Here is a 115343-nt window from a genome sequence, read left to right on the forward strand (position 1 = left end):
CGGCGTTGGCGGTCTCGGGTCGTCCGGCCGTCACCGCTCAGCCGCCCGCCACGGCGTCGCGCGGCAGCACCGTGACCCGGTGGAAGTTGCATCCGGCCGAGCGGGGCTCGCCGGCGGCCGGCCGGGTCTGGTGGGCCTTGAGGGCGCTGCTGACCAGGGTCAGCAGCAGGTCGATGTCCGCCTCGCAGTCGAGGTGGACCGTCAGCCAGCAGGAGCCCGGGACCAGATGGATCGCGCTCGACCCGGACAGGTCGTAGTGGAAGCGCTGGATGGCCCGGCGGGTGAGGTGGAGGTCCACGTCCCGGTCCGAGTGGAAGTGGATGATTTCGTCGCGGACGGAACGGAGCGCCCGTCCGGTGCCGCAACTCGCCGGGCCCGCCGTCAGGTCGGGCCAGGCCTGCAGACGCTCCAGGGCGCGCTGGGCCAGAGTCATGCTCCCATCGTCGCCTGCTCACCGCGCCGCAACCAGTGGTTGAGCGATTTGTAACCGGGACGTGAACCGGCCGGGCGGGACACCGGCCTTGCCGTCAGGCCGACTTGACCAGTCTGAGGTAGTGCTTCCAGTCCCAGCGCCGCCCCGGATCCGTGTGGTCGCTGCCCGGGACCTCGTGGTGGCCGATGATGTGCGCGCGGTCGCGCGGGATGCCGTACCGCTCGCAGATCGCCGCCGTGAGCCGGGCCGAGCGCTCGTACATGACGTCGGTGAAGTACTGGGGTCGGTCGACCCAGCCCTCGTGCTCGATGCCGATGCTGCGGGTGTTGTAGTCCCAGTTCCCCGCGTGCCAGGCGATGTCGGCCTCGCGCACGCACTGCGCCACGTGCCCGTCGGAGGAGCGCACCACATAGTGCGCGGACACCTTCTTCGCCGGGTCGCGGAAGACGGACAGGGTGCCGGCGTACGTCGTCTGTGCCACGTGGATGACCACGTAGTGCAGTGGATGGGCCCTGGGGCGGTTCGACGGCGTGTAGTTGGCACGGCTCGCCGGGTGCCATGCCGCTCCCCGGTGATCCACGGCACGCGGTGCGGCCGCGGCGCGCGCGGGGGCGAACAGGGGGGAGGCGACGGCGGTGAGGGCGGCTCCGGCGAGGATGCCGCGCCTGCTGGGGAGGGAGGGTGTCCGGTCCATGGTGGTGCCTTCCGGGTCCGATGGGCAGGGGGTCACGTGCTTGACTGCGCGGAGCGGCGGCCGGTGCCGGTCGCGGCCCGCAGGGATCAAGTTACGACGCGTGACGGCCCGTGAGCAGGACGCGATGCGTTTCGGTGGACGGGCACGGACTTGTGGACAACTCGCTCACCCGGCCGGGTGATTGCCCGGGCTCGCCTCGGACTGGGCGCCGAGCACGGCCCCTTCCGCATCGGGCCGCACGCCGGTCACGGCCCCGCGCCGACCCCACGTGGTGGAGGCGCCTCCCTGAACCGGCTCCGAGCCCCGCTCCCTGTGCCGGCCGGCAGGGTCAGGCCCGCCCCGCGGCGGCCGCCGGGTCGTCCAGCACCGCCCGCACGACCGAGTGCGCCGCTCCCAGCAGCGGTCCCTCCGGGCCCAGCCGGGACACGGACACGGGACAGGCGGGACCCGCGGTGCGCCGGGCCAGCTCCTCCTGGAGCGCGGGCAGCAGCCAGGGCGCCAGCCCGGACAACTCGCCCCCCAGCACCACGCTCTCGGGATCGAGGAGGTTCACCGCGCCGGTCAGTGCGATGCCGAGTGCCGTGCCCGCGTCCCGCAGCGCCCGGCGGACGTCCGGGTCGCCCTCCGCGGCACGGCCCGCGAGCACCCCGACCCGGTCCTCGTCCGGCTCCAGGCCGGCCGCCCGCAGCACCGCCTCCTCACCGGCGTACTGCTCCAGGCACCCGCGCCCTCCGCACCCGCACTCCGGGCCGTCCGGCCGGACCGGCACATGGCCCAACTCGCCCGCGAAACCGCGCGTTCCGCGCAGCAGCCCGCCGTCCACCACGACCGCCGCGCCGATGCCGATCTCCGCCGAGACGTGCAGGAAGTCGCGCGGGGTGCCCTCGCCGAGCCAGAGTTCCGCCAGGGCGCCGAAGTTGGCCTCGTTGTCCACGATCGGCGGGAGGTCGGGCGGCAGCAGCGCGCCGAGGTCGGTGTCGTGCCATTCCAGGTTCGGGGCGCGGACCACGGTCCGGGCGTCGCGTGCCACCAGGCCGGGGACGGCCACGGCGAGCCCGGCGGGCCACAGCCCCTCGCCCTCCGCCTCGGCGACGACCCGGCGGATCAGCTCGGTGAGCTCGGCGAGCACCGGCTCGGGGGAGCGGCCGCGGTTCGCGCCCTGCCGTATCGCCCGTGCCCGGGTCGTGCCCCGCAGGTCGACGGCGCAGACCGCGAGGTGGTCGACACCGATCTCCGCGCCGATCCCGGCCGGGCCGCGTCCGCTGACCGCGAGCGCGGAGCCGGGGCGGCCCACCCGGCCGGGCCGCTCGGGGCCGAGTTCCTCCAGCAGCCCGGAGCGGATCAACTCGTCGACCAGCGTGGACACCGCCGCCCGGGTCAGACCGATCCGCGAGGCGACGGCCGCGCGGGACAACGGCCCCTCGGCGCGCACGGCGTGCAGGACGCGGGCGAGGTTGCGGCGGCGCATGCCCTGCTGGGTGTCGGGCAGGACCGGGCCCGGCCCCGCGGCGGGGCGGGGCTCGTGCGCAGGGCGTCCCGGCCGGGCCGGGTGAGTTTCGCGCGGTGGCCGTCCGGGCCCGGTCGGCCGGGCTTCGTGCGGCGTGCGTCCGGGCCCGGCCTGGTCCGCCCCGTCCGGTGGGCGTCCGGGCGTGGCCTGGTCGCCCTCCTGCGGCGGGCGTCCCGGTCCGGGCGGGTGTGCCTCGTGCGGCGGTGCGGTCATGCCTGAGCCAGTCCTCAGTGGGTGTCGGTGGGCCGCTCCAGCAGCGGAGCCGCGTCGGAGAGTACCCCGGCGATCCGGGTCAGCGTCTCCTCGTCCCGCTCCACTGCGTCGAGCACCGGACCGGCCGCCGTGTCCCAGCGTCGTGCGACCGCCGCCGGGTCCTCCCCGGTCAGCAGCCCGGCCGCCTGCGCGGCGGCGCCCAGCGCCACCAGTTCCTTCGCCTCGGGCACCTGCACCGGACGCCCCGACAGCCGCCGTACCGTGTCCTGCCAGGCCGTGCCCCGGGCGCCGCCCCCGATCAGCAGCAGGGGCGCCGAGGGGTCGGCGTCCTCGTCGAGGACCAGGTCGAGCGCGCCCAGCAGGGAGTGGACGGCGCCGTCGTAGGCGGCCTGGAGGAGCTGGCCGGCCGTGGTGTCGTGGCGCAGGCCGTGCAGCAGGCCCGAGGCGTTCGGCAGGTTCGGGGTGCGCTCGCCGTCCAGGAAGGGCAGCAGCGTGACCGCCGTGCCGGGTTCGACGGCCTCGCGGTCCAGGCCCAGCAGCGTGGCGACACGATCGACGGCGAGCGTGCAGTTCAGGGTGCAGGCCAGCGGCAGCCAGTCGCCGCGGGCGTCGGCGAAACCCGCCACCGTGCCGCTCGGATCGGCGGGCCGGCGCCGCGACACCGCGTACACCGTGCCCGACGTGCCCAGACTCATCACCGGCGTGCCCGGACGCACGCCCAGGCCCAGCGCCGCGGCGGCGTTGTCGCCGGTGCCCGCCGCCACCAGCGTCCCCTTGGAGAACGGCAGATCGTGGCTGTCGCGCACCGTGCCCGCCACCTCACCGGGCCGCACCACCCGGGGCAGCAGAGCCGGATCGAGTCCCACGTGCGCCAGGATCTCCTCGTCGTACGCCTCCGTCCCGGACGCCCACCAGCCCGTCCCGGACGCGTCACCGCGGTCGGTCGTGCCCTGGCCGGTGAGCCGCTCGGTCAGGTAGTCGTGGGGGAGGCGCACGGCCTTCGTGGCACGGACCGCCTCCGGTTCGTGCTCGGCCAGCCAGGCCCACTTGGTCACCGTGAAGGAGGCGGCGGGGACGCTCCCCGTGCGGTCGGCCCAGAACTTCGCCCCGCCCAGCTCCTCGGTGAGCCGGCGCGCCTGCGGTGCCGAGCGCACGTCGTTCCACAGCAGGGCGGGCCGCACCGGCTCGCCCCGGCCGTCCAGGGTGACCAGGCCGTGCTGCTGGCCGCCCACCGCCACCGCGGCCGCCTCGTGCGCCGCGTCGCCGCACTGGCGCAGGGCCTCGCACAGGGCGTCCCACCACTGGCGCGGATCGCTCTCGCGGCCGGCCCCCGAGGAGACCGTGTGCGGCGCCTGGCCGCTCGCGACGACCCGGCCGGTGGCCGCGTCGACGACCAGCGCCTTGGTGGACTGGGTGGACGAATCCACACCGACGACGAGCGGACCCTCGGCTGCTGACATCGGGCTTCTCCCTACTGCGCGTGGCACGTGTCTCCGTTCTGGGGGCACGTGGTCTCTTCCCAGAGAGGTGCTCGCATACTAATTTGTAAATCGGCATGACGAATAGCCCCAGCGAGCAAGGAGCCGCGGCATGAACTACCAGCCCACCCCCGAGGACAGGTTCACCTTCGGCCTGTGGACCGTCGGCTGGCAGGGGCGGGACCCCTTCGGCGACGCCACGCGGCGTGCCCTGGACCCGGTCGAGACGGTGCAGCGCCTGGCCGAACTCGGCGCCCACGGCGTCACCTTCCACGACGACGACCTGATCCCGTTCGGCTCGAGCGACACCGAGCGCGAGAACCACATCAAGCGCTTCCGGCAGGCGCTGGACGCCACGGGCATGAAGGTCCCGATGGCCACCACCAACCTCTTCACCCACCCCGTCTTCAAGGACGGCGCGTTCACCGCCAACGACCGTGACGTACGCCGGTACGCGCTGCGCAAGACCATCCGCAACATCGACCTCGCGGCCGAGCTCGGCGCCCAGGTGTACGTGGCCTGGGGCGGACGTGAGGGCGCCGAGTCCGGCGCCGCGAAGGACGTCCGCGCCGCCCTGGACCGGATGAAGGAGGCCTTCGACCTGCTCGGCGAGTACGTCACCACGCAGGGCTACGACCTGCGCTTCGCCATCGAGCCCAAGCCGAACGAGCCGCGCGGCGACATCCTGCTGCCGACGGTGGGCCACGCCCTGGCGTTCATCGAGCGGCTGGAGCGCCCCGAGCTGTACGGCGTGAACCCGGAGGTCGGGCACGAGCAGATGGCCGGCCTGAACTTTCCGCACGGCATCGCGCAGGCCCTGTGGGCGGGCAAGCTGTTCCACATCGACCTCAACGGCCAGTCCGGCATCAAGTACGACCAGGACCTGCGCTTCGGCGCCGGTGACCTGCGCGCCGCGTTCTGGCTGGTCGACCTGCTGGAGTCGGCCGGCTACTCCGGCCCGCGGCACTTCGACTTCAAGCCGCCGCGGACCGAGGACCTGGACGGTGTGTGGGCCTCGGCGGCCGGCTGCATGCGCAACTACCTCATCCTCAAGGAGCGCGCCGCCGCGTTCCGCGCCGACCCCGAGGTCCAGGAGGCCCTGCGCGCGGCCCGTCTGGACGAGCTGGCGCAGCCCACCGCTGCGGACGGTCTGCAGGCCCTGCTCGCCGACCGGTCGGCGTTCGAAGCGTTCGACGTCGAGGCGGCTGCGGCCCGCGGCATGGCCTTCGAGCGCCTGGACCAGCTGGCCATGGACCACCTGCTGGGGGCCCGCGGCTGACCGCACTCGCGCGGGTGCCGTCCGTCGGGCGGTACCCGCGCGCGCGTGCGGTCGTCAGGGCTCGCACACTGTCCCGGGGCGAACAACAGGCGCGCGTGCCTGCGTGAGTGCCGCTGTCCCGGGGCGATCAGCAGGCGCGCGTGCGCGCCCGATCGGCAGACCCGTCCGGCTTCGGCTTCCCCGGCGAACCTCGCGGGCGATGCACACGCGCGCGTGCGAGCCCGTCGGTCCGTCACGGCGGCCGGTCGGCGGGTCCGCGTCTGTTCCCGCATGCTCCGGAACCGTACGGTCCGTGCCACGAGCCCGTGCCGGCTTCCGTGCGCCCCTCCCGCGTCGAGCGGTAGCCCGCGACTCTGGTCGGTATGGCCATGCCGCCCGTACCGCCTCATCCGCCCGGGCCCGCCCGGCGCCGGACTCCGTTGTTCCTGCTGCTGGCCGCGCTCGTGGCCGTCGCCGCCGTGTCCCTCGTGGTGCTGCTGGCCTCGGGACGGGACGACGGGCCGGACGACGAGCCGCCCGGCCCGGGGACGAGCGGCACCGCCGAGCCCTCCTTCGGCATCCCCAGCGGATTGCCGAGCGACCTGCCGACCCGGCTGCCCTCGGGATTCCCCACCCGGCTGCCGAGCGACCTGCCGAGTGGTCTGCCGAGCGACGTTCCGAGTGGTCCGCCGAGCGACTGGCCCAGTGGGCTGGAATCCGTCCTTCCGTCGGTGGACCCGGCCGAGCTACTGCCCTGAACCCGGCGCTGTGCCGGGCGGACACGTGCCCGGGTCGCCGGCGGCGAGCGCCGCCGACGTCAGGGCCGTGGCCGGATCCTGTGCGGCGGCGCCCGCCGGCAGCCAGCGCCCCCGTTCCTTCCAGTACGGCCACCACCGGCCGTCCCGCCCGAGGCGCAACTGGACCGGTGCGCCGACGGCCGTCCACCGGTTGGCCCGGCCCCTCAGCTCCGGCCGCTCGTCCACGTCCCACGCCGACTCCAGGGCGGCACGCGCGCGTGCGAGCGCCTCGCCCTCCACCCGCCACTCCTCGTCGAGAACGGACAGCGCCTCCGCACCGCCGTGGCGCCAGGCGCGGACCGCCGCCGCCATACCCTCCCGGCCGCGTCCCGAGCCGGCCGCGAGACGCTCCACGCACTCCCGGTCGCGGGCGGCCTCCCGCGGGGCGTCCGCCGTGCGGGAGGCCGCCGCCCCCTGCCCGTCGCCGCCCGCGGCCAGCCGCACCGCGTCCTGCGCGACCGTCAGCTCCCCCTCGACGGCACCCCGCAGCGCCTCCCCGAGCATGCGATGGGCCCGTACGGCGGTCCGGGCGGCCAGGAACTCCAGCGCGGCCGGTTCGACGCCGGGCGCGGGCGGTGTCTCGGTGTCCAGCGGCGGCGGCACACCGGGCTCGTCGGGTGGAACGGGCAGTTCCGGCAAGGGCGGCAGGATGTCACCGGTGGCGTAGGCCTCGGCGGCGTCCACGCCCTCCGGCCCGGCCGGCGCGGCGGTGGCCGCGCCGCTTCGGCCCTGCAGGTCGCCCAGCAGGGCGTCCTCCTCCCGCCCCCGCATCAGCAGCAGGACGAACGGGTCCTGGTCCAGCAGCCGCGCCACCTGATAGCAGAGCGCCGCCGTGTGCCCGCAGTGGTCCCAGGCGTCGCAGTCGCACCGCGGCTCCAGGTCGCCGAGGCCGGGCAGCAGGTCGACGCCCGCCGCCGCCGCGTCCTCGACCAGGTGCGGCGGCATCTCCCGGTCCAGCAGGGCCGCCACGTGCCCGGCCCGCTCCACGGTCATGTCCAGGAAGCGGTCCCACTGCTCGGGCGACAGCCGCTCCAGCAGGACGTCGGCCCGGTGCGCCGTGCGGTCGCGGTCCTGGACGACGGCCGTGAGCCGGCCCGGGCGCACCGACACCGCGCCGACCGCACCCGCGCGGGCGAGGCGGCGGCCCGCCTTGAGCTGCGCCGAGTCCAGCGCCGTGTCCTCCAGCGCCTTCAGCCACGCCTGTCCCCACCAGGTCTGGGCGAATCCCCGCCCGCGCGCGGGCGGCAGCGCCGCGAACGTGCGCTCCGTGTCACCGTCGTTCCGAGTCATCGCAGGCCCCCTCGCAGCGCGACCAGATCGGCCAGTTCCGCGTCCGTCAGTTCCGTGAGCGCGGCCTCGCCGGAGCTGAGGACCGCGTCCGCCAGCTCCCGTTTGCGGGCCAGCAGTTCGGCGATGCGGTCCTCGATGGTTCCCTCCGCGATGATGCGGTGCACCTGTACGGGCCGGGTCTGCCCGATGCGGTAGGCGCGGTCGGTCGCCTGTGCCTCGACGGCCGGGTTCCACCAGCGGTCGTAGTGCACGACGTGCTCGGCCCGGGTGAGGTTCAGGCCGGTGCCCGCCGCCTTCAGCGACAGCAGGAACACGGGCACCTCGCCGTCCTGGAAGCGCTGGACCATGGCCTCCCGCTCCGTGACGGGCGTGCCGCCGTGCAGGAACTGGCAGGGCGTGCCGCGGGCGGCCAGGTGCCGCTCCAGCAGGCGCGCCATCCGCACGTACTGGGTGAAGACCAGCACGCCCGCCCGTTCCGCGAGGATCGTGTCGAGCAACTCGTCCAGCAGTTCCAGCTTCCCGGAGCGTCCGGAGACGACCGGCCGCTCCTCCTTGAGGTACTGCGCCGGGTGGTTGCAGATCTGCTTGAGGCCGGTCAGCAGCTTCACGATCATGCCGCGCCGCGCCATGTCGCCGGCGCCGGAGATGTCCGTGAGCGCCTCGCGCACCACCGCCTCGTACAGTGCCGTCTGCTCCGGGGTGAGCGACACGGCGTGGTCGGTCTCGGTCTTCGGCGGCAGCTCCGGGGCGATGCCCGGGTCCGACTTGCGGCGGCGCAGCAGGAACGGCCGCACGAGCCGGGCCAGACGGTCCGCGGCGCCCGGGTCGCGGCCGCCCTCCACGGCCTCCGCGTACCTCCTGCGGAAGGTGCCGAGCCGGCCCAGCAGCCCCGGCGTCGCCCAGTCGAGGATCGCCCACAGCTCCGACAGGTTGTTCTCCACCGGGGTGCCGGTGAGCGCCACGCGCGCGCGTGCCCCGATCGACCGCAACTGCCGGGCCGTGGAGGAGTACGGGTTCTTCACGTGCTGGGCCTCGTCCGCCACGAGCATCCCCCAGGACACCTCGGCGAGCCGCGCCGCGTCCAGGCGCATGGTGCCGTACGTGGTGAGCACGAACTCGCCGGCGGCGAGGCCGCTCAGCTCGCGTCGCGGGCCGTGGAAGCGCCGCACCGGCGTGCCGGGCGCGAAGCGTTCGATCTCGCGCTGCCAGTTGCCCATGAGGGACGTCGGGCAGACGACCAGCGTGGGACCGGCGGACCGCGCGTCGGTCTGCCGGTGCAGGTGCAGCGCGATCAGTGTGATCGTCTTGCCGAGGCCCATGTCGTCGGCGAGACAGCAGCCCAGGCCGAGCGACGTCATGCCAGCGAGCCAGCTCAGGCCCCGCCGCTGGTAGTCCCGCAGAGTGGCCGCGAGGGCGTCCGGCTGGGCCACGGGCTGCTGCGCTTCCGGGTCCGCGAGCCGTTCCCGCAGCGCCGCCAGCCAGCCGGTGGGCCGCACCTCGACGCGGTGGCCGTCAACCTCGGTCCAGCCCGCCAGGGCGGCGCCCAGGGCGTCCACCGGGGTGACCTTGCGGTCGTGCCGGGAGCGGGCGAGTGCCACCTCCTGAGGGTCGATCAGGACCCACTGGCCGCGCAGCCGCACCACCGGGCGCTTGGCCTCGGCGAGGCGGTCCAGCTCCGCGCGGCTCAGCTTCCGGTCACCGAGGGCGAAGGACCAGTCGAAGGCGAGCAGCGCGTCGGCGGACAGGAACGACGGCACGGCGCCGAAGGGGCGGCCGGCCTCCCCGGCTTCCCCGGCGCCGTCCGACGGCCCCACGTCCACGCGCGTGGTGAACTCGCGGATGAGTCCCTTCGGCCAGTGCACCTCCACGCCGGCTGTCGCCAGGGCACGGGTGCCCGGGCCGAGGAGCTCGGTGATCTCGTCGTCGGCGAGTTCCACCGCGTCCGGCACGGCCGCCGACAGCAGGGGCGTGAGCGGTGCCCAGGCGCGGGCGGCCCGGCGCAGGGCCAGCAGGGCGTCCATCCGCGCGCGCGGGCCGAAGGCCTCGCCCGCGGTCCCGGCCCAGACGTCCGCGGCGTCCGCGACGAGCGACGGGTCGGTCACGGCGTGCACCTGGAGGACGGCCCGGAACGTCACGTCGGAGCCGTCGGAGCCGTCGGAGCCGTCGGAGCCGTAGGAGCCGTCGGGTTCCGCGCCCGTGCTGGTCGAGGTGCCGCCGCTGGGTGGGGTGCCGGTGCCGGTTGTGTCACCGACCTGCTCGGTCAAGCCGTCCGCCTCGATCCGCAGCGACAGCCGCACACCCGCGTCGAGACCGGCGGCGACGTCGGCCGCCCAAGCGCGCTGCGCGGGCAGGTGCACGGGTTCCGGCGACGCGTAGGCGGGCCCGCCCGTCACCAGGTGGGCGGCGGGCGAGCGCGGCAGGCCGTCGGCCACGGCGTCGAGGAAGGCGCGCAGCAGCTGCTCCGGATTCGGCAGGCGCAGGGGCCCGGCGCCCGGCAGCGGTACGGCGTGTGCCTCGGGCGGCATCGCGGCGGCGAGGCGGCGCAGGGCCTCGACGTCCTGGGCGCGCAAGGGGCCCGTGCGCCAGGCGTCGTGGTCGCCGCGGGACAGCCCCGGCAGCAACAGCCCGCGTGCCACGAGGTGCAGGGCCTGGAAGGCGGCCGCGCCCCAGAAGACGGTGGCGCGGTGACCCCGCCCGGTCACGCGCGCGCGGGTGAGGAGCGGCAGGGCCGTGCCCACCGGCATGAGGGTGGCGGGTACGGCCACCGTGTCGACGCCGTCGCCGCCGGGGACGGCGACGGTGAGTTCCGCGGTGGACGCGGAAGGAACGGCGGGCGGGGGCGTGCCGTCGGGCCGCCAGAAGGCGACGGTGCCGGTGCGGGCCGGGTCACCGGGCAGGAACACGGTGCCGCAGTGGATCAGCGTGGAGAGGTCGGAGGAGAGTGCCGGGAGAGTCGACTGCTCGGCTATGACTGATTCCTCAAATTTGACTAGTCGAGTCGGAGTCGCCGAGAGTACAGCACTTTCCGAACGTGCGGGGGTGGATCGGCTGTGAGTTGGGTCACTATGAGTGCGGTGTGTGCGGCTGTACGGACTGTGGTGATGCGTCGCGCCCTTGCGTGCTTTCCGGGTCGCCCTGAGGCGCGCCTCAGGGATGTCTCAGGGATGTCTCAGGGGCAGGGTCGGAACCGCCGCACGCGCGGGCCCGTTTCCAGGACAGGAAGCGGCAGTGGCCGCGAAGGAGGCGACAGTCATGTCGAAGAACGCCAAGATCGCCGCCGGAGGTGCGGCGGCCGGGCTCATCCTGCTGATCTGGCTGCCCTGGTGGGCCGCGCTTCTGATCATCCTGGGAGTCCCGGCCGCCGCCTACCTCACGCTGGATCCCGCACAGCGGCGCAGGCTGCGCCGCGTCAGCCGTAAGGAGCTCGGCCGCTGAGCGTCCGGACCGCTCGGTTCGAGACCGCGGCTCGGTTCGAGAGCGCCTCTCGACTCGGGCGCACCTCTCAGTGCGGTGGGCGCACCTCTCAGTTCGGTGGACGGACCTCTCAGTTCGGGCGCACGGCCATTTTGTCGAGCGCTTCGAGGAGGCCCGGCAGCTCCGGCCCCCGGCCCACGGGCAGAACCTCGCCGGGCTCCTCGTCGAGCAGCACGAAAGCGATGTCGTCGGTCCTGGCCACCAGTGACCAGCCGGGACCGTCGGCTCGCAGCGTCCGCGCGTCACCCGGCGCGAACGACGAGCGGACCCGCCCCAGCGGCGGCGGTGAGTCGATGTAGGTGCGCGCCTCCGCCAGGACGCGCCGGATACCCCGGTGCCCCGGTACGCCGCTCCCGCCGCCCGGCGCCGGGCCGTCGGAGCTCTCGCTTCCGTCGCCCGCCGCCGGCCCCGGCTGCGGAAAGGCCGCGTCGTCGACCTGCTCCCGCCACGTCGCCCACTGCAACGCGATCTCGTCCGCGCCCAGACGCCGCTGGGCCGGGCCCCAGACGGTGGTGTCCGGCGGAGCCAGCGGCGGCCGGTCGTCGGCCTCCGGACCGGGGTCGTGCGGCGCGGGCACGCCGGGGGCCGCGACGGCGACCGCGAGAGGCCAGCCCGGCAGAGCCGCGACCACCGTGCGCTCGTCCGGCGACAGCTCGTACTCCATGCCGCAGTCCCACGACGCGATCGCGACGGCCACCAGGGAGACGTCGTCGATGACCACGGTCCACCGGGCACCCTCACCGTCCTGGCCGAGCACCAGCCCGTAGCCGTCGGCGAGCGGCGCGAGGCCGAGCGCCGCGCACGCCTCCGGATAGTCGTCGCCCAGCACACTCGGGAACTTCGCCGGCGTCAGCAGCACCGCCGTGAGCACATAGAGCGCGTCGTCCGCGGCGGCGACGGCGTCCTCGTCCGTCCCGGCCATCCCAGCCTCCCCATCCATTCGTCCACCGGCGCGCACCCTAGTGCGAGCGGAAGCCGCTTGTCACGACCTCGCAAGCGGGGCCGGAGCTGCAGTTTCCCGGCGGACAGGGGCGAAACGGCCACCCCGTGCCCGATCCGTCAGGCCGCCGGAAGACCCAGCAACTCGCGGGCCACGGTTCCCGGCGGCGCCCCGCGCTCACGCGCCAGCGCGACGACGGCCCGGCAGGCCAGTTCGTTCACCCCGAACGACAGCGCCTCCGGCGATACCCAGCCGGCCGCCTCGTCGGCCCGCTCCTGGTCGTCCTCCGCTGTCGCCACGACATAGACCGCCGCGGCCTCGAAGAGGTTGTGCGGCCGCTCGCCCCCGACGGCCCTGGGCTCCGGACGCAGGGCATGAGCGACCCTGCCCCCGGCCTTGCGGAACCTGTCCCACACGCTGCCCACCTTCCCCCTGCGCGACATCCACGTTCACCGTTCTTCTCCTGGTCACCAACGTAGAGTTGGAGGTCCGCAGGCAGAAGGGGGACGGCAGGGTGAAGCGGTTCGAACGGCTGGCGCGCATCCGCGAGATGGACCCGTACCGCGAGGCCACGGAGATCTACCGGCTCAGCGTGGCCTACGAGTTCCCCTGGGACTTCACCCGCTCCCTGGAACTGGCTCTCTACCGCACCTATGCCGTCCCGAGCATCGGCCGGCTGCTCGCCCGGACCGCGGAGCTCACGGACCGCCCGCAGAAGCGCTACGACGACACCTCGCTGCTCCTGGACGCCGTCGTCGAGCACGGCTTCGCCAGCGAGCAGGGCAGGACCGCGATCCGCCGCATCAACCAGATGCACCGCAGCTACGACATCAGCGACGAGGACATGCGCTACGTGCTCTGCACGTTCGTCGTGATGCCGAAGCGGTGGATCGACGCCTACGGCTGGCGCAGGCTGTCGCGCCACGAGACCGTCGCCAGTGCCGTCCACCACCGCACGCTCGGCCGTCACATGGGCATCAAGGACATCCCCGGTACCTACGAGGAGTTCGAGACCTGCCTCGACGACTACGAGGCGGCCCACTTCGCCTGGGACGAGGACGCGCGCCGCGTCTCGGACGCCACGCTCGACCTGATGGCCTCCTGGTACCCGCGCCCGCTCGCGCCGCTGCTGCGCGCCGCGACCCTCTCGCTGCTCGACGACCCGCTCCTGGAGGCGTTCCGCTACACCCCGCCGAACGCCGGCACACGCGCGTGGGTGCGCCGCGCGGTGCGGCTGCGCGGGCGTGCCGTCCGGCTGCTGCCGCCCCGGCGCGCCCCGCACTTCGCCCGCCAGAACCGGGAGATCAAGGGCTACCCGCACGGCTATGAGCTCGCCTCCCTCGGCACCTGGCCGGTCCCGGGCGTACGGGGGTGCCCGGTGCGCCACATGGGTGCGCCGGACCCCGGGGCCGGATGAGCGGAGGCGCTCCCGGGCGCCGCTCAGCCCTCGCGCACGGCGAGCGCCAGGAAGCGCGCGTCCTCGTCGGCGTACGACGTCAGACGCCACCCCGAACCGGCCAGCAGGGGACGCAGATTGGGCTCGGCACGCAGGTCCTCCGGGGTGAGCGGACGACCGTGGCGCGCCGCGAGGGCGGCCCTGCCGATGGGGTGGAACAGTGCCAGCACACCACCGGGGCGCACCACGCGGGCCAGCTCCCGGAGGTTCTCGGCCGGGCTCGGCAGATGCGACACGAGCCCCGCCCCGAACACGGCGTCCAGGCACCCCGCGCGCAGGGGCAGCGCGGCGACGTCCGTGAGCAGCAGGGTGCCGTCACGGTCCCGTCCCGCCCGCACGGCCTCCCGCAGCATGGCCGGGGTGAGATCGGCCCCGAGCACCACGCCGGAGGGTCCCACGGCGGCGCGCAGGGGCGGCAGGGCGCGCCCGGTGCCGCAGCCCGCGTCGAGCACGCGGTCGCCCTCCCGCAGCCCGAGCTCAGCGACGGCGGCGGCGTACGCGGGGCCGTCGTCCGGGAACCGGGTGTCCCAGTCGGCGGCGCGGGCGGTGAAGAACTCCTGGACACGCGTCTGGTCGTCGCTCATGCACCGCATGATTCCTCACCGGCACGGAGGACGCCTCAGCGCACACGTTCGAGCCCGACCCGATCGTTCCGGTGCATCGCGGCGTCATCTTCCGAATATTCCGACACCTTTCGAAATGCGCCCCCTGAGTGCGCCTCCGCCGGGTCTAGCGTCCCGGGGCCATGGGACACCTGGACCACGCCGCCCTGGGGTGGCTGACCCCCGCGCTGTCGTACGCGATGGCCTGCACCGGCGCCGCCCTCGGACTGCGCTGCACGGTCCGCGCCCTGGCCGCCACCGGACGCTCGCGCCGCAACTGGCTGATCACCGCCGCGTCGGCGATCGGCACCGGCATCTGGACCATGCACTTCGTGGCCATGCTCGGATTCGGTGTCACCGGCACCGACATCCGCTACGACGTGCCGCTCACCCTGCTGAGCCTGCTCGTGGCCATGGCCGTCGTCTGCGCCGGCGTCTTCGCCGTCGGCTACGGCCGTGACCGCGGCCGGGCCCTTCTCGTGGGCGGCCTGACGACCGGCCTCGGCGTCGCGAGCATGCACTACCTCGGGATGTCGGCGGTCCGCCTGCACGGCGACGTGACCTACGACCCGGTGCTCGTCGGGCTCTCCGTCCTGATCGCCGTCGTCGCCGCGACGGCGGCCTTGTGGGCGGCGCTTACCATCAAGTCGCCCGTCGCGGTCACCCTCGCCTCCCTGATCATGGGCGCGGCGGTCAGCAGCATGCACTACACCGGGATGTTCGCGGTGAGTGTGCGCGTGACGCCCTCCGGCGAAAGCCTGCCCGGGGCCACCGCGATGCAGTTCGTCTTCCCGCTCGCCGTCGGCCTCGGGTCGTATCTCTTCCTGACGTCGGCGTTCGTCGCGCTGTCGCCGACGGCCGGGGAGCGGGCGGCGTCCGCGTCGGCCCAGCGGCCGGTGGAGAGCGCCGCTTCCTAGGGCGGGGCGGGACGTGATCTCCGGGTGCCCGCGGCCCCCTGGCCGCAGGCCTGAGGGGGAGGGGAGGACACGGAGGGAAGGGCGGTGAGTCCGCCCGAACGGGCCGGCACCGGACCAGGCCCCCGAAGCCGGGACGCCCTCCGAACGCGAGACGGCGGACCGCCCCGATCCACTCCCGAGCGAGGAGTCCATGCGTACACCCCCGAGGCCACCCACCCCAGACGCCGAGGCGCCGCCGCCCCCGCGCGGGCGCCGTGCGCACGCCGGACCACCGGCCGACGAGGACCCCCGGGAACTCCCGGACACCAAGGCGAACACCGCGTCCACGCGCGCGGAGCGCTGGCACATACGCCCGCGCACCGTGCGCGCCAAGATCGTCTCCCTGTTGATGGTGCCGGTCGTCTCCCTGCTGGCCCTGTGGGCCTACGCCACCGTCACCACCGCCCAGGACGTCGACCGGCTCCGTCAAGTGCACCGTGTGGACGCCGCCGTGCGCGTCCCCGTCTCCGCCGCCGTCGCCGCCCTCCAGGCCGAACGCGCGGCCGCCGTACGCCACGCCACCGACCCGGCCGCCGTACCGGCCGGTGAGCTGGACGAACTCGGACGGCGCACCGACCGGGCCGTCGCGCGGCTCAGGCTGGGCAGGGACAACACCGTCGCCGACAGCGAGCAGATGCCCGCCGGAGTGGTCGGCAGGCTGGACGAGTTCGTCACCGGCGCCGAGCGGCTGCGCCCGTTGCGCAGCGCCGTACGGGACGGCAGCGCCGGCTGGGCCGAGACGTACGGCCGCTACACCCGGACCATCGCGGCGGCGTTCGGCGTCGGCGGCGCGCTCTCCGGCATCCAGGACGCCGACCTCGGCTCCGACGCGCGCGTGCTGGTGGAGTTCGCCCGCGCGGGCGAGGCACTGGCGCAGGAGGACGCGGTCCTGGCGAGCGCCCGGCTGGAAGGCACGCTCCACGGTGAGCGGCTGCGGCTCTTCACCGGCGCCGTCGCACTGCGCCGCACCCTCACCGCATCGTCCGTCGCCGACCTGCGCGGCACCGAGCGCTCCGCCTGGGACGCCCTCGCCGGCAGCAGCGCCTACGCCGGGCTGGGCGCCGTCGAGGACCGGGTCCTCGCCCGCGGCCCCGGCGCGGGCGCGGTCGAAGCGGCCCCTGAGCACACCTGGAACACCGCACACGCGCGCGTGCGGGACGCCATGCGCACGATCGAGGGCGAGGCGGCACGCGGTGTGGCGCGCGGGGCCGACCCGTTCACCCGGGGACTGCTCACCCCGGCCGGGGCCGCCGTCCTGCTCGGCCTCGCCGCCGTCGCCGCCTCACTCGTCATCTCCGTCCGCATCGGGCGCGGTCTGGTGGTGGAACTCGTGCACCTGCGCAACACCGCACTGGAAATCGCCCGGCGCCAACTGCCCGACGCCATGCGGAGGCTGCGCGCGGGCGAGGAGATCGACATCAACGCCGAAGCCCCGCCGGGCCCGCCCGCCGAGGACGAGGCCGGTCAGGTCGCCGAGGCCCTCGGCACCGTCCACCGGGCCGCCCTGCGGGCCGCCGTCGAACGTGCCGAACTCGCCAGCGGCATCTCCGGGGTGTTCGTCAACCTCGCCCGCCGCAGCCAGATTCTGGTCCACCGCCAGCTGAGCCTGCTCGACAGCATGGAACGCCGCTCGGACGACCCGAACGAACTGAGCGAGCTCTTCCGCCTCGACCACCTCACCACCCGCATGCGGCGTCACGCGGAAAGTCTCATCATCCTCTCCGGAGCGGCCCCCGGCCGCGCCTGGCGCATGCCCGTCCCGCTGACGAACGTGGTGCGCGCCGCCGTCTCCGAAGTGGAGGACTACGCGCGCGTGGAGGTACGGCAACTCCCCGAGGCAGCCGTCATCGGCGCCGCAGTGGCCGACCTCACGCACCTGCTGGCCGAGATCATCGAGAACGCCGCCCAGTTCTCACCGCCCCACACGCGCGTGCGGGTCACCGGCGAACCCGTCGGCAACGGCTACGCCGTCGAGGTCGAGGACCGCGGCCTCGGCATGGGCAGGGAAACCCTCGCCGAGGCCAACCGCCGCATCGCCCAGTCCGAGGCGCTCGACCTGTTCGACAGCGACCGGCTCGGCCTCTTCGTGGTCAGCAGGCTCGCCGCCCGGCACGGCGTCCAGGTGCACCTGCGCACCTCACCGTACGGCGGTACCACCGCGGTCGTGTTGCTGCCCACCGCCCTGCTGCACCACACGACGGCGGAACGTTCCCGCGAGGCGGCCGGCCCCACGAGGCAGCCCGGAGAACGCGCCTACGCGCGCGTGCCGGGGGACGAGCCACCGCAGGACGCCGTCCCCGCGCCGGCCGGCCGGCGCGCCCTCGTGGCCCCCGTGGCCGCCGGCGCGGACACGAGAGGGCGCGCGGAGACCATGCCCCCCGCGGCAGCCGGGACCTCCGCGGAGACCAGAACCTCCGTGGGGACCGGCATCCCCGGAGAAACCGACAGTCCCGGAGATACCGACACCCCCGGAGATACCGACATCCCCGTAGAGCCCCGGCCCCCCGTGGGGACCCGGACCCCCGCGGGGGCCCCGAGCCACACCCCAGCCCCAGGAGTCGCCACCTTGCGACTGCATCACCCTCGCCCCCCGGAGCAGCCCGACGGGTCCGGCGACCTCCCGCGTCGCGTGCGCCAGGCCAGCCTCGCCCCCCAACTGCGCGACGGTCGCCCCGAGGAGCCGCCCCCGGCTCCCGCACCCCGGGACGACGCACGCACCCCCGAACTCGTACGGGACCGCATGGCCGCCTACCGCGACGGCTGGGCCCGCGGCGGCGGCAGGCGGCCCGGCCGCGGAACCACGCCCCGCCCCGCGACGGGCGGCGCAGGCAGTGAAGGAGACCGCGCATGATCCCCGACCCGACCACGCACACCGCACGCCGCACCGGCGAACTCGACTGGCTCCTCGACGATCTGGTGCTCCGCGTGAGCGAGGTACGGCACGCCGTGGTGCTGTCCAACGACGGTCTCGCCGTGGGCGCCTCGACCGGCCTGCGCCGCGAGGACGCCGAGCACCTCGCCGCGGTCGCCTCCGGCTTCCACAGCCTCGCCAAGGGCGCGGGACGCCACTTCGGCGTCGGAGGGGTCCGGCAGACGATGGTGGAGATGGACGAGGGCTTCCTCTTCGTGGCCGCTGCGGGCGACGGTTCCTGCCTCGCCCTCCTCACCGCCGTGACCGCCGACATCGGCCTCGTCGCCTACGAGATGGCCCGCCTCGTCAAGCGCGTCGGCGAACACCTCGGCACCGCTCCCCGCGCCGGCGCGCGGCCACCCGCCGGATGAGACGGGAGGGCGGTCCGCGCAGATGCCCCAGGACGTGACAGGCACCCCGCGTGTGCAGGGCAGCCAGTGGTACGACAGCGAGGCCGGGCCGCTCGTCCGCCCCTACGCCATGACGGGCGGACGCACCCGGCCGGGTCCCACCGGCGTCGGGTTCGACCTCATCGCCCTGGTCACCCTCGACCCGGGCGTCCCCGGTACGGACGACGACATTCCGCTCGGCCCGGAACACCGGACGCTGATCGGCCTGTGCCGGACGGAGACCCAGTCGGTCGCCGAACTCGCCGCCGGCGCGGACCTGCCGGTGGGCGTGGTCAGGGTCCTCCTCGGCGACCTCCTGGAGCTCGGCCGCGTCACCGTCCACCGCCCCGTCCCTCCGGCGCAACTGCCCGACGAACGCATTCTGCGCGAGGTGATCGAAGGACTGAGGGCGCTGTAGAGGACCCGCATGCCGCCCGGCCGGCCCGCGTCGAGCGCCGTCGGCCACCCACCCCCACCCGCAGGCACGGCACGCGCTGCCGCCACTCCCGAGAGAAGTGATCAATGGCCTCCGAGCACTCCGACGCCGAGCACTCCGATGCCGAGCACCCCGACGCCGAAGACGCGGAGAACGCCGCACTGGCGCTGAAGATACTGGTCGCTGGTGGCTTCGGGGTGGGCAAGACCACCCTGGTCGGCGCCGTCAGCGAGATCCGGCCGCTGCGCACCGAGGAACTCCTCAGTGAAGCCGGCCAGTCGGTGGACGACACCGACGGCGTGGACCAGAAGACCACCACGACCGTCGCCATGGACTTCGGGCGCATCACCATCCGCTCCGGGCTGTCCCTGTACCTGTTCGGCACGCCCGGCCAGGACCGCTTCTGGTTCCTGTGGGACGAGTTGTCGCAGGGGGCGCTCGGCGCGGTGGTCCTCGCGGACACCCGGCGCCTGGAGGACTGCTTCCCCGCGGTCGACTTCTTCGAGCACCGGCGCATCCCGTTCGTGGTGGCCGTCAACTGCTTCGCGGGTGCGCGGCGGCACGGCGCCCCGGACGTCTCACGCGCCCTCGACCTCGACCGGGGCACACCCGTCGTGCTCTGCGACGCGCGTGACCGCGACTCGGGCAAGGAAGTGCTGATCCGGCTCGTCGAGTACGCCGGGCGGATGCACACCGCCCGGCTGCTCGACTCGGTCGGCTGACCGGGGGCGGCGAGTCAGTCCGCGACGTCCCGCTCCGCCAGGACCCGGTCGATCGTGACGCGTACGAGGAGTTCGCCCGGCACGCCGTTGCGGGCGCCGAACTCCTCGGCACGCTCCGCGCCCATGTACCGGGCGCCGATCCGGGTGGCCCAGTGCCGTACGGCGTCGAGGTCCTCCGAGACCCGGGCACGGCCCGTCAGCACGACGAAGGAGTACGGCGGCCGGTCGTCGTCCACGCATACCGCGACCCGGCCGTCCCGAAGGATGTTGCGCCCCTTCACCGTGGCCTTGCCGGTGTTGAACACCAGCTCGTCCCCGTCCAGCACGAACCAGATCGGGGTCACGTGCGGACTGCCGTCGGCGCGGACCGTGGAGAGCTTTCCGGTACGGGTGCCGTGCGAGACGAACTCCCGCCACTGGGCATCGGTCATCTTCTCTGCCATGGCTCCCATCCTCCTTGCCCCGACCGCGGTCCTGGGGAAGGCTGGCGTGGAGATCCTCCGGTCAGGAGGAGAATCACACGGGGAGAAAACGGGGAGATCGGGACATGGTGCAGAACCAGGGACTCGACTGGCTGCTGGACGACCTGACCGAGCGGGTCCACGACGTGCGGCACGCGCTGGTCCTGTCCAACGACGGCCTGGTGACAGGCGCCAGCACCGGACTGCGCCGCGAGGACGCCGAGCACCTCGCGGCCGTGTCGTCCGGATTGCACAGCCTGGCCAAGGGTTCGGGACGGCACTTCGGTGCGGGCGGTGTCCGCCAGACGATGATCGAGTTCGATGACGCGGTGCTCTTCGTGACCGCGGCCGGCAGCGGCAGCTGTCTGTGCGTCCTCAGCGGAGCGGAGGCCGACATCGGCCAGATCGCGTACGAGATGACACTGCTGGTCAACCGGGTCGGCGAGCACTTGGACGTGGATGCCCGCCACCCCGAACGCAAGCCGACCACAGAGAGCTGACCTGCGCTTTCTTCCTCCTCCGTGGAGTGATCCGGAGTTATCCACAGGCTCGCCGCGAGGTGGGCGGAAGCGGCTACGGTTTTTCCACGCCGACCGCACGCGGCGCTCAGCCGCAGACTCCACGGGGGAGACGACCATGTCAGGCACGCTTGCGAAAACCGACCGCCTCACCTTCGCCCCGAGCCGGGCCGCGCGCGAACTGGGCCTCAGGCGGCCCGAGTTCGACCTCGCGGTGAACCTCGGCCTCATCCGGACCGCCCCGTACGGAGGCGGAGCAGGAAGCGGCGGAGGTGAAGGCGACGGAGGTGAAGGCGACGGAGGTGGAGGCAGCGGACGTGGCGGTGGCGGTGGAGGCGGTGGAGGCGGTGGAGGCGGCGGAAGCGGCACCGGAGGCGGTGAAGCCGGTGGGCGCGTGGCACGAGCCGAGCTCGACCGGCTGCGGGCCGCCGGCGACTTCCCCGAAGGACTGCGGGAACGCGTCCGTACCGTCGGCACGCACGAGGGGGCCGCGCTGCTTGAGATCGCGCCCAGCAGGTTCACGAGTCTCGCCCGTTTCGGCCTGCTCGTGCCGGTCAGGTTCTACCTGAACCGCTACCGGACGGTCGTCTGGCTGTACCTCGCCGAAGAGCTGCGGCAGTTCGCGGACGAGGCGAGCAACGCCCGGCTGCTGTCCGGGCGCCTGCCGGCGGAGATCCGGGAGGGGGTGAAACGCGGGCTGGACCGCCGCCCGCGCAACTGGCGGGGCCGGCACAGCGGATTCCTGCTGCGCCAGGCGGGTGACGACCCGTGGGCTCGCGCGGCGGCCGTGGCCGGTCTGCTGGACCCCGCCGACGTCGCGGACGTCGTCCCGGACGCCCGCGAGCGAGCCCGGCTGGACCGCTTCCGCCCCCGGCTTCCGGCCCACGGCGCGCCCGGCTCACCGGCCGCCGAGCTGGCCGAACGGCTCATGACGGCCACCGAGCCCGACGAAGTGGCTTGGTTCAAGGCGGACTTGCTGCACACCTTGGACACGGCGCGCAGCAGATGCCCGACGCCCCGCCCGGGCCCAGTGGGGAAGGCGACACCGGCACCACATCCCACCCCACCGAAGCCGACCGGTCTGCTGGGCCAGATCAGGCACAGAGCCCGGCGGTCACCCGGCAGGAGCCTCAGGGCGCGTCCACCGTCCGGCTCTCCTCGTCCGGTGCCACCAGCGACTGGGTGAGCGGGATCCGCGCCAGGGCGAGAACGCCCGCTGCGATCAGCCCCACGCCGAGAAGCTGGGGCAGCAGCCACCACCCGGAGCGGACCGTCTCCTCGTACAGCAGGATGCCGAGGGCCAGGCTCACCAGCGCGTCACCGAGGGTGAGTGCGGGCTGGGAGGCGACCAGCGGACCGGCCTGCATCGTGTTCTCCAGCAGGAACAGCGCGCACACCCCGGTCAGCGCGAAGGCGTACGTCTGCCAGGCGGTGAGGAAACCGGTGAGCCCCTGCTCGTCGAGGATGTGGGTGGCCGCCTTCATCAGCGCGGCGGTCACCGCGTAGCTGATCGCCGTCGCGGCCCCCAGGCAGGCCGCCCGGGCCCGGCCCTCCGGGCGTTTGAGGGCCGCGAGGGTGAGCCCGGCGACGATGCCCCCGCACACGGCCAGCGCGGGGATCCAGCGGTCCAGTTCCACATGGGTGCGGTCACCGGAGGGAGAGGCGGCGGCGAGGGCGACCGCCAGCCCCGCCACCACCACCGTCACGGCCAGCCAGCCCGACCCCGGCAGCCGCCGGTGCATCAGCAGAGAGGCGACGACCAGGGTGAGCGGAAGTTCCAGCACGAACAGCGGCTGCACGATGGTCAGCGGCCCGGTCGCCAGCGCCAGTGCCTGGCAGACGGCGGCGCCGATCACCGCGACGATCCCGGCCAGCCAGACCGGCCGGCGCAGCAGATCGAGCATCAGCCCGGCCCGCAGACCCTCGGAGCGCGGCACGGACAGGGCCGCCTTGCGCTGCAGCACCGTCGCGACGGCGTTGCTCAGGGCCGCGCAGACCGCGAACAGTACGGGGAGCACGGTGTGCAGCGTGGTCACCTCCCGGATCGGCGGGCGCGTGACGTCGGCCGGCCGCCTCCTGCCATCGTGGCCGGACCGGGGCGACGGCGCGATCGGAGCCGTCCGGCAGGGGCACGTCCGGCGCGGAACCCGACGCCCGCGCGGCGGAACCCGCTCGCGGGTCAGCCCAGCTTCCGGAAGAGCCCCTCCTGCACGACCGACACCACCAGCCGGCCGTCACGGTCGTAAATCCGGCCGCGCGCCAGGCCGCGGCCGCCCACCGCGATCGGCGACTCCTGGTCGTACAGCAGCCAGTCGTCCGCACGGAAGGGACGGTGGAACCACATGGCGTGATCCAGGGAGGCCATGTCGAAGCCGCGCGGCCCCCACAGCGGTTCCACGGGGATGCGGACGGCGTCCAGCAGGGTCATGTCGCTGGCGTAGGTGAGGGCGCAGGTGTGCACGAGCGGGTCGTCGCCGAGCGGCCCGACGGCGCGCATCCACACGGCGCTGCGCGGTTCGGCGTCCCGGACCTCGTCGGCGGTCCAGCGCAGCCGGTCCACGTAGCGGATGTCGAAGGGCTGGCGGCGGGCCATCCGCTCCAGTTGCTCGGGCAGCGCGCCCAGGTGCGCGCGGATCTCGTCCGTGACCGTGGGCAGGGACTCGGGGTCGGGGACCTCGCGGGCCGGGGGCAGCTGGTGCTCGAAGCCGCCGTCCTCCGGCCTGTGGAAGGAGGCGGTGAGGTTGAAGATCGTGCGGCCCTGCTGCACGGCCGTGACCCGCCGGGTGGTGAAGGAGCGTCCGTCGCGCACCCGCTCCACCTGGTAGACGATCGGCACCCCGGGGATGCCGGGGCGCAGGAAGTAGGCGTGCAGCGAGTGCACGGGCCGGTCCCCCTCCGTGGTGCGGCCGGCGGCGACCAGGGCCTGGCCGGCGACCTGCCCGCCGAAGACCCTCTGGAGGGACTCCTGCGGACTGCGCCCGCGGAAGATGTTGACCTCGATCTGCTCCAGGTCGAGCAGGTCGACGAGCCTGTCGGCCGGGTTCGTCGTCATGGGTGGGTTTCTCCTGTGCTCGCTGCTGCCCGGCCGGTCACAGCTGGCCGACGTCGGTGACGCGCACGACCGCGCGGCCCTCCGCGTCCGAGGCGGCGAGGTCGACCTCCGCGCTGATGCCCCAGTCGTGGTCGCCGTTCGGATCGTGGAAGATCTGCCGGACCCGCCACAGGCCGTTCTGCGGCTCCTGCTCGATGAGCAGCAGCTTGGGGCCGCGGGCGTCGGGGCCGGTGCCGAGCTCGTCGTACTCGTCCCAGTACTTGTCCATCGCCTCGCCCCAGGCGTCGGCGTCCCAGCCGGAGTCGGCGTCCATCTCGCCCAGCTCCTCCACCTGGTCGAGGGCGGCCAGTTCGACGCGGCGGAACATGGCGTTGCGGACCAGGACGCGGAAGGCGCGCGCGTTGGCGGTGACCGGCTTGACCTCGTCGGCCTTCTCCTGGGCCTCCTCGGCGGTCATCTCCTCCGGGTTGGCCAGCTGCTCCCACTCGTCCAGCAGGCTCGAGTCGACCTGGCGCACCATCTCGCCCAGCCACTCGATCAGGTCCTGCAGGTCCTCGGACTTCAGGTCGTCCGGGACGGTGTGGTCGAGGGCCTTGTAGGCGCTGGCCAGATAGCGCAGCACGATGCCCTCGGTGCGGGCCAGCTCGTAGTGGGATACCAACTCCGTGAAGGACAGGGCACGTTCGTACATGTCCCGGATGACCGACTTCGGCGAGAGCGGATGGTCGCCGACCCAGGGGTGACTCTTGCGGTACGTGTTGTACGCGTGGAAGAGCAGCTCCTCCAGGGGCTTCGGGTACGTGATGTCCTGGAGGCGCTCCATGCGCTCCTCGTACTCGACGCCGTCCGCCTTCATCTGGGCGACGGCCTCGCCGCGCGCCTTGTTCTGCTGGGCGGCGAGGATCTGCCGCGGGTCGTCCAGGGTCGACTCCACCACGGACACCATGTCGAGCGCGTACGACGGCGACTCGGGGTCGAGCAGCTCGAACGCGGCGAGGGCGAAGGTGGACAGCGGCTGGTTGAGCGCGAAGTCCTGCTGGAGGTCGACGGTGAGCCGGACGATGCGGCCGGTCGGGTCCGGCTCGTCGAGCTTCTCGACGATGCCGCCGTCGAGCAGGGAGCGGTAGATGGCGATGGCCCGGCGGATGTGCCGCAGCTGCTGCTTGCGCGGCTCGTGGTTGTCCTCCAGCAGCCGGCGCATCGCCTCGAAGGCGTTGCCGGGACGGGCGATCACCGACAGCAGCATCGTGTGCGTCACCCGGAACCGGGAGGTCAGCGGCTCCGGCTCGGAGCCGATCAGCTTCTCGAAGGTCTGCTCCGACCAGGCGACGAACCCCTCGGGAGCCTTCTTGCGGACGACCTTGCGGCGCTTCTTCGGGTCGTCGCCCGCCTTGGCGAGGGCCTTCTCGTTCTCGACGACGTGCTCGGGCGCCTGCGCGACGACGAAGCCCTCCGTGTCGAACCCGGCCCGGCCGGCGCGGCCCGCGATCTGGTGGAACTCCCGGGCCCGCAGGGTGCGCACACGGGTGCCGTCGTACTTGGTGAGCGCCGTGAACAACACGGTCCGGATGGGGACGTTGACGCCGACGCCGAGCGTGTCCGTGCCGCAGATGACCTTCAGCAGACCGGCCTGCGCGAGCTTCTCCACCAGCCGCCGGTACTTGGGCAGCATGCCGGCGTGGTGGACGCCGATGCCGTGCCGGACGTAGCGGGAGAGGTTGCGGCCGAACTTGGTGGTGAAGCGGAAGTTGCCGATCAGCTCGGCGATCTGCTCCTTCTCCTCCTTCGAGCACATGTTGATGCTCATCAGCGCCTGCGCCCGCTCGACGGCCTGCGCCTGCGTGAAGTGCACGATGTAGACGGGCGCCTGCCGGGCCTGGAGCAGATCGGTGAGCGTCTCGGTCAGCGGGGTGTAGCGGTACTCGTAGGACAGCGGCACCGGGCGGGTCGCCGACCGGACCACCGCGGTCGGGCGGCCGGTGCGGCGGGTGAGGTCCTTCTCGAAGAAGGAGACGTCGCCGAGCGTCGCCGACATCAGCACGAACTGCGCCTGCGGCAGCTCCAAAATGGGGATCTGCCAGGCCCAGCCGCGGTCGCCCTCGGCGTAGAAGTGGAACTCGTCCATCACGACCTGGCCGACGTCCGCGTCCTTGCCGTCGCGCAGCGCGATCGAGGCGAGGACCTCGGCGGTGCAGCAGATGACGGGGGCGTCGGAGTTGACCGAGGCGTCGCCGGTGAGCATGCCGACGTTCTCGGTGCCGAAGATCTTGCACAGCTCGAAGAACTTCTCCGACACCAGCGCCTTGATCGGCGCCGTGTAGAAGGTGACCTCGTCCCGGGCCAGGGCCGCGAAGTGCGCGCCCGCCGCGATCATGCTCTTGCCGGAGCCGGTGGGCGTCGACACGATCACGTTCGCGCCGGAGACCACCTCGATCAGCGCCTCCTCCTGGTGGGGGTAGAGCGTGAGCCCCCGCTCGCCGGCCCACGACTCGAAGGCTTCGTACAGGGCGTCGGGGTCGGCGGTCGGCGGCAGCTGATCGATGAGGGTCACGCCCCCATCTTGCCTGGCCCGGTGCCCGATGCGGGAATCGGCTGCCGCCCGGAAGATCACGAACGCTACGCTGGTGCGCCGACGACGCGTCAGCGCACCCGGTCAACTGGACAGCGGCACACGAGGAATAGGGGCGGGCCACGGCCATGATGGGACCAGCACACTCACTGTCGGGCGCCGCCGCCTGGCTCGGCGTCGGTGCGGCCGCGGCCGCCGCCGGGCAGCCGATGCCCTGGCCGGTCCTCCTCGCCGGCGCCTTGATCTGCGCCGGAGCCGCCCTCGCCCCGGACCTGGACCACAAGGCGGCGACCATCTCCCGGTCCTTCGGACCGCTGTCGCGCTGGCTGTGCGAGATCGTCGACAAGCTGTCGTACGCCGTCTACAAGGCCACCAAGAAGCAGGGCGACCCGCGCCGCTCCGGCGGGCACCGCACGCTCACGCACACGTGGCTGTGGGCGGTGCTGATCGGCGCGGGCACCTCGGTCGCGGCGATCACCGGTGACCGCTGGGGCGTGCTCGCGATCCTCTTCGTGCACCTGGTCCTGGCCATCGAGGGTCTGCTGTGGCGGGCGACCCGGGGCTCGAGCGCCGACGTCCTGGTGTGGCTGCTGGCCGCGACCACGGCGTGGATCCTCGCGGGCGTGCTGGACCAGCCCGGGAGCGGCGCGGACTGGCTGTTCACGGCGCCCGGCCAGGAGTACCTGTGGCTGGGGCTGCCGGTGGTGCTGGGCGCGATCGTGCACGACATCGGGGACGCGCTGACCGTCTCGGGCTGCCCGATCCTGTGGCCCATCCCGGTCGGGCGCAAGCGCTGGTACCCGGTGGGGCCGCCGAAGTTCATGCGCTTCCGGGCCGGCAGCTGGGTCGAGCTGCGGGTGCTGATGCCGGCGTTCATGCTGCTCGGCGGGGTGGGCTGCGCGGCGGCGCTCAACGTGATCTGACCGCCGGGCGGCCCCCGGCAGGGCTCAGCCGCTGCCGTAGCGCCGTTCGAAGGCGGCGACCCGGCCCTCGGTGTCCACCGTGCGCGCCTTGCCCGTGTAGAAGGGGTGGCTCTCCGAGGAGATCTCCACGTCCACGACCGGGTAGGTCTCACCGTCGTCCCACTCGATGGTCTGGTCGCTGGTCGCCGTGGAGCGGGTGAGAAACGCGTACCCGGCGGCGCGGTCGCGGAAGACGACGGGGTGGTAGTCGGGGTGCTTGTCCTGCTGCATGGGTGCTCCTCGTGGGGCTTGCGGCCGGGTCCGTTCTGCGATCGGCCGGGTGCGATCGATCGGTGCCGTCGGGTGTGATCAACCGGGCAGGGCGTCCTCGTCGACGATGTGGACGGCCGCCTCCTCGGCCGACGCGGCGGCGCCGTCGATGCCCACGTCCGTGGCGACCAGCGCGGACTCCTCGTCCTCGTGGGCGCCCTCGTCGGGGGCGACGAGCCGGCCGGAGCGGACGGCGCCGACCTCGTTGTCCAGGAGTTCCCCGTCGGTGCCCGCCGAGTCCCCGAGACCGTCGCCGTCCTGGGCGACGGCGTCCGGCAGCTCCTCGGCGAGCCGCTGGTCCAGCGTCTCGCCCCGCTGCCGCTCGGCCGCCGTCACCCCGAGGTGCTCGACGGCCCACGGCCGCTCCGGCGGGGACCAGCCGCGGTCCAGGGGATCGTCGACGCCGTCGTACTCCAGGGTGTCCTCGGCGTCCAGCAGCCCCGTGTCCTCTCGCTGCTCGTCCTGGTCCGGCTGGTAGACGTCGTCTCCCCAGCCGTCGGAGCTGTTCACGGATACCTCCAGGGGGTGGGGACGGGCCCTCTCACCGGGCCCGCGCCGGGCCGCCGCCGCGCGGGGCACCGGCGCCGCCCGCGACCGCAGGTCCGGGGCGTTCCCCGAGCCGGTGCCTGCTTCCAGCCTTCCACCGAGTCTCGCCACCGCGCAACGCCACGGCCCCCCGGCGCCCGCCCCCGCCCGTGCCGCTCAGCGCCGCCCCCGCCCGTGCCGCTCAGCCGTGCCAGGACCGCCACAGCGCCGCGTACGCCCCGTCCGCCGCGACCAGCTCGTCGTGGCTGCCCAGCTCGCTGATCCGCCCGTTCTCCACCACGGCGATGACGTCCGCGTCGTGCGCGGTGTGCAACCGGTGGGCGATGGCGACCACCGTGCGGCCGTCGAGGACCCGGGCCAGGGAGCGCTCCAGGTGGCGGGCCGCGCGCGGGTCGAGCAGGGACGTCGCCTCGTCCAGGACCAGCGTGTGCGGGTCGGCCAGCACCAGGCGGGCCAGGGCGATCTGCTGTGCCTGCGCCGGGGTGAGCGCCAGGGCGCCCGAGCCGACCTCGGTGTCCAGGCCGTCGTCGAGGGCGCGGGCCCAGCCGTCCGCGTCGACCGCGCCGAGGGCCGCCCACAGCTCGGCGTCGGCCGCGCCGGTCCGGGCGAGCCGCAGGTTGTCGCGCAGGGAGCCGACGAAGACGTGGTGCTCCTGGTTGACCAGGGCCACGTGCGCCCGGACCCGCTCGGCGGGCATCCGGGACAGTTCGGCCTCGCCCAGGGTGATCCGGCCGTCCCGCGGCGCGTAGATCCCGGCGAGCAGCCGGCCCAGCGTGGACTTGCCCGCACCGGAGGGGCCGACCAGGGCCAGCCGGGTGCCGGGCGCCACCTCCAGGGACACCTTGCGCAGGACGTCCACGCCCTCCAGATAGCCGAAGCGGACCCGGTCCGCGCGCACGTGGCGCCCCTCGGGCACCACGTCCGGGTCCCCGGCGTCCGGCTCGATGTCCCGGACCCCGACGAGCCGGGCCAGCGACACCTGCGCCACCTGCAGCTCGTCGTACCAGCGCAGGATCATGCCGACCGGGTCGACCAGCATCTGCGCGATGAGCGCGCCGGTGGTGAGCTGGCCGACATCGATCCAGCCGTGCAGGGCGAACACGCCGCCGATCAGCAGCACCGAGGCCAGCACGGTCACGTGGGTGACGTTGACGACCGGGAAGAGCACCGACCGCAGCCAGAGCGTGTAGCGCTCCCAGGCCGTCCACTCCCGGATCCGCTGTTCCGACAGGGCGACGCGGCGCTCGCCGAGGCGGTGGGCCTCCACGGTCCGGCCCGCGTCCACGGTCTCGGCGAGCGCGGCGGCCACGGCGGCGTATCCGGCGGCCTCCGAGCGGTAGGCGGCCGGTGCCCGCCGGAAGTACCAGCGGCAGCCGGCGATCAGCAGCGGCAGCGCGAGCAGCACGGCGAGTGCCAGCGGCGGTGCCGTGACGACCAGTCCGCCCATCAGCAGGACCACCCACACCACGCCGATCGACAGCTGCGGCACGGCCTCGCGCATCGCGTTGGCCAGCCGGTCGATGTCCGTGGTGATCCGCGACAGCAGGTCGCCGGTCCCGGCGCGCTCCAGCACGCCGGGCGGCAGCCCGACCGAGCGCACCAGGAAGTCCTCGCGCAGGTCGGCCAGCATCCGCTCGCCCAGCATCGCGCCGCGCAGGCGCACCTGACGGACGAACACGGCCTGCACGACGAGCGCCGCCACGAACAGCCCGGCGGTGCGCTCCAGGTGCAGCTCCCGGGCCCCGCCGGAGACCCGCTCCACGAGTGAGCCCAGCAGCCACGGACCGGCCATGGAGGCGAGCACGGCCGCCGTGTTGACGGCGATCAGCAGCAGGAACGCCCGGCGGTGCCGCCGCAGCAGTTCGGCCACGTACGCGCGGACGGTCGCCGGGGCGCCGACGGGCAGGGTGCTCGCCGTCGTCGGGGCCGCCGGGTCGTACGCCGGGGGCGCGACGCCGATCATGCCTTCTCCTCGATCTCTTCCAGTTCCTGCAGGACGTCCGGCAGGGCGACGGGCCCGCTCAGCGTGACCTCGTCGTCCGTCTCCCGGGTGACCACGGCCCGGTAGCGGGGCTCGGTGCGCACCAGCTCGCTGTGGGTGCCCACCGCCACGACCTCGCCCTCGTGCAGGAACGCCACCCGGTCGGCGCGGTCCAGCAGCAGCGGGGAGGAGGTGAACACCACGGTCGTGCGCCCGGCGCGCAGCTCGCGCACGCCCTGGGCGATCCGTGCCTCGGTGTGCGAGTCGACGGCCGAGGTCGGCTCGTCCAGGACGAGCACCTCCGGGTCGGTGACCAGCGACCGGGCGAGTGCGAGCCGCTGCCGCTGGCCGCCGGACAGGGACCGGCCGCGTTCGGTGATGCGCGCGTCCATCGGGTCGGCGGTGTCCAGCGAGCCCTGCGCGAGCGCCGCCAGCACGTCGTCGCACTGGGCGGCCGTCAGTGCCGCGTGCGGCGCGACGGCGCCCGAGGCGGGGACGTCCAGCAGCTCGCGCAGCGTGCCCGACAGCAGCACCGGGTCCTTGTCCTGGACGAGGACGGCCGTGCGGGCGCTGTCCAGCGGGAGGTCGTCGAGCGGCACCCCGCCCAGCAGCACCGGCACGCCCTCCTGCGAGGGGTGCCCGCCCAGCCGTTCGGCCAGCCGGCCCGCCGCGTCCGGGTCGCCGCACACGACGGCGGTCATGAGGCCGGCCTGCGCGAGCAGCCCGGTCCGCGGGTCGTACAGGTCGCCCGAGGGGATCTCGGCGGCGCGCGATCCGGCGGTGTCCGTGGCCCGTTCCAGTGACAGCACGCCCGCGGCCCGCTTGGCGGAGGGCCGGGAGAAGGAGTACGCCATGGCGATCTCCTCGAAGTGCCGCAGGGGATAGGTGAGGACCATCACCGAGCTGTAGACGGTGACCAGTTCGCCGACGGTGATCCGGCCCTCGCGGGCCAGTCCCACGCCGTGCCAGACGACGGCGATGAGCAGCAGCCCCGGCAGCAGGACCTGGATCGCGGAGATCAGGGACCACATCCGGGCGCTGCGCACGGCGGCGTGACGGACCTCCTGGGAGGCACGGCGGTAGCGGTCGAGGAACAGGTCCTCCCCGCCGATGCCGCGCAGCACGCGCAGGCCGGCGACGGTGTCCGAGGCGAGTTCGGTGGCGCGTCCGGCCTTCTCGCGCTGCACGTCGGCGCGCCGGGTGGCGCGGGGCAGCAGCGGCAGCACGGCGAGCGCCAGCGCGGGCAGGCCCACGGCGACGACCACGCCGAGCGCCGGCTGGTACACGAGCAGGCCGGCGCAGACCAGCACGATGGTGACGAGGGCCGCGGTGAACCGGGACAGGGCCTCGACGAACCAGCCGATCTTCTCCACGTCGCCCGTGGACACGGCGACCACCTCACCGGCGGCGACGCGCCGGGTCAGCGCGGAGCCCAGCCGGGCGGCCTTGCGGGCGAGGAGCTGCTGGACGCGGGCGGCCGCGGTGATCCAGTTGGTGATGGCGGTGCGGTGCAGGAAGGTGTCGCCGACCGCGTTGCCGACGCAGGCCAGCGCCAGCAGGCCGCCCGCCAGGGCCAGCCGGGAGCCGGAGCGGTCGACGACGGCCTGGACCGCGACGCCGACGCAGAACGGCAGGGCGGCGACGGAGGCGAAGTGCAGCAGGCCCCAGGCGAGGGACGTGAGCTGACCGCCCAGCTGGTTGCGGAAGAGCCACCACAGGAATCGGGGCCCCGAGCGCGCGTCGGGCACGCCGGGGTCGGGATACGGAAGGTCTTTAATCTGCATGACGTCCCAGTGGCTCGTGTCAGGGGATGGGGGGAGGGGAGCGGGTCAGGAGCGGCCACGGCGGGAGCGGGCCGAGGGCAGCAAACCGTGACAGGTTCGCTGCGCCGCACGGCCGGAGGCAACAGGTTTTCCGCCCACCGAACGGAACCGGCCGACACGGACGGGAACAGGGGTGCACGGGCGGGCGGTTGCGCATTGCGCGGACGGCGGACTCCCCGTAGAACACCGCCCATGAAGAGACGGATCGTCATGTCCATGCTTGCCGGAGCGACCCTCCTGGCGAGCACCCTCCTCGGGACCGGTCCCGCGCACGCGGCCGACGTCCCGGCCGAGTTCGGCACCGACTGGCACGACCCGGTCACGGCCGCCCCGCCCGTCGGGAGGCCGTCCGGGAAGTCCTGCGACGTCACCGTCGCGCGGGCGCAGTTCCGCGACTTCACCCCCTACCGCGGCACGTACACCCCGCCCGGGGGCTGCGGTGACCGCTGGAGCAAGGTGGTGCTGCGGCTCGACGGCAAGGTGAAGGGGCGTCAGTACGACCGCCTCGGCCACCTCCGTATCGGCGGCGTCGAGATCCTGCGCACCTCGACGCCCCAGCCCTCGCCCGACGGCATCGAGTGGTCCGTGGAGAAGGACGTCACGCGCTACGGCGACACCTTCCGCCGGAGCCAGGACGTCGAGATGCTGATCGGGAACGTCGTCGACGACACCTACACCGGCGTGCTCGACGTCGAGGTGACGCTCACCTTCTACCCGGGCCGCCCCGGCCCGGCGAGCCCCGACCGGGTCCTCACCCTCGACGGCGGCACGCACCTGACCACCCCGCGCAACAGCGAACGCCTCGTCGCCGAGGTGTACGCGACCGGATCCGGCGGCGGCTGCGAGGAGTACTGGTACCTGACGGTGCCCGACCCGGCGCCGTACTCGTGCAGGAACGCGAGCGGTCCCTACCGCGAGGTGCAGATCCGCGTGGACGGCCGGCTCGCGGGCATCGCCACGCCCTTCCCGACCGTGTGGACCGGCGGCTGGTCCAACCCGTTCCTCTGGTACGTGATCCCGGGCCCGCGCGCCTTCGACGTCAAGCCGATCACCTACGACCTCACTCCCTTCGCCGGGGTCCTCAACGACGGGCGCCCGCACCGGGTCGAGGTCTCGGTCGTCGGCGTGGCCGAGGGACAGACCGGCTGGAGCACTCCCGTGAACGTCCTGGTCTGGCAGGACGAACGGCGCGCGCGGGTCACCGGTGAGCTGACCGCGCACCGCGAGGGCGACCCGACCGGCTCCTCCGTCCACACGCCCGGCCCGGAGCACCGGGTGGACACCGAGGCCGCCCACCGCCTCATGGTCTCCGGTTACGTCGACACCTCGCACGGCCGCGTCCGCACCACGGTCGCCCGCTCCCTGGCCCACACCTCCGCGCACCGCTGGACCGACGGCGAGACGAGCGACGCCCTCGACGCCACCTGGACCGACAGCGAGACCGTGACCGTGGACGGGCGCACCACGCGCACGCACCGCGCCTACACGATGGACGGCACGACCACCCTGGGCGCGGGCGACCGGCTGCGCACCGTCCTGACCCTCGGTGACCGCGCCACGACCGCCGAGACGCGCGGCACCGGGCGCACCGCCTGGTCGCGGCTCGACGACACCTACACGGGAGACGCGACCTACACGGCGAACGTGCCCCGCGATCAGCGGCACGCGGTGGCCACCACGAGCGAGCGCCACCGGCTGTACGGCTCGCACGGCTGCCACGACCGCACGCTGACCGCGGTGCAGGGGGTGCTGACGGAGGACCGCGACCGCTGCTGACGGCGCCTACCGGTCCCGGAAGCCGCCTTCGCCGGGTGTCCCGGTCCGGGAGGGCCGGCCCCGGCGGGAACGGGACGCGGCCGCCGCTCCGGCACGAGGAGCGGCGGCCGCGGCCGGTCCGAGGGTCCCCGGGCCGTCAGCAGGCGCGCACCGGCGTCCCGTCGATCAGCGTGTCCAGCAGCCCGCCGAGCGCCTCGCGCTGATCCTCCGTCAAGGGCGCGAGGATCTCCTCCGCTGCCGACCGGCGCGCCGCGCGCAGCTCGCGCAGCGCGGCCCGCCCGTCGTCCGTGAGCTCGATGCGGATCACCCGCCGGTTGGCCGGATCCGGGACCCGCCGCACCTTGCCGCCCGCCTCCAGGGCGTCGACCAGGGTCGTCACGGCCCGGGGCACCACCTCCAGGCGCTCGGCCAGATCCGCCATGCGCGGCGGCGAGCCCCAGTGCGCCAGGGTGCGCAGCAGCCGGGACTGGGCCGGGGTGATGCCGAGGCCGCGCTGCTCCAGGTGGTGCTTCTGGATGCGGTGCACCCGGCGGGTGAGCCGGAGCAACTGCTCGGCGAGCAGGCCGTCGGAATCGGGGGTGGTCATGCGGGAACAATATCAGGATGCAGTTCATTGTGAGTATAGGTAACAATGAAGTGCGATCCGGCCCGCCGCACCCCTCGAAGGAGCCCATGCACCCCGACCACGAAGCGCCCTGGACCCCACCCGCCGGAGCCGAGGAACAACCCCGGCAGGTCCGCCGCATCCTCAGGCTCTTCCGCCCCTACCGGGGCCGGCTCGCGATCGTCGGCCTGCTGGTCGGCGCCGCGTCCCTGGTCTCGGTCGCCACGCCCTTCCTGCTGAAGGAGATCCTGGACGTCGCCATCCCCGAGGGGCGCACCGGCCTGCTCAGCCTGCTCGCCCTCGGCATGATCCTCAGCGCCGTCCTCACCAGCGTCTTCGGCGTGCTCCAGACCCTGATCTCCACCACCGTCGGCCAGCGCGTCATGCACGACCTGCGCACCGCGGTCTACGGCCGCCTGCAGCGCATGTCCCTCGCGTTCTTCACGCGCACCCGCACCGGTGAGGTGCAGTCCCGTATCGCCAACGACATCGGCGGCATGCAGGCCACCGTCACCTCCACCGCGACGTCCCTGGTCTCGAACCTCACCAGCGTCGTCGCCACGATCGTCGCGATGATCGTGCTCGACTGGCGCCTGACCGTCGTCTCGCTGCTGCTGCTCCCGGTGTTCGTGTGGATCAGCCGCCGCGTGGGCGACGAACGGCGGAAGATCACCACCCGGCGCCAGAAGCAGATGGCCGCCATGGCCGCCACCGTCACCGAGTCGCTCTCCGTCAGCGGCATCCTGCTCGGCCGCACGATGGGCCGCTCCGACTCGCTGACGAAGTCCTTCGCCGACGAGTCCGAGGGGCTCGTCGACCTGGAGGTGCGCTCCAACATGGCCGGCCGCTGGCGCATGGCCGTCATCACGATCGTCATGGCCGCCCTGCCCGCCGTCATCTACTGGACCGCCGGCATGGCCCTCCAGCTGGGCGGCCCCCAGGTCTCCCTGGGCACCATCGTCGCGTTCGTCTCGCTCCAGCAGGGCCTGTTCCGCCCCGCCGTGAGCCTGCTGTCGACCGGTGTGCAGATCCAGACCTCGCTCGCCCTCTTCCAGCGCATCTTCGAGTACCTCGACCTGCCGATCGACATCACCGAACGCCCGGACCCGGTCCGTCTCGACCGGATCAAGGGCGAGGTCCGCTTCGAGCAGGTCTCCTTCGGCTACGGCGACCAGGGCGGCCCCGTCCTCGACGGCATCGACCTCACCGTCCCGGCCGGCGGCAGCCTCGCCCTCGTCGGCCCGACCGGCGCCGGCAAGTCCACGCTCGGCTACCTGGTGCCGCGCCTCTACGACGTCACCGGCGGCCGGGTCACGCTCGACGGGGTCGACGTCCGCGACCTCGACTTCGACACCCTGGCCCGCGCGGTCGGCGTCGTCTCGCAGGAGACGTACCTCTTCCACGCCTCCGTCGCCGACAACCTGCGCTTCGCCAAGCCCGACGCCACCGACGAGGAGCTGCACCGGGCGGCGAAGGCGGCACAGATCCACGACCACATCGCCGCCCTGCCCGACGGGTACGACACCGTCGTCGGCGAACGCGGCCACCGCTTCTCCGGCGGGGAGAAGCAGCGCCTGGCCATCGCCCGCACGATCCTGCGCGACCCGCCGGTCCTCATCCTCGACGAGGCCACCAGCGCACTGGACACCCGCACCGAGGCCGCCGTCCAGGACGCCATCGACGCCCTGTCGGCGAACCGCACCACGATCACCATCGCCCACCGGCTCTCCACCGTCCGGGGCGCCGACCAGATCGTCGTCCTGGACCAGGGCCGGGCCGTGGAGCGCGGCACGCACGAGGAACTCCTGCGGCAGGGCGGCCGGTACGCGGCTCTCGTACGCCGGGACGCCCAACTGGAACCGACAAGATGAAAATATGCCGGGTTTGTGACGATATGCGGGTTACCGTGCCCGCATGCAGAAGAACACTCCGCCACGGAGCACGATTCGACTGACGCGCCGGGGCCGTATCGCCCTCGTCGTGACCGGGGCCGTCGTGGTCGGTACCGCCGTGGCGGTGCCGCTGCTCACCCTGGCGCCCGAGGAGGACAGCCGCCCCACGAGCCTGGTGATCCCCGAGGGCTGGCGCGCGAGCCAGGTCTACGCCGCCGTCGACAAGGCCCTCGCCCTGCCCGCCGGCAGCACGAAGAAGTCCCTCCCGAAGGCGATGCTGAAACTGCCCAACGACGCCGAGGGCAACCCGGAGGGCTACCTCTTCCCCGCGACCTATCCGCTCCAGGAGCGGACGACGCCGCAGAAGCTCCTGGAGCTCATGGTCGACACCGCCAACCAGAGGTTCAACGGCGCCCCCATCGCCGCCGGGGCGCAGCGCAACGCCATGAACGTCTACCAGGCCGTCACCATCGCCAGCATCGTCCAGGCGGAGGCCGCCACCCGCGCCGACATGGGCAAGGTGGCCCGCGTGATCTTCAACCGCCTGGAGCGCGGCATGCCGCTGCAGATGGACTCCACCCTCAACTACGCCCTGAACCGCTCCACCCTGCGGACCACGGCGAGCGACACCCGGATCGACAGTCCCTACAACTCCTACCAGCGCATGGGCCTGCCGCCCACGCCGATCGACAACCCCGGCGAGGACGCCGTGCGCGCCGCCGTCAACCCGCCCCCGGGCGACTGGCTCTACTTCGTCACGGTCCGCCCGGGAGACACCCGCTTCACCGCGGACTACCGCCAGCACACCCGCAACGTGGCCGAGTTCAACGCCCACCGGGCCAAGAGCGCCGAGGCGCGCCCGTGAGAGCGGCAAGCACCTCTCCGCGCCGGCCGCGGCCGGCGCGCCCTACGCCGCGGCCGGTTCCCGCTCCAGCAGCCGCCTGATGTCACGCACCGCGGCGCGGCCCGCGCGGTTCGCGCCGATCGTGCTGGCCGAGGGGCCGTAACCGACCAGGTGGACCCGGGGGTCGGCCGCCGCGTGCGTCCCCTCCATGCGGATGCCGCCGCCCGGGCCGCGCAACCGCAGCGGGGCGAGGTGGTCGATGGCGGCACGGAAGCCGGTGGCCCACAGGATGACGTCGGCCTCCACGTGCCGCCCGTCGTTCCACGCGACCCCGTCCGGGGTGATCCGGTCGAACATCGGCTGCCGGTCCAGCACCCCGTCCTCGATGCCCCGCCGGATCGCGTCGTTCAGCGGCAGCCCCGTCACGGAGACCACGCTCCGGGGCGGCAGCCCCTGCCGCACCCGCTCCTCGACCAGCGCGACGGCCGCCCGGCCCGCGTTCTCGTCGAAGGGTCCCTCGCGGAAGACGGGCGGGCGCCGGGTCACCCACGTGGTGGCCGCCGCGTGCGGGGCGATCTCCAGCAGGTGCTGCGTGCCCGAGGCGCCACCGCCCACCACGACGACCCGCTGCCCGGCGAACGCCTCGGGCCCGGGGTACTGCGCGGTGTGCACCTGCCGCCCCCGGAAGGTCTCCTGGCCCGGATAGCGCGGCCAGAACGGCCGGTCCCAGGTGCCGGTCGCGTTGATCAGCGCCCGCGTCGACCACACTCCGTCCGAGGTCTCCACGCGCAGCAGCCCGCCGGTGCCCTCGCGCACCGCCAGGACGTCGACCGGCCGCCGCACCCGCAGATCGAAGGCCCGCTCGTACCGGTCGAAGTACGCGCTGATCACCTCGGCCGACGGCCGCTCCGGGTCCGCGTCCGTGAGCTCCATCCCCGGCAGCGCGTGCATCCCGTGCACCTTGCCGTACGTCAGCGACGGCCAGCGGAACTGCCAGGCACCACCGGGCCCGGGGGAGTGGTCCAGCACGACGAAGTCGCGCTCCGGCTCGAATCCGGACCGCCGCAGGTGATAGGCGCCGGCCAGACCGGCCTGACCCCCGCCGATGACGACCACCTCGACCTCGCGTGTGTTGTTCACGTTTCTACCAACCGCGCGAGGGCCGTGGATCTTCCCGTCCTACGAGCCTTGCGAGGGCCGGGCCGCCGAGGTGGACGGCGGCAGGTCGCCGTTGAACCGGGTGTCGGTGAACGCGGCGAAGTCCACCTTGCGCGGGAGGAGCTTCAGCGCCGTGAACGTGTCGGCGATCTCCTGCTCGGAGGCGATCAGCGGCTTGTCGACCGCGACCGCGATGCGGGTGGTGTACGTCCGCTTCACCGCCGCCAGCGCCACGTCCTCGGGGAGCCCGGTCTCCTTCGCCCAGACCCTCGCCCACTCCTCCTCGTGGTCGTGGACCCAGGTGTAGGCGCGCCGCAGCCGCTCCAGGTAGTCCTTGACGGCGGCCGCCTTCTTCCCGTCCTTCAGCGCGGCCGGTGCGGCGACCTGGAAGGTGTGCCCGTTGGTCACGCCGTCGCCGTCGGTCAGCACCCGGCCCTGCCCGCCCTTGAGGATCTGCGAGGTGTACGGGTCCCACACCGCCCACGCGTCGACCTTGCCGGCGGTGAACGCGGCGAGCGCGTCGGCCGGCTGGAGGTACTTGACCCGCACGTCGCTCAGCCTCAGCCCGGCCTTCTTCAGGGACGCCACCAGCTGGAAGTGCGCGGAGGAGCCCTGGGCGACGGCGACCGAGCGGCCCTCGAGCTGGTCGGGACGCTTCAGGGGCGAGCCGTCCGGGACCAGGATGGTGTCGCCCTTGGAGGTGCCGTGCCAGGCCGCCACCACCTTGATCTTCGAGTTCGCCCCGGCCGCGAAGACCGGCGGGGTGTTGCCCACGCCGCCGATGTCGACGGCTCCCGCGTTGACGGCCTCCAGCAGGGGCGGGCCGGAGGTGAACGTCGACCACTTGATCCGGTAGTCGAGGTCCTCCAGTTCCCCGGCGGCCCGCAGGATGGCCTCCGAGCCGCCCTTCTGGTCGCCCACGCTGATCGTCACCGAGCCCCGGCCGTCGGTGCCGCCGCCGGAGGTGCCGGCGGCCGAGCTCCCGCCGCAGGCGGTGAGCAGCAGGGCCAGGGGGAGGAGCAGGGCGGCGGGGGCGAGACGTCGTGGCATGGCGGTTCCGTTCGTGTGGGCGTACGGCTGTGGCGTACGGGCGGGGGCGTACGGCGGGGGCGTACGGCCGGTCGGCGGTGCGGGTCGTGTGCGAGGGCGTGCGCGGGGTGGCTCAGGCGGCGTCGGCGGCCGTCGCCTCCACGCCCAGGCGTTCGAGGAGACCGGCGCGCAGTGCGGCGAAGCGCGGGTCGGTGATGTCGCGGGGGCGGTCGAGGTCGACGCGCTGCTCGTGCGCGATGACACCGCCGTCCATCACCAGCACCCGGTCGGCGAGCAGCACGGCCTCCTCGACGTCGTGGGTGACGAGCAGCACCGCGCAGCCCCGGCGCTGCCACAACTCGCCCACCAGCCGCTGCGCCTTGATGCGGGTGAGCGCGTCGAGGGCGCCGAACGGCTCGTCGAGCAGCAGCAGATCGGGCTCGCGGACCAACGCCCGTGCCAGGGAAGCGCGTTGTGCCTCACCGCCGGAGAGGGTCTTGGGCCAGGCGTCCGTGCGGTGGCCGAGGCCGACCTCGTCCAGGGCCCGCTCGGCGACGGCGCGTCCGGGCTTGCCCGGCAGGCCGAGCAGGACGTTGCGCCACACCTTCTTCCACGGCATCAGCCGCGGCGACTGGAAGGCGACGGCCCTGCGGCGCGGCACCAGCACGGTGCCCTCGATCTCACGGTCGAGCCCGGCGAGGATGCGCAGCAGCGTCGACTTGCCGCAGCCACTGCGGCCGAGCAGGGCCACGAACTCGCCCGGCCGGACGTCCAGCCGCAGTTCGTCGATGACGGCGCGTCCGTCGAAGGAGCGGGTGAGCCCTTCGACATGGACCGCCTGCGGGGTCACCGGCCGGTGAACGTCGGTCGCCATTGCAGCAGCAGCCTTTCGAGAGAGCGGACGATGAAGTCGGCGAGCAGGCCGAGGAAGGCGTAGACGACGAGGCAGACCACGATCACGTCGGTCCGCAGGAAGTCCCGCGCCTGCACCATGAGGAACCCGATGCCGGAGTCGGCGTTGACCTGCTCGGCGAAGACCAGCGCGAGCCAGGCGATGCCGAGCGAGTAGCGCAGCCCGGTCATCGCGCCGGGCAGCGCGCCCGGCAGGACGACGTGCCGCACCAGCCCACGGCGGGACAGCCCCAGTGACTCCCCGGCCTCGATCAACTGCGCGTCCACGCCCCGGATCCCGGCGTAGACGTTGAGGTAGAGCGGGAAGGTCACACCGAGGGTGATGATCGCGACCTTCGGGGCCTCGCCGATGCCGAACCAGATGATGAACAGCGGGATCAGGCCCACGAACGGCACGGTCCGCAGCATCTGCACGGGCGCGTCCACGAGGTCCTCGCCGATCCGGAACAGCCCGGAGAGCAGCGCGAGTCCGGTGCCCACCAGGAGGCCGAGCAGCAGCCCGGCAGCGACCCGCCGCAGCGAGGTCCCCATGGCCGCGGGCAGCGAACCGTCGGCCACCAGGTCCGCGGCGACCCGGGCGATCCGGCCCGGTGAGGCCAGGACGTCCGAGGGCAACACGCCGCCGGAGCTGAGGAGTTGCCAGAGGACGAGCAGCAGGACGGGGCCGCTGGTGCGGCGCAGCCAGCGGGGGACACGGGCACGGCGGGAGGAGGCGGGGACCAGGGGTTGCAGGTCGAGTGGGGAACCCTCGGTGGGCGACATGTCGGGTGTGGCGGGTGTGGGCGGGGCATGGCTGATGCTCATGGAGGCTCCACGGAGGAGAGCGGGGGGCCGGGGTGAGGGCACGCCTCACCCGCCCGGCACGCCGACGGCAACGGATCAGTGGCGGCCGGCGGGCGGGCGCTGCGAAGGCCGGGAAAGAAAGACGAAGAGGAAGGGGGGAAGGGCGTCAGCGGCCGCGGCGACACGCGGCGGAGGCCACCCGCAGCAGGTCGATGTGACCGCGCGTGGTGAGCAGGGCTGAACGCAACATGCCGCAGAACCTAGTCAGATGGCATGCGCACGGTCAACGGGCGTCTCGTCCAGTGGACTCCGGTGCCGGGACACGGCCGGGCCCGGCGGGGCGGGGCGGGCCGGAGCCCGCCGTGTGCGTCAGGATGGAGAACATGTCAGATGTCTTCACCACCCGTGTCCTGAACGTCACCACCGGTTCCACGGAGCGGGTCGTCGACCTCACCGGCGACTGCGAGTCCTTCCTGCGCGAGGCCGCCGCCGGCCGCGACGGCCTGCTCAACGTCTTCGTCCCGCACGCGACGGCCGGCATCGCCGTCCTGGAGACCGGCGCAGGCAGCGACGACGACCTCCTGGCCGCGCTGCACACGCTGCTGCCCGCCGACGACCGCTGGCAGCACCGGCACGGCAGCCCCGGGCACGGCCGTGACCACGTCCTGCCGGCCCTCGTCCCGCCGCACGCGACCCTGCCGGTCATCGACGGGCGGCTGGAGCTCGGCACCTGGCAGTCGGTGTGCCTGGTCGACACCAACCGGGACAACCCGGAGCGCAAGGTGCGGCTGAGTTTCCTGGGCTGAGCGCCGTCGGCCCGGCCCACCGTCCCGTGACGCGCGGCCGCGCCGGTGCCGGCCCGGCCGCAGGAGCGCGTCGTCGCCGAACACCCCCGTCGTCACCGGCGGGTCGCCCCTGGGGTAGGGTCCCCACCGTTTCCGGCTACCGACTGATGGTGTGCCGGTACAGGGCGTGTCGGAGGGTGGCAAGACGATGGACTCCCAGTGGGGTGACGGCGGATCCGTGGACCTGGACGACGCGCGGCTGGAGACACTGAGCCCCGAACCGCTGCTGACCCGGGACTACGAGACGCGTCCCTCGCTGGTCTACGAGCGGCTGCGCCGGCGGCACGGCCCGGTCGCCCCCGTCGACCTGCTCGGCGTGCCCGCCTGGCTCGTCCTCGGCTACCGCGAGGCGCTCCAGGTGCTCCAGGACGACGACGCCTGGCCCAAGGGGCTGGAGAACTGGCGGGCCCGTTCCGAGGGCCGGGTGCCCGCCGACTGGCCGCTGGGCCCGTCCCTCGAGGTCAATCACATCCTCATCCAGGGCGGCGCGGGCTACCCGCCGCTGCGCACCGCCTGGGACGTCGCCCTCAAGCCCTTCCAGGACCCCCGGCACCCGCAGGCCAGGCGCCTGAAGTCCGCCGTCACCGCCTACGCCGACGAACTGATCACCCTGATCGGGCAGGGCGGCAGGACCGGCGTCGCCGACCTGTCCGCACAGTTCTCCCGGCCGCTGCCGCTGATGGTGGCCAGCCATCTGCTCGGCTTCCCCGGCTCCCAGGGCGACGACGCGCTGATGGACATGTGGCGGGTGCTCGACGCGGGCCCCGACGCCGAGGCCGCGCTGGAGCGGCTGCTGGCGACCCTCGCGGAACTCGCCGCGCAGAAGCTGCGCGAGCCCGGCGACGACTTCCCCTCGTACCTGCTGGCCGCCCACCCGGACCTGTCCCTCGATCACCTGGCCCGCGAACTGTTCATGCTGCTCGGCATGACCTCCGACCACGTCGGCATCCTGATCTCCAACACCGTCGTGGAGGTCGTCTCGGGCGAGAGCAGCGTGCGCGCCAGCCTGTCCGCCGGGATGGTCAGGGAGACCATGAACCGGGTCGTCATGCGCAAGCCGCCGCTGGTGAACTTCGTGCCGCGCTTCGCGGCCCGGGACACCCCGCTCGGCGACTACACCATCCGGGCCGGCGACCCGGTGTGGGTGTCCTCGGCCGCCGCGCACGCCGATCCGCTCTTCGCCGACCACGTCGCCTCCGGCACCACCATCAGCACCCGCGCGCACCTGTCCTGGGGAGCGGGCCCGCGCCAGTGCCCGGCGCGCGAACTCGCCTCGACGGTCGCGGCGGTGGGGGCGGGCCGTGTCTTCGAACGGTTCGGCCACCTCGACCTGGCCCTGCCCGCCGACCAACTGCCCTGGCGCTCCTCGCCGTTCATGCGCGGCCTGCGCTCACTGCCGGTTCGCTACGAGCTCGCCGCGGCACCCGTGCGACGGGCGGGGGCAGCGGACGACCCGGCCCCGGAGGCGGCGCAGGAGGTCCTGCCCGACCCGTCCGCCCGGCAGCGCTCCTCGCTCTGGCGCTATCTGACGGGCCTGATCCGCGGCGGCCGCTGACCGGGACAGCCGGGCCGAACGCCCATCCCGCATCGACGTTCCTCCCGGTTCCGGGGGTACGGTCTCACGCCGTACACGTGACGAACGGCGCTGGTCCGCGGCCCGGGGGCTCTGCGATGCTCGTGTCGGATCACGGTTCAGGGCGTGAGGGCCCGCGGAGGCCGGGCAGGTTCGACCTCGATGACCTGCCCGGCCGTCCTCTGCCGCCGGGGAGACTCCCGGCGGCGGGGGGACGGCCGGAGGGTCACACCCAGCCGGACTCGCCGGCGATCCTGATCGCGTCGATGCGGTTCCGCCCGCCGGTCTTGCGGGTGATCGCGGACAGGTGGTTGCGGACCGTGGCCACGGACAGGCACAGCCGCTCGGCGATCTCCCGCGTGGGCGTGCCGTCGGCGGTCAGCCGCAGCACCTCCACCTCGCGGGGCGTGAGCGGGTTGGCTCCCGCGTCCAGCGCGGCCAGCGCGAACTCGGGGTCGACGAACCGCTGCCCGCGCACCAGCTTGCGCACCCCGTGCACCAGCCGGTCCGGCGGGGCGTTGGTGCTGATGACACCGGCCGCGCGCAGATCCAGCATCCGGCGCAGCCGCTCGGGTGTCGTGGAGGCCATCACCAGCAGCATCCGGCACTCCGGGAGCCGTTCCCGCAGCTCCCCCCGGACGGCGACCTCCTCGCCCGCCCGGGAGTCCACGTCGATCACGGCCACGTCCGGCCGGCACGCCAGGGCGCGCGCCACCACGTCGCCGTCGCCGTCGGCCTCGGCGACGACCTCGATGTCGTCCTCGCGGGACAGCAGAGCGGCGAACGCTCCCCGCACGAGACGGGCGTGCTCGACGAGCAGAACGCGGATCACGATCGGATTATCGCCGCCCGCCCGGCGAATGTCCCTCCGGGCCGCGAGCGCGACCGCCGGTGGACGGCACGAGTGGTGAGGTCCGCGGGGCGGGCGTACCGTCGAACGGTGGACACCGCAGGCAGCAGCCCGCAGCCGGCTTCACCACAGGCGACCGCCACCGGGAACTCCGGTGGCGGCGGCAGCGCGATGGCGCTGTTCGTCATCGCCTCGTGCCAGTTGATGGTGGTCCTCGACATCACCATCGTGAACATCGCGCTCCCGGACATCCAGAGCTCGCTCGACTTCTCGACCACGAGCCTGTCCTGGGTGGTGAACGCCTACACGCTCACCTTCGGCGGACTGCTGCTGCTCGGCGGCCGGGCCGGCGACATCCTCGGCCGGCGGCGCGTGTTCATCTTCGGCGTGCTGCTCTTCGTACTCGCCTCCCTGCTCGGCGGGTTCGCCCAGAACTCCGGCCAACTCCTCGGCGCCCGGGCCCTGCAGGGCGTCGGCGGCGCCATCGCCTCCCCGACGTCCCTCGCCCTGATCAGCACCACCTTCCGCGAAGGCCCGGAACGCAACCGGGCCTTCGGGGTGTTCGCCGCTGTCTCGGCCGGCGGCGGCGCGATCGGCCTGCTCGCGGGCGGGATGCTCGTGGAGTGGCTGAACTGGCGCTGGGTGCTGTTCGTCAACGTGCCCATCGGCCTGCTCATCGTGCTCGCGACGCCCAAGTGGATCCCCGAGTCCGCACGCCACCCCGGACGCTTCGACATCACCGGCGCGATCACCTCCACCGCGGGCATGGTGCTGCTGGTCTACGGGTTCATCCGGGCCGCGGACGACGGCTGGCGGGACGCGCTCACCCTGGCCTCGTTCGCCGGGGCGGTCGTGCTGCTCGTGGCCTTCATCCTGATCGAGCGGCGCTCCAGACAGCCCATCACGCCCCTGCACATGTTCGCCGACCGCAACCGCGCGGGCACCTACGGCATCATGCTGTGCCTCGCCGCCGCGATCTTCGGCATGTTCTTCTTCCTCACGCTCTTCGTGCAGAACGTGCTGGAGTTCAGCCCCCTCCAGGCCGGTCTCGCGTTCCTGCCGGTCAGCGCGGTCATCGCCGTCGGCGCCGGGCTGGCCTCACGGTTCCTGCCCGTCTACGGGCCCAAGCCCTTCATGGTGCTCGGAGCGATCCTGGCTGCGGCCGGTCTGGCCTGGCTCACCCTGACCGACGTGCACTCCACGTACGCGGGCAGCGTCCTCGGCCCCATGCTCGTCTTCAGCCTGGGCATGGGCATGGAGTTCGTGTCGCTCACCCTCATGGCGCTGTCCAACGTACCCACCGCGGAGACCGGCGCGGCCTCCGGCCTCCTGAACGCCACCCAGCAGGTCGGCGGATCCCTCGGTCTGTCCATCCTGGTGACGATGTTCGGCACGGCCAGCACCAATGAGGCCGACGAACAGGTCCCGGCCTTCCTCCAGCAGGCCACCCCCACCGAGCGCCTGCGCTTCGAACGCACCGGGCAGCTGCCCAAACCCTGGTCGGACGAGGTCCTCACCGCCGGTGTCTCGGCCGCCTTCGTCATGGCCGCGATCTTCACCGCCGTCGCCGCGCTGATCGCCCTGGTCGTCATCCAGGTCCGCCCGTCCGACCTCGAACGCCTCAAGGGCGGGGCGGGACCCGGCCCCATGTGAGACCGGTCCGCCCGGCATACGGCCGGGTGGCGGGTGCCCCGGGCGGTTCCGTCGGGTGAAAACCGGCCGCGCCGGCGCCCGCCGGCGCGCCAGCGCGGAACCCTCACAGGGTGAACGGTGGTACGCCTGCCCCCCAGACCCCCGCCCCGCCGCGCGCCGCAGCAGGACCGTCCCGGCTGCTGCGGCGCGCGGTCCGCGACGGACTCGGCGTCGGACGCGCCCTGCACCGGCGCCGGCTGATGCGCCAGGGCTACGACCCGACCCGCACCTGGCGGGTCCGCAAGAGCGGCGGCTACCTCGCCCTGCTCGTGCTGACCTTCCTCGGGGCGCTGCTCCTGCTGTTCCTGGCCGTCACGGCCGTCATCACCCTGCCGCAGGAGAAGGGCTTCGATTCGCCCGTACGGTGGATCGACGATCAGTGCAGCGGACGGGACGGTTTCAGCTGCACCGTCCTGCAGTCCCTGTTCATGCCGTTCCTCACCCTCGCCCTGGCGACCGTCACCTACCTGTTCTTCCGCTTCAGCCACGTGCGCCGGGCCTACCTGAACAAGGCGAGGTGGGAACCTCACGAGCTGGTCGAGACGGCCGGCGGCATCTTCGGCCGGGTCGTGGGCCGCGACCAGCTGTGCGCGGTCCTCATGGAGGACCTGCGCGACCGGCGCTTCCGGCGCACCCACGTCGTCGTCGGTGGCATCGGGACCGGCAAGACGGCCCTCGTGGTGCTGCTGACCCAGCGGCTCGCGGAGCGTGGGGCGGTGCCCGTGCCCCTGCGGCTGCGCGCCGCCGAGAAGGACCTCGACTTCCGCCGGCTGGCCTTCGACCGCTTCTGCCGTGAGGTCCAGGGCAGCATCCGGTCCGCGGCCGAGGCCGAGAAGGTGTGGCGCAGGCTGTCCCAGCAGGGCCGGATCGTGGTGCTCGCCGACGGCCTGGACGAGGCGCTCACCGCCGACGAGCTGACGGAGGAGCGCGACACCATCATCCGGCTGGCCATCCGCCGCGCCAACGAGGAGGGCCTGCCGCTGATCATCACCTCCCGGCCGCACGACTCGCTGCGCGGCATGGAGGCCTCCCTCACCGAACTGGAGCCGCTCAGCGAGGAGGCCGCCCTCACCTACATCTCCTCCGGGGGCAGCGGGGAGGACCGGCAGCGGCTGGACTGGATCGTCGAGCGCGCCGGCATCGCCGAGGCGCCCACCTACCTGGAGATCGCCGCCGAACTGCACGAGCAGGGGCTGCTGGAACGCGCCCTCGTCGCCGGCCCCGTGGAGGAGGAGGCCGTGGAGACCCGGGGCGGCGACCGGGCCTCCCTGCGCTTCCACCTGTTCGAGACCTGGCTGAGCGCGCTCGTCAGCGGCCGGTTCCAGCCGCAGCTGCCGCTCAGCCCGGAGGAGCGCCGCTCGACCGTCCACTACCTGTCCGCGATGGCCTGCGTGGGGCTCGCCCTCGACACCTCCGAGGTGCGGTTCAGCGACGTCGTCGACGAGCAGGACCCGGCCCGCTCCCGCTTCCCGGAGATCGTCCGGGAGCTGGCCCGCCGGGTCGGCGACAGCGGCATCGACCTCAGACTGGCCGCCCACTGGGGCGCCCGCATGGACCTGGTCGAACTCGGCGGGGACCGCGTCCGCTTCCAGCACAGCGTGATCCAGGCACAGCTCGGAGCCCGCTTCCTGAACGCGGTCATCCACCCGGACGTCCCCGCCCAGCCCACCGACGGCTTCTACTTCCCGGCCGCGCTGCGCCGCCCCGGCCGCGAACTGCTCATCGCCGTGGTGCTGCACTCCCGGCTCCCCGACGGCGCGTGCGTCCACGACGAACCGGGCGCGGCGGACCCCGACGGGACGCTCTGGTGCCCGGTGAGCGCGACCCGGGACCTGCTGCTCGAGGCCGCCTGCCAGGCGCAGACGGTCCTGGACTCCCACCGCCACGACGAGGAGGCACGGCCCTTCCTCGGCCGCACCCTGCACAGCAAGGCACTGGAGCTGTACGCCGCCGCACTGGAGATCGACAGCGTCGACGCCGAGCCCGAACAGCACCTGATCGCCATGCGCCTGTGCACGTCCTGGCCGGACCTGAGGGCCCGCGACCCGCACACCCTGCGCACCGCCAAGGCCCTGCTCGTCTCCCGGTTCGGCGAGGCCGTGCGGGGCGTCGCACAACGCCGGACTCTGCGCCCCGCCTACCTCGAACTCTTCGAGATCGCGTGCCTGGAGCCCTCGTACGCGGTACGCCTGGCCATCGCCCAGGAGATCGGCGCCGGCGGCGACCTCGCCTTCGAGGCGCTCCAGCCCAGGCTCCGCGGGCCGCGGATCGTGGAAGCCCTGCGGGTCGAGCGGGGGGAGAACGTGGAACTGGAGCTGTACGCCCGGCAGCAGCCGGAACTGGTGGGGGAACGGGAGACCAGGCTGCGCCGGCGCGGCGAGGGACAGGTCGCACGCATGCGCCGGGAGCTGAAGGAGCGTGAGGAGCAGCGGCGCCGGGAGCGCCGCCGGGAACGCGAGGACCGCGAGGCCGAGGAACGGCAGTGGCGGGACAACGTCCTGTGCGCCTGGCTGGTTCCGCTGCTCGTCGGCTCGGTCACCACCCACCGTCACCAGGACACGCCCTACACCTTCCTGGAGAGCTGGGTGCGTCGGGTGGGGATCCCCGAGGACAGCGCCGACGCGCACGCCGCGCTCGACCTCAGCGTCGAGGTGGCCCTGGCCCAGGGCTTCAAGTACGCGGCCAACCGCCGCCACCGGCACCCCCACGCCCGGCCGGAGGCCCGTGAGTACCTGAGCGAGCAGGCGTGGGACATGCTCAGACGCACCCGGTTCTGGTTCACCCGCCTCACCCTGCTGCACGCCCTGACCCTGTGGGACCTGCCCGACGTGGCCACGGCCCCCTCCGCCTCCCGAAGCCGCGGGTCCGACCCGGCGCAGCAGGTCCGCCAGTGGCTCGCCCGGCCGGACGGCGAACCGGAGCACCCCTTCGTGACGGCGGCGGGGAAGCTGTGCGTCTGGGCGCTGGAGACCCGGCGGCCCGAACGGTTCCTGTGGATCGACGAGTCGGGCGTCGCCGCCCACGTCGGCTCCCAGACGTCCGGGGGAGAGGCGCGCAAGCACAACCTCTGGATCCCGCCCTCCGCCGGCTGGAGCGCGCTGCACCCCAGCGCACAGCAGCTGCTCGCGGACGTGCTGCTGCTCCTGAACCTCGCCGAGCGGGGCGACTGGCCCGCCGACCGCATCCGCCGCCTGCAGCACACCGCACGGCCCGACCTGCCGCCCTGCCTCACCACCGACCGCGCCCCGCTCGACCCGCGCCGCACGGTCGCCCGCACCGTGTCCTCCCAGGCGGGCTCCAACTGCCGCGACGACTGCGCCTTCGAACTGTGCCCCTACCCGCCCAAGGGCCTCGACGAGCAGCGGGCAGAACTGGGCGAGGCCTTCTGCCGCGCCCAGTCGACCCTGCTGTCCAGCTCCCGCTCGGGGCTGCGGCCGAAGGCCCCGTGGCAACGCCGCACGAGCCTCGCCGAACTGCGGGACTTCTGGGAGCAGATGGGGCACCGGGCCCAGCACGACGCGCGACCGCGCTGAGCCGCGGAGGCCGGACCCGGCGCGTCAGCGGCCCGTCCGCGGGCCGGCGGCCAGGGCGTCGGCCAGGCCCGTCGCGTCCGTGCCGAGCTTGCGGAACACGGCGGACAGCCGCTGGCGCACGCCCTGTTCGGTGATGCGCAAATCCTTCGCCACCACGGAGGCCGGGTGGCCCCGGACCGTCAGCTCGGCCGCCCTGCGCTCCTGGGCGGTCAGCATGTCCGTCTGGGCGTAGCGCAGGGGGAGCGGACGGAGCCCGGCCGCGGAGAGCTCCCGTCTGGCGCGTGCGGCCAGCCCTTCGGCGCCGCAGTGCACGGCCCCCTCCAGGCCCTGGTAGAGCCGGTCGGCGGCGTCGTGCAGCCGGCCGTTGCGGGCCAGCGCGGCACCGTGGCCGACCAGGGCCCGGGCCAGCTCGTACGCGGCGGGGGAGCGCTGCAGATGGTCGACGGCCTCCGCGTGCAGATCGAGCCCCGCCGCGCCTCCCGTCACCTCCGCCTGCACGCGCAGCGCCTGGCCGATCGCGGAGGCCGCGCCGAAGTCCCGGGCCCGCTTCACGGCGTCCCGCGCGTGGCGCACGGCCCGGTCGGGAGCGCTGCGGGACAGGGCCTTCGCCAGGCCCAGCTGCCACGGGCACCAGGCGGGGTTGCGCCACTCCCGGCTCTCCAGCCACTCGCCCACGCCGGTCAGCAGGTCAGCGGCCTCGTCGGGCCGGCCCTCGGCCAGCAGCAGCTCGGCGTAGACGGTGCGCGGGTCCGGATAGATGACGGCGTTCGGCCTGACGTCGCCGTAGCGGTACCGGTCGGCGAGCCGGCGTGCCGCCAGCGGCCGGCCGCGGGCCAGCAGCGTCTGGATGAGGATGCCGACGGCGAACCACTGGGCGGGCACCGCGCCCTCCACCCGGTCGGCGGTGTCCAGCCCCTCGCGGACCAGGTTCTCGGCCTCGGCCAGGCTGCCGCGCCGGTAGCGGATGTACGCGGACAGGGTCTGGCCCAGGGCCAGGTGGGAGCCGCGCCAGCCCTTGGACTCGCACTCGGCCACCCCCTTGGCGAACAGCTCCTCGGCCCGCCGCGGCTGGTCGCAGTACATGAACACCAGGGCGACCGAGACGGGCACCTCGAACCCGCGGTTCTCGTGGGTCCAGCTCAGGCCGCCGTGCAGGGCCTCCTCGGCGTAGCCGAGGGCCTTCTCCCGGGGCTCGCCGCACATCATGGCGTCCCAGGCCCGCAGCCCCAGGATGTAGCGCTCCTCCAGCCCGCGGCCGGGCAGGCGGTCCGCCAGCCGGGCGAGCGCGCGTGACCGGCCGGCCGAGTCCTGCTCGTCGGTGCGGAAGGCGCTCCAGACGAAGTGGTCGGCCTGCATCCGCAGCCGGATACGGGGATGGGCGGCGGCCCGCTGCGCCTCGTCGGCGGCGACCGTCGCGGCCTCCGCCATCCGGTCCGTGTGAGCCAGCGCCTGGGTCAGCCGGTACACCATCGAGGCCCGCAGTTCCGGGTCGACGCCCGCGTCCGCGAGTGCCTCCCGCAGGTGGGCGACGGTGGCCGTGGGCTTGATGAGGAAGGTGGCGCAGGCCAGTTCGTGCAGCAGGGCGGCGCGTTCCTCCGGCAGCGGCGGCTCCTGCAGCGCGCGGTTCAGCAGCCTGCGGGCCGCCTCCGGGGCACCCGAGTGCAGGTACTCCCGCGCGGCCTCCCGCAGACAGGCGACGGCTTCGGCGCTGCCCTCGCAGGGCACCTCCAGCAGGTGCCGGGCCGCCGCCGCCGGGCCGAGCCCGGCCGCGCGGAGGGCCTCCGCGGCCGAGTTGTGCATGCCCTCCCGCAGGCTCGTCCCGATGGCCCGGTAGATCGTGGTGGCGATCAGCGGATGGACGAACTCCAGGCCGTCCCCGGGCCCGTCGCCGTCGGCCAGGATGCGGGCGGCCCGCAGCCGGTCCGTCGCCTCGGCCGCCGCCGTGCTGCCGATCGCCGCGATGCGGGCGGCCAGCTCCTGCGAGATGGCCTGGCCCAGCACGGCGGCCGCGTAGGCGAACCGGACGGTCGTGGTGCCGAACCCGTGGAGGCGTTCGATGAGCCCGGGCCCCGTCACCGCGGCGGCCAGCTCCCGCATGACGGGCAGGTCCTCACCGGTGCCCCGCAGATCGTGCTCACCGAGCCGGATGGCGAGTTCGACGGCCTCGAACGGGCTCCCGCCGGTGACCTCCCAGCACTCCTCGCAGAAGCCGTCCTCGGCCTGCTCGCCCACCTCGTCGCGGACGATCCTCGCCACGGCCGCGGCGCTGAGCGGTGCCAGGGTGAAGGGACGGTGCCCCGTCCCGGCGGTGCCGAGGGAGTCGGCCTCCGGCGGCAGTTCGTCGGGCCGGTAGGCGACGACCATCAGCAGGGGCAGGTCCACGATGCGGGGAGCGAACGAGCACAGCCAGGTCAGCGACTCGACGTCGGTCCAGTGCAGGTCGTCCAGGAGGAGCACCACGGGGGCCTTCTTGACGGCGAGACGCGTCATGACCCAGTCCAGGCCGTCACGGACGCCGGTCGGATCCGGCGCGTGGCCGCCCGGCGTCGCCACCAGCCCGAGCGCGGCGGCGACGATGTCGTGCCAGCTGCCCAGGAAGGATCGGAGTTCCGCCTCGTCCATCGTCGCCAGCGCGGGCTGGACGAGCTGGCGCACCACGTGGAACGCCAGCCCCTGCTCGTTCTCACCGCCCCGGCCCGAGAGCACGGTGAAGCCCTGGGCGCGGGCCCGGGCGCGGGCCTCCGTCAGCAGGGCGGTCTTGCCCATCCCGGCCGGGCCGGTGAACGCGAGCAGCCCGCCGCGCGGCGCCTGCGGGACGCCGTCGACGCTGTCCCGCAGGGCCGTCAGCGCCGAGTCGAGGGCCCGGAGCTCCTTGCGGCGCTCGAGCAACGGCCGGGACGCGGACGTGGGTTGCCGCAGCTCATTCGCCATGTGCCGTACCGCTTCCTGTCGTCGGCCATCGGGAGGCAGCGCAGAGCGTACGCCTCCCGGCAGGGCACCTGACCGGATTCCGGAACGAGCACGACGAAGAAGGGTGAATGACCCGCTGTCACGGAATGGAGTGCCGCTCGCGCGGGTACCGTGGCCCGAATGGGCCCTTGCCGCCCGGGCCGGCGACGGCCCTCCTCACGCCAGGGCGGCGACCGCCTCCGCGCCTCACCCCGCGGCCGCGGCCGCCCCCGCGTCCGCGTACCGGGGCACGGTGCGGGACCAGTAGTAACACCCGCGGATCCAGCCGGCCATGCCTTCCACGTAGCCGACGCCCGAAGGGCTCAACTCCGGTGCGAGCTCCTCGCACAGCCGCTCGAACTCCCTGATCGTCCGGTTGATCTGCCGCAGGGCCAGGGTGACGGCCACCGGCAGGGGACACTGGTGCGCCCGCTGGTAGGCGAGGGCCAGATTGATCATCTCGCCCGCCCGCTGCTCCTTGACGGCGGAGAAGAGGTCGGGGATCCAGACCGCCGCGTCGGCCGACAGCCGGCTCAGGTGCCGCATCAGCGGGTGGTGCAGCTCCCGGTCGGTCAGTTCGCACGGCTGCGCCGCCTCGCACAGCGGGTGGAAGGGCTCCACGCCCGCGGTGAGCGACCGGACGGAGGTGCAGATCCCCGACCGCACGGGCGCGGAATGGGACTGGGCCACGGCCTCGTAGAGCAGGCCGTGCACGTACTCGCGGCTCTTCTCCGCCCAGCGGCCGGCCTGAGCGGGGGTGCAGCGCTCGCGGACCTGCCGGTACAGGTCCGCCAGAGCCACCCCCAGCGGGGTGCTCGGAGCCGCGCCGTCGCGCAGGATGCCGACGCTCTCGCAGAGCATCGGCAGCAGCAGCCCCGGCTGCTGCCGCCCGACCTCCTCCGCCCGGTCGTCGTAGACGAACTGGTAGGCGATCTGCCGGGCGACGAGCTGGAGCAGTCCCGCGTCGACGTCCGGGCTGTTGTACGAGGCGAGTTCGGCCGGGCGGGTGTGCAGGATCATGGCCGCGACCCCGGGTTCGCCGGTCAGGCCGGTGGCGTCGAGCCAGTCGTCGACGTCGGCGGCGGCCGCGGCCTCATGGGGGTTGCGCCGGAACGGGAAGGGCATGTGAAGCTGGGCGTCGATCAACTCGACCAGACTGACCGCCGGTATGCCGTCCTGTGCGGCGGGCGCGATGTCCTCATGCGTGGTGCACATCCTGGTCACCGTCCCTCCGGACTCGTCCCGCTGCCGGTGCCGCGGCGGCCGGTGCGTCCGCCCGCGACGCGCAGACCATCGTCAGCGAACGCGGGCCCAGTGTCGCCCCGGGGCGTGGGGGAGCGACGGGTCCCGGTGGATGGCGCAGTCGCCAGCGGCCGGCGAGGGTGGCGAGCGCCACCGTCATCTCCGCCATGGAGAACAGGTCGCCGATGCACTTGCGGCTGCCCGCGGCGAACGGGACGAGGGCCCCGTGCGGACCGGCCGCCTCTTCGCCCTCCAGCCAGCGTTCGGGCAGGAACCGCTCGGGCTCCGGGAACGACGCCGCGTCGTGATGCAGCAGATAGGGGCTGTACAGGACGGTGGTCCCGCGCGGCAGACGGCGCCCCGCGAGCTCCGTCTCACGGGTCGTGACCCGCGTGAAGAGCCAGCCGGGCGGCGAGTGGCGCAGCGTCTCGGTGAGGACGGCCCGGGTGTAGACGAGCCGCGGCAGGTCACCGGCCCGCGGTGGCTTCCCGGCGAGGACGGAGTCCACCTCCTCGTGCAGCCGCCGCTCGGCCTCCGGGTGCCGGGCGAGCAGGCTGAACGTCGAGGCCAGGCACATCGAGGGGCTCTCGGACCCGGTCAGCAGCAGTGACACCAGCTGGTCGTGCACCTCCCGGTCGGTGACCGGCGCCTCGCCGCCCTCCCGGTCCGCGGCCGCGAGCAGGAGTCCCAGCAGGTCGTCGCGGGGAGCACCCCGGCGGCGCTCCGTCATGGCCGCGTCGATGAGCTCATGGGTCCGCCGCACCGCGTGCCGGTAACGCCGGTTCGCCGGGGTCGGCAGGCGGAAGAGGACGTCGACCGGTACGACCGTGCGGACGAACAGACCGCGGACGATGGCGGCGAGACAGTGCCGCACCTCGTCGGCGGCGGCCGGGCCGAGCGCGTCGGACAGCAGGACCCGGCTGATCAGCCGGGTGGTCAGCCCCAGCATGGCCGCGCTGACGTCGACCCGCCGCCCGTCGCGCCAGTCGCGGCACGCCGCCGCCGTCTCCTCGGCCATCAGGTCCGTGTATCCGGCGACGGCCGCGGGGCGGAAGGTGGGCTGCAGCAGCCGGCGCTGCCTGCGGTGCTCCGCGTGCGGGCACGTGACGACGCCGTCGCCCATCAGGGCCCGCAGCCTCTCGTACTGCGGCCCGCCCTTGTCGAACGTGCGGGTGTCCCGGAGCATCCGGTGGACCAGTTCCGGATGGCACACCATCCACGCGCGCTGCGGTCCGAGGCGTATCTCGACCAGATCACCGCGCGCGGGAAGAGAATTCAGAAACTCCAGCGGCCGGCGGAACAAGGCGATACCGTGGCCGATAACTGGGAATATGCCTGGAGCAGTACCAACCGTCCATGCCTGTTCCTGGTGCGGAGCGCAGCCGTTCATCGAATACCACCTGCTTCGGTCGGCCAGAAAAAGCAGTGCCGTCACACCTGCATGGCACTTGCACCATGTCCTGCCCAGTTCAAGCAGGCCGCCGACTTGGCGAACCCTTTCTCCAGGGGGGCGCACGGGTGCACGGAGAAGCGCTGGGTGAATCACTTCCGCAGCACGTCACACATCAGGCGGGACGCTCCCGTCACTTCCGCACCTTCATTCTTTCCCACGGCTTTTCGCAGTGCGGTTCCTGCCGGAATTGCCCCGCCGCGAGTGCGCCCCGACGCGCCTATGCCCCGCCCGGCGCGTCCGCCCCGGTGGGCAGCGGAGGTTCGGCCGCGATCCGCCGCAGTTCCCCGTCCGTGAGGAGCCGGGAGCGCAGGAGGAAGCGGACGCCCTCAGGAGCCTCCAGGGAGAAGCCGCTGCCACGGCCGGGGACCACGTCCACGGTGAGATGGGTGTGCGACCAGTACCGGTACTGGTCGGCGCTCATCCAGAACGGTACGTCCCCGGCGACGTGGCCCAGCAGCACGTCCGAGGCGCCGACGCGGAACTCGCCGCGCGGGTAGCACATCGGGGCGCTGCCGTCGCAGCAGCCGCCGGACTGGTGGAACATCACCGGACCGTGCGCCTCGGTGAGCCGCCGCAACAAGTCCTCAGCGGTGGGGGTCAGTTCGACACGTGCGGTGCGTGTGGTCATGCGTCGCCTCCCGGGCCGGACGGTGTCCTGCCCGCACGAACGTACCCCTTCGCGGCGCGCTACAGCAGGTCGCGCGGCACCTTCTCGTTCCAGGTGCGGGAGAACACCCGGCGGTCGTCCTCGTACGCGTCCAGCGTCGCGTCCACGAAGAAGTCCGTCTCGTCGCAGCTGAGGCGGGTGTGCGTCACCACTCGCACGTCCCAGTCGCCGCGCCGGAACGACATGGTCCAGGCGGTCTCGCCCGCGGCCGAGGTGAAGTCGTCGGCGACCGCCGTGTACCGCTCGTGGGCCCGGCGGCCCGCCTCGATGCCGGTGTCCTCGAAGCGGACCGTGCCCCGGTCCTTCACGATGTCCAGCTCCGCGTGGTAGCCGACCAGGTCGCGCTTGACCTCCCAGCGCTCCTCCGGCGGTGTCAGCTGCCGCGTGGCGAGCGGGGGAGTGCCCTCCGGCTCACCGAACGGGGACGGCGGCACCTCGTCGGGTTCGTCGACCGGCCGCACCGGCAGTGTGAGGGTGCTGGTGCCTTCGTGGACGCTGAGCAGCGCCGGCCTCGGCGGGGGCCAGGCCAGCGGCCAGTAGGAGGTGGACAGGGAGAGCCGGACCCGGTGCCCGGGCGGGAACGCCTGGGCCACGCCGTTCAGCGGGATGGTGGCCCGGTACCGGCGGCCGGGCTCCAGCGGCTCCGGGGACTCCGTGCTGTCGCGGCGGGTGAGGTTGAGGATCCCGTACGACACGCGCGTAGCGGCGCCGTCGGGGCTCACGTCGGACAGCCGCGCGGCCACCATCGCGACCGGCTCGCTCACCGACAGCTCCAGCTCCACGGCCGGCGAGCCGAGGATCTCCAGCTGCTCGGTCAGCGGCTCGCTGTCGAAGACGAGGGAACCGCCGTCCTCCTCCCGCTGGTCGTACGGCAGGTCCGGGGGAGCGTTGTAGGAGGCCCACTTGCCCGCGAACTGGCCGACGGACAGCGGCGACCGTACGGTCATCGCCTCCCCGTCGGTGTCCCCGTCCGGGCCCGCGTCGTCCGGGTCCAGCGGCGGCCCGATGGTGTGCCGGGTGAGCGGGTGCGTCACCTGACGGATGTGCGGGGACGGCCAGTGCGGCTCACCGACCCAGCGGCCCGGGCGCTCCTCGTAGGAGGTCGAGGGCGGCACGCTGTCCTGCATCCAGGTGCGCAGCATGGGGCCGTCCATGACGCCGTTGTCGACGCCCTTGAGCCAGTGGTCCCACCACCGCACGAGTTCCTGGAGGTAGCCGATCGCCGGGCCGGGCTCCCCGAGGTGCGGGAACTTGTGCGACCACGGGCCGATCAGGCCTTTGCGCGGGACGTCCAGGTTGCCCAGCAGCCGGGTGACGGCGTTGGAGTAGCCGTCCGCCCATCCGCTGGAGGCCAGCACCGGGCAGGCCACGGCGGAGTAGTCCTCGCACACGGACGCGTGCCGCCAGTAGTCGTCGCGGCGCTGGTGGCGCAGCCACTGCAGCACCCACGGCTCGGTCTGCTCCAGCCGCTCGTGCCACATCGCGCGCCAGCGCTCGCCGACCACGGCCGGGTCGGGCGGGCAGGTGCCGTAGGCGAACATGGTGCCCGCCTCGGCGAGGTTGTCCGACAGCAGGGCGCCGCCCATGTAGTGCATGTCGTCGGCGTGCCGGTCGTCGGTGAAGGAGGCGATGGCGATGGCCTTCAGGCTCGGCGGACGGCGGGCCGCCACCTGCAGCGCCGCGAACGCGCCCCAGGAGATGCCCATCATGCCCGTGCCGCCGTCGCACCACGGCTGTTCCGCCAGCCAGGCCAGCACCTCCTCGGCGTCGGCCTGCTCGCGCTCCAGGTACTCGTCGCGCAGCACGCCCTCGGAGTCGCCGGTGCCGCGCAGGTCGACACGGACGCAGGCGTAGCCGTGCCCGGCGAGGTACGGGTGGTGGACCGAGTCCCGTACGGCCGTCAGGTCGCGCTTGCGGTACGGGATGTACTCCAGCACCGCCGGCACCGGCTCCGTGTCCGAGGCGGTGGGACGCCAGATGCGCGCGGAGAGCCGGACCCCGTCGGACATCGGGATCGTGACGTGCTCCTCCTCCTTGGTCGCGTAGGGCAGATCGGTCACGTAACGCATGGAACCCACGTGCTCCTCACTCTCGCGCGGCGTCGGTCTCGGGCGGGACGTCCTCGAAGGCGAGGCCCAGGGCGGCCACGCAGTGGTCGAACTTCTCCCGCAGTTCCTTCTCGTCCGCCCCGCCGGTGTAGATGTGCGCCAGCTCGTAGCTGTAGCTGTCCTGCCCGGGGAGTTCCGAGAGCCGGTCACCGGCGTGCGGGATCACCTCGATGCGCACGCCCGGCGTCTCCCGCTCGATCCGGTCGATCTCCTCGCGGCTCGGCACCCGGCGCACCACCCCGTCGGTGAACCAGCGGTGGTACCACTTCGCGGCCGTCGCGTACTCGCCCTGGCGGTGCGGCATGCGCGGGTCGTCGCCGAGGGCGAGGCTCACCATGCAGTGGTGGTTGGGCACCCCGTCGACGTACTGGAACAGCTCCGCGTGCGACTGCGAGTGCCGGGGGTTGATCTCCAGCAGGTCGATCTGCCGGGTGTGCGGGTCGTAGAAGTACTCGATGCTGAAGGTCGCCGAGTCCATCCCGATCTGCCGGATCACCCGCTCGCTGACGTCGTGCAGCTGCGCGATGACGGGCGGCGGCAGTGTCGAGGGGTACTGGTGGCGCAGGAAGCAGGAGGTACCGGGGTAGTTGATGGAGTCCAGCACGCCGTAGACGGTGACCTCGCCCCGGTGGACGTAGCCCTCGACGGCGACCTGCACGCCGGACATCGCCTCCTCGGCGAGGCAGACCCGGCCGCCGACGCCGTCCATCTCCGGTGGCAGGTCGATGCGTTCCAGCACGTGCTCGAAGGGCCGCCCGATCCGGGAGATGCCCGCGCGTATCTCGGAGACCGCTTTGTGGAACTCCTCCTCGTCGGCCACGCCGAAGGCGAGTTCCGAGGAGTAGGACAGGGCCGGCTTGACCCACATCGGGAACGTCACGCCCTCGGGCGGACGCGGCGGGTCGGCCGACAGGTCGACCCGGCCGAAGCGCGGGTGCCGCTCGGTGGCCTTCTGCTGCTCCAGCCGGCTCCAGTACTTGTGCTCGCACTTGACGACCGACTCCAGGCTGGTGCTGCGGGTGCCGTAGCGTTCGCTCAGCATCGGCACGAGCGTGCTGACCGGGAAGTCCCAGTAGCCGACGATCGCGTCGACGCTGCCGTCGAAGGCGTCCAGCACCCCCTGGGCCTTGTCGAGCAGTGCGGGCAGGCTCACCTCGCCGACCTGGAGTTCCTCGATGGTGAGCAACTGGTGGAAACGCAGCCGCTCGGCTCCCGGTAGCTGCCGCAGGGTCGGCAGGTTGGCTTCGTCGAGCCCGATCACGAAGACGTTCTTCACCGTCTCGTCCGGCACGGCTCTCCTTCCGACGGCCGGCCCGGAGGCCGGAAAGTGCAAGATCGCCGGAGTACCCGATGTGCCCACCGGCATGCAGGCACGGCACGCGTCCGCGCCGGCGCCGCCGCTCAGGCCCCGGTGGAGAGCGGCAGTTCGGCCCAGATGGTCTTGCCCGTGCCGGTCTGGCGGCTGCCCCAGCGCTCGGCGAGCTGGGCGACCAGCAGCAGTCCGCGTCCGCCCTCGTCGAAGACGCGGGCCCGGCGCAGGTGGGGCGCGGTGTTGCTGCCGTCGGACACCTCGCAGATGAGGGCCGTGTCGCGGATCAGCCGCAGCTCGATGGGGGCGCCGCCGTACCGCAGCGCGTTGGTGACCAGCTCGCTGACGATCAGCTCGGTGGCGAACTCCGCCTCCAGCAGACCCCATTCGGCCAGCTGCTCGCCCGCCATCTTGCGGGCCCGGGCCACCGCCGCGGGCTCGGGCGGCAGCCGCCAGGCCCGGACCTGCCCCTCGTCGAGCGCGGCCGCCCGGGCCAGCATCAGCACGATGTCGTCGGCGGGCCGGTCGGCCGGCACCGCGCGCAGCACCCGGTCGCAGGTCTCCTCCAGACTGCAGGCCGGGCCGCTCAACGCCCGCCGCAGCAGGCCGATCCCGGCCTCGACGTCGTGGTCGGCGGCCTCGATCAGGCCGTCGGTGTAGAGGGCGAGCAGGCTGTTCTCCTCCAGCACCAGCTCGACGGCCTCGAACGGCAGCCCGCCCAGGCCGAGCGGCGGACCGGCCGGCAGGTCGAGGATGCGGACGTCGCCGTCCGGTGTGACGAGGGCGGGCGGCGGATGCCCCGCCCGGGCCAGGGTGCAGCGCCGCGTCACCGGGTCGTACACGGCGTACAGGCAGGTGGCACCCACCTGCCCCGACGCCTCCGCGGCCCCGCGTGTCTCCGGGCCCTCCTCCCGGTCCAGCCGGATGACGAGGTCGTCCAGCTGGGTGAGCAGCTCGTCGGGAGCGAGGTCGACGTCCGCGAGCGTCCGTACGGCGGTCCGCAGCCGGCCCATCGTGGCAGAGGCCTGGATGCCGTGACCCACCACGTCACCCACGACCAGGGCGACCCGGGCGCCGGAGAGCGGGATGACGTCGAACCAGTCACCCCCGATGTCGGTCCCCGCGCCCGGCTGCGGGGGCCCGGAACCGGTCGGCAGATAGCGGTAGGCGATCTCCATCGCCGCCAGCCGCGGGGGCCGCTCGGGCAGCAGGCTGCGCTGCAGCGCCAGAGCCGTGCGGCGCTCACGCGTGTAGCGCCGGGCGTTGTCCACGCTCACCGCCGCACGGGCGACGATCTCCTCCGCGAGGAGCAGGTCGTCGTCGCTGAACGGCTCGGGCGTCCGGTGCCGCAGGAAGTGCACCAGGCCCAGGGTCACGCCCCGGGCGCGCAGCGGCACCATCATCACCGAGTGGATCATGTGCCGGGTCATGGACTCCGCGCGGGCCGGGGACGACCTGAGCCACCGGCGCAGCTCCGGGTCCCCCGGGCGGTGCCGGGTGGCCCGGCCCGCGGCCAGCGTCCGCAGCGGCAGCGTCCCGACCGGGTAGCGGGTCGCCTCGCCCGCGGCGACCACCGACTCGGGACAGCCCGGGAGCACCGAGCGCTGCGCGGTGCGCCGCACGGTGACCGGCGCGTCCGCCGGGAGCGGACCGGGCTCCTCGCCCAGCGCCACCGACTCCAGCAGGTCGACGGTGACGAAGTCCGCGAACCCGCCGACGGCCACCTCGGCCAGCTCCTCGGCCGTCCGGGTGACATCCAGGGTGCTGCCGATGCGCAGGCTGGCCTCGTTGAGCACGGCCAGCCGCCGCCGCGCCCAGTACTGCTCCGTGGTGTCGAACACGGTCGCGCACATGCCGTGCACGGCGCCGGTCTCGTCCTTCAGCGGCGACAGGAACATGGACCAGGCGTGCGGCCGGGTCTCGCCCGGGGCCTGCCCGTGCTCCTCGTGGAAGATCGTCTCGCCGGTGCGCAGCACCTGCCGCTGGAGCCGGTCGTACTCGTCGAAGGGCGGGGTGGGCTGGATCTCCCACAGGGTGAGGCCGCGCATCTCCTCCTCGGTCCGGCCCATCACCTGCGCCATGATCGCGTTGGCGGCGACGAGCCGCGCCTGCCGGTCGTAGACGGCCACGGGCACGGGCAGCTGGGACAGCGTCAGGTCCCACAGCTCGGCGGGCCGGTGCCCGGTCCGTCCGGCCAGGTGCGCCGGGGCGCTGCCGGTCACCAGCCACAGCCGCCCGCCGTCCGCGTCGAGCAGCGGCGTCCCCTGCAAGCGGACCACGACGCGGTCGCCGTCCCGGTGCCGCAGCGCGACCTCGCCGGACCACCGCCGGCCGTCGGTCACGTGCCGTCGGGTCGACGGGGGCAGGGCGGCGGCCAGCAGCTCGGTGACGGGCCGGCCGACGACCTCGGCGGAGGTGTGTCCCAGCAGGCGGCGCGCGCCGTCGCTCCACACCAGCACCGCCCCGCCGGCGTCGACGACCACCGCCAGGTCCTCCGGTACGCGTCCCTGCACAGTGCCTCCGGAAATGACGCCCTCGGCTGATTGCGCTGTTCCTGTCCCGATTGTCCCGCTCCCGGCCGCGCGGGGCGCGTCTGCCCGGAGGGTCCCCGGTGACCAGGGGCGACGCTCAGATGACCGCGCGGATGGCCCGCTCGAACCCCTCGACGTGCCCGCGGGCCAGCCGTGCCGCCCGTTCCGGCTCGCCCGCGACGACCGCCTCGATCAGCGGCCCGTGCTCCTCGACGTGGCCGGCCATGTCGGAGAGGCGGTCGAGGAACAGGCACCAGATGCGGGTGGCGAGGTTGTCGTGGCGGACGAGGGTGTCCTCCAGGTAGGGGTTGTGCGCGGCGGCGTAGATCGCGCGGTGGACCTGGAGGTCGAGGTGCATGAGCTCGGCGTCCTGCCGGCCGGGAGCCGTGCGGCCGAGCTCGCGTCGCAGCGCGGTCAGCGCCGCCCGGTCCGCGGCGGTCGCCCGGCGCGCGGCCCGGGCGGCGGCGAGCGGCTCCAGCTCCAGACGCACCTCGCAGATGTGCGCCAGGTCCGTGATGTTGACCTCGGTGGCGAAGGTGCCGCGCCGGGGATAGGTGATGATCAGCCGCTCGTACTGGAGGCGCTTGAGCGCCTCGCGCACCGGCGTACGCCCGACGCCGAGCGACTGGGCCAGCTGCTCCTCGTGGATCGGCGCCCCCGGGCGGATCTCCAGCATGACGAGCCGGTCGCGCAGGGCGCGGTAGGCGCGTTCCGCGAGGGAGAGCTCCTCGCCCGCGGGCTTTCCGCCCCCGGGCGCGGCCGTCAGCTGCTGCATGGAGGCCCCCTTGACCTGTCCGGCGAGCTCCCATACCGTACCGCACGGTCTGATATATCAGTCGTGCACGAGTCGGCCACCAGGACGGAGCCCCGGTATGACCGACCGACCGCCCCCAGAGCACCCCGACTTCCTCTGGCGCAACCCCGACCCCCGCTCCTCCTACGACGTCGTCATCGTCGGCGGCGGCGGCCACGGCCTGGCCACCGCCTACTACCTGGCGAGGAACCACGGCATCACGAACGTCGCCGTGCTGGAGAAGGGCTGGCTGGCCGGCGGCAACATGGCCCGCAACACCACGATCATCCGCTCGAACTACCTCCGGGACGAGAGCGCGGCCCTCTACGAGCACGCCCTGAAGCTGTGGGAGCGGCTCCCCGGGGAACTCGACTACGACTTCCTGTTCAGCCAGCGCGGCGTCCTCAACCTCGCCCACACCCTCCAGGACGTCCGCGAGGGCGTGCGCCGCGTCGGCGCCAACCGGCTCAACGGCGTCGACGCCGAGTGGCTGGAGCCGGATCAGGTCGCCGGGATCTGCCCCGTCCTGAACGTCTCGCCCCGCACCCGCTACCCGGTCCTCGGCGCCACCTTCCAGCCGCGGGCCGGCATCGCCAGGCACGACCACGTCGCCTGGGCGCTGGCCCGTGCCGCCGACGCGCTGGGCGTCGACCTGATCCAGGGCTGCGAGGTCACCGGCTTCCTCAAGGACGGCGACCGGGTCGTCGGCGTCGAGACCGGCCGCGGCCGGATCCACGCCGGGCGGGTCGGCCTCGCGGCGGCCGGGCACAGCAGCGTGCTGGCCGAACGGGCAGGCGTCCGGCTGCCCGTGCAGTCCCACCCGCTCCAGGCGCTGGTCTCCGAACTGCACGAGCCCGTGCACCCGACCGTCGTCATGTCCAACCACGTGCACGTCTACGTCTCCCAGGCCCACAAGGGCGAACTGGTGATGGGCGCGGGGGTCGACGCCTACAACGGGTACGGGCAGCGCGGCTCGTTCCACGTGATCGAACGGCAGATGGCGGCCGCCGTCGAACTGTTCCCGGTCTTCGCCCGCGCCCACGTGCTGCGCACCTGGGGCGGCATCGTCGACGTCACCCCGGACGCCTCCCCGGTCATCGGCCGTACGCCCGTGCCGGACCTCTACGTCAACTGCGGCTGGGGCACCGGCGGCTTCAAGGCCACACCGGCGGCCGGCTGGACCTTCGCGCACACCCTCGCCACGGGCGAGCCGCATCCGCTGAGCGCCCCCTTCACCCTGGAACGGTTCACCACGGGCGCCCTGATCGACGAGCACGGCGCGGCGGCCGTGGCCCACTGAGGAGGACCCCACCGTGCTGCTCATCCCCTGCCCGTGGTGCGGCCCGCGCGACGAGACCGAGTTCCACTACGGCGGACAGGCCCACGTCCCCTACCCCGAGGATCCGGCCGGCCTGACCGACGAGGAGTGGGCCGGCTACCTCTTCTACCGCGACAACCCCGAGGGCGAGTTCGCCGAGCGGTGGATGCACGGCACCGGCTGCCGCCGCTGGTTCCACGTGCTGCGCGACACCGCCACGCACGAGGTGCTGACCTCCTGCCGGCCCGGCGAACCCCACCCCGGAGGGACCCGATGACCCACCAGCGCTTCCGGCTCCCGCGGGGCGGGCGCGTCGACCGCCGCACCTCGCTGCGGTTCACCGTCGACGGACGGGAACTGACCGGCCACCCCGGCGACACCGTCGCCTCCGCCCTGCTGGCCCACGGCCTCGTCGAGGTCGCCCCCTCCCTCTACCGCGGGCGCCCGCGCGGCATCGTCGCCGCGGGCGCCGAGGAACCCAACGCCCTGCTGCGGCTCGACGGGCCGTGCGCGGAGAGCATGCTCCCGGCGACGACGGCCGAGCTGTACGACGGCCTGTCCGCCACCACCCTCTCCGGCCGGGGCCGGCTCGACCCGCGCCCCGACCCGGCCCGCTACGACAAGAAGTACGCGCACACCGACGTCCTGGTCGTCGGAGCCGGACCGGCCGGGCTGGCGGCGGCCGCCACCGCCGCCGGTTCCGGGGCCCGCGTGCTGCTCCTGGACGAGCAGCCGGAGCCCGGCGGCTCGCTGCTGTCCGGCGGCCTCGGCCGGGTCGCCGGGCTGCGCGCCGCGCTCGACGCCGCCGGCGAGACCGTCGTCCTGCCGCGCACCACGGCCTTCGGCTCGTACGACGACAACTACGTGCTGGCCCTCCAGCGGCGCACCGACCACCTGGGACCGGCGGCCCCCGAGGGCGTGTCGCGCCAGCGGCTGTGGCACATCCGGGCCCGCCGGGTGGTGCTGGCCACCGGCGCGCACGAGCGGCCGCTGGTCTTCGCCGGCAACGACCGGCCCGGGGTGATGCTCGCCGGTGCCGTCCGCGCCTACCTCGGCCGCTACGGCGTCGCGGCTGGTTCACGGGCTGTGGTGAGCACGACCAACGACAGCGCCTACGGCACGGTCGCGGACCTGCACGCCGCGGGCGTCGCCGTGGCGGCGGTCGTGGACGCGCGCCCCGAACCGTCCGCGCGGGCCGCCGAGGTCGCCGCCGCGACCGGCGTACGGATCCTCACCGCGAGCGCGGTCACCGGCACGGCCGGCGAAGGGCGGATCACCTCCGTCACCGTCCGCGGGATCGGGCCGGACGGCGAACTCACCGGTGCCGCCGAGTCCTTCGACTGCGACCTGCTCGCCGTCTCCGGTGGCTGGAGCCCGGTGGTGCACCTGCACAGCCAGCGCCAGGGACGGCTCCGCTGGGACGACGACCGGGCCGCCTTCGTCCCCGACGCAGCCGTGCGGGGCCAGCGGATCGTGGGCGCGGCCAACGGGACGTACGACCTGGACGGCTGTCTGGCCGAAGGGGCACGGGCCGGAGCGCTGGCGGCGACGGAGGCCGGTTTCCCGGTGCCCGTACCGCCGCTCCCCGCCGCCCCGCCCGCCGCCCCGACGCGGCCCCTGTGGCTCGTCCCCGGTGCCGACGGCACCTGGGACACGCACTTCGTCGACCTCCAGCGCGACGTCACGGTCGCGGACGTGCGGCGGTCCACCGGCACCGGCATGCGCGGCGTCGAACACGTCAAGCGCTACACCTCGCTCGGCACGGCCGGCGACCAGGGCAAGACGTCCGGCGTCAACGCCATCGGGGTGATCGCCGCGATCCTCGGCGGTTCCCCCGGCGAGATCGGCACCACGGCCTACCGGGCGCCGTACACGCCGGTCGCCTTCGCGGCCCTGGCCGGGCGGGAGCGCGGCGAGCTGTTCGACCCGGAGCGGACCACCCCCCTGCACGCCTGGCACGCCGCGCGGGGGGCGGTGTTCGAGGACGTGGGGCAGTGGAAACGCCCCCGGTACTACCCACGGCCCGGCGAGGACATGGACACTGCCGTGGCCCGGGAGTGCCGCGCGGCCCGCGAGGGCGTGGCGTTCATGGACGCCTCCACCCTCGGCAAGATCGAGATCCGGGGCGCGGACGCGGGCGAGTTCCTCGACCGGGTGTACACCAACGCCTTCAAGAAGCTCAAGCCCGGCACGGCCCGCTACGGCGTCATGTGCAGGCCCGACGGCATGATCTTCGACGACGGCGTGACCCTGCGCCTCGACGGCACCGGCTACTTCACGACCACCACGACCGGCAACGCCGCCGCGGTCCTGGACTGGCTGGAGGAGTGGCTGCAGACCGAGTGGCCCCACCTCGACGTGTACTGCACCTCGGTGACCGAGCAGTGGGCGACCATCGCGGTGGTTGGACCCCGGTCGCGTGAGGTCCTCGCCCCGCTCGCGCCGGACCTCGACCTGTCGGCCGAGGCGTTCCCCTTCATGGCCTTCCGTGAGACCACCCTCGCCTGCGGCGTCCCGGCCCGCGTCTGCCGCATCTCCTTCTCCGGCGAACTCGCCTACGAGATCAACGTCTCCGCCTGGTACGGCCGGGCCGTGTGGGAGCGGGTGCACGAGGCCGGGCAGCCGTACGGCATCACCCCCTACGGCACCGAGGCCATGCACGTGCTGCGTGCCGAGAAGGGCTACATCATCGTCGGGCAGGACACCGACGGCACGGTCACCCCGCAGGACGCGGGCATGTCCTGGGTGGTGTCGAAGCAGAAGGAGTTCATCGGCAAACGCTCCTTCTCCCGCGCCGACACCGCCCGCCCGGACCGCAAGCACCTGGTCGGCCTGCTGCCGCGCGACCGCACGACCCGGCTGCCCGAGGGCACCCAGCTCGTCGCCCCGGACGTCTCCCTGGAGACGGTGCCCGTGCCCATGCTCGGACACGTCACCTCCGGCTACCACAGTCCGGCTCTCGGCCGCCCCTTCGCGCTGGCGCTCGTCGCCGGCGGGCGCTCCCGCGTCGGGCAGACCCTGCTCGCCCTCGTCGGCGGGAAGCCGGTGCCCGTCGAGGTGACCGGCTGCGTCCTCTACGACCCGGAAGGGACCAGGCGTGATGGCTGAGCCCGCCAGCGGCGCGCGGGTGAGTCCCCTGGCGCACCTCGCGGAGCGGATGCGCGCCGCCGCCGTCACCGGACCCCGGGGCGTCGCGCTGTCCGAACTGCCCTTCCTCACCATGGTCGACCTGCGCGTCGACCCCGCCGCCGAAGCCGCCGAGCGCGTGGCGAAGGCCCTGGGCGCGCCGCTCCCGGACCACTGCGGCGACACCACCGCGTCCGCGCGCCACACACTCCTGTGGCTCGGCCCCGACGAGTGGCTGGTGGTGTCCGGGGCGGACGGGGCGGCCCTGACCGCCGGGTTGCGGGCGGCCCTCGGACCGGACCCGGGATCGGTCGTCGACGTCTCCGCACACCGCACGACCCTGGAGCTGAACGGCCCGTCCGCCCGGCTGGTGCTGGAGAAGGGCTGCCCGCTGGACCTGCATCCCCGGGCCTTCGGACCGGGCCGGGCGGTGGCGACCACGGTCGGCCCCGTCGCCGTGCTGCTCTGGCAGACCGACGACCGCCCGGGCTACCGGCTGCTGGCGCGCTCCTCGTTCGCCGGCCACCTGGCCCGGTGGCTCATCGACGCGATGGGCGAGTTCCGCGCACCGCGGGTGCCGTGACGGCCGCGGCGGCGCGGCACGTCCCGCGCCCGGCCGTCAGGCCGCCAGACGCTCCGCCAGCAGGAAGCCGCCGATGACCATCATCAGCACGCCGGAGGCCCGGGTGACCGCCCGGGCCACGGCGGGCCTGGTCCTCAGCACCGTGCGGGCCAGGACGCCGACGGCCAGGTAGACGACGGCACAGGCGGTCATGTGCAGGGCGCCGAGCAACCCGGTCTGGGTGGCGACCGGCCAGCCGCCCGCCGGGTCGACGAACTGCGGGAAGAGCGAGAAGTACAGCAGCAGGGCCTTGGGGTTGAGCCCGCTGGTGCCGGCGCCCTTGAGCACGATCCGCAGCCGGGAGGAGCCGTCGGTGTCCGCCTGCGGTCCGGCGACCGCCGGCACGGCCGGCTGCCGCAGCGCGTCCCAGCCCAGCCACACCAGAAAGCCGGCCCCCGCGACGGTCAGGGCCGTGAGCAGGGTCGCCGAACTCGCCACGACCACGACCAGGCCCGCCACGGCGAGCAGCGTGTAGCCCGCGTAACCGGCGACCAGCCCGGCGACCGCCGGCACGACCGACCGGTCCCGGAGCCCCGCGGTGATCGCGTAGGCCCAGTCCGCGCCGGGTGTGGCCACCAGCAGCAGATCCATGACCAGGAAGGCCGCCAGCGTCGTCGTGTCCATGAAGCGTCCCTCTCACGTGCCGTGGTGCGAGAGGAAGGCTAGGCCGGATCCGTGCGAAGGTGTTCCCGTATTTACTCCATGATCGCGCCCTCTGGGGCAGAATCTTCGCCATGGATGCCCTCGACCGGAAAATTCTCACCGAGCTGCAGCGGGACGGCCGTCTCACCGTCACCGAGCTGGCCGCCCGCGTCCAGCTGAGCGTCTCGCCGTGCCACCGCCGGCTGCGCGACCTCGAACGCGAGGGCGCGATCCGCGGCTACCGCGCGGTGGTGGACCCGGCCGCCGTGGGCCTCCACTTCGAAGCCCTCGTCTTCGTGACCCTGCGCTGGGAGGACGCCGACACCGTCTCCGCCTTCGAGGAGGGCGTGGCGGCCGTCCCGCACGTGCTCCAGGCCCAGCGCCTCTTCGGCGACCCCGACTACCTGCTGCGCGTCGCCACCGCCGACCTGGCCGCCTTCCAGCAGCTCTACGACGAGCGGCTCGCCCGGCTGCCGGGCGTGCAGCGCCTGAACTCCACCCTCGTGATGAAGCACGTGGTGGACGACCGGCCGCTGCCCGGGTGAGGAACGGGAACGGACCGCAAGGCCCGCACGTTGCCCAGGAGTTCGCCCGCGTCACCGACCGAGGGAGCATCGTGCCCGGCACCCCGCCCGACCCGCCCGCCACCGTCCTCCCCGCGCTCCCGTCCGCGAGCGCGCAGGCCGAACGGCTCATCGAGCTGGGGGTGCACGAGATCGCCGGACTGCCCGCCGGCGAGATCCGGGCCTTCGCCGCCGCGGCCCGGGCCGACGGCGCGCTGCTGGCCGTGCACCCCGACCGGGCCCACGCCTCCGCCCTGGCGCCGCTGCTGCGCCGCGGGGACAGGCCGGGCTTCGTCGTCGTCGACATGCCGGACGTCGACGCGTTCGCACCCAGCGGCGTCGACCTGCCCGACGCCCCGCTCTACTTCGTCACCGGCGTCGACCGCGGTGACCGCATGGCCGGCTGGAGCCCCGGTGAGGCCCTGCCGGCCCTCACCGGCGAGGGCCGCACCCCGCTCGTCCTCACCGAGGGCATCCACTGGCTGCTCCAGCAGCCCGAGGCCCTGGAACGCAACCGCTGCTTCATGACCATCGGCTCCCGGCTGCGCAAGCCCGACGGCACCCTGGACGCCCGCACGCCCGCGATCTGGATCAGCAACGGCACCGGGCGGGACGGCCGCGAGCGCCGTGACGCCCCGAAGGTCGGCTGGTGCTGGTGGAACAACCGCCACACCTGGCTCGGCTTCGCCTCGGCGACGGACCGCACACCGTAGCCACCGGATGCGCGGGGGAGGAGGCGCCCCGGCCGGCGGCCCGCGGGCGGTCTTCCGCGCGCAGAGGACGGCGACGACGCCCGCGGCAGCTGCGCCCCTGGCGTAGCCCGCGGTCGCGGACGGGCGCCCGGTCGTGTGTGCTGGTCGCCTGGTGGGGAACCTGTTCCCGCGCGAGTCCGCTCTGGCGAAGGGAGCTCATGTGACGGCATCGGCGCCGGACAGTGGCGAGGGCCCGGGCGCGGGCGGACGGGACGGCGACCACGAGCCGGAGCCGCGCCGGTGGCGGGCCCTGTGGGTCACCCTGGTCGCGGGCTTCATGAGTCTGCTGGACGTGTCGATCGTGGCCGTGGCCCTGCCGACCATCCAGCGGGAACTGGACGCCTCCGCCGCGCAGGTGCAGTGGGTGGTGTCCGGGTACGCCCTCAGCTTCGGCCTCGCCCTCGTCACGGCCGGCCGGCTCGGCGACGCCCTGGACCGGCGCCGCATCTTCCTGCTCGCCCTGAGCGGCTTCGTGCTGTTCAGCGCGGCCTGCGGGGCGGCTCCCAGCATCGCCCTGCTGGTGGCGGCCCGCCTCGCCCAGGGCCTGGCGGCCGGTTTCATGGCGCCGCAGAACTCCGCGCTGATCCAGCAGATGTTCCGGGGCGCCGAACGCGGCCGCGCCTTCGGCTTCTTCGGGGCCACCGTCGGCATCTCCTCCGCGGTCGGCCCCCTGGCCGGCGGCCTCGTCCTGGCGCTGGCCGACGGCCCCCAGGGCTGGCGGTGGATCTTCTACATCAACGTCCCCATCGGCGTCCTCGCCGTTCTCCTCGGCCGCCGTCTGCTGCCGCGCACCCGGCGCTCCGGCCGGGAACACGTGGACCTGCCCGGTGTGCTCCTCCTCGGCCTCGGCGTCCTCGCGCTCATGTACCCGCTGGTGCAGGCGGAGGCCGGCGGGCTCACCCGCCTGTGGTGGCTGTTCCCCGTCGGCGCCGCCCTGCTGGCGGTCTTCGCCCTGTGGCAGCGCCGCCTGCTGGCCCGCGGCACCCAGCCGCTGCTCGACCCGCGCCTGTTCACCGAGGTGCGCGGCTACGCCGTCGGCGCCGGCGTCGGCACGCTCTACTTCATCGGTTTCAGCGGCATCTGGCTGGTGTTCGCCCTCTTCTACCAGCACGGGCTGGGGTTCTCACCGCTGCGCTCCGCGCTCGCCGTGACGCCCTTCGCGGTCGGCTCGGCCTGCGCGGCAGCCGTCTCGGGCCGGCTGGTGGACCGGCTCGGGCGGCTGCTGACCGTGGGCGGGCTCACCGGGGTGATCCTCGGGCTCGGCGGCACCGCGCTGCTGCTGCGCTTCGCGCCCCTCGGCATCGCGCCCTGGCTGGCCGCTCCGGCCCTGTTCCTCGGCGGTCTCGGCGGCGGGTGCGTGATCTCCCCCAATATCACCATGACCCTGCGGGACGTCCCCGTGCACATGGCCGGAGCCGCGGGAGGTGCCCTGCAGACCGGGCAGCGGCTCGGCGCCGCCGTCGGCACCGCCGCCCTGCCCGGCCTCTTCTACCTGGTGCTCAGCCACCGTGACGGCGACTACCGCGGCGCCCTCTTCCTCGCCCTGGTCGCCGGGATCGTGGGCATGGCGGCGTCGCTGGCCCTCGCCGCGTTCGACTGGCGGCGCGACAGCCGGGCCGGGCAGCCCCACCGCGCCTGCCCCGACGACGTCGCGCACAGCCCGGTGCACGCCCGGCAGAGCTGAGTCGCAAGGTGACGTGTCAACCATGCGTACACTCGGCGCATGGCAGAAGAAGCGCGGTGGCTGACCGCTGAGGAGCAGCGCGCCTGGCGGGGCTTCATCCGTCTGCAGGAGCGGCTCGTCGGGCGCCTCGGGCGGCTGCTCCAGTCGGAGTCCCACGTGTCGCCCGCCGACTTCGCGGTCCTGGTGCACCTGACGGACGCCCCGGACGGGCGCCGCCGCCAGCTGGACCTGGCCCGCGCCCTGGAGTGGGAGAAGAGCCGGATGTCCCATCACATCGCGCGGATGGCGCGACGGGGCACGGTGGCGCGCGAGGAGTGCCCCGAGGACGGGCGCGGCGCGTTCGTGGTGATCACGGACGCCGGGCGCGCGGCGATCGAGGCCGCCGCTCCGCGCCATGTCGCCGCCGTGCGTGAGCTGTTCATGGACCACGTCACGCCGGCCGAACTGCGGGTGCTGGCCGAGATCTCCGAGCGCGTGCTCGCCAGGCTGGACGAGGGCGAGCGGCCCTGACGGCCGCCGCCGTGATCATCCGCCGTGCCGTCCGTCATGGCCTTCCGACGGCCCGCGTGCCATAGTGGTTGATGTGACAACCAGAACGGGTGAGGGGTGGTCCCGGTGAGCAACGTGGAAACCGCGCCGCAGGCGCTGCGCTGCGGAGCGGCCGGGGACGGCGGCGCACCGGCCGGGACACCGCGCGTGGAGGTGCTGTCCGCGCGCGAGGTGCCCCTGGGCGGGCCGCGGGCCATGCCCGTGCGCCGGACTCTGCCCCAGCGGGCCCGGTCCCTGATCGGCGCCTGGTGCTTCGCCGACCACTACGGCCCGGTCGACGCCACCGAGAGGGGCATGGTCGTCCCGCCGCACCCGCACACCGGCCTGCAGACCGTGAGCTGGCTCTTCAGCGGGGAGATCGAGCACCGCGACACGCTCGGCACCCACGCCCTGATCCGCCCCGGCGAGCTGAACCTCATGACCGGCGGCCACGGCATCGCCCACTCGGAGGTCTCCACCCCCGCGACGACCGTGCTGCACGGCGTCCAGCTGTGGGTGGCCCTGCCCGGTGAACACCGTGACGCCGCGCGGGACTTCCAGCACCACGTGCCCGAACCCGTACGCGTCGGGGGCGCCGGCGTCAGGGTTTTCCTGGGCTCGCTCGCCGGCAGCACCTCCCCGGTGCGGACCTTCACGCCCCTGCTCGGCGCCGAGATCACCCTCGAACCGGGGGCGACGCTCACCCTCGACGTGGACACCGCCTTCGAACACGGCCTCCTCGTCGACAGCGGGGACGTCCGACTCGCCGGCACCCCGCTGAAGCCCGCCGACCTCGGGTACGTCCCCTGCGGCACCGACACCCTGACGATCACGAACGGCTCCGCCGCCCCCGCCCGGACGGTCCTGCTCGGCGGTCCTCCCTTCGAGGAGGAGATCATCATGTGGTGGAACTTCATCGCCCGCTCGCACGAGGAGATCGTGCAGGCGCGCGAGGACTGGGAGCGGGGCACCCGGTTCGGCGTCGTCCAGGGCTACGACGGCGATCCCCTCCCGGCACCGGCCCTGCCGAACATGCCGCTGAAACCGCGGGCCAGGGCCCGCTGACGTCCCCGCTCAGGTCAGGGTCTGCGGGCGTGGTGTGACGGGGGCCCGGCCCGTCCGGGCCTCCAGGGCGCGCACGACCGCCACCATGTCCTCGGCGCCGTGGCCCCCCGCGACGGTCTCCTCGTAGAGGGTGTGGCAGACGTCGAGCAGCGGGGACGCCAGGTCCGCCGCGCGGGCGGCCTCGGCGATCAGGCGGTTGTTCTTCAGGACGTCCGCGGCGGCCGCCTGGACGGTGAAGTCGCGCTCCAGCAGCTTCGGCGCCTTGCCACGGGAGACGGCGCTGGCCATCGGCCCGGCGTCCAGGACGTCCCGCAGCAACCGCTGGTCCACCCCGTGCCGGTCCGCGAAGTGGAACGCCTCGGCGAGCCCTGTGACCTGGGTGATCAGGAACAGGTTCACCGAGAACTTCATCAGCAGCGCGCCCGGTACCGCCCCGCACGCGAACGTCTCCCGGCACATCGGGGCGAGCAGCGGCCGGACGGCCGCCACGGCGTCGTCGTCACCGGCCAGCATCCCCACCAGTTCGCCCCGCTCCGCCGGGACGCGCGAGCCCGACACCGGGGCCTCGACGTACCGCCCGCCCGCGGCGCGCACGTCGTCCTGGAGAGCGCGCGAGTACACCGCGGACGTCGTGCCCATGTGGACGAGGGTGCGGCCGGCGAGGCGCGCGGCGGCATCCGTCCCGCCCCGGCCCAGCACCGCGTCGACGGCGGCCTCGTCGGCCAGCATCAGGAACACCGTGCCGGACCGCTCCAGGACCTCGCCCGCGCTCGCGGCGACCTCCGCGCCGGCGGCCCGCAGCGGTGCGCAGCGCTCAGGGGTGCGGTTCCACACCACGAGCCGTGTGCCCGCTCGGGCGAGGTTGAGCGCCATGGGCTGTCCCATGACCCCGAGGCCGATGAATCCGACGTCCACCACGCACCGCCTCCCCGGGCCCCGCGGGCCGCCGTGCCACTGCCGCGTCTCGGCTATGACAGCGGTCATAGTAGCCGCGGTATGACACCGGTCATAGGGTGGCGTCGCAACGGACTGCACGAAGGGGAGGCCGGCGATGGCGGCGACCGAGCGGGGGCCACGCGAGCGGATGGTGTTCAGCACGGCCCAGCTGATCCGGCGCGAGGGGGTCGCCTCCACCGGCATGCGTGAGGTCGCCGCCGAGGCCGCCGCGCCGCGCGGATCACTCCAGCACTACTTCCCCGGCGGCAAGACCCAGCTGGTCGACGAGGCCGTCGGCTGGGCGGGCCGCTACGCGGCGGGCCGTGTCGCGCGGTTCCTGGCCGCGCTGGCGGAGCCCACCCCGAGCGGGCTGTTCACCGCGATGGTGCGTCAGTGGACCGACGAGTACGAGACCGCCGGCTTCTCGGGCGGCTGCCCCGTGGCGGCGGCCACCGTCGACTGCGCCGAGGCCGCCCCCTCGACCCGGCAGGCCGCCTCCGCCGCGTTCACCGCCTGGACGGCGGCGGTCGCCGCGGCCCTGGTGGAGACGGGCGTGCCCGGGGAACGGGCGGGGCCGCTCGCCACGCTGATGATCAGCTCCCTGGAAGGGGCGATCCTCCTGGCCCGGGCGGAGCGGGACGTGCGCCCCCTGACGACCGTGGCACGCGAACTCGGTCCGCTGCTCGACGCGGCGGTGCGCACCCGCGGCTGACCGGCCGCGGCGCGCCCCGCCCCGCCCCGGGGTCAGCCCACCCGGATGCCCACGATGCACGTGTCGTCGTCCGTGTCCGACTTGCTGTAGGTCAGCAGGCGGTCGAGTTGCTGATCGAGGGTGCTGGGAGCGGTGCGCGCGGTGGTCAGCAGATGCGTCAGCGACTCCTCGACGGGCCGGTCACGCCGTTCGATCAGGCCGTCCGTGTACATCAGCAGCGTGTCACCGGCGGCCAGTTGCATCTCGTTCTCCTCGTACACCGCCTCGGGGACGGCACCGAGCAGCAGGCCCTTGCCCAGCGGCAGCGGAGCCGCCTCCGCGTCCCGGACCAGGACCGGGGGCAGATGGCCGCCCCGGGCCCAGCGCAGCGTCCGCCGCTCCGGGTCGTACAGCCCGCACACCGCCGTCGCCGTGACGGCGCCGTTCAGGTGGTGCGCCACGATGTTGAGCCACGACAGCAACTGGCCCGGCCCGGCACCGGTCACCGCCAGACCGCGCAGCGCGTTGCGCAGGACCACCATGCTGGTGGCCGCCTCGATGCCGTGCCCGGCCACGTCCCCGACGCACAGCAGCACCATCCCGGACGGCAGCACGACGGCGTCGTACCAGTCACCGCCCACCAGCTGCTCGGTCTCCGCCGGCCGGTAGCGGACCGCCACCTGCAGACCCGCCACCTGCAACGGCGCCTGCGTCGGCGGCATGATGGCGTGCTGCAGCTGCAGGGTGAGCCGGTTGCGCTCGGTGGCCTGCTGCTCGGTGTGCGCCAGCTGGTCGCGCGTGGCGGCCAGCGCCACCTCCGTCCAGTGCTGGGCCGAGATGTCCTGACAGGCGCCGCGCAGCAGCAGCAGCCGGTCGTCCGTGTCGAGCACGGGCTCGGCGACGATCCGGATGTGGCGGGTCACCCCGTCCGGACGCTGCAAACGGAAGGCCGCGGCCGCCGGGCGCCGGTGGTGCAGCAGCGTGCGCAGGAAGCGGCGGATGGAGACGCCGTCGTCCGGGTGCGCGTGGGCCGGCAGCTCCTCCAGCGGCACCGGGGTGCTCGACTGCGGCCGCCCGAAGAGGTCGAACAGCTGCCCGTTCCAGGTGATCTCACCGGTCAGCACGTTCTCCTCGAACCCGCCGATCCGGCCCAGGCGCTGGGCGTGCTGCAGCAGACTGGCCAGCCGGGCCGTCTCGTCCTCGATCCGCCAGATCAGGAGCACCGACGTGCCGTGCCGGCTGACGCTGATGTCCGCGACCGCCGACAGGGGCACCTGGTCGACGAGGGCGGTGAGGTTCATCCGGCGGGCCCTGAAGGGCTCACCGGTGGCGTAGACGCGCTCGACGCGCTGGAACAGCTCGCTCTCCCCGGCGGCCATCGGATAGGCCTCCAGCAGCAGCGCGCCGCTGACCACGGCCCGGGGCCGTCCGGCCGGGTCGAGGAAGCGGTCGTTGACGTGCTGGATGCGGAAGTCCACCAGATGCCCGTCGGCGTCCAGGTGCGGCACCAGGACCAGGGCGGGATCGTGCAGCCCGTCGGCCAGGTCCATCAGCTCCGCGGCGTCCGGCACGACACGGGGCTCCTGCGTGCCCGGCAGCGGTGTGTACATCTCCAGCGTGTGCGCGCACAGTTCGGCCAGCGCCTCCACCTGGCGGACGATCTGCGGGGGCTGCCGCTCCAGGGGACCGGGCCAGGCGATCTCCAGCACGCCGTGGACGCGCCCTCCGGTGCCGGCGGGCAGGGCTGCCCGGCCGCCGTCCGGATGGTGGTGCAGCCCGATGGTGGGCAGCCCGGTGTCCTTGAGCGCGGTGATCCAGTGCCCGTCGCGCTCCACGAGGCCCCGGCGCGCCACCGTCACCACCTCCGGCGGGACGTAGCGCCAGCGCGTGGCCTCGGCGGGGGAGAAGCCCGCACTGCCCGCCAGGGTCAGCGAACCGTCGGGGCCCGCCGCCCATATGGCCACGGCCACCGCGCCGAGGGGGCGCAGCGCCTGCTCCAGCAGGGCGTCGGCGACGGCCTGGGTGTCGTCGGCGGCCAGCACACCGCTCTCGGCCGCGCGCAGGCGCACGGCGGCGGCCGCCTCGGCCTCCGCCGCCTCGTCGGCGGCCTTGGTGGCGGCGAGGAAGGCGTCGGTCACCTCGGACATCCGGTCCCGGGCGGCCTGGTTGATGACGTCGACGGCCAGCTCCAGGGGGCTGACCTGGGCCTGCTCGGCCAGCTCGGAGAGCTGCCGCGCGGCCTGGGCCGGACCGCACTTCAGCCGCTCCACCAGCACGCCCTTGGCCAGCTCGATCAGCGCACGCCCCTCGGCCTCCGCCTGGGCGGCCCGCACCTCCCGGGTGAGCCGCTCCACGGTGGCCGCCAGCCGTCCCACGGGGGAGTCCGGCGAGACACCGCCAAGCTCCGCCAGCAGTCTCTCGGGGGAGACCACCTCCCCGTCGGAGATCATCCACTGCTCGTACGACGGCTCTCGGACGTCGCCCGCCGGCCCCTGGGGGGCGAAGGACGCCGCGTCGGCGGAGTCGCGCTGCGGCTCACCGGCCCGGCCCGGTTCGCGCGGCTGCTCGGACATGCTCACGGTGTGGATGCTCCTCGGCTTCAGCGCCCGGTGGCGCGGAACGGCTGGCCCTGCGGGACGCCCGGCCCGCCGGTGTGCGGATCGGGCGCCGACGTGCTCACGAGGGCAGCCAGCGGCGGACACACGCGATCAGATCGCGCGTGTCGACCGGCTTGGTGACGTAGTCGCTCGCACCCGAGGCGAGACTCTTGTCCCGGTCCCCGGGCATCGCCTTCGCCGTGACGGCGATGATCGGCAACTCCGCGTACTGCGGCATCTTGCGGATCTCCGCCGTCGCGGTGTAGCCGTCCATCTCCGGCATCATCACATCCATCAGCACGATCGCGACGTCCGGGTTGTTCACCAGCGTCTCGATGCCCCGCCGCCCGTTCTCCGCGTGCAGGACCCGGAAGCCGTGCAGCTCCAGGATGCCGCTGAGGGCGAAGAGGTTGCGCGCGTCGTCGTCGACGACCAGGACGGTCCGGCCCGCCGACGCGTCGTCGACCACCGGCGGCGTCATCGGCTGCGCCTCCTCGGGCCGCACCAGGGACAGTACGTCCCCCGGCTCCTCGGCGGACAGGTGCAGGGCGATCCGCTCGCGCAGTTCGTCGAGGCTGGACAGCAGCTCCAGCGCCCCGCCCGCCGAGCGGGCGCGCAGCGTCTCGTCCAGGGCGACGTCCGTCGGGTGGCTGCTGTGCACCAGCACCGGGACGCTCGTCAGGGCCGAGTCGCCCTCCAGGGCCTGGAGGAACCGGGACGCCTCGCCGTCACCCATGCCCAGCTCCAGGACGACGCAGTGGCACGGGTCGGCCGCGAGCGCACCGGCCGCCTCCTGCGCGCCGACGGCCGTGATGACGTCGACGGCGGGCCGCTGCGCACTGTCGGCCCGGCCGTGCGTCAGGTCGGCGACCACGCTCTCCGCGACGAGCGTGAGCAGCCCACGCGGCCGCTCCTCCACCACGAGCAGGCGCCGCGGCCGCGGCCCGGGCCCGATCTGCGGCACGGGCGCCGGCTGCGAGGAGCCCTCCGGCAGGGGTTCGGCCGAAGGCCGCTCCGGGGCCCTGCCGTGGTTGAGCAGTTCCTCGAAGTCGGGGCGGGCCACCGGCAGGAACAGGGTGAAGGTGCTGCCCTGCCCCGGCGTGCTGTCCACCGTCACGGCACCGCCGAGCAGCTGGGCGATCTCCCGCGTGATGGACAGGCCCAGACCGGTGCCCCCGTACTTGCGGCTGGTCGTGCCGTCCGCCTGCTGGAAGGCGCCGAAGATGGTCTCCAGGTTCTGCTCCGGGATGCCGATGCCGGTGTCCTTCACCCGGAAGGCCACCACGGCACCGCCCCGGACCACGCCCTCGGGCACCTCCTCGTCCGTCGCGGGCTCGATGCTCAGCTCCACGCCGCCCTGCTCGGTGAACTTCACCGCGTTCGACAGGAGGTTGCGCAGCACCTGACGCAGCCGGGAGTCGTCCGTGAGCAGGTCGGCGGGGGCGCCCGGCGCGGTCGTGACGGTGAAGTCCAGGCTCTTCTGGGTCGTCATGGGCCGGAAGGTGGCCTCGACGTACTCGATGAGCTGACGCAGCGCCACCCGCTCGGGCGCCACGTCCATCTTCCCGGCCTCCACCTTCGACAGGTCGAGGATGTCGTTGATCAGCTGAAGCAGGTCGGAGCCGGCGGAGTGGATGATCTGCGCGTACTCGACCTGCTTGGGGGTGAGGTTGCGGGACGGGTTCTGCGCCAGCAGCTGGGCCAGGATCAGCAGGCTGTTGAGCGGGGTGCGCAGCTCGTGGCTCATGTTGGCCAGGAACTCCGACTTGTACTTGGAGGCCAGCGACAGCTGCTGGGCGCGGGTCTCCAGCTCCTGCCGGGCCTGCTCGATCTGCAGGTTCTTCGCCTCGATGTCCCGGTTCTGCGCCACGAGCAGCGAGGCCTTCTCCTCCAGCTCCGCGTTGGAGCGCTGGAGCTCCTCCTGCTGCACCTGCAGCTCGGTGGAACGGGCCTGGAGCTCGACCGTCAGCCGCTGCGACTCCTCCAGCAGCTCGTCGGTGCGGGCGTTGGCCACGATGGTGTTGAGGTTGACGCCGAGGGTCTCCATCAGCTGCGCGAGGAAGTCGCGGTGGATCTGTGTGAAGGGGGCCACCGACGCCAGCTCGATCACGCCGAGGACCTGGCCCTCGACCACGATGGGCAGCAGCACCAGCGCCGTCGGCACCATCTCGCCGAGGCCGGACGAGATGGTGACGTAGCCGGGCGGCACCTCGTCCACCAGGATGGTGCGCTTGCTGCGGGCCGCCTGCCCGACCAGGGTGCGGCCGAAGGCGATCCGGGTGGGCCGGGTGCTGTCCTCCGGGTAGCCGTAGGAGCCGACGAGCCGCAGCTCGGGCCCGTCGTCCGCGTCCTCGGCCAGGTAGAAGGCGCCGTACTGGGCCGACACCAGCGGGACCAGTTCGTCCATGATCAGCTCGGCGACCACGGGCAGGTCGCGGTGGCCCTGCATCAGGCCGGAGATCCGGGCGAGGTTGGTCTTGAGCCAGTCCTGCTCCTGGTTGGCCCGGGTGGTCTCGCGCAGGGACTCCACCATCGAGTTGATGTTGTCCTTGAGCTCGGCGACCTCGCCGGAGGCCTCCACGTTGATCGAGCGGGTCAGATCGCCCTCGGCGACCGCGCTGGTCACCTCGGCGATCGCCCGCACCTGCCGGGTCAGGTTGCCCGCCAGCTCGTTGACGTTCTCCGTCAGGCGCTTCCACGTGCCCGAGACGCCCTCGACCTCGGCCTGGCCGCCGAGGCGGCCCTCGGTGCCGACCTCGCGGGCGACGCGGGTGACCTCGTCGGCGAAGGCGGAGAGCTGGTCGACCATGGTGTTGATCGTCGTCTTGAGTTCGAGGATCTCGCCCCGGGCGTCGACGTCGATCTTCTTCGACAGGTCGCCCTTGGCCACCGCGGTCGTCACCAGCGCGATGTTGCGCACCTGGCCGGTGAGGTTGTTGGCCATCGAGTTGACGTTGTCGGTGAGGTCCTTCCAGGTGCCGGCCACGTTCGGCACGTGCGCCTGGCCGCCGAGGCGCCCCTCCGTGCCGACCTCGCGGGCGACGCGGGTGACCTCGTCCGCGAAGGCCGACAGCGTGTCGACCATCGTGTTGATGACCTCGGCGAGCGCGGCCACCTCGCCCTTGGCCTCGACCGTGATCCGCTGCGACAGGTCGCCGCGCGCCACGGCGGTGGCGACCTGGGCGATGGAGCGGACCTGGCCGGTCAGGTTGGACGCCATCACGTTGACGTTGTCGGTGAGGTCCTTCCAGGTGCCCGACACACCGCGCACCTGCGCCTGGCCGCCGAGGCGGCCCTCGGTGCCGACCTCGCGGGCGACGCGGGTGACCTCGTCGGCGAAGGCGGAGAGCTGGTCGACCATCGTGTTGATGGTGGACTTCAGCTCCAGGATCTCGCCGCGCGCGTCGACGGTGATCTTCTGTGAGAGGTCGCCCTTGGCGACGGCGGTGGCGACGAGCGCGATGTTGCGGACCTGGCCGGTGAGGTTGCCGGCCATGAAGTTCACGGAGTCGGTCAGATCGCGCCAGGTGCCCTTGACGCCCTTGACGTCCGCCTGGCCGCCGAGGCGGCCCTCGGTGCCGACCTCGCGGGCGACACGTGTGACCTCGTCGGCGAAGGCGGAGAGCTGGTCGACCATCGTGTTGATGGTGGACTTCAGCTCCAGGATCTCGCCGCGCGCGTCGACGGTGATCTTCTGTGAGAGGTCGCCCTCGGCCACCGCCGTGGTGACCTGGGCGATGGACCGGACCTGGCTGGTCAGGTTGCCGGCCATGTGGTTCACGGAGTCGGTCAGATCACGCCAGACACCGGCCACGCCGGGCACCTGCGCCTGGCCGCCGAGGCGGCCTTCGCTGCCGACCTCGCGGGCGACGCGGGTGACCTCGTCGGCGAAGGCGGAGAGCTGGTCGACCATCGTGTTGACGGTCTCCTTCAGCTGCAGGATCTCGCCGCGCGCGGGCACGTCGATCTTCTGCGACAGGTCGCCCTTGGCCACCGCCGTGGCCACCTGGGCGATGTCACGGACCTGAGTCGTCAGGTTGCCCGCCATGGCGTTGACCGAGTCGGTCAGGTCGGCCCAGGTGCCGGAGACGCCCGGCACCTCCGCCTGCCCGCCGAGCGTGCCCTCCGTACCGACCTCTCGGGCCACCCGGGTGACCTCGGAGGTGAACACGGACAGCTGGTCGACCATGCCGTTGAAGACCTTGGCGATGTCGCCCATGAGGCCGTCCGCGTCGTCCGGGAGCCGGGTGCCGAAGTCCCCGTCCCGTACGGCGGTCAGGCCGGCCAGCAGTCGCCGAAGCTCCTGGTCGCCCGGCACCACGTCGACCGCCCCGGTGCTGTCGCTGGTCATGCGCACCCTCGTTCCGCTCCCCAAGAGCCCTCGTGAAACCGAGGACTCGGAACCCCTCCGGACCGCGGCGGCGGCCCGGGTGTCGTGCTTGCATTTCCGTAGTCACGGATCTGCGCGATGAGAAATACGCCGCAGGCTAACCCACGTTTCGAGTCCCTCACAAAGCCTGCCCCGAACGGTCACCTCCGCATCCGGGGAGCACGAACCGGGCCGGGTTCCCACCCCGGAGCGGAACATGCCTCATCCCCCGGAAATATTTCGTCCGGGGGATGAGGCACGTCTCGCGGGCCGGCCGTGGACGCTCAGTCCAGGCAGAACTCGTTGCCCTCGACGTCCTGCATCAGCAGGCACGACTCGTTCTCCTCGTCGGCGAGCAGCAGCCGCACCCGGGTCGCGCCGAGCTCGACCAGCCGTGCGCATTCGGCCTCCAGCGCGGCCACGCGCTCGTCCCCCACGAGTCCGGTGCCGACCCGCACGTCCAGGTGCACCCGGTTCTTGACGACCTTCCCCTCGGGGACCCGCTGGAAGTACAGGCGCGGGCCCACCCCCGTGGGGTCGGCACACGCGGACCAGGACTTCTGATGCTCCGCCTGCGGCGGCATGACGTACCCCAGCACCTCGCACCAGAAGCGAGCGACGCGCTCGGGCTCCGCGCAGTCGAAGGTCACCTGGAACTGCTTGATCGATGCCATCGGGCCACCCTAGCAAGCACGGCGATATGCTCAACTCCTTTGTTACGGCGGCCCGTTGCCGCCGAAAGGCGGTCACTCCCGCAGTGCCTGGGCCAGCATCACCAGGATGCCGCTGGGGCCGCGGACGTAGGTGAGTCTGTAGAGGTCCTGGTAGGTCGCCACCCCGCGAAGCGGACGGCAGCCGTGCCGCGCGGCCGTCGCGAGGGCCTCGTCGAGGTCGTCGACCGAGAAGGCGACCCGGTGCATGCCGATCTCGTGCGGAAGAGTCGGCTCGGACTCGATCGCCTCGGGGTGGATGTACTCGAAGAACTCCAGGCGGCCGTGTCCGTCGGGCGTCTGCAGCATCGCGATCCGGGCGTGGTTGCCGTCCAGACCGACGGCGGTGTCGGTCCACTCACCGCTGACCGTGTCACGGCCGACGACCGTGAGGCCGAGGTCGGTGAAGAAGGAGATCGCCGCTTCGAGATCACGAACGGCGATGCCGACGTTCTCGAGTGTGATGGCCATGCGCCGCATGCTACTGAGCCGGGCCCGGCCGCACCTCCGCCGCGCTCGGCGCGTCCGGGCCTGCGTGTGTCAGTCGCCCTGACCGGTCCCGTCGGGTCCGTCCTTCCGGCCGCGCAGGCCCAGGACGGCGAGGGCCGCACCCACGAGGGCGAGGACACCGGTGACCAGGACGGAGGTGTGGACGCCGTTCATGAAGGCGGTGTGGCTGCCCTCGGCCACGGCGGCCCCGAGCTGCGCCGGCATCGTCTCCGAGACCGGGGCGACGCCCATGGCGACCGCGTCCTTCGCCTCCTCCAGGCGGACGGCGACCGTGTGCGGAACCCCCGCGTCGGTCAGTGATCCGCCGAGCGTGGAACCGACGCGGCTGCTGATGAGGGAGACGAGCACCGACGTGCCGAGCGCGCCGCCGACCTGGAGGGAGGTGGCCTGCAGGCCGCCCGCGATGCCGCCGTCCCGGACGGGGGCGTTGCCGACGATCGCGTCGGAGGACGCCGACATCACCATGCCGACGCCGAGGCCGAGCGCGACGAAGGGCGGCCACAGGGTGTGGTACGACGAGTCGGCGCTCCAGGCGAGCATCGAGAACGCGGCACCGGCCTGGAGCACCATGCCCAGCGGCATGGTCAGGCGCGGGCCGAACCGCTCGGTGAGCTTCGCGCCGAGCGGCGAGGCCACCATGGAGGCGAGGCTGAGCGGCAGTGTGCGCACGCCGGACTCGACGGGGGTGAAGCCGCGCACGTTCTGCAGGTACAGCATCACGAAGAAGATCACGCCGAGCAGGATGAAGAAGTTCAGCGCGGTGACGACCGCGCCGATGGTCAGGGCCGGGTTGCGGAACAGGCGCATCGGCAGCAGCGGGTGCGCGACGCGGGTCTCGTACCAGCCGAAGAGGACCAGGAGGACGACGCCCGCGGCGATGGCCCCGAGCGTGCCGGCCGAGGTCCAGCCCCAGGTCTCGCCCTTGACGACGCCGAAGACGACGGCGAGCAGGCCGAGGGCGAGCAGCACCACACCGGGTACGTCGAACCTCTCGCTCGCGGCCGCCTCGTTCTTCGACTGCGGCAGGACCGCGAGGCTGAAGACGAGCGCGATGACGCCGATGGGGGCGTTGATGTAGAAGACGGACTCCCAGTCGACGTGCTCTACGAGCAGTCCGCCGACGATCGGGCCGAGCGCGGTGGAGACGGACGAGATCATCGCCCAGATGCCGACCGCCATACCGAACTTCCGCGGCGGGAAGACGGCACGCAGCAGCGCGAGGGTGTTCGGCATGAGCATCGCGCCGAAGACGCCCTGTACGGCGCGGAAGGCGATGACGCCCTCGACCGACCCGGCGAGGCCGATCGCCACGGACGCCAGGGTGAACCCGGCGACGCCGACGAGGTAGAGGGTGCGGCGGCCGAAGCGGTCGCCGAGCTTGCCGCCGAGGATCAGGGTGGCGGCGAGGGCGAGCAGATAGGAGTTGGTGACCCACTGCAGTTCGGCGGTGGTGGCGTTCAGGTCGCGGGCGATTGCCGCGTTGGCGATGGAGACGACGGAGCCGTCGAGGCCGACCATGAACAGGCCGAACGCGACGGCGACCAGCGTCAGCCAGGGGTTGGCGCGCGGGCCGCGCGGACGGGATCCGGGCAGGGGCGCGGACGCTGTGGGGACAGCGGTGACAGACACGGGTGGGCATTCCTCGGGATATGTGGGGGCGCGCGGCTCGGCGCGCGTGGGCAGGCGGGGCGGGCCCGTCGGGGCAGCACGCCCGGCCCCGCCGCGGACGCGGCGGGGGCGGTGGGGAAGCGGGGCGCCGGACCGGTCAGGCGGACTGGTCGCGCAGGCGCCGGGTGAGTGCGCCGAGGGCGCCGAGCGCCGAGCCGAGGGCGTCGAGGTCGCCGTCGGTGAGGGTGCGCAGCGCGGACGCGAGCCGTGCCGCCGCGATGTGCTCCACCTCGCCGATGCGGTGCCGCGCCAGCGCGGTGACGCGCAGGTGCGCCACGCGCTTGTCGGTGTCGTCCTGACGCCGCTCCAGCAGGCCCGCCTCGGTGAGGCGGGTGACCAGGGCGCTGACGTTGTTCGGCATCATGCGCAGGGCGTCGGCCGCCTTGTGCACCGTGGCGCCGTCGTGCTCCGCGACGTACTGCAGCAGGGCCAGCTGCCGCTCCGGGAGCTTCGGGTAGGGCAGATGCCGCTCGATGTGCAGCTTGAGTTGCCGGTTCAGCGCGGGCAGGCACGCCACGAGGCCCGCGGCCACCTGGTCGGCGCCCTGGCTCGGCTGAGCCCCACTGCTTCCGGTCACGTGCCCAAGATAGCTATGAAGAAAAACCTATGTCAACATACTGAATCTCGCAGCCGCGCAGCCTCGCAGCCTCGCTGCCTCGCCGCGCAGCCGTCCGTACGCCCCGGCACGGGTTTCATCCCAAGCCTGTGCCGACGGCGATCCGGTTCCACGCGTTGGCGGTGGCGACCGTCATGACGAGCGCCGCCAGCTGCCGGTCGTCCCAGTGGGCGGCGGCCTCCTTCCACACGGCGTCGGGCACGCCCTCCGGGCCCAGGCGGGTCGTGGCCTCGGTCAGGGCGAGCGCGGCCCGTTCGGCGTCGCTGAAGCAGGCGGACGTGTGCCAGCTCGCGAGCAGGGCCAGCCGTTCCCCGGACTCGCCGCCGTTCCCGGCCCGGCGACGGTGCAGCTCCACGCAGAACGCACAGCCGTTGAGCTGACTGGCGCGCAGCGCGACCAGCTCGCGCAGCCCCGCGGGCAGGGGGCTGGACGCGAGGTACTGCTCCAGCCCCAGCATGGCCCGGTAGGCCCCCGGTTCGAGCGCGGCGAAGTCGATGCGCGGGGTCATGACGGCTCGCCCTGGGCGAACCGGACCTCGGCCTCGGGTGCCAGACCGAGCCCGGGGCCGGTGAGCGGCTCGGGCACCGAGACGAGGATGTTGTAGTGGTTCGGGACGTGGCAGGCGTCGAACCCCAGGACCGTCCCCACGCGCCTCCCGCCCGCCCAGACCTCGTCGCCCCGGTCGATGACACCGCCGCAGCCGATCTCCACGAAGCCCAGGAAACCCACCCGGTCGACCCGGGCGCCGGCGGCCGTCTCCGTGTGGTCGGTCGTCACCAGCTCATGCACCTCCCCCCGGCGGACGCACCGGCTCGCGAAGCCCTCCAGGGTCATGCCCCGGTCGTCACGCCGGTGCGTCAGCACCTTCACCAGCCGTCCGCGCACGATGCGCTTGGCACCGTCCTCTCCCGGGTTCACGACCGCGGCACCTCCGTACGCATGTGGGACCGGCCGGCGCGTGCGCTCGCGTAGGACGCGGCCACGAGTTCCAGGGCGGCCAGGCCGTCGGGTTCGTTCGCGCGGCGCCCGGACAGGACGTCGGTGAAGTCCCGCAGCACCCCGACGTACTCGTGCCACAGGGACCCCTTGAACTCGCGGTGACCCGCGAGCATGTCGGCCCGGTCGACGGTCCCGTCGGCGAGCCGCACCTCGACCGTCTTGCGTTCGCCGGGGTGGGACCAGTCGAGCACCACCCGGGCCTCGGCCCCGGACGGGGCGTGCAGCACCACCTGTGCCTGCCGGTCGACGCCCCGCCGGTCACGGCGCACGGTGGCCTCGGTCACCCGTACCTCACCGAGGAACAGGCGTACCAGGTCGAACGCGTTGGGGCCGTTGTCGGCGACGCAGCCGCCCCCGCAGCGCTCCGGGTCGAGGTACCAGCGGTCCCGGCCGGCGTGTTCCTCGATGGTCTCCTCGTAACGCACCGTCAGTGAGCTGACCGGCGCGCGGGAGGCGATCCGTCGGCGCAGCGCGCGCACCTCGTTGTTGTAGCGGCGGTGGAAGGACGTGAACAGCACGGTGCCGTGCTGCCGGGCGAGCCGCACGAGGTGGTGGCCGTCGTCCGTTCTCGTGGCGAGCGGCTTCTCCACGCACACCGCGCGTCCCGCCGCCAACGCGTCCCGGCACACCGGATGGTGCAGGTCGTTGGGCACGTTGACCACCACGGCGTCCAGGTCCGCCGCCCGCAGCAGGTCGCGGTGGTCGCGGTGGCGCGACACCCCCGCCGGGGCGGCGGCGAGCCGCTCCGGGTCCGGGTCGCACACCGCCACCAGCCGCGCGCACGCCTCGCGTTCGAGAGCGGCCAGGTAGAAGCGGGAGATGACACCGAGGCCGATGAGGCCGATACGCGCAGGACGGGGAGCGGGGGTGGGGGGCGCCGTCATACCGGGCTCCCGGGCTCGGCGGGCGCGCACGGTGCCGGAAAGCGGAGACCGCTGCCCCGGGCCAGGCCGAGCAGTTCCCGGTGCAGGGCCGCCGTAAGCGGCACGCCGTGGGCGCGCCGGTCGCGGCAGCGGGCGTCCTCCGGCCAGCCGGGGTAGCGCACCGGCCGGTCCGCGCGCACCGGCGGGCAGCCGAGCAGGGCGGCGAACAGGCGGTCCGCGTCGGTGAGGAACTCCGCCTCGGGCCGGAGCCGCCCCGGGGCGACGGCGAGCAGGAAGCAGCCGATGTCGTCGTCGGGTCCGGCCGGTTCGGCCCCGGCCGTCGGGGGAGTGCCGTCCGGTGCCGCGCCCGGCGGGCCGAGTCCGGCCCCGGGCACGAGCGCGGACAGCACCTCCACCAGCAGACCCAGCCCGAACCCCTTGAAGGCGCCGGTCTCCGGCACTCCGCCGAGCCAGTTCAGATGCGCCTCCCCGCGGTCGAACGCGGCCGGGTCGGTCACCGGGGCGCCCTTGTCGTCGTGCAGCCACCCCGCGGGCACGCTCCGTCCGGCGCGGGCCGCGGCCCGCACCCTCCCGGTGGGAGCGACCGTGGTGGCCATGTCCAGGACGAACGGCGGCCGGTCTCCGGCCGGGGCGGCCAGCGCGAGCGGATTGGTGCCGAGCATGGGGGACAGCCCGCCGACGGGGCGCACGATCCGCTGCCGGCCGCAGTTGGCGGTGACCAGGCCCACCATGTGGTGCCGGACCGCGCGCAGGGCGTGATGGCCCGCGCAGCCGAAGTGCGTGGCGCCCCGGACCGAGACCATGCCGACGCCGTACCGGCGGGCGCGCTCGACCGCCAGGTCCATGGCCTCGGCCGCGGCCCACAGGCCGAGCGCCCTGCGGGCGTCGAGAAGCACGGAGGCCCCGTGGTCGGCGAGGATGCGCGGCTGAGCCCGCGGGTCGCAGCGGCCCGAGTCGAGCAGTGGCAGGTAGATCCGGGTGAGGTTGGTGACGCCGTGGCTGGTGAAGCCGGTCAGGTCGCCGTGGCACAGGGCCTCGGCGGCGAGGGCCGCGCGGCCCTCGGGCAGCCCTCTGCCGGCGAGGACGCCCGTCACGAAGGCGAGGAGCTCCGGATAGGGCACCCGCACCCCGGTGTCACCGGGGTCCTGGCCCTCGGCCTCCGGCACGGCGGGCGCCGCGGTGGGGGAGAGGGCGGCTGGGGCGGGGACGGGGGGAGAAGCGGGGGAGGTGGCGGAGACAGTCGAGGTCATCGTGCGGTGCTCCTGTCCTCGGCCGCCGCGCCGGACGCGGCGGCTCGGTGAGCGGGGGATCCTTCGGCGGCACCGCCGGGCGGCGGATGCCGGACGCGGGCGACGAGGAGGCGGGCGATCTCACCGGCGTACCGGTCCAGGTCCGCCAGGTCGGCGTACTCGCCCGCGGCGTGGGCGCGGTTGGTGTCCAGGTCACCGGGTCCGAAGACGGCCGTGTAGCAGTCGGGGACGTCCGCCAGCCAGATCGCGTCGCAGGTGAAGGCCGGTTCCTCGTCCGGCCAGCGCGCCAGGCCCGCGTGCGTGTGCAGCAGTTCCTCGGCCCACGGCACCCGGCCCCGGCCGTCCAGGGCGGGCAGTCCGCGTTTGTGCCAGTGCAGGGAGGTGATCCGGGACGCGTCGGCGGCCGTCCGGGCCAGGTCGCGGGTCCCGGCCGCCCCGGCGGTGAAGGCGGCGAGCGCCTCGTCCAGGGCCGTCCGCAGCGCGGCTTCGGCGGCCGCGCCGCTCTCCCGGGACCCGTAGGAGATGTTGAGCAGCAGCCGGCCCGCGCCGTAGACCCGGTTGTGCCGCTCGCCGGTGTGCAGGCCGGCGACGCACACCCTGCCATCGCGGATCAGCGGGGGCAGGGCGCGGGCCAGGTGGCCGGCGATGTGCCCCAGCAGCACGGTCGCGTTGTGCCCGGCCTCGGGGCGGTCGTCCACGGCGTCCTCACCCGCCACGCGGACGACGGCCGTCATCGACGCCGTCGAGCGGGGCAGCAAGCGGTGCCCGGTGGGCTCGCAGAACAGGTTCAGGCCGCCGGTGAACCCGGCCTCCACCAGCGGTCTGGTGCCGAACGTGCCCATGGCGCCGCCCTCTTCGCCGGCGACCGCCTGGACGAGTACACCGACCCGTCGTCCCACATCCGGTTCCGCGGCCTGTGCCGCCCGGATGCCGGCCAGCAGGGCGACGGCGGGTCCCTTGGCGTCGATCGCTCCCCGGCCCGTGAAGCGCCGCCCGTCGAAGCGGGCCGGCCACCATCCGGCCACGGTGTCCAGGTGGACGTTGAACATGACCGTGTCGCGCGGCGGGAGCCGGGGACCGAGGCGCAGCACCAGGCTGGGCTGACGGGCCAGGAACGTCTCGTCCCGCGCCGCCTCCCGGACCGGCGGCGGTACGTCGTCCCGGCACAGCACACCCGGATCGGCCGGGGCGTGACGCAGCACCCTCAGGCCGAGTGCGGACGCCGCCGTCGCGTAGATCCGCCCGGCCTCCCACAGACGCACGGCCGGACCGTCGTCCCCGGTCTCCAGCGGCCCGGCCGTCGGGGTGTCGAGCAGCGTGAGCAGCAGCGCCCGGTCGGCCGGTGTCAGCCGGGCGGGAAGCGACGGGGCACCCGAGTCGGCCGGGAAGGCGTGCGAGGCGGGGACGTCAGCCATGCCGGCCCCCACCGGTGACGGCGGTGCGGGTGGGCAGGACGTCCCGCCGCACGAGCCGTTCCAGGTGCCGGCCGTAGCGGACGAACGCGGCCACGCCGCCGGTGCCGGTGGAGTCGTGGCCCTGGTGCGGTCGCAGACGGAGGTGCGGCTCGATCGACCAGGCCCCGGTGTAGCCGTGCTCCAGGAGGGCCCGGAGGCAGGAGCGCACCCCTGCCTGGCCGTCGCCCGGCAGCGTGTACGTGACGTGGCCGTCCGGGCCGGTCCGGGCGTCCTTGACGTGTACGTGGGCGACGTGGCCGATGATGTCGTCCAGCAGCGCGCGGGCGTCGTAGCCGTACGGCACCCCGTTGCCGATGTCGAACAGCAGCCGCAGGGCGGGGCCGCCGGCCCGGTCCAGGAGTTCCAGCATCCGGTCGGCCCGGGTGCCGGCCCAGCCGCTGCAGTTCTCGTGCAGCAGCACCAGCCCGTGCTGCTCGGCCTGTTGCACCAGCAGGGTCAACCTGGTCAGCGCCCGCCTGCCCCACTCCTCGTCGCCGAGGCCGGAGTTGGGGTACGACATCACCCGGACGTACCGGGTGCCCAGGGCGGCACACCGCCGGGCCAGCACCCGCAGCTCCGCCACGTCGTCCTCGAAGGGTCCGGTGACCGGGCGGCCCCAGTTCGCGATCCGTGAGTCGACGCACACGACGTCGAGACCGGCTGCCGCGATCCGGTCGGCCAGGTCCGCGAAGGCCCGGTCGTCCAGGTCGGCGACCGCGACACCGCCGACGTCGCGCAACTCGACTGCGCTCCAGCCGAGTTGCCGGAACGCCTCCAGCTGCCCGCCGAGGTCCGCCGCGGCCTCGTCCCCGATGCCGGCGAAACGGATACCGGCGGCCGCGTACCCGGCACGATCGTCCCCGGCCGGGGCGGATCCGGCCGTGGCAGTCCCGGCCATGCCAATTCCGGCCGCGGCAGGCCCGGTCACAACAGTCCCGTCGCGCCGGGGGCCCGTGCCGGACGGGTGGTCAACGCCCATGCGTGATCGCCTCCTTGCGGCGGCTCCCGCCCTCGGTGGGTGGTACGGCCGCCCGTCCGCCGGTGGCCAGCCGCTTAGCCTCGTCGAGCAGTTCGACCGTGCGCACGTGCAGACCGAGGTCGCCGGTGGCGGCCGTGTCCCCGCCCCCGGCGAACGCCCGGTAGGCCCCCGTCAGGCAGGACAGGAGGGAGTCGTCGGGGAAGACCTCGCGGGTCGTGCGGCCGTCACGGGTGATCTCCAGCTGGGCGAAGTCGTCGTCCTGCCCGACCGCGTAGTGCCCGACGACGCTGCCGCCCGCCATGTCCAGCGTGATCCGCCGCATGCGCACAGGCGCGGACAGGTCGGACAGCACCTCGCTGCGGACCCCTCCCGCATGCAGCAGTTCCAGGTGGGCGCCGCCCATGCGCGGCACCGTCACCGGCCCGACGCGCAGGTCGGCGCCGACGGCGCGGTGCACCCGCGCGTCGCCCAGGAGGCGCAGCAGCACGCCCACCGCGTGCGGGGTCTCCACGTCGAAGGCGGAGGTGTGACTGCTGCTGCCCAGGGAGCGCCGGAACCGTGGCTTGTGCTGGGTGACGCGGACGGAGCGCACCCCGCCGAGCCCGCGGTCGCCCACCAGCCGGACCAGACGCCGGGTCAGCGAACTGTGCAGCCAGGGCGCCACCACCGACAGGCGCAGCTCGTGCTCCCGCGCGAGGCGCAGCACCTCCCGGAGCGCCTCCCGATCGCCGGCCAGCGGTTTCTCCGCCAGGAACCGGGAGAAGCCGAGCCCCGCGGCCTCCTGGAGCACCTCGGCGCGCACGGCGGGCGGGGTGCACAGATGGACGACCGTCCGTGCCGGGTCCAGCAGTTCACCCGCGTGACGCAGGGACCGGGCGATCAGCAGGTCCGGCTGCCCGGCCGGAGGGCCGGACCCGGGGTCCAGGCCCACGATCGGGTGGTCGGCGAATGCTCCGGGAGCCTGGGAACGCGCACGCGACAGCACGGGCACATGCAGTCCCAGGCCGGCGCGGCCCAAGCCGACGATCAACGTGCACAGCACGCCTCGACCCCCCTAGCGTGTATTTCTTCAGAAAGTAATACCCGAGCGGAATTGCACGCTCGGGTATGCGGAAAGCGATCTGCATACCCATGTCCTCGCGACGGGAAACGCGTGTGACGGTTCTCGTGAAATGTGCGGCGGAAGAGGCGCTGGTTGCGTCGGACCGGCTCGACGCATCGTATCGGACAGGGGCCCGCTTCGTCTTTGGTCGCGGCTTTTCGGTGGCGACGGCAAGATGGCTGAAACGGACGTCGAAAGCGGCGGTGGCATCCGGGCGGACCTGCAGGTTCCGTGTCGCAGGGGATTCCTGTGGGTGAGCCCGAACCCGCAGCCGAAAACAATCGGCCGTGGAACGGATCGCAGCCTTCCGGAAGAAATGTTTCTGCGTATTCCGATGATCCCTCCGTCCATTGACAGGCGCGGACGGGGACCAGTACTCATGTAGCTTGCAGCGAGACGCTCGAATTCGGTCTCGCGTGGGGCGGTTGATCGCCCGGATCTGTGCTCGGGTTTTTCATGCTCCCTTGGATCGGGCGCGATACTGCCGGTTTTCGCCGCAGCTTTTCGACGACGAGGAGTGAGATGTCCAACAAGACGGCCCAGACCGAGCGTCTCCGGCAGCGCTTCGCGCTGTACGACACCAACGGGGACGGGCGGGTGGAGCGCGGCGACCTGGAGGCGGAGGCCCGGCGCATCGTGGAGGCCTTCGGGGAAGAGGAGAGCTCCCCCAAGGCCCAGGCGCTGCTGCACGCCTATCCGCACATGTGGGACTACATGATGGGACAGGCCGGCCGCGACCCCGGCGCGTCCCTGTCGGTCGAGGAGTTCGTCGGCATCGCCGACGCCCAGATGGTCAGCCGGGGTGCGGCCGGCTTCAGCGCCATGCTCCGGCCCAGCGTCCGCGCGATGGTCGACCTGTGTGACGTCGACGGGGACGGGCAGGTCGATCCGGCCGAGTTCCGCAAGTGGCTGGCCGCCCTCGGCAACGACCGGGTCGACGCGGACGAGGTGTTCCGCCTCATCGACACCGACGGAAGCGGGCAGCTGTCCGTCGAGGAGCTCGTGGCCGCGGTGGGCAGGTACCACGCGGGCGAGCTCGACGCCCCGCTCCTGGGTGTCTGAGCCGCGGGCCGGACAGGGCCGCTCCGGGCGCGAGACGCTCCGGGCGGCTCCCCGCCCGCCGGCCCTGCGGGGCCACCCCCGGCCGGACAGGGCCACCGGGACCCAGGCGGCCTCCCGGCCGGCCGGGACGGCGAGGCCGCCGCTGCCGGCGCCGGACCACCGTCCCCTTCCCGTGCGGGCCGCGCTGGTGCTGCTCGCCCTGGGGCAGGGACTGCCCGGACTGTGGGCCCTGTGCGCGCCCCGCTCCTTCTACGGCGAGTTCCCTTTCCCGGGCCTCGGGTGGGTGACGAGATTTCCGCCGTACAACGAACACCTGGTGCGTGATCTCGGTGCCCTGTCGCTCGGTCTCACGGCGGTTCTGGTGGCCGCCGCCGTCGTCCCCGAAAGGAACCTGGCACGCGCGGCGGCCCTCGGATGCCTCGGCTTCACGGTTCCGCATCTGATCTACCACGTCGCCCATCTCGATCGTTTCACTGCCGCGCACGTGGCCGGGCAACTCGTCTCCCAAGTGGCCCCGATTGCCGTGTCGGGGTGGGTGCTCCTGTGGTGCCGGCGCGACCGGTGAACAGCTCGATATTCCTTTCTCACTCGTACGAGTGGGTTGATCGCGAATGCTCCGGAAAACGATCCGGATCGCGGATCCGATAGAAAAAGGAGAAGGAGAAGAATGACGACTTCCGTGCAGGAACAGCGGCTGCGTCGCCGTTTCGAGATGTGGGACAAGAACGGCGACGGCACCATCGACCGCAGTGACTGGGCCGACGAGGCACAGCGCATCCTGGACTCGTTCGGGGAAAGCGAGGATTCCCCGAAGGGCCGGGCCCTCACCGACGCGTACCTCGGCATGTGGGAGCACATCGCGAGGCAGGCCGGGGTCGGCGCCGGCGGGGCACTGGGCTTCGACCGGTTCTCGCAGGTGGTCGAGGAGCAGCTGTTCGAGCGTGGAGAGGCCGGCTTCGACCAGGTCCTGCGCCCCACGATCAGCGCGATCGCGGACCTGTGCGACACCGACGGCGACGGCCAGGTCAGCCCTCAGGAGTTCCAGCGCTGGATGCAGGCCGTCGGCACCGACAGCGCCACCGCGGCCACGGCCTTCGGGCGGATCGACACCGACGGCGACGGGCAGCTGTCGGTCGAGGAACTCGTCACGGCCGTCCACCGGTACCACTCGGGCGAGTTGGAGTTCTCCCTCCTCTGAGCGCCCGTGACCGGTCCGGTCACCCTCTCCCGTGTCCGGCGCTCCCCGGCCCCGTCGGGGAGCGCCGCCGCGGGCCCCCTTGCCGCCGGCCGTTCGGCTCGCTCGCCTCCGTCACCACCGCCACGAGAGGAACCATGCACGACGCACTCTCCGGACCCAGGAACGGCACGATCGGCGGGACGGCCGCGGGCACGGCCGGCACGGCGGCCGCCACCCCCGGGCCCGTGCCCTTCTTCACCCAGGCCCGGACCTTCGAGACCCTCTGGCCGGACGTCCGGTCGCGGCTGACCGAGGTCTTCGACGACGGCAAGTTCTCGCACGGGCGGCAGGTCGCCCGGTTCGAGGAGGCACTCGCCCGGTGGACCGGCGCACGCTACGCGGTGGGTGTGAACAGCGGCACCGACGCCCTGGTGCTGCTGCTGCGGGCCTGCGGCCTCCGGCCCGGCGACGAGGTCGTCGTCCCCGCGTTCACCTTCATCGCGTCGGCGTCCTCCGTCGTACTGGCCGGCGGCCGGCCGGTCTTCGCCGACATCGACCCCGTCACCTACACGCTCGACCCCGCGTCGGCGGCCGACGCGATCACTGCCCGCACCCGCATGATCATGCCCGTCCACCTCTTCTGCCAGATGGCCGACATGGACGCGCTGCTCGGGCTCGGACGCCGGCACGGGCTGACCGTGGTGGAGGACAGCGCGGAGGCCATCGGCATGCGGTGGGACGGCGTGCACGCCGGGCTGCTGGGGGCCGGGGGAGTGCTCTCCTTCTTCCCCACCAAGACGCTCGGCGCCCTCGGGGACGCCGGGGCGATCCTCACCGACGACCCCCGGCTCGCCGAGACGGCGGGGGCGTTGCGCCACCACGGGCGCTACGGCCGCACGCTGGCCCACTTCCCCGGCATCAGCAACGAGACCACCGTCAACGGCGTCAACAGCAAGATGGACGACATCCAGGCGGCCGTCCTGCTCGCCAAACTCACCCGCCTGCACGAGGACATCGCGCGCAGGGCCCGGCTCGCCGCCGCCTACACCGAACGGCTGGCCGGTACGCCCGGCGTCCTGCGCCTGCCCACCCCGGTGCCCCGCGGCGCCCGCACCGATCCCGTCTTCTACGTCTACCTCGTCGAGGTGGAACGGCGGGACGACCTGGCCGCGTACCTGGCCAGGCACGGCGTGGGCACCGAGACGTACTACCCGGTCCCGCTGCACCTCCAGGAGTGCTTCGCCGGTGCGGGACACCGCCGGGGCGACTTCCCGCACGCCGAGCGGGCCTGCGAGCGCACCCTCGCCCTGCCGCTGTACCCCGACATGAGCCTCGACGACGTCGACACGGTCTGTGACCTCGTCCGCCGCTTCGCGACGGGGAGGACGGTGTGACGATCCCCTTCTTCCCCCCGGACCTCTTCGAGGACGACCGGCAGACCCTGCTGGACCTCGTCCACGCCCTCGGCACCGCGCCGGAGCAGAGGTTCCTCCTCGGCGAGCACACCGCCCGGTTCGAGGAAGCCCTGCGCACCTCGCTCGGCGCCGCCGACGTCGTGGCCTGCTCCAGCGGCACCTCGGCGCTGACCCTCGTCCTGCACGCCCTCGGGATCGGTTCCGGCGACGAGGTCGTCGTACCGGCCTACGGCTGCGCACCCCTCGCCAGCACCGTGGCGGGACTGGGCGCGACGCCCGTGTTCGCGGACATCGACCCCTGGACGATGGTCGCCGACCCCGACGAGGTGGAACGCGCGATCACCGGCCGCACCCGGGCCGTCATGCCGGCGCACATGTTCTCGGTGATGGCCGACATGCCCCGCATGCGACAGATCGCCCGGCGGTACGGAGTCCGGCTGGTCGAGGACTCGGCGGTCGCGCAGGGCGGAGTCCTCGACGGCCGTCCCGCCGGCACCTGGGGGGAGGCCGGAGTGTTCTCCTTCGTCCAGGTCAAGACCTTCGGAACGGCCGGCGAGGGCGGTGCCGTCGTCGCCATGGACCCCGAACTCGGCCACGCCGTACGGTCGTTGCGCAACCACGGGCAGAGCGAGCGGTTCGTCCACCCGCGCATCGGCTACAACAGCCGGTTCGACGAGGTCCTCGCGGCCTTCCAGCTGCACCGCCTGCCCGGCCTCCCCGCCCGCCTGGAGCGCCGGGCCCGCATCGCCGCGTACTACACCGAGCGCTTCACCCCGCTGCGCGAGCACGGGGTGCTGCCCCCGCCGCCCGGCCGCGACGGCCGCTGCTTCTACGTCTACTCGCTGCTCGCCGAGGAGCGGGACGAACTGCGGCGGTACCTCGCCGGCCGGGGCGTCCAGAGCCACGTCTACTACCCCCTGCCGCTGCCGCACCAGTCCGCCTTCACCCGGTTCGCGCCCGAGGGCCGCCGCTGGCCGCACGCGGAGAACGCCGCCCGGCGCCAACTGGCCCTGCCCGTCCACCCGCGCCTGACCGACGCCCAGGTGGAACACATCGCGGACACGGTCTGCGCCTACGCCCGGGCGCGCGGCAGCCGCTGACCGAACACACCCGAAGGAGCGGAGCAGATGACGACCCGCACCGAGGCCGGACCGCTCGACACCGGAACGGCACGCCCCGAGAGCAAGCTGCGCAGCTACGCCCGGCTGGGCAAACTCGACGTCTACGACTACTACCCGAGCGTCGCCGTGGCGTTCTCCGCGGTGCTGCTGCCCGTCTCCCGCCTGTCAGCGGCGACCGTCGTGACGCTCGCCCTGTTCCTCCTCGGCGCGGTCTTCGTGATCGTGGCGATGGTCGCCCTCGACGACGTGACCGGCTACCGCGACGGCAGCGACGCCGCCAACTACGGCCCGGACGACCCGCTGCGCAACAAACTCCGCAAGCCGCTCGTGGCGGGGACCCTCACTCTGCGCGAAGCACTCCGTTTCGGCTGGTCCACCGCCGCGGCCGGCGCCGTGCTCTGGGCCGCCGCCGTGGCCGCCGCACCGCACCGGCCGCTGTGGGCCGTGATCCTGATCGCGGTGCTCTTCGTGCTCTCCGTCCAGTACTCGTACGGGCTGAAGATCAGCTACCACGGCTTCCAGGAGATCTTCCTGGCCGGTCTGGGAGCGGCCCTGGTACTGGGCGCGTACGGCCTCGCGGCCGGCCACTTCTCCGGGTTCGTGCTGGTGCAGGGCGTGCTCTTCGGGTTCGGGCCGCTGCTGTTCGGCGTGTACTCCAACACCAACGACATCCCGGGGGACCGGGCCGTGGGACGCCGTACCGTGGCGTGCCTGGTGTCGCCGCGGGGCAACGCCGTCTTCGTCGGGGCGCTGTCCGCCGCGGAGTTCCTCACCGGCGCCGTCGCCTCCGCCCTCGGGATCGCCCCCTGGTGGTTCGTCCTCCTGATGCTGCCGGTCACCGTGCTGCGCGTCCGGCAGTACCGCACGGGCTTCCACCGGGGCGACATCATGCGCGCCCGCCGGCAGGGATTCCCGGCGCACCGGCTCGGCACGGTGCTGCTGATCACCGCCAACCTGGCCGTCGGCGCCGGAGCCGGCGGATGAGCCCCGGTCTCGACGTGGCCGTGGTCGGCGCGGGCATGGCCGGGCTGACCGCCGCGCACGAACTGCGGCGCGCCGGGCTGGAGGTGCGGGTCTTCGAGGCCCGGGACCACGTCGGCGGCCGGATGCGCAGCTTCCGACGGGACGGCTACACCATCGACGAGGGCGCCGAACAGATCTCGGCGCACGGCTACCGCGCGACCTGGGAACTGCTCGCGCGGCTGGGCGTGCCGGACCACGACGTGCCGCGCATCGGCAGGTCCGTCGGAGTGTGGCGCGGCGGACGGGCCCACCCCGGCGTCGCGGACCTCTCCGCGGTGCTCACCGGCGCCGGGCTCCCGCCCCGCGCCCGCGCCGACCTCGTCCGGCTCATGGCCTGGGCGGGCGCGCGCCGCGGCGCGTTCGACGCCGACCACCCGGAACGCACCCCGGCAGGGGCCCTGACCGTCCGGGAGTTCGCCCGGCGGTACCACCGCGACGTGCACGACTACCTGCTCCAGCCCGTCGCGGGCAGCTTCTTCGGCTGGGACACGGCCCGCTCGGCGGTGGCGCCGATGCTGTGTCTGCTGCTGGCGGTGGGACCGGCCGCCGGATGGCGCACGTACCGCGACGGCATGGACCTGCTCGCCCGGCGCCTGGCCGAACAACTCGACGTGCGCACCGGGCGCACCGTGCACGAGGTCGTCACCGAGGCGGACTCCGTGCGGCTGCGCGTCGGGGACGACACGGTCACGGCCCGCTCGGCGGTCCTCTGCGTGCCCGCGCCGGTCGCGGCCCGCCTGCACGCCAACGCCCCCGCCGACGAGCTTCCGTTCCTGCGCGCCTGCACCTTCACCCCCACCCTCAAGGTGAGCTGCCTGCTGGACCGGCCGCTCGCACCCCGGTGCCGCACACCGCTGTACGTGCTGCTGACACCGGACGCGGAGGACGACGTGCTCTCCGCGATCATCGTCGACCACGCCAAGCACCCCGGCCGGGCCCCGGCGGGCAGGGGACTGCTGACCCTCATGGCGGACGCCCGCCGCATCCCCGACCTGATGGCCGCACCGGAGAACCAGACGGCCGACCGGCTCGTGCGCGCGGCCGGCCGGTACGTCCCCGGGCTCGAAGCGGCCGCGAAGCACCGCTTCGTGCACGCCTTCACCCACGGCCTGCCCGAGGCGACCCCCGACGCCCTGCGCCGGCGCGCACGGTTCATGGCACGCCCCGCCCGGCCCGTGGAGTACGCCGGCGACTGGGTGATGCTGCGGCCCGCCAGTGAGGGCGCCGTCCGCGCCGGCGCCCTCGCGGCCTCACGGGTCCTCAGCCGGCTGCGACCGCCCAGGACGACCGGCCCGGCCCACCCGGCCGCCCGCCCCACCGAGGAGACCGTCTCGTGAAACCGCACGACATGGGCGTCCTGTTCGACGAGTGCGCCGAACGGCGCCTGGGCACACAGGTCCACCTGGACCGGCCCTTCACCCTCGGCACGGACACCCGGACCCACTACACGCTCCCCGGGCTCGCCGCCCTCGTACGGGACGCCGCCGGCTGGCTGAGCGCCGCCGGGGCCGGCCCCGGGGACCGGGTGGCGATCGTCAAGGACAACCACTGGGACTACGACCTGCTCGCCTGCGCCGCCGTGCGCGTCGGGGCCGTGCCCGCGCAGTTGTCGGCGCACCTGTCCGGCGAGGTGCTGGGCACGCTGCTGTCCCGCCTCGACCCCGCCCTCCTGGTCACCACGGCCCCGGTGCTGGAACGCGCGCGGCGGGAGGGCACCGACCCGGCCGCCGCCGCACGGGCGACCCTGGTCCTGGACGCCGCCGTGCCCGGGACGCTCCGCCTGGACGACGTGCGCGGACACGCCGCCCCCGGACCCCACCGCCGGCACGACGACGAACCCCTGATCGTGCACCACACCTCGGGCACCACCGGAGTGCCCAAACTGGTGGTGCACTCGACCCGCACCATCGTCCGCGAACTGGCCCGCTTCGAGAGCGTACGGCTGCCGCGGATCGGGGTGCGGCGCGACGACACCCTGGTCAACGCCAGCGCGTTCGCCCACGGACGGACGTTCTGCTGGACCGCGAGCGCCCTGTCCATGGGCCCCGCCGCGATCTCCGTCATCACCACGCAGGACCCGAACCTCGCCGACCCCGTGCTGCGAGCCCATCCGCCGACCGTCCTGGAGGCGCTGCCCGCCTCGTTCGTCCGCTTCCAGCCCCTGACCGAAGGCCTCGACAACCCGTTCCGGCGCGTCCGCGTGGTCATCAGCACCTACGACGCCATGCATCCCCCCACCGTCCGCGCCTACCTCGCCGCGAGCCGGCACCGCAGCCCCCTGTGGGTGGAGGGCTGGGGACAGACCGAGACGGGACCCCTGACCTTCCGCTTCCACACCCGGCGCTCCGCCGACGCGGCGACACGGGGATCGCGCACCCGGAACCTGGGACGCCCGGTGCCCGTCAAGACGCGGCTGCGGGTGGTCGACCCGGACACCCTCCGGCCCCTGCCGCGCGGCCGGACGGGCCTGGTGCTGGCCAGGACCGCCGCCTGCGCTTTGGGGTACCTCGGCGAGCAGGACCGCTGGGCGGCCAAGCGGCACGGCCCCTGGTGGAACACCGGCGACATCGGCCGCCGCAACCGCGACGGCAGCCTCGACCTGCTCGACCGCGAGGTGGACCACACCCCGCGGCTCAGCTGCCTGCGCACCGAGGACCTCCTGCAGACCCGGCTGCCCCGGGCACTGGAGTGCGTCGTCCTCGCCGAGCCCGGCCACGACCCGCTGCCGGTCGTGGTCACCGCCGACGGCGTACTCGACCGGGCCCGCTGGAAGGAAGCGGTACGGGACCTGCCGCCCCTGCGGGAACCGGCCGTCCTCATCTGGGACGAAGTGCCCCGCACCGGCACCGGCAAGGTGCGGCGCGGGGAGCTGTTGCGCCGCCTCACCGGCCGCAGCGCCACCTCCGGCTCCGGCCGCTGGACCTGAACCGGCACGAGGGGACGACGACATGCGCGAGAGCCTGGGCCCGGCCCCGGGATACGCCTTCGACAACGACAGCGTGCACAGCGACGAACTGCACCGCTGCCTCACCGACGCCTACGACACCATGACCTTCGACCGGCTCGCCGGGACCGGCGTCACCACCGGCTGGCGCTGCCTGGACATCGGCTCGGGCAGCGGGACCGTGGCCCGGTGGCTCGCCGACCGCGTCGCCCCCACCGGCGAAGTCGTCGCCACCGACGTCAGCACCCGGCACCTCCCCGACGGGCCGTGCCTGACCGCCCTCCGGCACGACGTGGTGACCGATCCGCTCCCCGAGGCGGCCTTCGACCTCGTCGTCGCCCGCCTCGTCCTGCAGCACCTGCCCGAACGGCTCGCCGTCCTCGGCAAGCTCGTCCGCGCCCTCAAACCCGGGGGCCTGCTGCACATCGAGGAGTTCGACGCCTCCTACGAACCGCCCCTGCTCACCCCCGACGAGGAGTCGGCGCGCCTCTACACGGCCTTCCTCGACGCCAAGTGCGCCGTCCTGAAGGCCGGCGGGGGAGACCCCCACTGGGCCCGCAAGGCACCGGCCGCCATGCGGGACGCCGGGCTCGTCGACATCGACCCGCGGCCCCGCATCGAACTGCGCACCGCCGGGTCGCCGGGCCTGCGGATGCAGCTCAACCACACCTACCACCTGCGGGACGGACTTCTCGCCGCCGGTCTGACCGAGGCGCAACTGGCCGCCGTCCGGGCGCTGATGAGGGACCCGTCGTTCTGCGCCGCGTCCAGCGTCGTCTACTCGGTGCAGGGGCGGCGCCCGTGGCCCGCGGAGCGGGACGGCACCCGATGACGCTCAGCGCCCCACGCGCCGGCGTCCCGGCCACCACGGTGGCCACCCGGGTCGCGGCCCACCTGCTCGACCTGGTGGACGAGCCCGCCACCGCCACCGTCGACCTGTCCGTCGGCTGGCAGGGCCCGCTGCACCTCCCCCTGGCCGACGAGCACGCCGTCCAGGCGGCCTGCGGGATCATGCATGTGCACGGACGCGCGGCCGGCCGTCCCGTCCCGCTCGCCGTCGACTACGCCTCCACGGTGGCGGGCGTCCTCGCGGCCCAGGGCGTCTGCGCGGCCCTCCTCGCACGGGCGGCGGGAGCGGACATCGGGCAGGTGCGGACCTCGGTCGGCCAGGCGGCGCTGCTGGCCCTCGCCCAGTACCTCGCGGCCGCGACCGCCGTCGGCGACGACCCGGAGGACGACGGGTCCGCGCGCCCCACCGGCCCGGGAAAGCGCCCCGCGCCCACCGGCCCCCCGTTCGTCACCGCCGACGGCGTGCGCTTCGAGATCGAGGCCCTCGACGCCGGGCGGTGGCTGGACTTCTGGCAGCGGCTCGGCGCGGACCGGGGGGAGACCGGCCGCGGCTGGCGGTCGTTCCAGCAGCGGTTCGCCACCGCCGTCTGCCCGCTGCCCCCCGGCCTGGCGGCGACCGCGCGGCGCGCCTCCTTCGCGGCCGTCCGGGCGGCGGCGGACCACTCGGGAGCCGCCGTACTGCCCGTACGGGACGACCCCCTGCCGCCGGCGGCGACCCGGCCGTGGACGCTCACGCCCGTGCCCGGACCGGACGGCGTCCCGGACGGCCGGACCCCTACCGGCCACGCCCCCCGCACGGCCGCGGCGCCCCTGGCCGGCCTGCGGGTCGTCGAGTCGGCGCGGCGCGTCCAGGGGCCCATGGCCGGGCACGTCCTGCGGCTCCTCGGCGCCGACGTGGTACGGATCGAACCGCCGGGTGGCGACCCGATGCGCGGCGTCCCGCCCGTCGCGGGCACCTGCTCGGCCCGCTTCAGCGCCCTCAACGCCGGAAAGGCCGTCAGGGAGATCGACTTCACCTCGCCGGCGGGCCGGAGGGCGGTCCGCGACCTCGTGTCCGGGGCCGACGTCTTCCTGCACAACTGGGCGCCGGGCAAGGCGGCCCGGCTCGGACTGGACGCCGGGGACCTGTGCGCGGCCCGGCCCGGGCTGGTGTACGCGTGGGCGTCCGGCTGGGGAGGCGCCCTGGGGCCGGAACCGCCGGTGGGGACCGACTACCTGGTCCAGGCGCACAGCGGTCTCGCCGCCGCCCTGCGGCCCGCGCACGAACCGCCGGCGCCTTCGCTGATGACCCTCACCGACGTGCTCGGCGGGCTGGTCTGCGCGCAAGGGGTCCTGGCCGCGCTGCTGGCCCGGCTCCGCACCGGGCGGGGCAGCCGGGTGGACTCCTCCCTGTACTCCGCCGCCTGCCTCGTCCCCCGCGCGCGCCGGCGGCCCGGGGCGACGGGCCGTCCCCTGCGCACCCGCGACGGCTACCTCTGGCCGGGCCCGTGGGACCGCGCGCGGCCGCACCGCCTCGCCCCGGCCTTCGGCCTCCCCGCCGGCGCCGACGCGGAGGCGATCGCCCGCCGGGCCCGGACCCTGCCCACCGCGGCCTGGCTGCCCGGGCTGGCCGCGGCCGGCGTGCCCGCCACGCCGGTGTGCACCGGCCTCGCCGGCCTGGCCCGCGACCCGCGCTTCGCCCCGTCCCTGACCGTGGGGGAGTACGCCGCCCCTCTCGCACCCTGGGAGTTCTCATGAGGGCCCGATGGACGTCGAACGCCGGTGTCGAGATCCGCGACCTGGTGCCCGCCCCGCTGCGCCGCGCCTGGGTGGCGCGGGGCCACTGCCCCGACCGGGACCTCTACACGCTCTTCGCCGCACACGTACGGCGTCACCCCGGCCGCACGGCGGTCGTCGACCCGGCCGGCGCGGTGGACTACGCCGGGCTCGACGCCCGGGTGCGGCACATCGCCGCCCGGCTCGCCGAACACGGCCTCGGGGAGCGGGACATCATCGCCGTGCGGGCGCGCAACGGGCGCGACGCGGTGGCCGCGGAACTCGCGATCGCGGCCGTCGGCGCGGTCGCGCTGCCCTATCCGCCCGGACACGGCAGCCTGGGCCCGGTCAGCCTGCTCGCCCGCTCCCGTGCCCGCGCGATCATCGTGGACGACCACTCCGGCGCGCTGCCGCGCGCCCGTCTGCCCTGTCTGGAAGCGGTGTTCACCCTCGGACCCGGCCAGGGTGCGGCACAGTCCCTGGCGGCGCCCGCGCGGCGGCCCTTCTTCCCCCGGCCCGTCGACCCTGAGGCGCCCGCCCGGATCCTGGTCTCCTCCGGCACCGAGGCCGAACCCAAGATGGTCGCCTATTCGCACAACGCGATGGCCGGCGGGCGGGCCGCCTACGTCCGCGCCCTGCACGACGGCCACGGCCCCCTGCGCAACCTCGTCCTCGTCCCGCTGGCCTCCTCCTTCGGATCCTGCGGTACGTCCGTGACGCTGGCCGCCCTCGGCGGCACGCTGCTGGTCCAGGAGACCTTCGACCCCGCGACGGCCCTGCGCATGATCGTCGAACACCGGCCCACGCACGTCTTCGGCGTGCCCACGATGCTGCACCGCATCGCCGAGCAACGGCGCCTGCCCCGGGAGGACTTCACCGGCTTGCGGGCCCTCGTGTCCAGCGGCGCGGCGCTGCCGGAGGCCACCGCCGACGCGTGCCGCGAGCGCTTCGGCCGCCCCGTCGTCACCGTGTACGGATCGTCCGACGGCGTCAACTGCCACACCGCCGTCACCGGACTTCGCCCCGAGACGGGCACCGGGCTTCCCGACCCCGCCGTGGCACGCATCCGCATCGTCGGCCATTCCGGCGCCCCGTTGCCGGCCGGACAGCCCGGCGAGATCTGGGCCAGAGGCCCGATGACGCCCCTGTGCTACGTGGCGGGCCCCGAGCTGGACGCCCGCTACCGCACCCCGGACGGCTGGGTCCGCACCGGAGACCGCGGGCTCCTGGACGCGCGCGGGCGGCTCCACGTGCTGGGCCGCATCAAGCAGATCGTCGTACGCGGCGGCTACAACATCAGCCCGGCCGAGGTGGAGCGCGAACTCGGCGCGCACGCGGCCGTGGCCGAGGTCGCCTGCGTCGGCGTGCCCGACCCGGAACTGGGGGAGCGCCTGTGCGCGTGCGTCCGCCCCCGGCCGGGCTTCCCGCCGCCGGACCTGCGCGAACTCACGGCGTTCCTGGAGGACCGGCGCGGCCTCGAACGCCGGAAGCTGCCCGAACTGCTGTTGCCCGTCGAGCAGATGCCGCTCGGCCCCACGGGAAAGATCTGCCGCAGGACCCTGGCGCAGCGGGCCGCCCGCGAGATCTGCGTGCCGCGCTGACCACCCGCGGCGCGCCACCGTTCCTCCGCAACCGACCTCGCATCCAGGAGCGACATGACCAGCGTTGCTGTCATCGGACTCGGCTACACCGGTCTCCCGCTGGCCCGCGAGGCGTGCCGTGCCGGGATGAGGGTCACGGGGATCGACGAGAACCCGGCCGTCACCGCCGCCCTGAACGCGGGCCGCTCCCACGTGCCCGACGTCACCGCCCCCGACCTGGCCGCCATGCTGCGCGCCGGCTTCCGGGCGACCACCGACGAGAGCCCCCTGGCGGAGGCCTCGGTGGCCGTGATCTGCGTGCCCACGCCCCTGGACGCCACCGGCGGGCCCGACCTGACCCACGTGCGGCGCGCGGCTTCCGGCGTCGGGGACCGTCTCAAGCCCGGCACCCTCGTGGTGCTGGAGTCCACCTCCTTCCCCGGTACCACGGACGACGTCGTCCGCTCGATCGTGGAGCGGGCGTCCGGGCTCAGGGCCGGCACGGACTTCGCCCTCGCCTTCGCACCGGAGCGCATCGACCCGGGCAACGACACCTACGGCGTGCGCAACACCCCGCGGGTCGTGGGCGGATGCACCCCGGGCTGCACGGCGGCCGCGGCCGGTTTCTTCCGCCGTCTGTGCGACCGGGTCGTGGAGGCGAGCTCCGCACGCGAGGCCGAACTGGCGAAGCTCCTGGAGAACACCTACCGCAGTGTGAACATCGCCCTGGTCAACGAACTCGCCGTCGCCGCCCGGGCCTGGGGGATCGACGTCTGGGACGCCCTCGCGTGCGCGCGCACGAAACCCTTCGGCTTCCAGGAGTTCCGGCCCGGACCGGGGGTCGGCGGGCACTGCATCCCCGTCGACCCGGTCTACCTCACCCACTGGGCGCGCGCCGCGGGGACCCCGCTGCGGCTCGCCGAACTCGCGCACGAGATCAACGCCGCGATGCCGGCCCACGTCGTACGGCGGGCCGGCCACCTGCTGCGGGACCGCGGCACGGACCTGAGCGGCGCCCGGGTGCTGCTGCTGGGCGTGACCTACAAGCCCAACAGCGCCGACCTGCGGGCCACCCCGGCCGCACCGGTCGCCCGGCTGCTGCGCCGGCGCGGTGCCCGGCTCGCCTATCACGACCCGTTCGCCGAGGCCTGGGCCCCGGACGGCGAACCGGTCGACCGGGCCCCCGACGCCCTGAGCGCCGCCGCGGACGCGGCCCTCACGATCCTGCTCCAGGACCACGACACGCTCCCGCTGGACCGGCTCGCCCGGCACGCGCGCCTGCTCCTCGACACCCGGGGCAGGCTGCGGGGCAGCGGCGCCCATCAACTCTGAGCATGGGCCCGCCGCCCCGCTCTCCGGCTCAGCCGGACGCGGTCCGCCCCGTCACCGCTGCAGGGTCAGCAGCCCCGGACGGTAGGGCAGCAGGCCGTAGTCGCCCCCGGAGTTGGGGCTGCGGCCCTGGTAGAGCAGCTGCAGATTGCACGGGTCGACGGTCATGGTCTGATCGGCGCTGGTGCGGAGCAGCTCGCCGTGGCTGATGTCGTCGGTCCAGGTGGCCCCGCTGTTGGCCTTGCCGGCGAAGGGGTTGCTCTCCGTGGCGGCCTGCGGGGTCCATGAGCCGTTCAGGCTGGTGGCGGTGAAGGAGCGGAAGAAGCGCTGCTCGTTCGCGCCCCGGGCCTCGACGATCATCAGGTACTGGTTGCGGTCCTTGATCTTGTAGACCTGCGGTGCCTCGAACAGGTTCTTCACCGTGTCGCTCATGACGGTCGTGTACGAGGAACCGAAGTTGCCCGGGAAGTTCCCGATCGGCATGCTCGCCCGGTAGATCTTGCCGTTGTCACCGGCGAAGAACAGGTACATGTTCGTTCCGTCGGCGATCAGCGTCTGGTCGATGGGGCCGGTTCCGGAGTCGGAGATGTTGCCGGTGAAGAGCGGCTGCTCCGCGGACCAGCCGTTGGGGTTGGTGGGATCGCTCGATGTCCGGTACGTGAACTTGGCACTGCCCCACTGGTAGGCGAGCACCCAGATGTTCTTCGGCTGGAAGTAGAAGAGCGTGGGGGCGACGGCGTTGAACGGTGTCGCGTTCTGGCCGGCGCTGGCCATCTCCGGCCAGTTGGTGAACGGGGTGAAGGCCATCGAACCCCACGCCCTGCCAGTCCCCGCGGCCCCGTGGGTCGTCGCGTAGACGACCTGCTTGCCGTTGTGCGGAGCGACGGTGAAGTCCTTGAGCGAGGCCCACCCTGCCTTGGGCTGCGCGAGCGCGCCGGTCGACGACCAGCGGTACGTCGAGGGCAGTTCACACGTGCCGGGGGTGCCGGAGCCGGCCTTGACGAGCTGCCACTGCTGGTTGGTGCCGCCCCAGTCGTCGTACTGGACGACGTTCGCGCCGTCGGCGGTGGAAGCTCCCTGCACCTCGAGGGCCTTGTTGCTGTGGCGTGCGATCAGCCGCACGTAGCCGTCCGGACTGTCGGCGAGCCGCCACTGCTGGTTGGTGGCGTTCAGGTCGGTCCACTGGACGATGGAGCCGCCGTTCGCCGTGGACCAGTTGTGGACGTCCAGCACCTTGCCCGAGTGGCGGGACTTGATGCGGTAGTAGCCGTCCCCGGAGGCGACGAACTGCCACTGCTGCTGGGCCTGGTCGTTCCTGGACCACTGGGTGATGCGGGCGCCGTCGCCGGTCGCCATGTTGTAGACGTCCAGGGCCTTGCCGCTGTTGCGGTTGACCAGCACGTACGAGGCGTTGGGGTCGACGGTCGCCGCCTCGGCGGGCTGGGCGCCGAGGAAGGTGGCCACCAGCAACAAGGGTGCTAGGGCGGCGAGCAGCCGTCCCGGACGGATCATGGACGGTGGGCGGAACCACATCAGAGGGCCTCCTAGGGGCCGGGGGAGAGCGCGACTCGAAACATTTCGAGGAATTCCCCGACGGTTCGACGCCACAAGCTAGGAATGCGCTTGCTATCGGTCAAGGCCTGCCGCAGAACTGGCTACAAACAGTGCCTTCCCTGCTCGTCAGCCACGCCGCCGACGGAGAGGGTGCTTCGAATGTTTCGCTCGATGAATCGAAACTTCTTCTGCGAGAAGTATTGACGACCCGTCATGAACAGCTCAATCATCCGTGTCTGAGAAACCGGGTGTTGTTCGAGATATCGACAGATCCAGATGAGGCACCGGTTCCCCGCGCTTCAGCCCTTCTCCTCCCCGACTTCCACCCTGGAGGCACCGTCATGGGCTCGTACGCCCTTGCCAGACCGTTCGTCCGGCGGAAGATCCGCGGCCTGCTGCTGATGCTGGTCGCCGCCGTCCTCGGCACGGTGGCCGCACTGGCCGCGCCGCCTCCCGCGCACGCCGCCGAGAGCACGCTCGGCGCCGCGGCCGCCCAGAGCGGCCGCTACTTCGGCACCGCCATCGCCTCGGGCCGGCTGGGCGACTCGGCGTACACGTCGATCGCGAACCGTGAGTTCAACTCGGTGACGGCCGAGAACGAGATGAAGATCGACGCCACCGAACCCCAGCGGGGCCAGTTCAACTTCGCCGCCGCCGACCGCGTCTTCAACTGGGCGGTGCAGAACGGCAAGCAGGTGCGCGGCCACACCCTGGCCTGGCACTCCCAGCAGCCGGGCTGGATGCAGAGCCTCAGCGGCAGCGCACTGCGCCAGGCGATGATCGACCACATCAACGGCGTCATGGCCCACTACAAGGGCAAGATCGCCCAGTGGGACGTGGTGAACGAGGCGTTCGCCGACGGCAGTTCGGGCGCCCGGCGCGACTCCAACCTCCAGCGCACCGGCAACGACTGGATCGAGGTCGCCTTCCGCACCGCGCGTGCCGCCGACCCGGCGGCCAAGCTCTGCTACAACGACTACAACGTCGAGAACTGGACCTGGGCCAAGACCCAGGCCATGTACAACATGGTCCGCGACTTCAAGCAGCGCGGCGTGCCGATCGACTGCGTCGGTTTCCAGGCGCACTTCAACAGCGGCAGCCCCTACAACAGCAACTTCCGCACCACCCTGCGGAACTTCGCCGCCCTCGGCGTCGACGTGGCCGTCACCGAGCTCGACATCCAGGGCGCCCCGGCCTCGACCTACGCCGCCGTGACCAACGACTGCCTGGCCGTCCCGCGCTGCCTCGGCATCACCGTCTGGGGCGTGCGTGACATGGACTCCTGGCGGTCGGGGGACACGCCGCTGCTGTTCAACAACGACGGCAGCAAGAAGCCCGCCTACACCGCCGTCCTCAACGCCCTCAACGGCGGCACCACCACGCCTCCCACCGACGGCGGCACCATCAAGGGCGTCGGCTCGGGCCGCTGCCTCGACGTGCCCAACTCCGCCACCGCCGACGGCACCCAGCTCCAGCTGTGGGACTGCCACGGCGGCACCAACCAGCAGTGGGCCCTCACCACCGCCGGCGAACTCAGGGTCTACGGCAACAAGTGCCTGGACGCCGCCGGCACCGGCAACGGCAGCAGGGTGCAGATCTACAGCTGCTGGGGCGGCGACAACCAGAAGTGGCGCCTGAACTCCGACGGAACCATCGTCGGCGTCCAGTCCGGCCTCTGCCTCGACGCCGTCGGCAGCGGCACCGCCAACGGCACGCAGATCCAGCTCTACACCTGCTCGAACGGCAGCAACCAGCGCTGGACCCGCGCCTGACACGGCCGGTCCACCCACGGAAGGAGCATCGATGTCCTGGTGGTCCCGGATCGCCGCCGTGGTGGCGGCGACCCTCGCGATCGGTACGCTCACCGCGGTGAACCCGGCGCCCGCCGAGGCGGCGACGGTGGACACCAGCGCCTGGTACGCCCTGGTCAATCGCAACAGCGGCAAGGCGCTGGAGGTCTCCGGCGGCTCCACCGCCGACGGCGCGCGGCTCGGCCAGTGGACGCGCGGCGACGGGGCCCACCAGCAGTGGCAGTTCGTGGACTCCGGCGGCGGCTACTACCGCCTCAAGGCCCGGCACTCGGGCAAGGTGCTCGACGTGTCCGGCGCCTCCACCGCGGACGGCGCCGTGATCCAGCAGTGGGCCGACCACAACGGTGCCAACCAGCAGTTCCGGCTGGCCGACTCCGACGCGGGCCACGTCCGGCTGATCAACCGCACCAGCGGCAAGGCGGTGGAGGTGCAGGGCGCCTCCACCGCCGACGGCGGCAACGTCGTGCAGTACACCGACTGGGGCGGCGCCAACCAGCAGTGGCAGATGGTCAAGCTGTCGGCCGGGGGCGCGAGCGGCTGCGGCAGCGCCCCGGCCCTGACGAGCGGCACGCACACCATCCAGAGCGGCGGCAAGAGCCGCAGCTTCATCCTCAGGGTCCCGGCCAACTACGACAGCAACCGTCCCTACCGGCTGATCTTCGCCTTCCACTGGCGGGGCGGCACCGCGGGCGACGTCGCCTCCGGCGGCACCAGCGGCAGCGCCTGGTCCTACTACGGCCAGCAGGAACAGTCGGGCAACAGCGCCATCCTCGTCGCCCCCCAGGGCCTCGGCAACGGCTGGGCCAACACGGGCGGTGAGGACGTCACGTTCGTCGACGACATGATCCGGCGCATCGAGAGCGGACTGTGCGTCAACCCGGCCCAGCGGTTCGCCACGGGCTTCAGCTGGGGCGGCGGCATGAGCTACGCCCTCGCCTGCAGCCGGGCGCACGTCTTCCGGGCCGTCGCGGTCATCGCCGGCGCCCAGATCAGCGGATGCAGCGGTGGCACCCAGCCCATCGCCTACTTCGGGATCCACGGCATCAGCGACTCCGTCCTCGGCATCGCGCAAGGACGGTCCCTGCGCGACAAGTTCGTCGCGAACAACGGCTGCACCCCGCAGAACCCGCGTGAGCCCGCGGCGGGCAGCCGCACGCACATCACCACCGCCTACGCCGGCTGCCGTGCCGGATACCCGGTCCAGTGGGCCGCGTTCGACGGCGGCCACATCCCCGGCCCGGTCGACGGCTCCTCCGGCGAGAGCGGCGTGACGACCTGGACCAAGGCAGAGATCTGGAGGTTCTTCGCACAGTTCCAGTGACATCCTCCCCGCACCACGGAGGGGAGCCGGGATCACCCCCGGCCCCCCTCCGTGGACGGCTGTCCGGACCCCTAGAAGAAGCCCAGCTTCTTCGCCGAGTACGACACCAGCAGGTTCTTCGTCTGCTGGTGGTACACGGCTCAGATGCAGTTGACCAGCGAAAACAACTTCGATCGCCACAAGCTGCGGACGGTTGGTCCGGGTATGGCCCGGATCTTGGTTCGAAGATATCTGGTGATGAGCGCTGCTCGCATGTTGCGCTTGTACGACGATGACCGCCTCGGCGCTGCTTCGAGCGGCGACGACGGGCCGCAGAAGACTGTCCTGACCGGGCTGCACCAAGGCTGGATCCGGCGCTGGCGGAGGCCGGCGGCGGTTTCTTCGGCCCGGCCCTACAACCGTGGCTGTCCTCGCAGGACCGCGACGACACCGCGTTGAGAATTCGTCCCGTGGGGGCTAGGTTGGCCGCGGCGTCGCGGCGGCGGGTTGATCAGTGCCTACCAGTGCCTAACGATCCTGTGACGCCCCCGGGTCATGGTCGCAGAACCACGGCTTGAAGGGGCGGCGCCGGCGCACTATGGCTGTGAGTGCGCTTCCGCTGCTTTTCGCCATTCGTCGGCAGAACTCCGCTTGGCGTGACCGGGGCTGTTTCCACAGGTGAGAGACGGACGGTCACGCGCCGCGTGAGGGCTGGCGGAAAGGGCCATGGTGAACCGCTTGGGAGCTGAGAAGGACATTCGTCCAGCTGAGCTGCCTCAGGCTCGCTGCCCCGCGAATTGTCCTGACGGTGTGGGCCCTCCTGGCCTGATGGCGACTCGACCGGGGTGCAGCGCCGTGATGACCCATCAGCCGCTGTCAGTGCCCACTGCTACACCCTTTTGTTGGGATGAGCCGCGCTCCGCGGCCCACCGACGAAAGGGGGAAACATGTCGAAGGTGCCGGACGGGTTCCACCGGGTACGCGGTCACATCCGTCGCAATCCGAAGCCCAGGAGCGCCAAGCGCATGAGCGGCTGGATGATTGCCGGCTTACTGGCCGGCGTGTGGCTGTGGGGGCAGGTGTTCGGGTTCAGTGAGTCCGCCGCCACGACACCGCCGACGGATCCGAAGCCGGCGACCAGCGCGACGGCGGGCCGCTGATGGGACGGATACATCTGCGGCGCCCTCGCGGCGCCGCGGAACTGGTCGCAGCGGCTGTAGTCGCCCTGGCTGTGCTCGTCCTGGTGGCGCGGACGGCGGCCTCGGCGGGTAGCACCCTGAAGGCGGCCTGGCCCGGCCTATTGGCTCTCGCCCTGCTCACGGGAGCCTGCGCGGCGTGGCGAATCAGGCAGACCAGCACGATGCGGCGTCGGGAGAAGGAGCGGCTGGCCACTCTGCGGATCACGCTCGCGGAGTTCGACTCCATGGACGACCGTCGCTTCGAGTACGCCCTACGGGATCTGCTGGTCCGCGACGGCTGGCCGGCCCGCAGAGTGGGTGGTGGCGGTGACCAGGCCGCCGACGTCATCGGTGACCATCCGCAGCGCGGCCGCATCGTGGTGCAGGCCAAGCACACCCGCGTCGGCGGGGAAGTGGGCTCAGCTGTGATGTACGCGGTGAAGGGGACGGCTGGGCCGGTCCACGCAGCCGATCACGCTGTCGTTGTCACCAACGGAGCCTTGACCCGCGACGCCATGGCGTGGGGCGACCGGTACCGCGTCCACTGGATCGATCGGACGAAGCTACGGCGCTGGGCCGAGGGCGGTGCCGCTCTGCACGAGCTCCTCGGATTACCCGCGCGCTCCCGCCCGAGCCGATTTAGGCGAGCGGCATGACTGGCAAAGAGCGTGACTGCTGCCTAAGAACCGCTAACGAAATGAGTGACGGGGAACGCTAGGCTCAGTGGCATGAGTCAGAGCGGTTCGCAGGCGGCAGCATTCTTCCGAGATGCCCGTCAACGCGGAGTGGTCTGGTTTGTTCGGGATGACGAGGGAAGCCCGGCCCCCCTCTCTGCGGATGGCACGCGAAGTCTTCCCTACTGGTCGACCTCAGCCCGGGCCCAGCGGGCAGCGACGATCTGGGGGCATGGGCTACGTGTTGAATCCATGTCCCTGGATGCCTGGCGCGATCGCGATCTGCCTGAAGCCGCCCGAGAGGGATACATGATCGGCATCAACTGGAGCGGACCGCGCCTCGTCGGATGGAGCTTCACCCCGATGGAAGTTCTCAACCGACTGGCCGCTGGTGACTAGCCCACGGCGCCGTTCAACACGGAGCGCAGTCGCCGCCAGCAGATGAGTGCGCATCCGGGGCCAGTCCCACTATGCGGCAGGGCTGCTGCCGATGATCCACCGGCCCGGCGTAGCGTCGTGGCTTGCACGACCGCGGGAATCAGCCTGATGACCATCGAAGACGACCTCGCTCTGCTTGGCCGACGGCCGGCGGTCAGTCATCGGAACCTCAACTTCGCTGCAACAAGAACAACTCACGTGGTAAGTCTTTGATGTCGTTCTCTTTCTCTGTTTGTCTCAGTCGCTGAAGCGACCGAAGCATCCGGCCCTGACTGACCCGCTGACGTGAGGAGCCCGCACCGTGCCACCCACCCTCTACCGAGACACGGGTTACACCCTTCGGCACCTGATAGAGGACATCGAGGGTGGAAGGATCGGGCTTCCCGACATCCAGCGGCCGTTCGTCTGGTCCGCGACGAAGACCCGCGATCTCTTCGACTCGATGTACCGCGGCTACCCGATCGGCACCCTGATGTTCTGGGAGACCGGAGCCGAGGTGGGGACCCGGCAGATCGGGACGGGAACGGGTGACCGGGCGCCCCAACGGCTGGTCGTGGACGGGCAGCAGCGGCTCACCGCATTGTTCGCCGTACTGACCGGGCGCAAGGTCGTCAACAAGTCCTTCGATGAGGTCACGCTGCGGATCGCCTTCCACCCGCAGGATCAGACGTTCGAGGTCACGGACGCGGCAATCGAGCGGGACACCGCCTACATCCCGGACATCACCAAGCTTTGGGCCCCGGGCGGCCACCGTGGCACCGTCCGGGAGTTTTTCCACCGGCTCGAACAGGCCGCAGGCGAGCCCCTGCCAACCGCGACGAGGGACGAGCTGGAGGAGCGGATTGACCGGGTCCGGGGCCTGCACGACTTTCGTTTCCAGGTGGTGGAGTTGGACGCCGCGGCCGACGAGGAACAGGTCGCGGAGATCTTCGTCCGCATCAACTTCCAGGGAGTGAAGCTCAACCAGTCCGACTTCATCCTCACCTTGATGTCGGTGCACTGGGAGAAGGGCCGACGTCAACTGGAGGACTTCTGCAGGGCCGCGGTGGTCGCGGGACTTCCCGGACCGAACCCGCGTAATCCGTTCCTGGACCCTAGCCCGGACCAACTCCTGCGCGTCGCTGTCGCCGTGGCCTTCCGGCGTGCCCGGCTGCAGCACGTCTACAACGTGTTGCGAGGCAAGGACTTCGAGACCGGGAAGGTCTCTGCCGAACGGCGCCAGGAACAGTTCGAACGGCTGGCGCAGGCGCAGATGCAGGTCCTCGATCTGACCAGCTGGCACGAGTTCTTCCAATGCGTCACCGCGGCCGGCTTTCGTAGCCGCAAGATGATCACCTCTGACACCGCCCTGCTGTACAGCTACGCGCTGTGGCTGATCGGATTGCACGACTTCGGACTGTCGGCCGAAGAACTCCGTCCGGTCATCGCGCGCTGGTTCTTCATGGTGCACACCACCGGCCGTTACTCCAACTCGCCCGAGTCACAAATGGAGTTTGACCTAGGCCGGGTCGGCGGCCTGCCGCAGGGTGACGGTCAGGCGTTCGCCGCAGAAATCGCCCGGATCATCTCCGCGCACTTCACCGGTGACTACTGGGGCATCTCCCTGCCGAACAGGCTCGACAGTTCATCGTCGTACTCCCCAGTGGTGTTCGCCTACCAGGCTGCGTTGAACATCTTGGACGCCGAGTTGCTCTGCGGCGACCAGCACATCCGCGACCTGATGGATCCGGCGGCCAAGCCCGCCCGGAAGGTTCCTCGGGACCGTCTGTTCAACTCCGAGACCCTCGAGAGTCTTGGTATTACCGACAAACGCCAGGTGAACGCCATCGCCAACATGGCATATGTGACGTGGCCGGCAAGCGAGAAGGGCAACACCGACGAACCTCGCGTCTACTGGCCGAGGATCATCGAGGCGATGGACCCGGAGGTGGTCAGGCGGCAGGCCCGATGGCACGCGTTGCCGGTCGGCTGGGAGCAGCTCGAATACGCGGCCTTCCTGGGAAGACGCCGTCAGCTGATCGCCCAAGTGGTACGGGAGGCGTTTGAGACGCTGAGTGAGGACCGACCCGCGTATGTGCCTACCGCAGCGGCTGATCTGATCGCCGCCGGTGAGTCCCAGAGCACCGAGTTCAAGGCGAGTGCCCGCTGGAACGTGCACACCCGGGAGTACGACAAGTCACTGCAGAACAATCTCGTCAAGACGGTCTGCGGCTTCCTCAACGGGGAGGGCGGCAACCTGTTCGTCGGCGTCCGTGACGACGGGACGGTACTGGGGATCGAGGACGACCTGTCCACCCTGCCGAAGCAGGCTGACCCGGATGGGTACGAACTGTTCGTACGCCAGGTCCTCGATGACAACCTGTCGGCCCCGACCGCGAGCACCGTGCGGATCAGCTTTCCCGAGGTGGCCAAGCGTATTGTCTGCCAGGTCAGCGTGGCCGCAGCCGGCAAGGCCGTGTTCGCCAGGCCAGCCAAGGGCGGTAACGCGGCCACCGACTTCTGGGTTCGGGTCGGTAACGCCACCAAGCAGCTGCATGGTGAGGATCTCCTGCGGTACCGGGAGGAGCACTGGGGGTGATCGTCCGCGACGATGACCGACCTTGAAACAATCCGCGAGCATGCTGCCGTGTGACCAGGTCCGGCGCCCCCGCCCCCGTCCGTACCTCTTCGCATGCTTCGCATCCGCCGAGGGCGACGCAAGGTAGCACCTCAGCCGGTCCGTGGCTGGTCCGGAACCGGCGGCGATTCGCGGTGAACGAGTTAGAAGGTTGCATGAACGGTCATGGA

97 protein-coding genes (1 of these 97 running past the window's edge) are annotated in these 115343 nt (G+C 73.2%); 48 read left to right on the plus strand and 49 right to left on the minus strand.

Annotation, left to right across the window (positions count from 1 at the left end; genetic code table 11):
* From ACF07N_RS00835 to xylB, 5 genes are all read right to left on the minus strand, one after another.
* A protein-coding gene (locus tag ACF07N_RS00835) for an NUDIX domain-containing protein (protein ID WP_392106660.1) crosses the window boundary here: on the minus strand, positions 1-34 show its 5' portion. It extends 1142 nt beyond the left edge of the window; the window shows 34 of its 1176 coding nt (coding positions 1-34); it begins with the start codon at positions 32-34; the stop codon falls past the left edge of the window.
* 3 nt (positions 35-37) lie between these two features.
* Positions 38-433, minus strand: coding sequence for a luciferase family protein (locus ACF07N_RS00840; RefSeq protein WP_383332716.1), 396 nt, complete (start codon positions 431-433; stop codon positions 38-40).
* Positions 434-527: 94 nt separating this feature from the next.
* Entirely contained in the window at positions 528-1127 is a 600-nt protein-coding gene (locus ACF07N_RS00845) for an N-acetylmuramoyl-L-alanine amidase (RefSeq protein ID WP_392106663.1), read from the minus strand.
* 328 nt (positions 1128-1455) lie between these two features.
* Positions 1456-2595 (minus strand): ROK family protein, encoded by a 1140-nt coding sequence (locus tag ACF07N_RS00850; protein WP_392106666.1) that lies wholly within the window; start codon positions 2593-2595, stop codon positions 1456-1458.
* 266 nt (positions 2596-2861) lie between these two features.
* A complete protein-coding gene (xylB, locus tag ACF07N_RS00855) occupies positions 2862-4307 on the minus strand; it encodes a xylulokinase (RefSeq protein WP_392106669.1) in 1446 nt (481 codons plus the stop codon).
* Positions 4308-4437: 130 nt separating this feature from the next.
* Here xylB and xylA point away from each other — a divergent pair, with 130 nt between their 5' ends.
* On the plus strand, positions 4438-5604 hold the full coding sequence (gene xylA / locus ACF07N_RS00860; RefSeq protein ID WP_392106672.1) for a xylose isomerase: 1167 nt from the start codon (positions 4438-4440) through the stop codon (positions 5602-5604).
* Positions 5605-5966: 362 nt separating this feature from the next.
* Positions 5967-6341 (plus strand): hypothetical protein, encoded by a 375-nt coding sequence (locus ACF07N_RS00865; protein WP_392106675.1) that lies wholly within the window; start codon positions 5967-5969, stop codon positions 6339-6341.
* Here ACF07N_RS00865 and ACF07N_RS00870 read toward each other — a convergent pair.
* Both ACF07N_RS00870 and ACF07N_RS00875 read right to left on the minus strand, forming a co-directional pair.
* Positions 6330-7670 (minus strand): SWF or SNF family helicase, encoded by a 1341-nt coding sequence (locus ACF07N_RS00870; protein ID WP_392106678.1) that lies wholly within the window; start codon positions 7668-7670, stop codon positions 6330-6332. The two genes, ACF07N_RS00865 and ACF07N_RS00870, sit on opposite strands and share 12 nt — an antisense overlap.
* Positions 7667-10573 carry a DEAD/DEAH box helicase gene (locus ACF07N_RS00875; protein ID WP_392106681.1) on the minus strand — a complete coding sequence of 969 codons (2907 nt, stop codon included), beginning with the start codon at positions 10571-10573 and terminating at the stop codon, positions 7667-7669. Before ACF07N_RS00875 ends, ACF07N_RS00870 begins: the two co-directional genes overlap by 4 nt.
* Positions 10574-10922: 349 nt before the next feature.
* Between ACF07N_RS00875 and ACF07N_RS00880 the strand changes: the two genes are divergently transcribed.
* Positions 10923-11105 carry a hypothetical protein gene (locus tag ACF07N_RS00880; RefSeq protein WP_383332700.1) on the plus strand — a complete coding sequence of 61 codons (183 nt, stop codon included), beginning with the start codon at positions 10923-10925 and terminating at the stop codon, positions 11103-11105.
* 109 nt (positions 11106-11214) lie between these two features.
* On the opposite strand, the gene ACF07N_RS00885 is transcribed toward ACF07N_RS00880, so the two are convergent.
* Positions 11215-12066, minus strand: a complete 852-nt coding sequence (locus tag ACF07N_RS00885; RefSeq protein ID WP_392106684.1) for a hypothetical protein — start codon at positions 12064-12066, stop codon at positions 11215-11217.
* A gap of 137 nt (positions 12067-12203) precedes the next feature.
* Entirely contained in the window at positions 12204-12500 is a 297-nt protein-coding gene (locus ACF07N_RS00890) for a hypothetical protein (protein WP_392106687.1), read from the minus strand.
* 98 nt (positions 12501-12598) lie between these two features.
* On the opposite strand from ACF07N_RS00890, the gene ACF07N_RS00895 reads away from it, so the two are divergent.
* Entirely contained in the window at positions 12599-13501 is a 903-nt protein-coding gene (locus ACF07N_RS00895; RefSeq protein ID WP_392106690.1) for an oxygenase MpaB family protein, read from the plus strand.
* A gap of 23 nt (positions 13502-13524) precedes the next feature.
* Here the strand turns inward: ACF07N_RS00895 and ACF07N_RS00900 are convergent, their stop codons facing one another.
* On the minus strand, positions 13525-14124 hold the full coding sequence (locus tag ACF07N_RS00900) for a class I SAM-dependent methyltransferase (protein WP_392106693.1): 600 nt from the start codon (positions 14122-14124) through the stop codon (positions 13525-13527).
* 161 nt (positions 14125-14285) lie between these two features.
* Between ACF07N_RS00900 and ACF07N_RS00905 the strand changes: the two genes are divergently transcribed.
* The 5 genes from ACF07N_RS00905 (at position 14286) to ACF07N_RS00925 (ending at position 19556) form a co-directional block, all read left to right on the plus strand.
* The gene (locus tag ACF07N_RS00905) at positions 14286-15059 is read left to right on the plus strand and encodes an MHYT domain-containing protein (protein ID WP_392106697.1); all 774 of its coding nucleotides are present in this window, start codon (positions 14286-14288) and stop codon (positions 15057-15059) included.
* Between the two features lie 190 nt (positions 15060-15249).
* A complete protein-coding gene (locus ACF07N_RS00910) occupies positions 15250-17949 on the plus strand; it encodes a nitrate- and nitrite sensing domain-containing protein (RefSeq protein ID WP_392106701.1) in 2700 nt (899 codons plus the stop codon).
* Positions 17946-18380, plus strand: coding sequence for a roadblock/LC7 domain-containing protein (locus ACF07N_RS00915; RefSeq protein ID WP_383332686.1), 435 nt, complete (start codon positions 17946-17948; stop codon positions 18378-18380). The genes ACF07N_RS00910 and ACF07N_RS00915 overlap by 4 nt, the downstream gene beginning before the upstream one ends.
* Before the next feature lie 22 nt (positions 18381-18402).
* On the plus strand, positions 18403-18816 hold the full coding sequence (locus tag ACF07N_RS00920) for a DUF742 domain-containing protein (RefSeq protein ID WP_392106704.1): 414 nt from the start codon (positions 18403-18405) through the stop codon (positions 18814-18816).
* Positions 18817-18920: 104 nt separating this feature from the next.
* On the plus strand, positions 18921-19556 hold the full coding sequence (locus ACF07N_RS00925) for an ATP/GTP-binding protein (RefSeq protein WP_392106707.1): 636 nt from the start codon (positions 18921-18923) through the stop codon (positions 19554-19556).
* A 14-nt stretch (positions 19557-19570) separates the two neighbouring features.
* Here the strand turns inward: ACF07N_RS00925 and ACF07N_RS00930 are convergent, their stop codons facing one another.
* The gene (locus ACF07N_RS00930; protein ID WP_383332680.1) at positions 19571-19999 is read right to left on the minus strand and encodes a PPOX class F420-dependent oxidoreductase; all 429 of its coding nucleotides are present in this window, start codon (positions 19997-19999) and stop codon (positions 19571-19573) included.
* A 104-nt stretch (positions 20000-20103) separates the two neighbouring features.
* On the opposite strand from ACF07N_RS00930, the gene ACF07N_RS00935 reads away from it, so the two are divergent.
* Together ACF07N_RS00935 and ACF07N_RS00940 are read left to right on the plus strand one after the other, a co-directional pair.
* A complete protein-coding gene (locus ACF07N_RS00935) occupies positions 20104-20517 on the plus strand; it encodes a roadblock/LC7 domain-containing protein (RefSeq protein ID WP_383332678.1) in 414 nt (137 codons plus the stop codon).
* Between the two features lie 136 nt (positions 20518-20653).
* The gene (locus ACF07N_RS00940) at positions 20654-21721 is read left to right on the plus strand and encodes a DUF6397 family protein (protein WP_392106711.1); all 1068 of its coding nucleotides are present in this window, start codon (positions 20654-20656) and stop codon (positions 21719-21721) included.
* Here ACF07N_RS00940 and ACF07N_RS00945 read toward each other — a convergent pair.
* The 3 genes from ACF07N_RS00945 to ACF07N_RS00955 form a co-directional block, all read right to left on the minus strand.
* Positions 21666-22562, minus strand: a complete 897-nt coding sequence (locus ACF07N_RS00945; RefSeq protein ID WP_392108705.1) for a DMT family transporter — start codon at positions 22560-22562, stop codon at positions 21666-21668. The genes ACF07N_RS00940 and ACF07N_RS00945 overlap by 56 nt on opposite strands.
* A 152-nt stretch (positions 22563-22714) precedes the next feature.
* On the minus strand, positions 22715-23587 hold the full coding sequence (locus ACF07N_RS00950) for an acyl-CoA thioesterase (protein WP_383332674.1): 873 nt from the start codon (positions 23585-23587) through the stop codon (positions 22715-22717).
* Between the two features lie 37 nt (positions 23588-23624).
* Complete coding sequence (locus ACF07N_RS00955; RefSeq protein ID WP_383343217.1) at positions 23625-26138, minus strand: DEAD/DEAH box helicase; 2514 nt, start codon at positions 26136-26138, stop codon at positions 23625-23627.
* 146 nt (positions 26139-26284) lie between these two features.
* Here ACF07N_RS00955 and ACF07N_RS00960 point away from each other — a divergent pair, with 146 nt between their 5' ends.
* Complete coding sequence (locus ACF07N_RS00960; RefSeq protein WP_392106715.1) at positions 26285-27079, plus strand: metal-dependent hydrolase; 795 nt, start codon at positions 26285-26287, stop codon at positions 27077-27079.
* Positions 27080-27103: 24 nt separating this feature from the next.
* Here ACF07N_RS00960 and ACF07N_RS00965 read toward each other — a convergent pair whose 3' ends face one another.
* From ACF07N_RS00965 to ACF07N_RS00980, 4 genes are all read right to left on the minus strand, one after another.
* A complete protein-coding gene (locus ACF07N_RS00965; protein WP_311682041.1) occupies positions 27104-27349 on the minus strand; it encodes a type B 50S ribosomal protein L31 in 246 nt (81 codons plus the stop codon).
* Positions 27350-27427: 78 nt separating this feature from the next.
* A complete protein-coding gene (locus ACF07N_RS00970) occupies positions 27428-27898 on the minus strand; it encodes a DUF5709 domain-containing protein (RefSeq protein WP_383332667.1) in 471 nt (156 codons plus the stop codon).
* A 217-nt stretch (positions 27899-28115) separates the two neighbouring features.
* Positions 28116-29897, minus strand: coding sequence for an ABC transporter ATP-binding protein (locus ACF07N_RS00975; protein WP_383332665.1), 1782 nt, complete (start codon positions 29895-29897; stop codon positions 28116-28118).
* Positions 29894-31699 (minus strand): ABC transporter ATP-binding protein, encoded by a 1806-nt coding sequence (locus ACF07N_RS00980; protein ID WP_392106720.1) that lies wholly within the window; start codon positions 31697-31699, stop codon positions 29894-29896. Before ACF07N_RS00980 ends, ACF07N_RS00975 begins: the two co-directional genes overlap by 4 nt.
* Positions 31700-31930: 231 nt before the next feature.
* Between ACF07N_RS00980 and ACF07N_RS00985 the strand changes: the two genes are divergently transcribed.
* Positions 31931-33514, plus strand: coding sequence for a peptide-N4-asparagine amidase (locus ACF07N_RS00985; protein ID WP_392106723.1), 1584 nt, complete (start codon positions 31931-31933; stop codon positions 33512-33514).
* Between the two features lie 136 nt (positions 33515-33650).
* Here the strand turns inward: ACF07N_RS00985 and ACF07N_RS00990 are convergent, their stop codons facing one another.
* Positions 33651-34100: a MarR family winged helix-turn-helix transcriptional regulator gene (locus ACF07N_RS00990; RefSeq protein WP_383343203.1), complete on the minus strand. Its 450-nt coding sequence runs from the start codon at positions 34098-34100 to the stop codon at positions 33651-33653.
* Between the two features lie 86 nt (positions 34101-34186).
* Here ACF07N_RS00990 and ACF07N_RS00995 point away from each other — a divergent pair, with 86 nt between their 5' ends.
* A complete protein-coding gene (locus ACF07N_RS00995; protein WP_392106727.1) occupies positions 34187-35989 on the plus strand; it encodes an ABC transporter ATP-binding protein in 1803 nt (600 codons plus the stop codon).
* Positions 35990-36032: 43 nt separating this feature from the next.
* Positions 36033-36875, plus strand: a complete 843-nt coding sequence (mltG, locus tag ACF07N_RS01000) for an endolytic transglycosylase MltG (RefSeq protein ID WP_383332655.1) — start codon at positions 36033-36035, stop codon at positions 36873-36875.
* Between the two features lie 42 nt (positions 36876-36917).
* Here the strand turns inward: mltG and ACF07N_RS01005 are convergent, their stop codons facing one another.
* From ACF07N_RS01005 to ACF07N_RS01025, 5 genes are all read right to left on the minus strand, one after another.
* A complete protein-coding gene (locus ACF07N_RS01005) occupies positions 36918-37994 on the minus strand; it encodes an NAD(P)-binding domain-containing protein (protein ID WP_392106730.1) in 1077 nt (358 codons plus the stop codon).
* Positions 37995-38033: 39 nt separating this feature from the next.
* Complete coding sequence (locus ACF07N_RS01010) at positions 38034-39062, minus strand: ABC transporter substrate-binding protein (RefSeq protein WP_392106733.1); 1029 nt, start codon at positions 39060-39062, stop codon at positions 38034-38036.
* A gap of 112 nt (positions 39063-39174) precedes the next feature.
* Positions 39175-39915, minus strand: coding sequence for an ABC transporter ATP-binding protein (locus tag ACF07N_RS01015; protein WP_392106736.1), 741 nt, complete (start codon positions 39913-39915; stop codon positions 39175-39177).
* Positions 39888-40757, minus strand: a complete 870-nt coding sequence (locus tag ACF07N_RS01020) for an ABC transporter permease (protein ID WP_392106739.1) — start codon at positions 40755-40757, stop codon at positions 39888-39890. The genes ACF07N_RS01015 and ACF07N_RS01020 overlap by 28 nt, the downstream gene beginning before the upstream one ends.
* A 145-nt stretch (positions 40758-40902) precedes the next feature.
* Positions 40903-40986, minus strand: a complete 84-nt coding sequence (locus tag ACF07N_RS01025; protein ID WP_313884353.1) for a putative leader peptide — start codon at positions 40984-40986, stop codon at positions 40903-40905.
* A 133-nt stretch (positions 40987-41119) separates the two neighbouring features.
* Here ACF07N_RS01025 and ACF07N_RS01030 point away from each other — a divergent pair, with 133 nt between their 5' ends.
* Entirely contained in the window at positions 41120-41542 is a 423-nt protein-coding gene (locus ACF07N_RS01030) for a secondary thiamine-phosphate synthase enzyme YjbQ (RefSeq protein WP_383332645.1), read from the plus strand.
* 187 nt (positions 41543-41729) lie between these two features.
* A complete protein-coding gene (locus tag ACF07N_RS01035) occupies positions 41730-43136 on the plus strand; it encodes a cytochrome P450 (protein WP_383332643.1) in 1407 nt (468 codons plus the stop codon).
* Positions 43137-43380: 244 nt separating this feature from the next.
* Here the strand turns inward: ACF07N_RS01035 and ACF07N_RS01040 are convergent, their stop codons facing one another.
* The gene (locus ACF07N_RS01040; RefSeq protein ID WP_383332641.1) at positions 43381-43986 is read right to left on the minus strand and encodes a response regulator transcription factor; all 606 of its coding nucleotides are present in this window, start codon (positions 43984-43986) and stop codon (positions 43381-43383) included.
* Between the two features lie 189 nt (positions 43987-44175).
* Between ACF07N_RS01040 and ACF07N_RS01045 the strand changes: the two genes are divergently transcribed.
* Together ACF07N_RS01045 and ACF07N_RS01050 are read left to right on the plus strand one after the other, a co-directional pair.
* On the plus strand, positions 44176-45657 hold the full coding sequence (locus ACF07N_RS01045; protein WP_392108708.1) for an MFS transporter: 1482 nt from the start codon (positions 44176-44178) through the stop codon (positions 45655-45657).
* Between the two features lie 110 nt (positions 45658-45767).
* Positions 45768-49229, plus strand: a complete 3462-nt coding sequence (locus ACF07N_RS01050; RefSeq protein ID WP_392106744.1) for an NACHT domain-containing protein — start codon at positions 45768-45770, stop codon at positions 49227-49229.
* Between the two features lie 24 nt (positions 49230-49253).
* Here the strand turns inward: ACF07N_RS01050 and ACF07N_RS01055 are convergent, their stop codons facing one another.
* The 8 genes from ACF07N_RS01055 to ACF07N_RS01090 all read right to left on the minus strand — a co-directional run bounded on the left by ACF07N_RS01055 (position 49254) and on the right by ACF07N_RS01090 (position 62263).
* Positions 49254-52160: an ATP-binding protein gene (locus ACF07N_RS01055; protein ID WP_392106747.1), complete on the minus strand. Its 2907-nt coding sequence runs from the start codon at positions 52158-52160 to the stop codon at positions 49254-49256.
* Between the two features lie 225 nt (positions 52161-52385).
* Positions 52386-53393, minus strand: coding sequence for a (-)-alpha-amorphene synthase (locus ACF07N_RS01060; protein WP_392106750.1), 1008 nt, complete (start codon positions 53391-53393; stop codon positions 52386-52388).
* Positions 53377-54810: a cytochrome P450 gene (locus ACF07N_RS01065; protein WP_392106753.1), complete on the minus strand. Its 1434-nt coding sequence runs from the start codon at positions 54808-54810 to the stop codon at positions 53377-53379. The genes ACF07N_RS01060 and ACF07N_RS01065 overlap by 17 nt, the downstream gene beginning before the upstream one ends.
* 280 nt (positions 54811-55090) lie before the next feature.
* Entirely contained in the window at positions 55091-55501 is a 411-nt protein-coding gene (locus ACF07N_RS01070; RefSeq protein ID WP_383580898.1) for a DUF779 domain-containing protein, read from the minus strand.
* A gap of 59 nt (positions 55502-55560) precedes the next feature.
* The gene (locus ACF07N_RS01075; protein WP_392106756.1) at positions 55561-57609 is read right to left on the minus strand and encodes a CocE/NonD family hydrolase; all 2049 of its coding nucleotides are present in this window, start codon (positions 57607-57609) and stop codon (positions 55561-55563) included.
* Positions 57610-57625: 16 nt separating this feature from the next.
* Positions 57626-58939 carry an acetyl-CoA carboxylase biotin carboxylase subunit family protein gene (locus ACF07N_RS01080; protein ID WP_392106759.1) on the minus strand — a complete coding sequence of 438 codons (1314 nt, stop codon included), beginning with the start codon at positions 58937-58939 and terminating at the stop codon, positions 57626-57628.
* A gap of 110 nt (positions 58940-59049) precedes the next feature.
* Positions 59050-61470, minus strand: coding sequence for a SpoIIE family protein phosphatase (locus tag ACF07N_RS01085; RefSeq protein ID WP_392106762.1), 2421 nt, complete (start codon positions 61468-61470; stop codon positions 59050-59052).
* Between the two features lie 115 nt (positions 61471-61585).
* Positions 61586-62263 (minus strand): GntR family transcriptional regulator, encoded by a 678-nt coding sequence (locus ACF07N_RS01090; protein WP_392106765.1) that lies wholly within the window; start codon positions 62261-62263, stop codon positions 61586-61588.
* Positions 62264-62360: 97 nt separating this feature from the next.
* Here ACF07N_RS01090 and ACF07N_RS01095 point away from each other — a divergent pair, with 97 nt between their 5' ends.
* The 4 genes from ACF07N_RS01095 to ACF07N_RS01110 are packed head-to-tail and all read left to right on the plus strand — an operon-like array spanning position 62361 to position 67308.
* Positions 62361-63581, plus strand: coding sequence for a sarcosine oxidase subunit beta family protein (locus tag ACF07N_RS01095; protein WP_392106768.1), 1221 nt, complete (start codon positions 62361-62363; stop codon positions 63579-63581).
* 13 nt (positions 63582-63594) lie between these two features.
* Positions 63595-63876, plus strand: a complete 282-nt coding sequence (locus ACF07N_RS01100) for a sarcosine oxidase subunit delta (protein WP_392106771.1) — start codon at positions 63595-63597, stop codon at positions 63874-63876.
* Positions 63873-66707: a sarcosine oxidase subunit alpha family protein gene (locus tag ACF07N_RS01105; RefSeq protein ID WP_392106774.1), complete on the plus strand. Its 2835-nt coding sequence runs from the start codon at positions 63873-63875 to the stop codon at positions 66705-66707. The genes ACF07N_RS01100 and ACF07N_RS01105 overlap by 4 nt, the downstream gene beginning before the upstream one ends.
* A complete protein-coding gene (locus tag ACF07N_RS01110; RefSeq protein ID WP_392106777.1) occupies positions 66700-67308 on the plus strand; it encodes a sarcosine oxidase subunit gamma in 609 nt (202 codons plus the stop codon). Before ACF07N_RS01105 ends, ACF07N_RS01110 begins: the two co-directional genes overlap by 8 nt.
* Before the next feature lie 36 nt (positions 67309-67344).
* On the opposite strand, the gene ACF07N_RS01115 is transcribed toward ACF07N_RS01110, so the two are convergent.
* Positions 67345-67971, minus strand: a complete 627-nt coding sequence (locus ACF07N_RS01115; protein WP_392106780.1) for a LysE family translocator — start codon at positions 67969-67971, stop codon at positions 67345-67347.
* Between the two features lie 110 nt (positions 67972-68081).
* Between ACF07N_RS01115 and ACF07N_RS01120 the strand changes: the two genes are divergently transcribed.
* From ACF07N_RS01120 to ACF07N_RS01140, 5 genes are all read left to right on the plus strand, one after another.
* On the plus strand, positions 68082-68534 hold the full coding sequence (locus ACF07N_RS01120; protein WP_383332611.1) for an Lrp/AsnC family transcriptional regulator: 453 nt from the start codon (positions 68082-68084) through the stop codon (positions 68532-68534).
* Between the two features lie 71 nt (positions 68535-68605).
* On the plus strand, positions 68606-69265 hold the full coding sequence (locus ACF07N_RS01125) for a DUF5701 family protein (RefSeq protein ID WP_392106783.1): 660 nt from the start codon (positions 68606-68608) through the stop codon (positions 69263-69265).
* Between the two features lie 199 nt (positions 69266-69464).
* Positions 69465-70988: an MFS transporter gene (locus tag ACF07N_RS01130; RefSeq protein ID WP_392106786.1), complete on the plus strand. Its 1524-nt coding sequence runs from the start codon at positions 69465-69467 to the stop codon at positions 70986-70988.
* A 39-nt stretch (positions 70989-71027) separates the two neighbouring features.
* Entirely contained in the window at positions 71028-71498 is a 471-nt protein-coding gene (locus ACF07N_RS01135) for a MarR family winged helix-turn-helix transcriptional regulator (RefSeq protein WP_383332605.1), read from the plus strand.
* A 105-nt stretch (positions 71499-71603) separates the two neighbouring features.
* Positions 71604-72581 carry a pirin family protein gene (locus ACF07N_RS01140; protein ID WP_392106789.1) on the plus strand — a complete coding sequence of 326 codons (978 nt, stop codon included), beginning with the start codon at positions 71604-71606 and terminating at the stop codon, positions 72579-72581.
* Between the two features lie 9 nt (positions 72582-72590).
* Here ACF07N_RS01140 and ACF07N_RS01145 read toward each other — a convergent pair whose 3' ends face one another.
* Positions 72591-73496, minus strand: coding sequence for an NAD(P)-dependent oxidoreductase (locus tag ACF07N_RS01145; RefSeq protein WP_392108711.1), 906 nt, complete (start codon positions 73494-73496; stop codon positions 72591-72593).
* A gap of 136 nt (positions 73497-73632) precedes the next feature.
* Here ACF07N_RS01145 and ACF07N_RS01150 point away from each other — a divergent pair, with 136 nt between their 5' ends.
* Positions 73633-74229: a TetR/AcrR family transcriptional regulator gene (locus ACF07N_RS01150; protein WP_392106792.1), complete on the plus strand. Its 597-nt coding sequence runs from the start codon at positions 73633-73635 to the stop codon at positions 74227-74229.
* Positions 74230-74261: 32 nt separating this feature from the next.
* On the opposite strand, the gene ACF07N_RS01155 is transcribed toward ACF07N_RS01150, so the two are convergent.
* The 13 genes from ACF07N_RS01155 to ACF07N_RS01215 form a co-directional block, all read right to left on the minus strand.
* Entirely contained in the window at positions 74262-76658 is a 2397-nt protein-coding gene (locus ACF07N_RS01155) for a SpoIIE family protein phosphatase (RefSeq protein ID WP_392108714.1), read from the minus strand.
* A gap of 226 nt (positions 76659-76884) precedes the next feature.
* Positions 76885-81156, minus strand: coding sequence for a HAMP domain-containing protein (locus ACF07N_RS01160; RefSeq protein WP_392106795.1), 4272 nt, complete (start codon positions 81154-81156; stop codon positions 76885-76887).
* A 302-nt stretch (positions 81157-81458) separates the two neighbouring features.
* Positions 81459-81848, minus strand: coding sequence for a VOC family protein (locus tag ACF07N_RS01165; RefSeq protein WP_383328684.1), 390 nt, complete (start codon positions 81846-81848; stop codon positions 81459-81461).
* Between the two features lie 72 nt (positions 81849-81920).
* Positions 81921-82355, minus strand: coding sequence for a VOC family protein (locus ACF07N_RS01170; protein ID WP_392106798.1), 435 nt, complete (start codon positions 82353-82355; stop codon positions 81921-81923).
* Between the two features lie 69 nt (positions 82356-82424).
* Positions 82425-84023 (minus strand): MFS transporter, encoded by a 1599-nt coding sequence (locus ACF07N_RS01175; RefSeq protein WP_392106801.1) that lies wholly within the window; start codon positions 84021-84023, stop codon positions 82425-82427.
* A gap of 136 nt (positions 84024-84159) precedes the next feature.
* Positions 84160-84639, minus strand: a complete 480-nt coding sequence (locus tag ACF07N_RS01180; RefSeq protein ID WP_392106804.1) for a MarR family winged helix-turn-helix transcriptional regulator — start codon at positions 84637-84639, stop codon at positions 84160-84162.
* A 115-nt stretch (positions 84640-84754) separates the two neighbouring features.
* Positions 84755-85186 carry a carboxymuconolactone decarboxylase family protein gene (locus ACF07N_RS01185; protein ID WP_392106807.1) on the minus strand — a complete coding sequence of 144 codons (432 nt, stop codon included), beginning with the start codon at positions 85184-85186 and terminating at the stop codon, positions 84755-84757.
* Positions 85183-85596, minus strand: a complete 414-nt coding sequence (locus tag ACF07N_RS01190) for a DUF6917 domain-containing protein (RefSeq protein ID WP_392106810.1) — start codon at positions 85594-85596, stop codon at positions 85183-85185. The genes ACF07N_RS01185 and ACF07N_RS01190 overlap by 4 nt, the downstream gene beginning before the upstream one ends.
* On the minus strand, positions 85593-86561 hold the full coding sequence (locus ACF07N_RS01195; protein WP_392106813.1) for a Gfo/Idh/MocA family protein: 969 nt from the start codon (positions 86559-86561) through the stop codon (positions 85593-85595). Before ACF07N_RS01195 ends, ACF07N_RS01190 begins: the two co-directional genes overlap by 4 nt.
* Positions 86558-87811, minus strand: a complete 1254-nt coding sequence (locus ACF07N_RS01200) for an Ldh family oxidoreductase (RefSeq protein ID WP_392106816.1) — start codon at positions 87809-87811, stop codon at positions 86558-86560. Before ACF07N_RS01200 ends, ACF07N_RS01195 begins: the two co-directional genes overlap by 4 nt.
* Positions 87808-89226, minus strand: coding sequence for a M20/M25/M40 family metallo-hydrolase (locus ACF07N_RS01205; RefSeq protein ID WP_392106819.1), 1419 nt, complete (start codon positions 89224-89226; stop codon positions 87808-87810). Before ACF07N_RS01205 ends, ACF07N_RS01200 begins: the two co-directional genes overlap by 4 nt.
* Positions 89219-90163, minus strand: a complete 945-nt coding sequence (locus ACF07N_RS01210; protein WP_392106822.1) for a sugar phosphate isomerase/epimerase family protein — start codon at positions 90161-90163, stop codon at positions 89219-89221. Before ACF07N_RS01210 ends, ACF07N_RS01205 begins: the two co-directional genes overlap by 8 nt.
* Before the next feature lie 70 nt (positions 90164-90233).
* Positions 90234-91286 (minus strand): hypothetical protein, encoded by a 1053-nt coding sequence (locus tag ACF07N_RS01215; RefSeq protein ID WP_392106824.1) that lies wholly within the window; start codon positions 91284-91286, stop codon positions 90234-90236.
* A 582-nt stretch (positions 91287-91868) separates the two neighbouring features.
* Between ACF07N_RS01215 and ACF07N_RS01220 the strand changes: the two genes are divergently transcribed.
* The 12 genes from ACF07N_RS01220 to ACF07N_RS01275 all read left to right on the plus strand — a co-directional run bounded on the left by ACF07N_RS01220 (position 91869) and on the right by ACF07N_RS01275 (position 105604).
* Complete coding sequence (locus tag ACF07N_RS01220; protein ID WP_392106827.1) at positions 91869-92408, plus strand: EF-hand domain-containing protein; 540 nt, start codon at positions 91869-91871, stop codon at positions 92406-92408.
* 172 nt (positions 92409-92580) lie between these two features.
* Positions 92581-92973: a hypothetical protein gene (locus tag ACF07N_RS01225; protein WP_392106830.1), complete on the plus strand. Its 393-nt coding sequence runs from the start codon at positions 92581-92583 to the stop codon at positions 92971-92973.
* A gap of 102 nt (positions 92974-93075) precedes the next feature.
* On the plus strand, positions 93076-93606 hold the full coding sequence (locus ACF07N_RS01230) for an EF-hand domain-containing protein (protein ID WP_392106833.1): 531 nt from the start codon (positions 93076-93078) through the stop codon (positions 93604-93606).
* 134 nt (positions 93607-93740) lie between these two features.
* Complete coding sequence (locus tag ACF07N_RS01235) at positions 93741-94979, plus strand: DegT/DnrJ/EryC1/StrS family aminotransferase (protein WP_392106836.1); 1239 nt, start codon at positions 93741-93743, stop codon at positions 94977-94979.
* Positions 94976-96100 (plus strand): DegT/DnrJ/EryC1/StrS family aminotransferase, encoded by a 1125-nt coding sequence (locus tag ACF07N_RS01240; protein WP_392106839.1) that lies wholly within the window; start codon positions 94976-94978, stop codon positions 96098-96100. Before ACF07N_RS01235 ends, ACF07N_RS01240 begins: the two co-directional genes overlap by 4 nt.
* Before the next feature lie 27 nt (positions 96101-96127).
* Positions 96128-97105: a UbiA family prenyltransferase gene (locus ACF07N_RS01245; RefSeq protein ID WP_392106842.1), complete on the plus strand. Its 978-nt coding sequence runs from the start codon at positions 96128-96130 to the stop codon at positions 97103-97105.
* Positions 97102-98481 (plus strand): protoporphyrinogen/coproporphyrinogen oxidase, encoded by a 1380-nt coding sequence (locus ACF07N_RS01250; protein WP_383343118.1) that lies wholly within the window; start codon positions 97102-97104, stop codon positions 98479-98481. Before ACF07N_RS01245 ends, ACF07N_RS01250 begins: the two co-directional genes overlap by 4 nt.
* 11 nt (positions 98482-98492) lie before the next feature.
* Positions 98493-100070 (plus strand): class I adenylate-forming enzyme family protein, encoded by a 1578-nt coding sequence (locus tag ACF07N_RS01255; protein WP_392108717.1) that lies wholly within the window; start codon positions 98493-98495, stop codon positions 100068-100070.
* 22 nt (positions 100071-100092) lie between these two features.
* Positions 100093-100920 (plus strand): methyltransferase domain-containing protein, encoded by an 828-nt coding sequence (locus ACF07N_RS01260; protein ID WP_392106845.1) that lies wholly within the window; start codon positions 100093-100095, stop codon positions 100918-100920.
* Positions 100917-102674, plus strand: coding sequence for a CoA transferase (locus ACF07N_RS01265; protein WP_392106848.1), 1758 nt, complete (start codon positions 100917-100919; stop codon positions 102672-102674). The genes ACF07N_RS01260 and ACF07N_RS01265 overlap by 4 nt, the downstream gene beginning before the upstream one ends.
* Complete coding sequence (locus tag ACF07N_RS01270) at positions 102671-104293, plus strand: class I adenylate-forming enzyme family protein (protein WP_392106851.1); 1623 nt, start codon at positions 102671-102673, stop codon at positions 104291-104293. Before ACF07N_RS01265 ends, ACF07N_RS01270 begins: the two co-directional genes overlap by 4 nt.
* A gap of 54 nt (positions 104294-104347) precedes the next feature.
* On the plus strand, positions 104348-105604 hold the full coding sequence (locus ACF07N_RS01275; RefSeq protein ID WP_383328743.1) for a nucleotide sugar dehydrogenase: 1257 nt from the start codon (positions 104348-104350) through the stop codon (positions 105602-105604).
* 51 nt (positions 105605-105655) lie between these two features.
* On the opposite strand, the gene ACF07N_RS01280 is transcribed toward ACF07N_RS01275, so the two are convergent.
* Positions 105656-107134, minus strand: coding sequence for a non-reducing end alpha-L-arabinofuranosidase family hydrolase (locus tag ACF07N_RS01280; protein ID WP_392106855.1), 1479 nt, complete (start codon positions 107132-107134; stop codon positions 105656-105658).
* 362 nt (positions 107135-107496) lie between these two features.
* On the opposite strand from ACF07N_RS01280, the gene ACF07N_RS01285 reads away from it, so the two are divergent.
* The 7 genes from ACF07N_RS01285 (at position 107497) to ACF07N_RS01315 (ending at position 115134) form a co-directional block, all read left to right on the plus strand.
* On the plus strand, positions 107497-108927 hold the full coding sequence (locus ACF07N_RS01285; protein WP_392106858.1) for an endo-1,4-beta-xylanase: 1431 nt from the start codon (positions 107497-107499) through the stop codon (positions 108925-108927).
* A gap of 31 nt (positions 108928-108958) precedes the next feature.
* Positions 108959-110287: an RICIN domain-containing protein gene (locus ACF07N_RS01290; RefSeq protein ID WP_392106860.1), complete on the plus strand. Its 1329-nt coding sequence runs from the start codon at positions 108959-108961 to the stop codon at positions 110285-110287.
* 144 nt (positions 110288-110431) lie between these two features.
* Complete coding sequence (locus tag ACF07N_RS01295) at positions 110432-110725, plus strand: hypothetical protein (protein ID WP_392106863.1); 294 nt, start codon at positions 110432-110434, stop codon at positions 110723-110725.
* Between the two features lie 488 nt (positions 110726-111213).
* Entirely contained in the window at positions 111214-111426 is a 213-nt protein-coding gene (locus ACF07N_RS01300) for a hypothetical protein (RefSeq protein WP_392106866.1), read from the plus strand.
* Entirely contained in the window at positions 111426-112100 is a 675-nt protein-coding gene (locus ACF07N_RS01305) for a restriction endonuclease (RefSeq protein WP_392106869.1), read from the plus strand. Before ACF07N_RS01300 ends, ACF07N_RS01305 begins: the two co-directional genes overlap by 1 nt.
* A 72-nt stretch (positions 112101-112172) precedes the next feature.
* Positions 112173-112517, plus strand: a complete 345-nt coding sequence (locus ACF07N_RS01310) for a DUF2750 domain-containing protein (protein ID WP_392106872.1) — start codon at positions 112173-112175, stop codon at positions 112515-112517.
* A gap of 340 nt (positions 112518-112857) precedes the next feature.
* Complete coding sequence (locus ACF07N_RS01315) at positions 112858-115134, plus strand: DUF262 domain-containing protein (RefSeq protein ID WP_392106875.1); 2277 nt, start codon at positions 112858-112860, stop codon at positions 115132-115134.
* Positions 115135-115343: the final 209 nt, after the last annotated feature.

This window comes from Streptomyces sp. NPDC015242 (assembly GCF_043079125.1).
Taxonomy (GTDB): Bacteria; Actinomycetota; Actinomycetes; order Streptomycetales; family Streptomycetaceae; genus Streptomyces.

What these genes read in the sequence shown, in the direction of transcription:
- ACF07N_RS00985 (WP_392106723.1), top strand. Translation starts at nt 31,931, where the DNA reads ATGAAGAGACGGATCGTCATGTCCATGCTTGCCGGAGCGACCCTCCTG.
- ACF07N_RS00960 (WP_392106715.1), top strand. Translation starts at nt 26,285, where the DNA reads ATGATGGGACCAGCACACTCACTGTCGGGCGCCGCCGCCTGGCTCGGC.
- xylB (WP_392106669.1), bottom strand. Translation starts at nt 4,307, where the DNA reads ATGTCAGCAGCCGAGGGTCCGCTCGTCGTCGGTGTGGATTCGTCCACC.
- ACF07N_RS01105 (WP_392106774.1), top strand. Translation starts at nt 63,873, where the DNA reads ATGACCCACCAGCGCTTCCGGCTCCCGCGGGGCGGGCGCGTCGACCGC.
- ACF07N_RS00920 (WP_392106704.1), top strand. Translation starts at nt 18,403, where the DNA reads ATGCCCCAGGACGTGACAGGCACCCCGCGTGTGCAGGGCAGCCAGTGG.
- ACF07N_RS00910 (WP_392106701.1), top strand. Translation starts at nt 15,250, where the DNA reads ATGCGTACACCCCCGAGGCCACCCACCCCAGACGCCGAGGCGCCGCCG.
- xylA (WP_392106672.1), top strand. Translation starts at nt 4,438, where the DNA reads ATGAACTACCAGCCCACCCCCGAGGACAGGTTCACCTTCGGCCTGTGG.
- ACF07N_RS00915 (WP_383332686.1), top strand. Translation starts at nt 17,946, where the DNA reads ATGATCCCCGACCCGACCACGCACACCGCACGCCGCACCGGCGAACTC.
- ACF07N_RS01170 (WP_392106798.1), bottom strand. Translation starts at nt 82,355, where the DNA reads ATGGCCATCACACTCGAGAACGTCGGCATCGCCGTTCGTGATCTCGAA.
- ACF07N_RS01035 (WP_383332643.1), top strand. Translation starts at nt 41,730, where the DNA reads ATGGACTCCCAGTGGGGTGACGGCGGATCCGTGGACCTGGACGACGCG.
- ACF07N_RS01155 (WP_392108714.1), bottom strand. Translation starts at nt 76,658, where the DNA reads ATGATCTCCGACGGGGAGGTGGTCTCCCCCGAGAGACTGCTGGCGGAG.
- ACF07N_RS00935 (WP_383332678.1), top strand. Translation starts at nt 20,104, where the DNA reads ATGGTGCAGAACCAGGGACTCGACTGGCTGCTGGACGACCTGACCGAG.
- ACF07N_RS01110 (WP_392106777.1), top strand. Translation starts at nt 66,700, where the DNA reads ATGGCTGAGCCCGCCAGCGGCGCGCGGGTGAGTCCCCTGGCGCACCTC.
- ACF07N_RS01020 (WP_392106739.1), bottom strand. Translation starts at nt 40,757, where the DNA reads ATGAGCATCAGCCATGCCCCGCCCACACCCGCCACACCCGACATGTCG.
- ACF07N_RS00940 (WP_392106711.1), top strand. Translation starts at nt 20,654, where the DNA reads ATGTCAGGCACGCTTGCGAAAACCGACCGCCTCACCTTCGCCCCGAGC.
- ACF07N_RS00990 (WP_383343203.1), bottom strand. Translation starts at nt 34,100, where the DNA reads ATGACCACCCCCGATTCCGACGGCCTGCTCGCCGAGCAGTTGCTCCGG.
- ACF07N_RS00950 (WP_383332674.1), bottom strand. Translation starts at nt 23,587, where the DNA reads ATGACGACGAACCCGGCCGACAGGCTCGTCGACCTGCTCGACCTGGAG.
- ACF07N_RS01030 (WP_383332645.1), top strand. Translation starts at nt 41,120, where the DNA reads ATGTCAGATGTCTTCACCACCCGTGTCCTGAACGTCACCACCGGTTCC.
- ACF07N_RS01275 (WP_383328743.1), top strand. Translation starts at nt 104,348, where the DNA reads ATGACCAGCGTTGCTGTCATCGGACTCGGCTACACCGGTCTCCCGCTG.
- ACF07N_RS00930 (WP_383332680.1), bottom strand. Translation starts at nt 19,999, where the DNA reads ATGGCAGAGAAGATGACCGATGCCCAGTGGCGGGAGTTCGTCTCGCAC.
- ACF07N_RS01065 (WP_392106753.1), bottom strand. Translation starts at nt 54,810, where the DNA reads ATGAACGGCTGCGCTCCGCACCAGGAACAGGCATGGACGGTTGGTACT.
- ACF07N_RS01045 (WP_392108708.1), top strand. Translation starts at nt 44,176, where the DNA reads ATGGCGCTGTTCGTCATCGCCTCGTGCCAGTTGATGGTGGTCCTCGAC.
- ACF07N_RS01095 (WP_392106768.1), top strand. Translation starts at nt 62,361, where the DNA reads ATGACCGACCGACCGCCCCCAGAGCACCCCGACTTCCTCTGGCGCAAC.
- ACF07N_RS01075 (WP_392106756.1), bottom strand. Translation starts at nt 57,609, where the DNA reads ATGCGTTACGTGACCGATCTGCCCTACGCGACCAAGGAGGAGGAGCAC.
- ACF07N_RS00880 (WP_383332700.1), top strand. Translation starts at nt 10,923, where the DNA reads ATGTCGAAGAACGCCAAGATCGCCGCCGGAGGTGCGGCGGCCGGGCTC.
- ACF07N_RS00870 (WP_392106678.1), bottom strand. Translation starts at nt 7,670, where the DNA reads ATGACTCGGAACGACGGTGACACGGAGCGCACGTTCGCGGCGCTGCCG.
- ACF07N_RS00995 (WP_392106727.1), top strand. Translation starts at nt 34,187, where the DNA reads ATGCACCCCGACCACGAAGCGCCCTGGACCCCACCCGCCGGAGCCGAG.
- ACF07N_RS00840 (WP_383332716.1), bottom strand. Translation starts at nt 433, where the DNA reads ATGACTCTGGCCCAGCGCGCCCTGGAGCGTCTGCAGGCCTGGCCCGAC.
- ACF07N_RS01060 (WP_392106750.1), bottom strand. Translation starts at nt 53,393, where the DNA reads ATGTGCACCACGCATGAGGACATCGCGCCCGCCGCACAGGACGGCATA.
- ACF07N_RS01305 (WP_392106869.1), top strand. Translation starts at nt 111,426, where the DNA reads ATGGGACGGATACATCTGCGGCGCCCTCGCGGCGCCGCGGAACTGGTC.
- ACF07N_RS01280 (WP_392106855.1), bottom strand. Translation starts at nt 107,134, where the DNA reads ATGTGGTTCCGCCCACCGTCCATGATCCGTCCGGGACGGCTGCTCGCC.
- ACF07N_RS00885 (WP_392106684.1), bottom strand. Translation starts at nt 12,066, where the DNA reads ATGGCCGGGACGGACGAGGACGCCGTCGCCGCCGCGGACGACGCGCTC.
- ACF07N_RS01285 (WP_392106858.1), top strand. Translation starts at nt 107,497, where the DNA reads ATGGGCTCGTACGCCCTTGCCAGACCGTTCGTCCGGCGGAAGATCCGC.
- ACF07N_RS01025 (WP_313884353.1), bottom strand. Translation starts at nt 40,986, where the DNA reads ATGTTGCGTTCAGCCCTGCTCACCACGCGCGGTCACATCGACCTGCTG.
- ACF07N_RS01165 (WP_383328684.1), bottom strand. Translation starts at nt 81,848, where the DNA reads ATGGCATCGATCAAGCAGTTCCAGGTGACCTTCGACTGCGCGGAGCCC.
- ACF07N_RS00980 (WP_392106720.1), bottom strand. Translation starts at nt 31,699, where the DNA reads ATGCAGATTAAAGACCTTCCGTATCCCGACCCCGGCGTGCCCGACGCG.
- ACF07N_RS01195 (WP_392106813.1), bottom strand. Translation starts at nt 86,561, where the DNA reads ATGACGGCGCCCCCCACCCCCGCTCCCCGTCCTGCGCGTATCGGCCTC.
- ACF07N_RS01205 (WP_392106819.1), bottom strand. Translation starts at nt 89,226, where the DNA reads ATGGCTGACGTCCCCGCCTCGCACGCCTTCCCGGCCGACTCGGGTGCC.
- ACF07N_RS01120 (WP_383332611.1), top strand. Translation starts at nt 68,082, where the DNA reads ATGGATGCCCTCGACCGGAAAATTCTCACCGAGCTGCAGCGGGACGGC.
- ACF07N_RS01235 (WP_392106836.1), top strand. Translation starts at nt 93,741, where the DNA reads ATGCACGACGCACTCTCCGGACCCAGGAACGGCACGATCGGCGGGACG.
- ACF07N_RS00975 (WP_383332665.1), bottom strand. Translation starts at nt 29,897, where the DNA reads ATGATCGGCGTCGCGCCCCCGGCGTACGACCCGGCGGCCCCGACGACG.
- ACF07N_RS01150 (WP_392106792.1), top strand. Translation starts at nt 73,633, where the DNA reads ATGGCGGCGACCGAGCGGGGGCCACGCGAGCGGATGGTGTTCAGCACG.
- ACF07N_RS01270 (WP_392106851.1), top strand. Translation starts at nt 102,671, where the DNA reads ATGAGGGCCCGATGGACGTCGAACGCCGGTGTCGAGATCCGCGACCTG.
- ACF07N_RS01010 (WP_392106733.1), bottom strand. Translation starts at nt 39,062, where the DNA reads ATGCCACGACGTCTCGCCCCCGCCGCCCTGCTCCTCCCCCTGGCCCTG.
- ACF07N_RS01295 (WP_392106863.1), top strand. Translation starts at nt 110,432, where the DNA reads ATGCAGTTGACCAGCGAAAACAACTTCGATCGCCACAAGCTGCGGACG.
- ACF07N_RS01290 (WP_392106860.1), top strand. Translation starts at nt 108,959, where the DNA reads ATGTCCTGGTGGTCCCGGATCGCCGCCGTGGTGGCGGCGACCCTCGCG.
- ACF07N_RS01115 (WP_392106780.1), bottom strand. Translation starts at nt 67,971, where the DNA reads ATGGACACGACGACGCTGGCGGCCTTCCTGGTCATGGATCTGCTGCTG.
- ACF07N_RS01300 (WP_392106866.1), top strand. Translation starts at nt 111,214, where the DNA reads ATGTCGAAGGTGCCGGACGGGTTCCACCGGGTACGCGGTCACATCCGT.
- ACF07N_RS00865 (WP_392106675.1), top strand. Translation starts at nt 5,967, where the DNA reads ATGGCCATGCCGCCCGTACCGCCTCATCCGCCCGGGCCCGCCCGGCGC.
- ACF07N_RS01185 (WP_392106807.1), bottom strand. Translation starts at nt 85,186, where the DNA reads ATGACCCCGCGCATCGACTTCGCCGCGCTCGAACCGGGGGCCTACCGG.
- ACF07N_RS01210 (WP_392106822.1), bottom strand. Translation starts at nt 90,163, where the DNA reads ATGGCCGGGACTGCCACGGCCGGATCCGCCCCGGCCGGGGACGATCGT.
- ACF07N_RS01160 (WP_392106795.1), bottom strand. Translation starts at nt 81,156, where the DNA reads ATGACCAGCGACAGCACCGGGGCGGTCGACGTGGTGCCGGGCGACCAG.
- ACF07N_RS01220 (WP_392106827.1), top strand. Translation starts at nt 91,869, where the DNA reads ATGTCCAACAAGACGGCCCAGACCGAGCGTCTCCGGCAGCGCTTCGCG.
- ACF07N_RS01090 (WP_392106765.1), bottom strand. Translation starts at nt 62,263, where the DNA reads ATGCAGCAGCTGACGGCCGCGCCCGGGGGCGGAAAGCCCGCGGGCGAG.
- ACF07N_RS00900 (WP_392106693.1), bottom strand. Translation starts at nt 14,124, where the DNA reads ATGAGCGACGACCAGACGCGTGTCCAGGAGTTCTTCACCGCCCGCGCC.
- ACF07N_RS01310 (WP_392106872.1), top strand. Translation starts at nt 112,173, where the DNA reads ATGAGTCAGAGCGGTTCGCAGGCGGCAGCATTCTTCCGAGATGCCCGT.
- ACF07N_RS00845 (WP_392106663.1), bottom strand. Translation starts at nt 1,127, where the DNA reads ATGGACCGGACACCCTCCCTCCCCAGCAGGCGCGGCATCCTCGCCGGA.
- ACF07N_RS01250 (WP_383343118.1), top strand. Translation starts at nt 97,102, where the DNA reads ATGAGCCCCGGTCTCGACGTGGCCGTGGTCGGCGCGGGCATGGCCGGG.
- ACF07N_RS01265 (WP_392106848.1), top strand. Translation starts at nt 100,917, where the DNA reads ATGACGCTCAGCGCCCCACGCGCCGGCGTCCCGGCCACCACGGTGGCC.
- ACF07N_RS01070 (WP_383580898.1), bottom strand. Translation starts at nt 55,501, where the DNA reads ATGACCACACGCACCGCACGTGTCGAACTGACCCCCACCGCTGAGGAC.
- ACF07N_RS00925 (WP_392106707.1), top strand. Translation starts at nt 18,921, where the DNA reads ATGGCCTCCGAGCACTCCGACGCCGAGCACTCCGATGCCGAGCACCCC.
- ACF07N_RS00850 (WP_392106666.1), bottom strand. Translation starts at nt 2,595, where the DNA reads ATGCGCCGCCGCAACCTCGCCCGCGTCCTGCACGCCGTGCGCGCCGAG.
- ACF07N_RS01015 (WP_392106736.1), bottom strand. Translation starts at nt 39,915, where the DNA reads ATGGCGACCGACGTTCACCGGCCGGTGACCCCGCAGGCGGTCCATGTC.
- ACF07N_RS01135 (WP_383332605.1), top strand. Translation starts at nt 71,028, where the DNA reads ATGGCAGAAGAAGCGCGGTGGCTGACCGCTGAGGAGCAGCGCGCCTGG.
- ACF07N_RS00905 (WP_392106697.1), top strand. Translation starts at nt 14,286, where the DNA reads ATGGGACACCTGGACCACGCCGCCCTGGGGTGGCTGACCCCCGCGCTG.
- ACF07N_RS01255 (WP_392108717.1), top strand. Translation starts at nt 98,493, where the DNA reads ATGGGCGTCCTGTTCGACGAGTGCGCCGAACGGCGCCTGGGCACACAG.
- ACF07N_RS01230 (WP_392106833.1), top strand. Translation starts at nt 93,076, where the DNA reads ATGACGACTTCCGTGCAGGAACAGCGGCTGCGTCGCCGTTTCGAGATG.
- ACF07N_RS01260 (WP_392106845.1), top strand. Translation starts at nt 100,093, where the DNA reads ATGCGCGAGAGCCTGGGCCCGGCCCCGGGATACGCCTTCGACAACGAC.
- ACF07N_RS01200 (WP_392106816.1), bottom strand. Translation starts at nt 87,811, where the DNA reads ATGACCTCGACTGTCTCCGCCACCTCCCCCGCTTCTCCCCCCGTCCCC.
- ACF07N_RS01245 (WP_392106842.1), top strand. Translation starts at nt 96,128, where the DNA reads ATGACGACCCGCACCGAGGCCGGACCGCTCGACACCGGAACGGCACGC.
- ACF07N_RS01055 (WP_392106747.1), bottom strand. Translation starts at nt 52,160, where the DNA reads ATGGCGAATGAGCTGCGGCAACCCACGTCCGCGTCCCGGCCGTTGCTC.
- mltG (WP_383332655.1), top strand. Translation starts at nt 36,033, where the DNA reads ATGCAGAAGAACACTCCGCCACGGAGCACGATTCGACTGACGCGCCGG.
- ACF07N_RS00965 (WP_311682041.1), bottom strand. Translation starts at nt 27,349, where the DNA reads ATGCAGCAGGACAAGCACCCCGACTACCACCCCGTCGTCTTCCGCGAC.